Origin of the sequence: Siccirubricoccus deserti, assembly GCF_014283215.1 — a bacterium.
In the GTDB taxonomy this organism is placed as follows: domain Bacteria; phylum Pseudomonadota; class Alphaproteobacteria; order Acetobacterales; family Acetobacteraceae; genus Siccirubricoccus; species Siccirubricoccus deserti.
Window position 1 is genome coordinate 1 of sequence record NZ_JACOMF010000018.1, and the last position, 112,798, is coordinate 112,798.

The 112,798-nt window shown below is 70.9% G+C and carries 103 protein-coding genes and 1 pseudogene (1 of these 104 cut by a window edge); 54 read left to right on the top strand and 50 right to left on the bottom strand.

Translation table 11 applies throughout. The features are described from left to right. Positions 1–122: 122 nt before the first annotated feature. The 5 genes from H7965_RS15365 to H7965_RS32275 form a co-directional block, all read right to left on the bottom strand. A complete protein-coding gene (locus tag H7965_RS15365) occupies positions 123–1,013 on the bottom strand; it encodes an FkbM family methyltransferase (protein ID WP_186771473.1) in 891 nt (296 codons plus the stop codon). A gap of 575 nt (positions 1,014–1,588) precedes the next feature. After that, entirely contained in the window at positions 1,589–1,771 is a 183-nt protein-coding gene (locus H7965_RS15370; RefSeq protein ID WP_186771474.1) for a CsbD family protein, read from the bottom strand. Between the two features lie 87 nt (positions 1,772–1,858). After that, complete coding sequence (locus H7965_RS15375) at positions 1,859–2,887, bottom strand: amino acid ABC transporter substrate-binding protein (RefSeq protein ID WP_186771475.1); 1,029 nt, start codon at positions 2,885–2,887, stop codon at positions 1,859–1,861. Positions 2,888–2,976: 89 nt separating this feature from the next. Beyond that, positions 2,977–3,219, bottom strand: coding sequence for a cupin domain-containing protein (locus H7965_RS15380; protein ID WP_186771476.1), 243 nt, complete (start codon positions 3,217–3,219; stop codon positions 2,977–2,979). Between the two features lie 3 nt (positions 3,220–3,222). Further along, the gene (locus tag H7965_RS32275) at positions 3,223–4,398 is read right to left on the bottom strand and encodes a helix-turn-helix domain-containing protein (RefSeq protein ID WP_261394227.1); all 1,176 of its coding nucleotides are present in this window, start codon (positions 4,396–4,398) and stop codon (positions 3,223–3,225) included. Positions 4,399–4,668: 270 nt separating this feature from the next. Between H7965_RS32275 and H7965_RS15395 the strand changes: the two genes are divergently transcribed. The 5 genes from H7965_RS15395 to H7965_RS15415 are packed head-to-tail and all read left to right on the top strand — an operon-like array spanning position 4,669 to position 9,266. After that, positions 4,669–5,451, top strand: a complete 783-nt coding sequence (locus H7965_RS15395) for an ABC transporter ATP-binding protein (RefSeq protein WP_186771478.1) — start codon at positions 4,669–4,671, stop codon at positions 5,449–5,451. Continuing rightward, positions 5,435–6,145, top strand: a complete 711-nt coding sequence (locus tag H7965_RS15400) for an ABC transporter ATP-binding protein (RefSeq protein WP_186771479.1) — start codon at positions 5,435–5,437, stop codon at positions 6,143–6,145. Before H7965_RS15395 ends, H7965_RS15400 begins: the two co-directional genes overlap by 17 nt. Before the next feature lie 2 nt (positions 6,146–6,147). Beyond that, the gene (locus H7965_RS15405; RefSeq protein ID WP_186771480.1) at positions 6,148–7,020 is read left to right on the top strand and encodes a branched-chain amino acid ABC transporter permease; all 873 of its coding nucleotides are present in this window, start codon (positions 6,148–6,150) and stop codon (positions 7,018–7,020) included. A gap of 10 nt (positions 7,021–7,030) precedes the next feature. Then, the gene (locus H7965_RS15410; RefSeq protein WP_186771481.1) at positions 7,031–8,041 is read left to right on the top strand and encodes a branched-chain amino acid ABC transporter permease; all 1,011 of its coding nucleotides are present in this window, start codon (positions 7,031–7,033) and stop codon (positions 8,039–8,041) included. A gap of 16 nt (positions 8,042–8,057) precedes the next feature. Next, on the top strand, positions 8,058–9,266 hold the full coding sequence (locus tag H7965_RS15415; protein ID WP_186771482.1) for an ABC transporter substrate-binding protein: 1,209 nt from the start codon (positions 8,058–8,060) through the stop codon (positions 9,264–9,266). Between the two features lie 13 nt (positions 9,267–9,279). Here the strand turns inward: H7965_RS15415 and H7965_RS15420 are convergent, their stop codons facing one another. Next, complete coding sequence (locus tag H7965_RS15420; RefSeq protein ID WP_186771483.1) at positions 9,280–10,293, bottom strand: TauD/TfdA dioxygenase family protein; 1,014 nt, start codon at positions 10,291–10,293, stop codon at positions 9,280–9,282. 199 nt (positions 10,294–10,492) lie between these two features. Here H7965_RS15420 and H7965_RS15425 point away from each other — a divergent pair, with 199 nt between their 5' ends. From H7965_RS15425 to H7965_RS15460, 8 genes are all read left to right on the top strand, one after another. After that, positions 10,493–11,995 carry a flavin-containing monooxygenase gene (locus tag H7965_RS15425; RefSeq protein WP_186771484.1) on the top strand — a complete coding sequence of 501 codons (1,503 nt, stop codon included), beginning with the start codon at positions 10,493–10,495 and terminating at the stop codon, positions 11,993–11,995. Positions 11,996–12,074: 79 nt separating this feature from the next. Next, a complete protein-coding gene (locus H7965_RS15430) occupies positions 12,075–12,941 on the top strand; it encodes a dimethylarginine dimethylaminohydrolase family protein (RefSeq protein WP_186771485.1) in 867 nt (288 codons plus the stop codon). A gap of 58 nt (positions 12,942–12,999) precedes the next feature. Next, entirely contained in the window at positions 13,000–14,394 is a 1,395-nt protein-coding gene (locus H7965_RS15435) for an FAD-binding oxidoreductase (protein ID WP_229682636.1), read from the top strand. Between the two features lie 28 nt (positions 14,395–14,422). Further along, complete coding sequence (locus H7965_RS15440; protein ID WP_229682635.1) at positions 14,423–15,643, top strand: MFS transporter; 1,221 nt, start codon at positions 14,423–14,425, stop codon at positions 15,641–15,643. Between the two features lie 10 nt (positions 15,644–15,653). Continuing rightward, positions 15,654–16,484, top strand: a complete 831-nt coding sequence (locus tag H7965_RS15445; RefSeq protein ID WP_186771487.1) for a universal stress protein — start codon at positions 15,654–15,656, stop codon at positions 16,482–16,484. A gap of 301 nt (positions 16,485–16,785) precedes the next feature. Beyond that, a complete protein-coding gene (locus H7965_RS15450; RefSeq protein WP_229682634.1) occupies positions 16,786–17,973 on the top strand; it encodes an efflux RND transporter periplasmic adaptor subunit in 1,188 nt (395 codons plus the stop codon). 6 nt (positions 17,974–17,979) lie between these two features. After that, entirely contained in the window at positions 17,980–21,165 is a 3,186-nt protein-coding gene (locus H7965_RS15455) for an efflux RND transporter permease subunit (RefSeq protein WP_186771489.1), read from the top strand. 107 nt (positions 21,166–21,272) lie between these two features. Then, a complete protein-coding gene (locus H7965_RS15460; protein WP_186771490.1) occupies positions 21,273–23,606 on the top strand; it encodes a xanthine dehydrogenase family protein molybdopterin-binding subunit in 2,334 nt (777 codons plus the stop codon). A 58-nt stretch (positions 23,607–23,664) separates the two neighbouring features. Here the strand turns inward: H7965_RS15460 and H7965_RS15465 are convergent, their stop codons facing one another. The 3 genes from H7965_RS15465 to H7965_RS15475 all read right to left on the bottom strand — a co-directional run bounded on the left by H7965_RS15465 (position 23,665) and on the right by H7965_RS15475 (position 25,937). Next, complete coding sequence (locus H7965_RS15465; protein WP_186771491.1) at positions 23,665–24,303, bottom strand: hypothetical protein; 639 nt, start codon at positions 24,301–24,303, stop codon at positions 23,665–23,667. 142 nt (positions 24,304–24,445) lie between these two features. Beyond that, positions 24,446–24,940, bottom strand: coding sequence for a MarR family winged helix-turn-helix transcriptional regulator (locus H7965_RS15470; RefSeq protein ID WP_222440632.1), 495 nt, complete (start codon positions 24,938–24,940; stop codon positions 24,446–24,448). A 61-nt stretch (positions 24,941–25,001) separates the two neighbouring features. After that, a complete protein-coding gene (locus H7965_RS15475) occupies positions 25,002–25,937 on the bottom strand; it encodes a class I SAM-dependent methyltransferase (RefSeq protein ID WP_186771493.1) in 936 nt (311 codons plus the stop codon). 152 nt (positions 25,938–26,089) lie between these two features. On the opposite strand from H7965_RS15475, the gene H7965_RS15480 reads away from it, so the two are divergent. From H7965_RS15480 to H7965_RS15490, 3 genes are all read left to right on the top strand, one after another. After that, a complete protein-coding gene (locus H7965_RS15480; protein WP_261394229.1) occupies positions 26,090–27,223 on the top strand; it encodes a M20 aminoacylase family protein in 1,134 nt (377 codons plus the stop codon). A gap of 82 nt (positions 27,224–27,305) precedes the next feature. Continuing rightward, positions 27,306–29,231, top strand: a complete 1,926-nt coding sequence (locus H7965_RS15485) for an AI-2E family transporter (protein ID WP_222440633.1) — start codon at positions 27,306–27,308, stop codon at positions 29,229–29,231. A gap of 38 nt (positions 29,232–29,269) precedes the next feature. Next, positions 29,270–30,736, top strand: coding sequence for an FAD-containing oxidoreductase (locus tag H7965_RS15490; RefSeq protein ID WP_186771494.1), 1,467 nt, complete (start codon positions 29,270–29,272; stop codon positions 30,734–30,736). 33 nt (positions 30,737–30,769) lie between these two features. Here the strand turns inward: H7965_RS15490 and H7965_RS15495 are convergent, their stop codons facing one another. From H7965_RS15495 to H7965_RS15525, 7 genes are all read right to left on the bottom strand, one after another. Then, positions 30,770–31,831, bottom strand: coding sequence for a TIGR03617 family F420-dependent LLM class oxidoreductase (locus H7965_RS15495; RefSeq protein ID WP_186771495.1), 1,062 nt, complete (start codon positions 31,829–31,831; stop codon positions 30,770–30,772). Between the two features lie 203 nt (positions 31,832–32,034). Continuing rightward, positions 32,035–33,267 (bottom strand): ABC transporter substrate-binding protein, encoded by a 1,233-nt coding sequence (locus H7965_RS15500; RefSeq protein WP_186771496.1) that lies wholly within the window; start codon positions 33,265–33,267, stop codon positions 32,035–32,037. A gap of 74 nt (positions 33,268–33,341) precedes the next feature. Continuing rightward, positions 33,342–33,770: a cupin domain-containing protein gene (locus H7965_RS15505; protein ID WP_186771497.1), complete on the bottom strand. Its 429-nt coding sequence runs from the start codon at positions 33,768–33,770 to the stop codon at positions 33,342–33,344. Positions 33,771–33,847: 77 nt separating this feature from the next. Continuing rightward, positions 33,848–35,344, bottom strand: a complete 1,497-nt coding sequence (locus H7965_RS15510) for an MFS transporter (protein ID WP_186771498.1) — start codon at positions 35,342–35,344, stop codon at positions 33,848–33,850. Next, positions 35,341–36,297 (bottom strand): acetyl-CoA carboxylase carboxyltransferase subunit alpha, encoded by a 957-nt coding sequence (locus H7965_RS15515; protein ID WP_186771499.1) that lies wholly within the window; start codon positions 36,295–36,297, stop codon positions 35,341–35,343. The genes H7965_RS15510 and H7965_RS15515 overlap by 4 nt, the downstream gene beginning before the upstream one ends. A gap of 452 nt (positions 36,298–36,749) precedes the next feature. Then, positions 36,750–37,661, bottom strand: coding sequence for a tyrosine recombinase (locus H7965_RS15520; RefSeq protein WP_186771500.1), 912 nt, complete (start codon positions 37,659–37,661; stop codon positions 36,750–36,752). 16 nt (positions 37,662–37,677) lie between these two features. After that, the gene (locus tag H7965_RS15525) at positions 37,678–37,824 is read right to left on the bottom strand and encodes a hypothetical protein (protein WP_186771501.1); all 147 of its coding nucleotides are present in this window, start codon (positions 37,822–37,824) and stop codon (positions 37,678–37,680) included. Between the two features lie 213 nt (positions 37,825–38,037). Between H7965_RS15525 and aroB the strand changes: the two genes are divergently transcribed. Together aroB and H7965_RS15535 are read left to right on the top strand one after the other, a co-directional pair. Beyond that, positions 38,038–39,699, top strand: a complete 1,662-nt coding sequence (gene aroB / locus H7965_RS15530) for a 3-dehydroquinate synthase (protein ID WP_268239727.1) — start codon at positions 38,038–38,040, stop codon at positions 39,697–39,699. Positions 39,700–40,494: 795 nt separating this feature from the next. Next, positions 40,495–41,724, top strand: coding sequence for a phytanoyl-CoA dioxygenase family protein (locus tag H7965_RS15535; RefSeq protein WP_186771502.1), 1,230 nt, complete (start codon positions 40,495–40,497; stop codon positions 41,722–41,724). A gap of 238 nt (positions 41,725–41,962) precedes the next feature. On the opposite strand, the gene H7965_RS15540 is transcribed toward H7965_RS15535, so the two are convergent. Further along, positions 41,963–43,717, bottom strand: coding sequence for a PAS domain-containing sensor histidine kinase (locus H7965_RS15540; protein ID WP_186771503.1), 1,755 nt, complete (start codon positions 43,715–43,717; stop codon positions 41,963–41,965). Positions 43,718–43,906: 189 nt separating this feature from the next. Here H7965_RS15540 and H7965_RS15545 point away from each other — a divergent pair, with 189 nt between their 5' ends. Beyond that, on the top strand, positions 43,907–44,491 hold the full coding sequence (locus tag H7965_RS15545; protein WP_186771504.1) for a DUF2889 domain-containing protein: 585 nt from the start codon (positions 43,907–43,909) through the stop codon (positions 44,489–44,491). Positions 44,492–44,545: 54 nt separating this feature from the next. Here the strand turns inward: H7965_RS15545 and H7965_RS15550 are convergent, their stop codons facing one another. Further along, positions 44,546–45,697 (bottom strand): anhydro-N-acetylmuramic acid kinase, encoded by a 1,152-nt coding sequence (locus H7965_RS15550; RefSeq protein WP_186771505.1) that lies wholly within the window; start codon positions 45,695–45,697, stop codon positions 44,546–44,548. A gap of 59 nt (positions 45,698–45,756) precedes the next feature. On the opposite strand from H7965_RS15550, the gene tyrS reads away from it, so the two are divergent. Then, a complete protein-coding gene (tyrS, locus tag H7965_RS15555) occupies positions 45,757–47,019 on the top strand; it encodes a tyrosine--tRNA ligase (RefSeq protein ID WP_186771506.1) in 1,263 nt (420 codons plus the stop codon). Between the two features lie 50 nt (positions 47,020–47,069). Here tyrS and H7965_RS15560 read toward each other — a convergent pair whose 3' ends face one another. Beyond that, on the bottom strand, positions 47,070–47,663 hold the full coding sequence (locus H7965_RS15560) for a hypothetical protein (protein ID WP_186771507.1): 594 nt from the start codon (positions 47,661–47,663) through the stop codon (positions 47,070–47,072). A 36-nt stretch (positions 47,664–47,699) separates the two neighbouring features. Continuing rightward, positions 47,700–51,311: a YhdP family protein gene (locus H7965_RS31725; protein WP_186771508.1), complete on the bottom strand. Its 3,612-nt coding sequence runs from the start codon at positions 51,309–51,311 to the stop codon at positions 47,700–47,702. 14 nt (positions 51,312–51,325) lie between these two features. Between H7965_RS31725 and H7965_RS15570 the strand changes: the two genes are divergently transcribed. The 3 genes and pseudogenes from H7965_RS15570 to H7965_RS32280 form a co-directional block, all read left to right on the top strand. After that, positions 51,326–54,322: a bifunctional [glutamine synthetase] adenylyltransferase/[glutamine synthetase]-adenylyl-L-tyrosine phosphorylase gene (locus tag H7965_RS15570; RefSeq protein WP_186771509.1), complete on the top strand. Its 2,997-nt coding sequence runs from the start codon at positions 51,326–51,328 to the stop codon at positions 54,320–54,322. After that, positions 54,319–54,813, top strand: coding sequence for a thioredoxin-dependent thiol peroxidase (bcp, locus tag H7965_RS15575; protein ID WP_186771510.1), 495 nt, complete (start codon positions 54,319–54,321; stop codon positions 54,811–54,813). The genes H7965_RS15570 and bcp overlap by 4 nt, the downstream gene beginning before the upstream one ends. 377 nt (positions 54,814–55,190) lie before the next feature. After that, positions 55,191–55,325 (top strand): annotated as a pseudogene (locus H7965_RS32280) (GTP-binding protein); the annotation flags it as partial. A gap of 220 nt (positions 55,326–55,545) precedes the next feature. Here H7965_RS32280 and H7965_RS15585 read toward each other — a convergent pair. Beyond that, a complete protein-coding gene (locus tag H7965_RS15585; RefSeq protein ID WP_186771511.1) occupies positions 55,546–56,316 on the bottom strand; it encodes a VIT1/CCC1 transporter family protein in 771 nt (256 codons plus the stop codon). A gap of 109 nt (positions 56,317–56,425) precedes the next feature. Between H7965_RS15585 and H7965_RS15590 the strand changes: the two genes are divergently transcribed. Both H7965_RS15590 and H7965_RS15595 read left to right on the top strand, forming a co-directional pair. After that, positions 56,426–57,379: a peptidyl-alpha-hydroxyglycine alpha-amidating lyase family protein gene (locus tag H7965_RS15590; RefSeq protein WP_186771512.1), complete on the top strand. Its 954-nt coding sequence runs from the start codon at positions 56,426–56,428 to the stop codon at positions 57,377–57,379. A 177-nt stretch (positions 57,380–57,556) separates the two neighbouring features. Beyond that, complete coding sequence (locus H7965_RS15595) at positions 57,557–57,982, top strand: hypothetical protein (RefSeq protein WP_186771513.1); 426 nt, start codon at positions 57,557–57,559, stop codon at positions 57,980–57,982. Positions 57,983–57,994: 12 nt separating this feature from the next. On the opposite strand, the gene H7965_RS15600 is transcribed toward H7965_RS15595, so the two are convergent. After that, a complete protein-coding gene (locus H7965_RS15600) occupies positions 57,995–58,669 on the bottom strand; it encodes a molybdate ABC transporter substrate-binding protein (RefSeq protein WP_186771514.1) in 675 nt (224 codons plus the stop codon). Between the two features lie 9 nt (positions 58,670–58,678). Then, positions 58,679–59,791 carry an LLM class flavin-dependent oxidoreductase gene (locus tag H7965_RS15605; protein ID WP_186771515.1) on the bottom strand — a complete coding sequence of 371 codons (1,113 nt, stop codon included), beginning with the start codon at positions 59,789–59,791 and terminating at the stop codon, positions 58,679–58,681. A 90-nt stretch (positions 59,792–59,881) separates the two neighbouring features. On the opposite strand from H7965_RS15605, the gene H7965_RS15610 reads away from it, so the two are divergent. From H7965_RS15610 to cofC, 6 genes are read left to right on the top strand one after another with little or no spacing between them, the layout of a single operon-like run. After that, the gene (locus tag H7965_RS15610; RefSeq protein ID WP_222440634.1) at positions 59,882–60,874 is read left to right on the top strand and encodes a ketopantoate reductase family protein; all 993 of its coding nucleotides are present in this window, start codon (positions 59,882–59,884) and stop codon (positions 60,872–60,874) included. Between the two features lie 21 nt (positions 60,875–60,895). Further along, positions 60,896–61,750 (top strand): TIGR03620 family F420-dependent LLM class oxidoreductase, encoded by an 855-nt coding sequence (locus H7965_RS15615; protein ID WP_186771516.1) that lies wholly within the window; start codon positions 60,896–60,898, stop codon positions 61,748–61,750. 42 nt (positions 61,751–61,792) lie between these two features. Further along, complete coding sequence (fgd, locus tag H7965_RS15620; protein ID WP_186771517.1) at positions 61,793–62,797, top strand: glucose-6-phosphate dehydrogenase (coenzyme-F420); 1,005 nt, start codon at positions 61,793–61,795, stop codon at positions 62,795–62,797. 38 nt (positions 62,798–62,835) lie between these two features. Then, complete coding sequence (gene cofE, locus H7965_RS15625) at positions 62,836–63,567, top strand: coenzyme F420-0:L-glutamate ligase (protein ID WP_229682633.1); 732 nt, start codon at positions 62,836–62,838, stop codon at positions 63,565–63,567. Then, the gene (gene cofD / locus H7965_RS15630) at positions 63,564–64,499 is read left to right on the top strand and encodes a 2-phospho-L-lactate transferase (RefSeq protein ID WP_229682632.1); all 936 of its coding nucleotides are present in this window, start codon (positions 63,564–63,566) and stop codon (positions 64,497–64,499) included. The genes cofE and cofD overlap by 4 nt, the downstream gene beginning before the upstream one ends. Then, the gene (gene cofC / locus H7965_RS15635; RefSeq protein WP_186771520.1) at positions 64,496–65,146 is read left to right on the top strand and encodes a 2-phospho-L-lactate guanylyltransferase; all 651 of its coding nucleotides are present in this window, start codon (positions 64,496–64,498) and stop codon (positions 65,144–65,146) included. Before cofD ends, cofC begins: the two co-directional genes overlap by 4 nt. Positions 65,147–65,197: 51 nt before the next feature. On the opposite strand, the gene H7965_RS15640 is transcribed toward cofC, so the two are convergent. The 6 genes from H7965_RS15640 to H7965_RS15665 all read right to left on the bottom strand — a co-directional run bounded on the left by H7965_RS15640 (position 65,198) and on the right by H7965_RS15665 (position 68,682). Continuing rightward, the gene (locus H7965_RS15640; RefSeq protein ID WP_186771521.1) at positions 65,198–65,944 is read right to left on the bottom strand and encodes a trypsin-like serine peptidase; all 747 of its coding nucleotides are present in this window, start codon (positions 65,942–65,944) and stop codon (positions 65,198–65,200) included. A gap of 74 nt (positions 65,945–66,018) precedes the next feature. Further along, entirely contained in the window at positions 66,019–66,492 is a 474-nt protein-coding gene (locus H7965_RS15645) for a copper chaperone PCu(A)C (RefSeq protein WP_186771522.1), read from the bottom strand. Next, positions 66,489–67,010: a YcnI family protein gene (locus H7965_RS15650; RefSeq protein ID WP_186771523.1), complete on the bottom strand. Its 522-nt coding sequence runs from the start codon at positions 67,008–67,010 to the stop codon at positions 66,489–66,491. Before H7965_RS15650 ends, H7965_RS15645 begins: the two co-directional genes overlap by 4 nt. A gap of 36 nt (positions 67,011–67,046) precedes the next feature. Continuing rightward, positions 67,047–67,379 (bottom strand): hypothetical protein, encoded by a 333-nt coding sequence (locus H7965_RS15655; protein WP_186771524.1) that lies wholly within the window; start codon positions 67,377–67,379, stop codon positions 67,047–67,049. 7 nt (positions 67,380–67,386) lie between these two features. Continuing rightward, positions 67,387–67,923, bottom strand: a complete 537-nt coding sequence (gene thpR / locus H7965_RS15660) for an RNA 2',3'-cyclic phosphodiesterase (protein ID WP_186771525.1) — start codon at positions 67,921–67,923, stop codon at positions 67,387–67,389. Between the two features lie 45 nt (positions 67,924–67,968). Next, positions 67,969–68,682: an arylesterase gene (locus H7965_RS15665; protein WP_456308164.1), complete on the bottom strand. Its 714-nt coding sequence runs from the start codon at positions 68,680–68,682 to the stop codon at positions 67,969–67,971. Between H7965_RS15665 and H7965_RS15670 the strand changes: the two genes are divergently transcribed. Next, positions 68,672–69,430, top strand: a complete 759-nt coding sequence (locus H7965_RS15670) for an ABC transporter ATP-binding protein (RefSeq protein WP_186771526.1) — start codon at positions 68,672–68,674, stop codon at positions 69,428–69,430. The genes H7965_RS15665 and H7965_RS15670 overlap by 11 nt on opposite strands. Before the next feature lie 125 nt (positions 69,431–69,555). Next, positions 69,556–69,714: a DUF6726 family protein gene (locus H7965_RS15675; RefSeq protein WP_186771527.1), complete on the top strand. Its 159-nt coding sequence runs from the start codon at positions 69,556–69,558 to the stop codon at positions 69,712–69,714. Between the two features lie 33 nt (positions 69,715–69,747). Here H7965_RS15675 and H7965_RS15680 read toward each other — a convergent pair whose 3' ends face one another. After that, complete coding sequence (locus H7965_RS15680; protein ID WP_186771528.1) at positions 69,748–70,233, bottom strand: MarR family winged helix-turn-helix transcriptional regulator; 486 nt, start codon at positions 70,231–70,233, stop codon at positions 69,748–69,750. A 140-nt stretch (positions 70,234–70,373) separates the two neighbouring features. Between H7965_RS15680 and H7965_RS15685 the strand changes: the two genes are divergently transcribed. From H7965_RS15685 to H7965_RS15700, 4 genes are read left to right on the top strand one after another with little or no spacing between them, the layout of a single operon-like run. After that, a complete protein-coding gene (locus H7965_RS15685; RefSeq protein ID WP_186771529.1) occupies positions 70,374–71,411 on the top strand; it encodes a M29 family metallopeptidase in 1,038 nt (345 codons plus the stop codon). Next, the gene (locus tag H7965_RS15690) at positions 71,408–72,148 is read left to right on the top strand and encodes an alpha/beta fold hydrolase (RefSeq protein WP_186771530.1); all 741 of its coding nucleotides are present in this window, start codon (positions 71,408–71,410) and stop codon (positions 72,146–72,148) included. Before H7965_RS15685 ends, H7965_RS15690 begins: the two co-directional genes overlap by 4 nt. 2 nt (positions 72,149–72,150) lie before the next feature. Continuing rightward, positions 72,151–73,392 (top strand): acyl-CoA dehydrogenase family protein, encoded by a 1,242-nt coding sequence (locus H7965_RS15695; protein WP_222440635.1) that lies wholly within the window; start codon positions 72,151–72,153, stop codon positions 73,390–73,392. Continuing rightward, positions 73,389–74,840 carry a class I adenylate-forming enzyme family protein gene (locus tag H7965_RS15700; RefSeq protein WP_186771531.1) on the top strand — a complete coding sequence of 484 codons (1,452 nt, stop codon included), beginning with the start codon at positions 73,389–73,391 and terminating at the stop codon, positions 74,838–74,840. The genes H7965_RS15695 and H7965_RS15700 overlap by 4 nt, the downstream gene beginning before the upstream one ends. Before the next feature lie 84 nt (positions 74,841–74,924). On the opposite strand, the gene gyrB is transcribed toward H7965_RS15700, so the two are convergent. Genes gyrB through H7965_RS15715 form a run of 3 tightly spaced genes read right to left on the bottom strand, consistent with a single transcriptional unit; the run spans position 74,925 to position 78,991 of the window. Further along, a complete protein-coding gene (gyrB, locus tag H7965_RS15705; protein ID WP_186771532.1) occupies positions 74,925–77,381 on the bottom strand; it encodes a DNA topoisomerase (ATP-hydrolyzing) subunit B in 2,457 nt (818 codons plus the stop codon). A gap of 56 nt (positions 77,382–77,437) precedes the next feature. Then, the gene (gene recF / locus H7965_RS15710; protein WP_186771533.1) at positions 77,438–78,625 is read right to left on the bottom strand and encodes a DNA replication/repair protein RecF; all 1,188 of its coding nucleotides are present in this window, start codon (positions 78,623–78,625) and stop codon (positions 77,438–77,440) included. Between the two features lie 39 nt (positions 78,626–78,664). Next, positions 78,665–78,991 (bottom strand): TIGR02300 family protein, encoded by a 327-nt coding sequence (locus H7965_RS15715; RefSeq protein ID WP_186771534.1) that lies wholly within the window; start codon positions 78,989–78,991, stop codon positions 78,665–78,667. A gap of 124 nt (positions 78,992–79,115) precedes the next feature. Between H7965_RS15715 and aroA the strand changes: the two genes are divergently transcribed. From aroA to H7965_RS15780, 13 genes are all read left to right on the top strand, one after another. Beyond that, positions 79,116–80,465, top strand: coding sequence for a 3-phosphoshikimate 1-carboxyvinyltransferase (gene aroA, locus H7965_RS15720; protein WP_186771575.1), 1,350 nt, complete (start codon positions 79,116–79,118; stop codon positions 80,463–80,465). Beyond that, on the top strand, positions 80,462–81,103 hold the full coding sequence (gene cmk, locus H7965_RS15725; protein WP_186771535.1) for a (d)CMP kinase: 642 nt from the start codon (positions 80,462–80,464) through the stop codon (positions 81,101–81,103). Before aroA ends, cmk begins: the two co-directional genes overlap by 4 nt. A 424-nt stretch (positions 81,104–81,527) precedes the next feature. After that, a complete protein-coding gene (rpsA, locus tag H7965_RS15730; protein WP_186771536.1) occupies positions 81,528–83,246 on the top strand; it encodes a 30S ribosomal protein S1 in 1,719 nt (572 codons plus the stop codon). A gap of 135 nt (positions 83,247–83,381) precedes the next feature. Then, positions 83,382–84,296 (top strand): signal peptide peptidase SppA, encoded by a 915-nt coding sequence (sppA, locus tag H7965_RS15735; protein ID WP_186771537.1) that lies wholly within the window; start codon positions 83,382–83,384, stop codon positions 84,294–84,296. 21 nt (positions 84,297–84,317) lie between these two features. After that, positions 84,318–84,644 (top strand): integration host factor subunit beta, encoded by a 327-nt coding sequence (ihfB, locus tag H7965_RS15740; protein WP_186771538.1) that lies wholly within the window; start codon positions 84,318–84,320, stop codon positions 84,642–84,644. After that, entirely contained in the window at positions 84,641–84,985 is a 345-nt protein-coding gene (locus H7965_RS15745) for a lipopolysaccharide assembly protein LapA domain-containing protein (protein ID WP_186771539.1), read from the top strand. Before ihfB ends, H7965_RS15745 begins: the two co-directional genes overlap by 4 nt. 1 nt (position 84,986) lies before the next feature. Continuing rightward, positions 84,987–85,700 (top strand): orotidine-5'-phosphate decarboxylase, encoded by a 714-nt coding sequence (gene pyrF / locus H7965_RS15750; RefSeq protein WP_186771540.1) that lies wholly within the window; start codon positions 84,987–84,989, stop codon positions 85,698–85,700. After that, positions 85,697–86,335 (top strand): phosphoribosylanthranilate isomerase, encoded by a 639-nt coding sequence (locus tag H7965_RS15755; protein ID WP_186771541.1) that lies wholly within the window; start codon positions 85,697–85,699, stop codon positions 86,333–86,335. The genes pyrF and H7965_RS15755 overlap by 4 nt, the downstream gene beginning before the upstream one ends. 88 nt (positions 86,336–86,423) lie before the next feature. Continuing rightward, positions 86,424–87,686, top strand: coding sequence for a tryptophan synthase subunit beta (gene trpB, locus H7965_RS15760; RefSeq protein WP_186771542.1), 1,263 nt, complete (start codon positions 86,424–86,426; stop codon positions 87,684–87,686). Then, a complete protein-coding gene (gene trpA / locus H7965_RS15765; RefSeq protein ID WP_186771543.1) occupies positions 87,683–88,537 on the top strand; it encodes a tryptophan synthase subunit alpha in 855 nt (284 codons plus the stop codon). The genes trpB and trpA overlap by 4 nt, the downstream gene beginning before the upstream one ends. 10 nt (positions 88,538–88,547) lie before the next feature. Then, positions 88,548–89,480: an acetyl-CoA carboxylase, carboxyltransferase subunit beta gene (gene accD, locus H7965_RS15770; protein WP_186771544.1), complete on the top strand. Its 933-nt coding sequence runs from the start codon at positions 88,548–88,550 to the stop codon at positions 89,478–89,480. A gap of 132 nt (positions 89,481–89,612) precedes the next feature. Beyond that, positions 89,613–90,884, top strand: coding sequence for a bifunctional folylpolyglutamate synthase/dihydrofolate synthase (locus tag H7965_RS15775; RefSeq protein WP_186771545.1), 1,272 nt, complete (start codon positions 89,613–89,615; stop codon positions 90,882–90,884). A gap of 241 nt (positions 90,885–91,125) precedes the next feature. Further along, complete coding sequence (locus H7965_RS15780; RefSeq protein WP_186771546.1) at positions 91,126–92,526, top strand: TIGR03013 family XrtA/PEP-CTERM system glycosyltransferase; 1,401 nt, start codon at positions 91,126–91,128, stop codon at positions 92,524–92,526. A gap of 141 nt (positions 92,527–92,667) precedes the next feature. Here the strand turns inward: H7965_RS15780 and H7965_RS15785 are convergent, their stop codons facing one another. From H7965_RS15785 to H7965_RS15815, 7 genes are all read right to left on the bottom strand, one after another. Further along, the gene (locus tag H7965_RS15785) at positions 92,668–93,159 is read right to left on the bottom strand and encodes a thermonuclease family protein (protein ID WP_186771547.1); all 492 of its coding nucleotides are present in this window, start codon (positions 93,157–93,159) and stop codon (positions 92,668–92,670) included. A 135-nt stretch (positions 93,160–93,294) separates the two neighbouring features. Beyond that, positions 93,295–93,444 carry a hypothetical protein gene (locus H7965_RS15790; RefSeq protein WP_186771548.1) on the bottom strand — a complete coding sequence of 50 codons (150 nt, stop codon included), beginning with the start codon at positions 93,442–93,444 and terminating at the stop codon, positions 93,295–93,297. After that, positions 93,441–95,120 carry a M3 family oligoendopeptidase gene (locus tag H7965_RS15795; RefSeq protein WP_186771549.1) on the bottom strand — a complete coding sequence of 560 codons (1,680 nt, stop codon included), beginning with the start codon at positions 95,118–95,120 and terminating at the stop codon, positions 93,441–93,443. Before H7965_RS15795 ends, H7965_RS15790 begins: the two co-directional genes overlap by 4 nt. 21 nt (positions 95,121–95,141) lie before the next feature. Then, entirely contained in the window at positions 95,142–95,684 is a 543-nt protein-coding gene (locus H7965_RS15800) for a HutD/Ves family protein (protein ID WP_186771550.1), read from the bottom strand. Positions 95,685–95,688: 4 nt separating this feature from the next. Next, positions 95,689–96,300 carry a glutathione S-transferase family protein gene (locus H7965_RS15805; protein WP_186771551.1) on the bottom strand — a complete coding sequence of 204 codons (612 nt, stop codon included), beginning with the start codon at positions 96,298–96,300 and terminating at the stop codon, positions 95,689–95,691. Between the two features lie 145 nt (positions 96,301–96,445). Then, positions 96,446–98,101, bottom strand: coding sequence for a DEAD/DEAH box helicase (locus H7965_RS15810; protein WP_186771552.1), 1,656 nt, complete (start codon positions 98,099–98,101; stop codon positions 96,446–96,448). A gap of 207 nt (positions 98,102–98,308) precedes the next feature. Beyond that, positions 98,309–100,609, bottom strand: coding sequence for a helicase-related protein (locus H7965_RS15815; protein WP_186771553.1), 2,301 nt, complete (start codon positions 100,607–100,609; stop codon positions 98,309–98,311). A 250-nt stretch (positions 100,610–100,859) separates the two neighbouring features. Here H7965_RS15815 and H7965_RS15820 point away from each other — a divergent pair, with 250 nt between their 5' ends. Next, on the top strand, positions 100,860–101,780 hold the full coding sequence (locus H7965_RS15820) for a DMT family transporter (RefSeq protein ID WP_186771554.1): 921 nt from the start codon (positions 100,860–100,862) through the stop codon (positions 101,778–101,780). Between the two features lie 101 nt (positions 101,781–101,881). Here the strand turns inward: H7965_RS15820 and H7965_RS15825 are convergent, their stop codons facing one another. From H7965_RS15825 to H7965_RS30930, 3 genes are all read right to left on the bottom strand, one after another. Beyond that, entirely contained in the window at positions 101,882–102,289 is a 408-nt protein-coding gene (locus H7965_RS15825; protein WP_186771555.1) for a serine hydrolase, read from the bottom strand. A gap of 205 nt (positions 102,290–102,494) precedes the next feature. Then, entirely contained in the window at positions 102,495–103,211 is a 717-nt protein-coding gene (locus H7965_RS15830) for a metallophosphoesterase (protein ID WP_186771556.1), read from the bottom strand. Further along, positions 103,208–103,333 carry a hypothetical protein gene (locus H7965_RS30930; protein WP_261394226.1) on the bottom strand — a complete coding sequence of 42 codons (126 nt, stop codon included), beginning with the start codon at positions 103,331–103,333 and terminating at the stop codon, positions 103,208–103,210. The genes H7965_RS15830 and H7965_RS30930 overlap by 4 nt, the downstream gene beginning before the upstream one ends. A 173-nt stretch (positions 103,334–103,506) precedes the next feature. On the opposite strand from H7965_RS30930, the gene H7965_RS15835 reads away from it, so the two are divergent. Further along, the gene (locus H7965_RS15835) at positions 103,507–103,965 is read left to right on the top strand and encodes a MaoC family dehydratase (protein WP_186771557.1); all 459 of its coding nucleotides are present in this window, start codon (positions 103,507–103,509) and stop codon (positions 103,963–103,965) included. A gap of 75 nt (positions 103,966–104,040) precedes the next feature. Here H7965_RS15835 and H7965_RS15840 read toward each other — a convergent pair whose 3' ends face one another. Further along, complete coding sequence (locus H7965_RS15840) at positions 104,041–105,162, bottom strand: mandelate racemase/muconate lactonizing enzyme family protein (RefSeq protein WP_186771558.1); 1,122 nt, start codon at positions 105,160–105,162, stop codon at positions 104,041–104,043. 63 nt (positions 105,163–105,225) lie between these two features. On the opposite strand from H7965_RS15840, the gene argH reads away from it, so the two are divergent. Next, the gene (gene argH, locus H7965_RS15845) at positions 105,226–106,731 is read left to right on the top strand and encodes an argininosuccinate lyase (RefSeq protein WP_186771559.1); all 1,506 of its coding nucleotides are present in this window, start codon (positions 105,226–105,228) and stop codon (positions 106,729–106,731) included. A gap of 42 nt (positions 106,732–106,773) precedes the next feature. Here argH and H7965_RS15850 read toward each other — a convergent pair whose 3' ends face one another. Beyond that, positions 106,774–107,289: a pyridoxamine 5'-phosphate oxidase family protein gene (locus H7965_RS15850; protein ID WP_186771560.1), complete on the bottom strand. Its 516-nt coding sequence runs from the start codon at positions 107,287–107,289 to the stop codon at positions 106,774–106,776. 455 nt (positions 107,290–107,744) lie between these two features. Beyond that, complete coding sequence (locus tag H7965_RS15855) at positions 107,745–108,857, bottom strand: LysR family transcriptional regulator (protein ID WP_186771561.1); 1,113 nt, start codon at positions 108,855–108,857, stop codon at positions 107,745–107,747. Positions 108,858–108,982: 125 nt separating this feature from the next. Here H7965_RS15855 and H7965_RS15860 point away from each other — a divergent pair, with 125 nt between their 5' ends. Then, on the top strand, positions 108,983–109,417 hold the full coding sequence (locus H7965_RS15860) for a DoxX family protein (RefSeq protein ID WP_186771562.1): 435 nt from the start codon (positions 108,983–108,985) through the stop codon (positions 109,415–109,417). Between the two features lie 84 nt (positions 109,418–109,501). Here the strand turns inward: H7965_RS15860 and H7965_RS15865 are convergent, their stop codons facing one another. The 4 genes from H7965_RS15865 to H7965_RS15880 all read right to left on the bottom strand — a co-directional run. Continuing rightward, positions 109,502–110,305, bottom strand: a complete 804-nt coding sequence (locus H7965_RS15865; RefSeq protein ID WP_186771563.1) for an SDR family NAD(P)-dependent oxidoreductase — start codon at positions 110,303–110,305, stop codon at positions 109,502–109,504. Between the two features lie 52 nt (positions 110,306–110,357). After that, positions 110,358–111,029: an alpha/beta hydrolase gene (locus tag H7965_RS15870; RefSeq protein WP_186771564.1), complete on the bottom strand. Its 672-nt coding sequence runs from the start codon at positions 111,027–111,029 to the stop codon at positions 110,358–110,360. 54 nt (positions 111,030–111,083) lie between these two features. Beyond that, entirely contained in the window at positions 111,084–111,929 is an 846-nt protein-coding gene (locus tag H7965_RS15875) for an ion transporter (protein ID WP_186771565.1), read from the bottom strand. Between the two features lie 96 nt (positions 111,930–112,025). Next, positions 112,026–112,798, bottom strand: partial view of an ion transporter gene (locus H7965_RS15880; RefSeq protein WP_186771566.1) — the 3' portion only. Its footprint extends 73 nt past the window's final position; only the last 773 of its 846 coding nucleotides appear in the window; its start codon lies beyond the right edge, outside the window; its stop codon occupies positions 112,026–112,028.

The window sequence follows — 112,798 nt, forward strand, 5'->3', positions numbered from 1 at the left end:
GCGCGTAGATCTTCGGACAGGGTTCTCGCCATGCAAGCTGGCCTCCGTGCCCAGCAGGCACGGTGAATCAGATTTCGCGCCGGGCGGGAATCCTCAGCGACTCTGAATGGTCAGATTTCGCTCTAGAACGAGGACGGCGTTGAAAAATCGACCGGATCCGTGCGGGAAAGATACAGCATGGTATCTTCGGGGTCTCGCAACAGATGTGCCGCATCCGTGCTGCGCACCACGGCATCATAATCAAGCTTCCGCAGTGGAAATAGCTCAGCCATTTCGGCAATCATGCGTTCCGGGGCTCGGCAGCGGAAGGAATTAAATTCCAACAGGATCTTGATATTCGGGTTTCTCGCAATCGTTTGCTGTAGCCCCGACCACAGCGCCTCCTCGGCGCCTTCGACGTCGATCTTCAGGAAACTGATGGGACCAACCGAGAGATCGTCGAATGCCTGTGTTTCGACTGCCAACTCAATGTGGTCGGGATCCGGTTGGCGGTCAGAGGCCGCCGGCGACAGGGCGCCATTCTTCGGATCCGTCACCAGCGCGCGAAAGTTCAGCCACTCCCCGCTCTTGGCGGCAACAGCCTTGGCATGGCAGTTGGCCCAACGGCTGAAGCCGTTGATGGCGACATTGCGTTGCAACAGATCGAACAGCCTGGGATTCGGTTCGAATGCCATAACGCGACCGCCGGGGCCGACGAGGTCCGCCAGAAGCACCGTGTAATAGCCGAGGTTTGCACCGATATCAGCAACGGTCTCGCCCGGCTTCACGTTCCGCCAGATGAAATCGCTGACCCAGTACTCCCAGTAACCATCAAGCATCAAATGCGGTGCCAAGCCTTGATCACGGCAATCGACAAAGAATTTGTAACGTCCGAGGATACGACACAGGATCGTTTGTGGGTCGACTGCAACACTTTGACAACGAGCTCGGATCGCCGCCTCCAACTCCACCCTGTCGTGGCAGGCGATGAAGTCCTCAAGTGTCAAAAGGCTAAGTCGGTTAGCGAGTGACATGCGCCCTCCCATTGCGAGCTTTGGCGAGGGCCCGGCGAACCACTCAAAGGCTGAGGTAGCATGAAGCCTGCGCAGGCGCCCCATCAATCCCTGCATGCATACCCCGCCCCGCGCCTCAACCATAACCTGGCAATGCAGCGCAAGGAAGCAACATTACAAGGCCAGTATGACCGCATCGCCACCAAAAGTCGGCGATCAGTATAGGTTGCGGGAAAGCGCGCACATCTCCACACCGATGCGGCCATGGCCATTGGTGCAGCTTGGAAGGGGTATATGCCCATCCATGCCTCCACAGCTTTAACAGAGTGCGCAAGTTCGATTTCCGACGACGCACGACGTAATTGCATCTCGTCAATCGGCATCTACGTAATCGTCAATACAAGCCGGCCTTCAACAAGAATTACCCTGGCCCACCCGTTTACGCCTCAGGCAACAATCTCCAGCACCTGTTCAGGCGGCCGAATAAAGAACAACCCACCACACTAGGCGCGATGCCGAGGATTAGGCGAAACTATACGGCGTGTCTGTAACCGCCAGAAGGGCGCCGGAACCTCATGCCCCGGCGCCGGTCCCGGCTACTTGTCCATCGCGTCGCGCGCGGCATCTTTCACCCCGCCGGCCGTGCTTTGCACCTTGCCTTCGGCCTTGTCAGTCTTGCCTTCGGCCTGCAGCTTGGTGTCGCCGGTCACCTTGCCGGCGGCATCCTTGACGGCGCCCTTGGCTTGCTTCGCGGCACCGGCAATGCGGTCCTTGTCCATGGCGTTACCCTTTCTACGGCGCACCGCAAGATGCGGCGGCTTCGGGACAGGAACGCGATGGCATCGCGGAAGGTTGCGGCCTCCGAATCAGCGGAAGGGGAGGGCGTACATCAGCCCGCCCTGCGTCCAGGTCCCGTTGAGCCCGCGCCGCAGCTTCAGCGGGCTGGCCTGGCCAAGGTTGCGCTCGAAGACCTCACCATAATTGCCCACCGCGCGGATCGCATTCGCCGCCCAGGCATTATCGAGGCCGAGCCGGCCGCCGAATTCGCCAGCGGTGCCGAGCAGCCGCTGGATGGTCGGGTTGGGCGAACGCGCCTGCTCCGCGGCATTCGCCTGGGTCACGCCCAGTTCCTCCGCCTCCAGCAGCGCGTAATGCACCCAGGCGATGATGTTGGACCACTGGTCGTCGCCATTGCGGGTGAAGGGGCCGAGCGGCTCCTTGCTGATGGTCTCCTCCAGCACCCGATAGGCCGACGGATCCCGTGCCACCGTCAGCGCGCCGGCAAGCGCGCTGGCATCCTGCGTCATCGCGTCGCAACGGCCGCTGAAGAATGCTTCGTACATCGTGTCCACCCGCTCGAACACCACCGGGCTGAACTTGATGTTGCGGGCACGGAAGACGTCGCCGAGGTTCAGCTCATGCGTGGTGCCCTGGGCGACGCAGATGGTGGCGCCGTCCAGTTCCTGCACCTTTGTCACATTGGCGTCGCGACGGATGGCAAAGCCCTGGCCATCATAGAAATTCACCGGCCCCTGATTGAGGCCGAGCGAGGCGTCGCGCAGGAAGGTCTGGGTGCTGTTGCGGAACAGCACGTCAACCTCGCCGGTCTGCAGGGCAGTGAAGCGGGCCTGCGCGGTCAGCGGCACGAAGCGCACCTTGCTGGCATCGCCCAGCACCGCCGCGGCGACGGCACGGCAGTAATCGGTGTCGAGGCCGCGGAACTCGCCCCGGCTGTCCGGCGCCGAAAAGCCGGCGAAACCCTGGCTGACGCCGCAATTCAGCGTGCCGCGCTGCTTCACCGCCGCCAGGGTCTGTGCCGTGGCTTGCGTGCCGAAGGCCAATGTCAGCCCCGCGACCAGCAGCCAGCGCAGGCGGAGTCTCGCATGCCGTACCATTCCGGGTCCTCCTCATCGGCACGGCGTCCTGCCGCGCCATCGGCCGGGGTGATAGGCCACGGCCCGTCGCAAGGCCACCGTGGCCGGATTCAGCCCCGGGCGACGACGATCAGCACCGCGGACGCCGCCGCACCGATGCGGCGCAGCCGGTGCGGCAGGTGGCCGGCGAACTCCACGGCACCGCCCTGGCCAAGGATCAGGCTGCGGCCGGCGAAGGCCAGCTCGACGCTGCCGGCGAGGACGTAGAGCAGTTCCTCGCCCTCATGCTCATGCGCCCTCGGCGAAATCCGCGCCCGGATGGACGATGAAGGCCGCGAGCGGGGCGTCGCCACGGGTCAGCGCCTCGACGCCGGGCGCCTCGCCCGGCCGGCGCGCGGCGCGGGTGATGCGCACCGCATCCGCCGGCAGCGCTTCGCCCAGCAACTCCGCCACCGGTACGCCGAGCGCCACCGAAAGCCGCAGCAGGGTGGCGACGGAGGGCGCCTTCTGCCCCGCTCAAGCCGTGAGAGGAAGCCCTTATCGAGCCCGACCGCCGCCGCCAGCGCGTCGAGCGTCAGGCCGCGCACGCCGCGCAGCCGCCGAAGCTGCGGGCCGAGCACGCCGAGGGACACCGGGCTCGCTGCCGGCGCGCATTGCGCCCCGCTCACAGATCCAGCACCAGCCGCGGCCCGGCGCAGCCGGCGACGCAGACCATCACATGCTCGGCCCGCTCCTCCGGCTGCAGCACGCGGTCGCGGTGCAGCGGCGGGCCTTCCAGCCAGCGGACCCGGCAGGCGCCGCAGATGCCGCCCTCGCAGGAGGCCTCGACCGTGGCGCCCAATGCCCGTAGCGCCGGCAGCAGCGGCGCCGGTGGCGAGTTCCGCGGTGGCGCCGCTGCGGGCGAGCACCAGGGTGAAGGGCCGGGCCTCGGGGTCGGGGAGCAGCGGCGGCGGGACGAAATGCTCGACATGCGCCTGGCCGGCAGGCCAGCTCTCCGTTGCCGCCTCGAAACCCGCGATCATGCCGGCGGGGCCGCAGCAATAGGCGTGCAGGCCGGACGCGGACGGCCCGAGCAGGCTGGCAAGTGGCGGGCGCGGTGCCGCCGCGGTGTCGTGCAGCCGGGCGCGGCCCCGTGCCAGCAGCGGTGCGAGCTGGTCCGGTAGCGGCGGCGCGTCCCGGTGCAGCACATGCAGCAGGTAGTCGCCGCCGGTCCGCTCCAACGCCGCCGCCATGGCGAGGAAGGGGGTGACGCCGATGCCGCCGGCGATGAAGACATGCCGCACGGCCTCCGCCGACAGCGGAAAGGTGCAGCGCGGCAGCGAGACGCCGAGCGTGTCGCCGGACGCCAGCGCATCATGCAGCCAGGCGGAGCCGCCGCGGCCGGCCGCCTCACGCTTCACCGCCACCACCCAGCGGTCCTGCTCGGCCGGGTCGCCGCAGAGCGAATAGGTGCGGATCATGCCATTCGGCAGGTGCAGGTCGATATGCGCGCCCGGCCTCGCCCGCGGCAGCGGCCAGCCATCCGGGTCCATCAGCACCAGCCGGCGAACTCCCGGGCCGGCCGAAGGAGACATCGATGCCGCGGCTGCTGCGCCAGCAGCCGAGATAACCCTCCGGTTGCCTTTTGTGCCTTGCGCTGCCGGCGGCTTGGCCTGTCAAATGCCTTTGTCTGAGAGCAAATCCGCCCCGCCGGCCAACGGCAGGGGCCAGGATGACAGGGAGGTTGCATGGCTGGCCGCTGGGGCTGCGGGGATGGAGTTCGTCCGCTGAAGGCCGCCGAGCGTGCGGCTGTGGGGCGCTGAATGGCGCTGCTCGAGGTGGAGGAGGTTTTCGTTCGGTTCGGCGGCGTCACCGCCGTGGCCGGGGTGTCCTTCGCGGTCGATGACCGGCAGATCTGCGGCCTGATCGGCCCGAACGGCGCCGGCAAGACCACGCTGTTCAACGTCATCAGCGGCATCTACCGCCCGACCGAAGGCCGGGTGCGCTTCGCCGGGCAGGTGGTGACCGGCCAGCCGCGCCACCGCATGGCCCCGCTCGGCCTCGGCCGTACCTTCCAGAACCTGGCGCTGTTCCGCAGCATGACAGTGCGCGAGAACGTGCTGGCCGGCGCCCATTCCGCCGGCCATGCCGGCTTCCTCGCCAATGCGCTGCGGCTGCCGGCGGCACGGCGGGAGGATGCCGCCGCCGCCGGCCGCGCGGCGCAGCTGCTGGCGATGCTGGAGTTGGAGGCGGTGGCGGATGTGCCGGTGGCCGACCTGTCCTTCGGCACCCAGAAGCGGGTTGAGATGGCCCGCGCCCTGATCTGCGGGCCGAAGCTGCTGCTGCTGGACGAGCCCGCCGGCGGCCTCAATCACGGCGAGGTGGATGGGCTGGCAGAGCTGCTGCGCGACATCCGCGCCCGCTTCGACCTCGCGATCCTGCTGGTCGAGCATCACATGAACCTGGTGATGCGCGTCTCCGACAAGGTGGTGGCGCTGGATTTCGGCCGGAAGATCGCCGATGGCACGCCGGAGGAGGTCCGGAGCGACCCGGAGGTGATCCGCGCCTATCTCGGCGACGGAGGCAGCCATGCCCATGCTGCTTGAAGCCAAGGGGCTGCGCGCCGGCTATGGCCCGACCCATGTGCTGCATGGCCTCGATTTCCTGGTCGAGGATGGCGGCGTGACCGCGCTGCTCGGCGCCAATGGCGCGGGCAAGACCACCACGCTCCGCGCGGTCTGCGGCATGGTGAAGACCGAGGGCGAGATCCTGCTCGGCGGCGAGAACATCGCCGGCTGGGCGACCGAGGACATCGCCCGGCGCGGGCTGGCGCATGTGCCGGACGGCCGCGGCACCTTCATGGAACTGACGGTCGAGGAGAATTTCCGCCTCGGCGCCTATGTCCGACGCGACCGGGAGGTTCAGGCTGATTTCGAGCGGATGTGGGCGTGGTTCCCCCGCCTCCGGCAGCGCTGGAAGCAGCAGGCGGGCACGCTTTCGGGCGGCGAGCAGCAGATGCTGGCCATCGCCCGGGCGCTGCTGCTGCGCCCCCGCCTGCTGCTGCTGGACGAGCCGAGCTTCGGCCTCGCGCCGCTGATCGTGCAGGAGATCTTCGGCATCATGCGCCGCATCCGCGCCGAAAGCGGCGTTGGCATCCTGTTGGTGGAGCAGAACGCCAACCTCGCGCTGGAACTCGCCGACCGGGCCTATCTGCTGGAGACCGGCCGCATCGTCGTCTCCGGCCCGGCGGCGGAGATCCGCGAGGATGAAGCGATCCGCCGTTCCTACCTGGGGTACTGAGCATGGAGGGGCTTGCTCACCAGATCATCGCCGGCATCGCCACGGGGGGCATCTACGCCGCGGTCGCGCTGGCGCTGGTCATGATCTACCAGGCGACGCACCACGTGAATTTCGCCCAGGGCGAGATGGCGACGCTCTCCACCTTCATCGCCCTCAGCATAATCCAGGCCGGCGTGCCCTACTGGCTGGCCTTCCTCGCCACCATCATCGTCTCCTTTGTCATCGGCGTGGTGGTGGAGCGGGTGCTGATGCGGCCGGTGCAGAATGCACCGGTGCTGACCCATGTCGGCGTCTTCATCGGCCTGCTGCTGATCATCGGCAACGGCACCGGCTGGATCTTCGGCTACACCACCAAGGCCTTCCCCTCCCCCTTCAGCAGCGAGCAGCCGCTGCTCGGCGGGCTGGTCTCAGCGCATGAGCTCGGCAGCACCGCGGTGACGCTCGGCGTGCTGGTGCTGGTCTATCTGTTCTTCCGCCATACCTCGCTGGGGCTGGCGATGCGGGCGGCGGCCTACAACCCGCGCTCGGCCCGGCTGGTGGGTGTCCGGGTCGGCTGGATGCTGGCGCTCGGCTGGGGGCTGGCGGCGGCCATCGGCGCGGTCGCCGGCATGATGGTGGCGCCGGTGGTCTTCCTCGACCCCAACATGATGCTCGGCATCCTGCTCTACGCCTTCGCCGGCGCGCTGCTGGGCGGCATCGACAACCCCGCCGGGGCAGTCATCGGCGGCTTCGCCGTCGGCGTGCTGGAGAACCTCGCCGGCGCCTATGTGGTCGGTACCGAACTGAAGCTGACGGTGGCGCTGGCCATCATCATCGGCGTGCTGGTGGTCAAGCCCTCCGGCCTGTTCGGCCGCGTCGTGACGAGCCGGGTATGAGGGTGGGTCGATGAGCGCTGCCGAACAGACCGCCGCGGTCCCGCTGCGCCGCCCCGAAACCACGGTCGCCGGCTGGCAGCGCGCCGCCCTGCTGCTGGCCGGGCTGGCGCTGGCCATCCTGCCAGCCTTCCTGCTGGAGAGCTTCCAGCTGTTCCAGCTGACCATGGCGGTGATCATGGCACTGGCGGTGCTCGGGCTGAACATCGTCACCGGCTACAATGGCCAGATCAGCCTCGGCCATGGCGCCTTCTTCGCCGTCGGCGCCTATGTCACCGCCATATTGATGTCGCATCTGGACTGGTCGTTCTGGGCGACCCTGCCGGTCTCGGCGGTGGTCTGCGGGCTGGTCGGCTATGGCGTCGGCTTTCCGGCGCTGCGGCTCGGCGGCCTTTATCTGGCCCTCACCACCTTCTCGCTGGCGGTGGCGGTGCCGCAGATCCTGAAGCACAAGGCGATCGAGGACTGGACCGGCGGCGTGCAGGGGCTGTTCCTCGTCAAGCCCGACCCGCCGTCCTGGGCGCCCTTCGATCCCGACCAGTGGATGTACCTGGTCGCCGTGCTGGTCTCGGCAGCGTGCTTCCTGCTGGCCTGGAACCTGATCCGCGGCCGCATCGGCCGGGCGCTGATGGCAATCCGCGACCACCCGACCGCGGCCGAGGCGATGGGCATGGATATCGCCACCCTGAAGACCCGCGCCTTCGCCACCAGCGCCATGATCACCGGGATCGCCGGTTCGCTCTCGGCGGTGGCGGTGGAATTCGTCGCGCCGGACAGCTTCACCTTCGCGCTGTCGATCAGCCTGTTCGTCGGCATGGTGGTGGGCGGCGTCGCCTCCATCCTCGGCTCGCTGTTCGGCGGGCTGTTCGTGCTGTTCGTGCCGAACATCGCGGAGACAGTCAGCAAGGCCGCGCCGGGGGTGATCTACGGCATCATCCTCATCGGCTTCCTCTTCATCCTGCCGGATGGCTTCGCCGGGCTGCTGCGCCGTCTCTATGCGCGGGCCCGCCGGGGCGCCGGCTGACCGGGAGACCACCGCCATGACCACCAGCCGCCGTGCCCTGCTTGCCGCAACCGCCGCGACCCTGGCCACGCCCCGGATCGCCCCGGCGCAGCAGGCGCCGGGCGTCACCGCCAACGAGATCCGCATCGGCAGCACCAATGCGCTGTCCGGCCCGGCTTCCTCCTACAGCGTGATCTCGCGCGCGCTGACGGCGGTGTTCAAGCGGCAGAACGACCAGGGCGGCATCGCCGGGCGGCAGATCAATTTCATCGTCTACGACGACGGCTACCAGCCGCCGCGTACCCTGGAGCAGACCCGGCGGCTGGTGGAGCAGGACCGCGTCGCCTTCCTGTTCAACCAGCTCGGCACGCCAACCAACAGCGCCATCCACCGCTACGTCAACCAGCGCAAGATCCCGCACCTGTTCCTGGCGACCGGCGCCGACAAATGGGCCAATCCGAAGGAGTACCCCTGGACCATCGGCTGGCAGCCCAGCTACCGCACCGAGGCGCAGATCTATGCCAAGCACATCCTGGAACAGAAGCCGGATGCGAAGATCGCGCTGCTCTACCAGAATGATGATTTCGGCAAGGATTACGTCAACGGCGTGCGCGACGTGCTCGGCCCGCGCTTCGACGCCATGGTGAAGCTCGCCTCGCATGAGGCGACCGACCCGACGATCGACAGCCAGATCGTCTCGCTGCAATCGACCGGCGCCGATGCGCTGATCTGCGGCATCATCCCGCGCTTCGCCGCGCAGGCGATCCGCCGGGTGCACGACATCGGCTGGCGGCCGCTGATGTTCATGACCAATGTCTCGGTTTCCGGCGCGGTGGTGATGCAGCCGGCGGGGCCGGAGAAGGGGATCGGCCTGATCACCTCCGACTACCGCAAGGATCAGTCCGACCCGGCCTGGGCCAATGACCCCGGGATGAACGAGTGGCGCGACTTCATGCGCCGCTACATCCCGGATGGCGAACTCGGGGACAACAACTACACCTACGCCTATGGCGTGGCGAGCACGATGCTGCAGGTGCTGCGGCAATGCGGTAACGACTTCAGCCGGGAGAACGTCATGCGGCAGGCGACCAACATCAAGCCGCTCGATGTCGCCACCCTGCTGCCCGGGGTGAAGGTGCAGACCCAGCCGAACAACTACAACGTCATCCGCCAGATGCAGCTGCAGCGCTGGGACGGCCGGTCCTGGGTGCGGTTCGGCGGGGTGATCGAGGGCGCAAACGTGTAGGAGCCGCCGGAGCCTATTCGGCGGCGATCCAGCTCTTGCGCTCCCCGGCATAGGCCGCGCCGGGGTTGCCGCTGACCGTCGTCCGCCACATCAGCCGCCGCTCGCGCGCCGCGTCAAACCAGGTCGCGGCATGCACGGTGCAGCGGTTGTCCCAGACCACCAGGTCGCCGCGCGTCCATTCGTGGACGTAGACGAATTCCGGCCTTGTGGCATGCGCCATCAGCGCCTCCAGCAGCGCCCCGCCCTCGCCATGCGGGCCGGGCTCCATGCCGGCGATCGGCCCTTCCAGCCAATCCATCTGGCCGTATTCGCACATGTAGAGGGCGCGCCTGCCGGTCACCGGGTGCACCCGCACCAATGGCTGGCGCTGCGGCCGTTCATGCGGCGCCAGAACCCGCGGCGTCCCCCCCGCCAGCACCGCATCGCGCTTGCGGCCGGCGCCAGAGCTGATGTGCAGCCCCTCCAGCCCTTCGATCCGCGCCTTCATGGTGGGGGACAACGCCGCGTAGGCCGCGCTGGCATCGGCGAACAGCGTCTGACCCTGGCCCTGCGGCACCGGGATGACGGCGAGGAACAGCGAGACGTCGGGCGGCGGCCGGCGGTAGCTCTGGTCGGTGTGCCAGCCGCGGCGATGCGGGAATTGCACCGGCAGCCGGCCATCCGCGGTCAGCGGCGGGTCGGGCATCGGCGGCGGCTGGCGCAGGGCCGGCGGGGTGTTGGAGACGAGGAAAATCTCCGGCACCGTGGCATGCACCATGTTCGGCGCCATGCCGGTCTCGCGGTAATTCTCGACCTCGGGGCCGAACAGGCGGCTGAGCCGCAACAGCAGCTCGGGCGCCTCGGCCATCTCCTCCATGCCCGGCAACAGCAGCAGCCCGCCGCATTCGGCGAGGGCCTGGGGCAGCGCCGCGGGCTCGGCCTCGGCGGCACGCACCACGGCGGCGGCACCGACCGCGCCGGTCGCGCGGAGGAGGCCGCCGAAATTCGCCCCCGCCAGGGGCCGGATGAGTTCGAAGCTGCCGCTCATCCGCTGATTCCCCATGCTGCCGATCGCAGGCTATGCAACGGGTCTCGGCGCGGTCAACCCGGCGCAGGCCGCAGCATGGGTGCGGTTCCGCACCATTCTGCCATCTGCGGGCAGCGGTGTTGATCTCGCGCTGGCGGCTGGACCGTGCGACCTTGGGTAGGCCACCACCCGCCCCCCCGAAACAGAAGACGGGAAACCAATGTCCGAGATTGCAACCCTCACCCGCCCCGCCACCTCGAGGACCGAGCATGTCGACGTGCTGATCGTCGGCGCCGGCATCTCGGGCATCGGCGGCGCCTATCATCTGACCCACCAGCGGCCCGGCACCAGCTACGTGGTGCTGGAATCGCAAGACAGCTTCGGCGGCACCTGGTGGACGCACAAGTATCCGGGCATCCGCTCCGACAGCGACCTCTACACCTTCGGCTATCGCTTCAAGCCCTGGACCGGCACGCCCATCGCGACGGCCGAGGAAATCCGCAAATACATGGGCGAGGTGATCGAGGAGAACGGGCTGGCGCCGCACATCCGCTACCACCACCGCATCGACCACGCAGCCTGGTCCTCGAAGGACAACCTCTGGACCATCGACGCCACCCGCACCGACACCGGCGAGGCGGTCCGCTTCACCACGAATTTCCTCTGGATGTGCCAGGGCTACTACCGCCATGCGGAGGGCTACACCCCGGACTGGCCGGGGATGGAGCGCTTCAAGGGCCGCATCGTCCATCCGCAGAGCTGGCCTGAAGATCTCGACTACACGGGCAAGAAGGTGATCGTCATCGGCTCCGGCGCCACCGCGGCCACGGTCGTGCCGGCGATGGCGCCGACCGCCGGCCATGTCACCATGCTGCAGCGCTCGCCGACCTATTTCCGCACCGGCCGCAATGCCATCGAGATCGCCGATGAGCTGCGCGCCCTCAAGATCGACGAAAGCTGGATCCATGAGATCGTCCGGCGGAAGATCCTGCACGACCAGGCGGTCTTCACCCGCCGCACCTTCGACGAACCGGAGGTGGTGCGGCAGGAGCTGCTGAACAACGTCCGCAGCTATCTCGGCCCGGACTACGACGTGGCGACACATTTCACCCCGGGCTACCGGCCTTGGCGGCAGCGCCTCGCCTTCATCCCGGACGGCGATCTGTTCCAGGGCATCGCCTCCGGCAAGGCCTCGGTCGTCACCGATGAGATCGAGCATTTCGACGAGGCGGGCATCCAGCTGAAGTCCGGCAAACATCTGGCGGCCGACATCATCGTGACCGCCACCGGCTTCCACCTGAACGTGCTGGGCGACATCGCCTTCGAGATCGATGGCAAGCCGCTGGACTTCCATGAAACCGTCACCTACCGCGGCATGATGTTCACCGGCATGCCGAACATGGTGTGGGTGTTCGGCTATTTCCGCGCCAGCTGGACGCTTCGGGCCGATCTGGTCGGCGATTTCGTCTGCCGGCTGCTCGGCCATATGGAGTCGCGCGGGGCGAAGCGGGTCGAGGTGGCGCTGCGGCCGGAGGACAAGGACATGCCGCTGCTGCCCTGGATCGACCCGGAGAATTTCAACCCGGGCTACCTGATGCGCGGCATGCACCTGCTGCCGAAGCGCGGCGACAAGCCGGAATGGCAGCACAACCAGGATTACTGGTCCGAGAAGGACGCCTTCCCGGCCATCGACCTCGACGACGCCGCCTTCGTCTATCGCTGAGCCGGGGGGGCGCGGCCGGAACGGCCGGTCGCGTCCTCGGATGCTGGACGCCGCGCGCCGGGCGCGGCAGGCTCGTACCATGCCCGACTGGACCGTGGCCTCGGAAACCGGCCCGCTGACCGATGTGCTGGTCTGCGCCCCCGACCACTACCGCTGGATCCCGACCAATACCATCGCCCGCCGCACCCTGGCGGCGGGCGGCCAGCCCGATCTGCAGGGGCTGCAGGCGCAGCACCGTGAGCTGGTGCAGGCGCTGGGGCAGGGCGGCACGAGGGTCCACCACCTGCCGCCCGAGCCGCACCTGCCCTACATGGCCTATACGCGGGACAGCGTGGTGGTGACCCATCGCGGCCCGGTGCTGTGCCAGCTCGAACGGCCGCAGCGGCGCGGCGAATATGCCCCGCTGCTGGACTGGCATGCGGCGCAGGGCTCGGGATTCTGGCGCAAATCCTCGACCGGGACGCTGGAGGGCGGCGATGTCCATATCCTCCGCCCCGGCCTGGCCCTAATCGGCGCCAGCGGTGGCCGCACCGACATGGCCGGGGCCGAACAGCTTGCCGGCTGGCTGCGCGCCGAGGGCTGGGAGGTGCGGATCGAAGGCTTCGACGAGCATTTCCTCCACCTCGATGTGCTGTTCTGCATGGCCGCCCCCGGCCTCGCCGTCGCCTGCCTCGACGTGCTGCCGGAGGCGTTCGCCGGATGGCTCTCGGCATCCGGCATCCGCTGCCTGCCCGTCCCGTACCGGGAGGCAATGAACCTCGGCTGCAACATCCTTTCCCTCGGCGGCGGGCGCGTGATATCCGCCCGGGAAAGTCAGAGGCTGAATGCCGCCTTGCGGGCGGAGGGGCTGGTGGTGCTCGACCCCGCGCTCTCGCTGTTCACCGCCGGCGGCGGCGGCCCGCATTGCTTGACCTGCCCGCTGCGGCGGGAGGAGGCCGCCCGATGACCGGAGGGCACGTCGTGCCCGCAGGTCTGAATTGGCCGGCCAGGATGGAGGAAACCGCGTGAACACCCTCGCCCCGCGTCCCGTGGACGCCGTGATCGCTGCCGCCCGGGCCTTCCTCGGCGACCGCCTCTCCACCGCCCAGGCGATCCGCGAGCAGCACAGCCGCGGCGAGGACCAGACCGCGCCGACCCTGCCCGACGCCGTCGCCTATGTGGAGACGACCGAGGAGGTCAGTCGCATCCTCGCCCTCTGCAACCAGCATGGCGTGCCGCTGGTGGCCTTCGGCGCCGGCACCAGCCTGGAAGGCCATGTGAACCCGGTGCGGCGCGGCATCTCGCTCGACCTCTCGCGCATGACCAGCATCCTCGAGGTCAATGCCGAGGACATGGACTGCCTGATCGAGCCGGGGGTGACGCGGCAGCAGCTCAACGACTACCTGCGGGACCAGGGCATGTTCTTCCCGGTGGACCCCGGCAGCGTGTGCACCATCGGCGGCATGTGCGCGACCCGGGCCAGCGGCACCAACGCCGTCCGCTACGGCACCATCCGCGAGAATGTGCTGGGGCTGGAGGTGGTGCTGGCCGACGGCCGCGTCATCCAGACCGGCGGCCGGTCGCGCAAGGCGGCGAATGGCTACGACCTGACCCGGCTGTTCATCGGCAGCGAGGGCACGCTCGGCATCATCACCCGCGTCCGGCTGCGGCTGCATGGCATCCCGGAGGCGCAATCCGCCGCGGTCTGCCAGTTCCCCGACCTGGCAGCGGCGGTGAACACCACCATCGTCACCATGCAATCCGGCATTCCGGTCGCCCGGATCGAGCTGCTGGACGCCGACCAGATGCGGGCCTGCATCAGATACTCGAAGCTCGAAGGCTACCGCGCGACGCCGACGCTCTTCCTCGAATTCCATGGCACCGAGGCCGGAGTGCGGGAACAGGCGGAGGCGGTGGAGGCCATCGCCCTCGACCATGGCGGCGAGGGTTTTGCCTGGGCGACCGACGCCGAAGCTCGTTCCCGGCTGTGGAAGGCCCGGCACGACGCCTATTGGGCGGCGGTGAACCTCATCCCCGGCCACCGCGGCATCACCACCGATGTCTGCGTGCCGATCTCCCGCCTCGCCGAAGCCATCGTCGGCGCCAAGGCGGATGCCGATGCCTTGGGCCAGACCACCTGCATCGTCGGCCATGTCGGCGACGGCAATTTCCATCAGGTGATCCTGTTCGACCCCAACGACCCGGCGGCGCTGGAGCGCGCCTGGGAACTGGACCGGAAGATTGTCGCGCGTGGCCTGGCGCTCGGCGGCACCTGCTCGGGCGAGCATGGCGTCGGCCTCGGCAAGCGCGAATTCCTGGAACAGGAACATGGCGCCGAGGCGCTGGCGCTGATGCGGACCATCAAATCCGGCTTCGACCCGAAGGGCATCCTGAACCCGGGGAAGATCTTCCGGAACTGAACTGACGATGCCGCGTCGGGAGGAAACGGTGCCGCACGGCGGCGGCTATGCGGTGCCGATCCTGGCGCTGACCCTTGGCCATGTCTTTTCCAATGCCGTCCGCACCATCCCTGCCCTGGCCGCCGATGTGCTGCAGCGCGACCTGGGGCTGACCGCGGAGGGGCTCGGGCTACTGACCGGGGTGTTTCCTCTCGTCTTCGCCCTCGGGATGGTGCCGGTCGGCGTCGGGCTGGACCGCTTCGGGGTGCGACGCACCTCGCTCTGCGTGCTGCTGGTCGCCATCTGCGGCGCGGTGCTGGCGGCGCTGGCGCCGGGCGTGCCTGCCATGCTGGTGGCCCAGGCGCTGCTCGGCTTCGGCTGCTCCGGGATGCTGATGTGCCCGATGACCTATGCGGTGCGGGCGGTGCCGCCGGCGCGCTTCGTCATCTGGTCCGGGGTGATCCTGACGCTCGGCAATTCTGGCCTGCTGCTCTCGGCCAGCCCGCTCGCCTGGCTGGTGGAATGGCAGGGCTGGCGGGCCGGCTTCTGGGCCTCGGCCGGGCTGGCGGTGCTGGTCTTCCTGGCGGTGACGCTGACGGTGCGCCAGCCGCCGCCGAAGCGCGGCGCGCCGGCGAGCCTGTGGGAGGATGCCAGGGCGGTGCTGACCATGGCCGCGTCCCGGCCGCTGCGGCCGATGATGGTCATCGCCTTCGCCAGCTTCGCCGTGATGTTCGGCGTCCGCGGCCTGTGGGGCGGCCCCTGGCTGATGGAGGTGAAGGGGCTGAGCCGGATCGAGGCCGGCAACATCCTGCTCGGCTTCGCCGTGGCGATGACGGTGGCGCCGCTGACCTGCAGCTGGATCGGCCGGGCGCTCGGCCGGCCGGCGCTGCTGCTGGCCGGCAGCCATTACGCCGCGGCCTTCATCGTGCTGGCGGTGATCGGTGGCGGGCCGGGCGGGGTGCTCTCGGCGGCGGCCGGGCTGCCGATGCTGCCGGTGACCTGGGATACGGTGCTGTTCATCCTGCTCGGCTTCATCATCTCCTTCCAGGCCCTGACCTTCGACATGGTGCGGAGGGTGGTGCCGCCGGAGGCGACCGGGCGGGCGCTGTCGGCGCAGAACATCTCCTTCTTCGGCGGCGCGGCGGTGCTGCAGGTGGTCTCCGGCCTGGCCGCCGCCTGGGGCGGGCCGGCGGCGGCGCTCGCCTGCTTCGCCGTGGCGCTGCTACTCTGCACCAGCGGCTTCCTGCTGTTGCGACGCCGCGCTTGCTGAAAGGACCATCATGCTGGGCAGCATCCTGGTGGCGCTGGACGACACGCCCGGTGCCGTGGCGGCACGCGGCATGGCGATCGCCCTTGCCCGCCGCAGCGGCGCGGCGCTGACCCTCGCCGCCGTGCTTGACCGGCCGCATACCCGGGACGCCCACGAGCCGGTACCGGTCGGCGGCGCCGCCTTCGCCGAACGCCGCAACGCCGCGCTCGCGGCCCGGCTGGAGGCCGAGGCGGCAGCGGCGCTCGGCGCCGCCCGTGCCGCCTGCGGCGACCTGCCTCATGCGGTGCTGAGCCTGGAGGATGCGCCGGAGGCGGCGCTGCTGCGGGCCGGCGCGGCGCATGACCTGATCGTGCTCGGTCGCGACAGCACCCTGGGCCAGGAAGAGGCGGAGGATGGGTTCGCCCCGGTGATTGAGGCGCTGCTGAAGGACGGCCCGCGGCCGCTGCTGGTGGTGCCACCGGGCGCCCCGGCCGAGGGCGGCGTCCTGATCGGCTATGATGGCTCCCTGCCCGCCCAGCGGGCGCTGCAGAGCTTCGCCCTGCTTGGCCTGGCGGATGGCAGGGCGGTGAAGCTGCTGGCGACCAGCCCGGAGCGGGCGGAGGCGGCGCGGCTGACCACCGAGGGCGCCGCCTACCTGCGCCACCATGGGGTGGCGGTGACGGAACGCGCGGTGACTGGCAACCATCCCGCCGAGCTCCTGCTGGCCGAGGCAGCCGACCTGCCGGCCCGGCTGCTGGTCATGGGAGCTTTCGGCAAGACCGGGTTGCGCGCCCTGCTGCTCGGCACCACGACGCAGCGCCTGCTGCGGGAAGCGCCCTGCGCGGTTTTCGTGCAGCATTGAGCGATGGTGATCGGCCAGGGTGGGGAGGCGCAGCGCCGGCCGATACCGCCGCAGCCCGGCCTGAATGCAACCTTGGCCGCATCCCATGAGGAGGCTGGAGTGGACCGGCGTTCAGAGGTGGACGCAATCCGCCATGGCGCAGCGCGCTTTCCGCAGCCTGAACTGGCCTGCCGCCTGGAGAACAGGTAATTCGTTTACGAGTGCTTGCCATCAAAGTCGGTTGGGGCCAAATCGTTCTCGCTATCTTTCGCAGTGCACAATGCGCCGCGTGGGCCCATGCCGCCCTAATCGGAACAATCCCATGCACCGTCCGGCTACCTTCGCCCTGCTTCTGCTGCTCGCCACGGGGCCGACCGCAGGGTCTGCACAGGCCCAGTTCGGGCCGCAGGGTCCACCCGCAGTCGGTGTCATCAAGGCGGAACGCCGGCCGGTGACGGAAAGCGTCGAGTTCGTCGGTCGCATCGAGGCGGTGAACCGCGTCGAGATCCGCGCCCGCGTCACCGGCTTCCTGCAGGAACGCCTGTTCCAGGAAGGCCAGGAGGTGACGGCCGGCGAGGTCCTGTTCCGTATTGAGAAGCCGCCCTTCGAGGCATCTCTGGAACAGGCTCGCGCCAATGTCGCCTCCGCCCAGGCGACGCTCGAGAATGCCCGCGTCTCCCTCGCCCGCGCGCGGGAGCTGCAGCAGACCGGCGCCGGCACCCGTGTCGCGCTCGACAACGCACAGGCGCAGGAGCGCACGGCCAACGCCGGGCTGCTCGCTGCCCAGGCGCAGGCGCGTACCGCCGAGATCAACCTCGGCTACACCGACATCATCGCGCCGATCGACGGCAAGATCGGCCGTGCGACCTACACACCGGGTAATGTCGTCTCCCCTACCCTGACCGAGCCGTTGGCGACCATCGTCAGCCAGGACCCGATGCGCGTCGCCTTCACCGTCTCCGCCCGCGCCGGGGTCGAGCTGCGCAACCGTTACGAGAGTCGCGGCGGAGTGAATGCGGTGCGGATCCGGATCCGGCTGACGGACGGGCGGGTCTACGGGCAGTCCGGGCAGATCGACTTCATCGACACCCAGATCGATCGCAACACCGACAGCCTGCTGATCCGCGCCCTGATGCCGAACCCACGGCGCGACGGCGTCCAGGCCGGCGCCGGCGACCGCGAGCTGATCGACGGGCAGTTCGTCACCGTCTCGGTTGAGGGGGTGGAGCCGGTGCAGGCCATCGTGCTGCCGCGCGCCGCGGTGCTGCAGGACCAGGGCGGCAACTACGTGCTGGTGGTGGCGGCGGAGAACCAGGCGCAGCGCCGCTCGGTGCGGCTCGGCCAGACGTTGAACGACCAGGTGGTGATCGAGAATGGCCTTGAGGGTGGCGAGACCGTCATCAGCGAGGGGCTGCAGCGGGTTCGCCCCGGCCAGCCGGTGAACCCCGGCCCGGCCGGACAGCCGCCACGGCCACCGGCGGGTGCCGCCGCACCCGGCCGGCAGGGCTGACCCGGCATGATCTCGGCAGTCTTCGTCGACCGGCCACGGCTGGCGATCGTCATCGCCATCGTGACCACCCTGGCCGGCGCGCTGGCGCTGCTGCGCATTCCTGTTGCGCAGTTCCCGGACATCGTGCCGCCGCAGGTTTCGGTGAACGCAACCTACCCCGGCGCCTCGGCGGCGGTGGTGGAGGCGACCGTCGGGCAGATCATCGAAAGCGCCGTCAACGGCGTCGAGAACATGATCTACATGCGCTCGAACAGCGCCAATGACGGCACCTATTCGCTGAGCGTCAGCTTCGCCCTCGGCTCCAACCCCGATATCAACACCGTCAACGTCAACAACCGCATCCAGGCCAACCTGGCGCGGCTGCCGCAGGAGGTGCAGCGGTCCGGCCTTATCGTCCGCAAGCAATCCTCCGCGGTATTGCAGTTCATCGCGCTGACCTCGAACAGCGCCGAGCACACGCCGCTGTTCCTGTCGAATTACGCGACGATCAACATGATCGACCGCATGGCGCGCGTCCCCGGCGTCGGCCAGGTGAACCTGTTCGGCGCGATGAACTACTCGATGCGAGTCTGGTTCGAGACCGACCGGCTGACCAGCCTGAACCTGACGCCGCAGGACATCGTCTCGGCGATCCAGAGCCAGAACATCCAGGCCGCGGTCGGCCGCATCGGCGCCCAGCCGATCCCCGACACCCAGCAGTTCCAGATGAACATCCAGACCATGGGGCGGCTGGTCACGCCGGATCAATTCGGCAACATCATCATCCGCGCCAACGCCGATGGCTCGGTGCTGCGGGTGCGCGACGTGGCGCGCGTCGAGCTCGGCGCCCAGAGCATGGATACCCAGAGCCGGCTGAACGGCCAGCCGGCCATCACCATGGGCGTCTACCTCTCGCCCGGCGCCAATGCGGTGTCGGTCTCCAACGCCATGCAGAAGACGCTGGACGAGCTCGGCACCCGCTTCCCGGAAGGAATGCGGGCGCAGGTGCTGTACGACAGCTCCACCTTCGTGGTCGACACCATCGGGGAGGTGATCACGACGCTGCTCGAGGCCTTCGTCCTCGTCGTCATCGTCGTCTACCTGTTCCTCGGCTCGATCCGCGCCACGCTGATCCCGACCATCGCGGTCCCGGTCAGCCTCATCGGCTCCTTCGCCATCCTGCTGGCCATCGGCTACAGCGCCAACACCATCTCCCTGCTCGGCATGGTGCTGGCCATCGGCATCGTCGTCGACGACGCCATCGTGGTCGTCGAGAACGTCGAGCGGGTGATGGAGGAGCACCCTGACTGGACGCCCAACCGGGCGGTGAAGCAGGCGATGGCCGAGATCACCGCGCCGATCATCGCGATCACGCTGGTGCTGCTCTCGGTCTTCGTGCCGATCGCCTTCATCCCCGGCCTGTCGGGCGTGCTGTTCCGGCAGTTCGCGGTGACCATCTCGGCGGCGATGGTGATCTCGGCGATCAACGCGCTGACCCTCTCGCCGGCGCTCTGCGTGCTGTTCCTCAGGCATACCGGGCCGAAGCGCGGACCGATCAAATACGTCCTCCGCGGCATCGACAAGGTGCGCGACGGCTATGCCGCGGTGGTGCGGCGGCTGGTGCGGGTCTCGGTCCTGTCGCTGGCCATCACCGTAGGGCTGGCCTTCGCCATCTTCGCCATCGGCTCGAAGACCCCGCAGGGCTTCCTGCCGCAGGAGGACCAGGGGACATTCTTCGTCCAGGTCTCCCTGCCGCAGGCCGCCTCGCTCTCCCGCACCCGCGCCGCGGTGGAGCAGGTGGAGGGCATTCTGAAGGACATCCCGGCGGTCGAGAACGTGCTGTCCATCGTCGGCTTCAGCCTGATCGACCAGGGCGCGCAGTCCAACTCCGCCTTCATCGTTGCGCGGCTGAGGCCCTTCGAGGACCGCACCAAGGCGGAGGACTCGGTCTTCGCCTCCATCGGCCGGGTGTTCGGCGCCGGCGCCGCGGTGCGCACCGCGACGGTGGTGGCCTTCAACCTGCCGCCGATCATCGGCCTCGGCACCGGCGGCGGCTTCGAGTACCAGTTGCAGGACCTCTCGGGGCGCGACCCGGCGGAACTCGGCAGCGCCATGCTCGGCCTGGTCGTCGCCGCCAACCAGGATCCGCGGCTGCAGCAGGTGTTCTCCACCTTCTCCGCCGCTACGCCCTCGCTGTACCTCGACGTGGACCGGGACAAGGCCCAGGCGCTCGGCGTGCCGGTGAGCGCGATCTTCTCGGCGTTGCAGGCCTCGCTCGGCGGCTTCTATGTCAACGACCTCAACCTGTTCGGCCGCACCTGGCAGGTGAACATCCAGGCCGAGGGCCAGGACCGCGACGACATCGACGACATCTGGCGCATCCGGGTACGCAACACCCGCGGCGACATGGTGCCGTTGCGCGCCTTCGCCGATGTGCGGATCGTCGTCGGGCCGCAGACCATCAGCCGCTACAACAACTATCGCGCGGTCTCGATCAGCGGCTCGCCCCGGGCCGGCGTCTCCTCCGGCGACGCGCTGGCGGCGATGGAGGAGCTTTCCGGTCGCGTGCTGCCGGCCGGCTACGGCTTCGAGTGGACCGGCACGGCCTATCAGGAGAAGCTGGCGGCGGGGCAGACGATCTACGTCGTCGCCCTGGCGGTGCTGTTCGCCTACCTCTTCCTCGTTGCTCTGTACGAGAGCTGGACCATCCCGGTGCCGGTGCTGCTCTCCGTCGTGGTCGGCGGGCTCGGCTCCTTCCTTGCCATCCAGATCGCCGGGCTCAGCCTCGACGTCTATGCGCAGATCGGGCTGGTGGTGCTGATCGCGCTGGCGGCGAAGAACGGCATCCTGATCATCGAATTCGCCAAGGAGGCGCGGGAGCGCGGCATGTCGATCCGCGACGCGGCGATCGAAGGCTCCCGCCTCCGGTTCCGCGCGGTGATGATGACCTCCATCGCCTTCTGCCTCGGCCTGCTGCCGCTGGTCACGGCGACGGGCGCGGCGATGCTGTCCCGCCGCGCGGTCGGCACCCCGGTGTTCGGCGGCATGCTGGCGGCCTCGCTGTTCGGTATCTTCATGATCCCGATGCTCTACGTCGTGTTCCAGACGCTGCGGGAGAAGGTGAAGGGCTGGTTCGGGGTGCCGCCGCTGGAGCCCGCCGCCATCGGCCCGGGTGAGAGCCCGCGCCCGGCGCCGGACCGCCCGCGGCACTGAGGGACCGGCTTGGCCGTGGAACGGGGGAGGAATTCCCACCTTCCCCCTTCCCGTCGCCCCCATGATCCGCAGATGATGGGGCACGGAATCACGGACGGGAGGTCGCCATGGCGAAATTCGGGCTGAGCCAGCCGCTGCGCCGCATCGAGGATCCACGCCTGCTGAAGGGCGACGGCCGCTACACCGACGACATCGCCCCGCCGGGCGCCACCCATGGCGTGGTGCTGCGCAGCCCGCATGCCGCGGCGAAGATCCTCTCGATCGACACCGCACCGGCGCTGGCGGTGCCCGGCGTGCTGGCGGTCTTCACCGCCAAGGATTGGGCGGACCAGGGGCTCGGCGAGATTCCCTGCGTCATTCCGCTGAAGAACAGCGACGGCACCGCCCGGTCCAGCACCCCGCGCGGCGCCCTGGCGACCGACCGGGTGCGGCATGTCGGCGACCCGGTGGCCTTCGTCGTCGCCGAGACCGCCCAGGCGGCGAAGGACGGCGCCGAGGCGGTGTTCGTCGACTACGAGGAGCTGCCCTCCGCCACCGACCTCGCGACGGCCCATAAGCCCGGCGCGGCGCAGGTCTGGGACGGTATCCCGAACAACATCGCCTTCGACTGGGAGACTGGCGACAAGGCCAAGGTCGAAGCGCTGATGCAGCAGGCGGCGCATGTGACGAAGTTGACGGTGGTGAACAACCGCGTTGTCGTCGCCAGCATGGAAGTGCGCGCCGCCACCGCCGAATACGACGCGGCGCAGGAGAAATTCACCCTGACCTGCGGCACCCAGGGCTCCTGGCTGGTGAAGGAGCTGCTGGCCGGCAGCGTCTTCCACCTGCCTCCCGAAAAATTCCGTGTGGTGACGCCGGATGTCGGCGGCGGCTTCGGCATGAAGCTCTACCTCTACGCCGAATACGCCCTGGTCTGCATGGCCGCCCGCACTCTGCAGCGCCCGGTGAAATGGACCAGCGAGCGGACCGAGGCCTTCCAGTCCGACACCCATGGCCGCGACAACATCACCGAAGGCGAGCTGGCGCTCGACAAGGACGGCAAATTCCTGGCGCTCCGCACCCGGAACTACGCCAACATGGGCGCCTATCTCAACACCTTCGCGCCGATGATCCCGACCATGGCGGGCACCAAGGTGCTGGCCAGCGTCTATGATTTCCAGGCAATCCACGCCAACGTCATCGGCGTGCTGACCAACACCGTGCCGGTGGACGCCTATCGCGGCGCCGGCCGGCCGGAGAGCAACTACGTGGTCGAGCGGCTGATCGACGCCGCGGCACGCGAGCTGGGCATCGACCGTGTCGAGATCCGCAAGCGGAACATGGTCGGCCAGGGCGCCATGCCCTACGTCTCGGCCATGGGCCAGCGCTACGACAGCGGCGATTTCGCCACCGTGCTGGATGCGGCGCTGAAGAAGGCCGACTGGGCCGGCTTTCCGGCCCGTCGCGCCGCCGCCGCCGCACGCGGCCGGCAGCGCGGCATCGGCCTCGCCTACTATCTGGAAGCCACCGGTGGCGGCCCGACCGAACGCGCCGAGGTGCGCTTCGCCGCGGACGGCTTCGCCGAGGTGCTGGTCGGGACCCAGAGCACCGGGCAAGGGCACGAGACCGCCTATGCCATGCTGACCAGCCACGAGCTGGGCATCCCGATCGAGCGGATCCGCATCATCCAGGGCGATTCCGACGAGATCCCGACCGGCGGCGGCACCGGCGGCGCCCGCAGCCTCTATTCCGAGGGCCAGGCGATCCTGCTGACCACCGCCACGGTGATCGAGAAGGGCAAGCAGGCGGCTTCGGAGCATCTGGAGGCCGCGGTCGCCGACATCGAATTCACCCCGGCGGCCGGCAAGTTCAGCGTGGTCGGCACCGACCGCGGCGTCAACATCCTCGACCTCGCCCGCATCCAGCGGGAGCGGGCGGCGAAGGGCGAGCCGGCGACCTTGCTCGATGCCGCCGAGGTGGCGGACATCAAGTCGCACACCTTCCCGAACGGCTGCCACATCGCCGAGGTGGAGGTCGAGCTCGACACCGGGCTGATCACGGTGCCGCGCTACATCGTCGTCGACGATGTCGGCCATGCGATCAACCCGATGATCGTGCGCGGCCAGGTGCATGGCGGCGTGGCGCAGGGCATCGGCCAGGCGGTGCATGAACGCACCGCCTACGACCCGGAGAGCGGCCAGCTGCTCTCGGCCAGCTTCATGGACTACGCCCTGCCGCGCGCCGAGGATCTGCCGGATATCGAGGTGGATTTCATCTCGGTGCCCTGCGAGACCAACCCGCTCGGCGTCAAGGGCGCCGGCGAGGCAGGGGCGGTGGGCTCGCCGCCGGCGCTGATGAATGCGCTGGTGGATGCGCTGTCGCAGGTCGGGGTGAACCACCTGGACATGCCGGCGACGCCGGAGAGCGTGTGGAAGGCGATCGCCCAGGCGAAGGCGGCCTGAGACAGGACGGGGGGCCGCTCAAGGCCCCCCGCTTCGGCTCGAAATATCCGACCGCACGCTACCGCACGGCGTAATCCACCGTCTCGCAGAGGTTCAGCCTCCGGCGCTCTTGCGCTTGGCCGCCCTGCAGCACCCAGCGCAAATCATAGGTGCACTCCCCGGCCGGCAGCCGCACCGCGAAGCGTGCGCCGGGCTGCACCACCTCATCGCCCAGCCGGTCCGGACCCCAGGAGTTCTCGGAGCTGGGCGAGGCGTAGAATTGCTCGATCACCTGCCCACTCTGGTTCACCAGGTTGAACGACGGATTGCCCTGCTGGCCGCCCTGCGCCTGCGGCGGCTGGCTGCGCTGCCGCGGCGGGGCCGTGCCGCCAACCCCGCCAAGCACCACGTCCACCAGGTTGCAGGTGTTGAGGCTGCGCCGCTCCTCGGCGGTGTTGCCCTGGTAAACGATGCGGATGTCGTAGACGCATTGACCATCTGCCGGCAGCCGAACGATGTAGCTGCCGCCCGGGGCGATGACGTCGCTGCCCAGCCGATCCTGCCCCCAATTCTGCTCGGTGGAGGGCGAGGCATAGACCTCGTTCACCACATTCGGCGAATTGTTGATAATTCGGAAAGATGGGTCGTTGGACTGCGCCATGGCCGGGCCCACGGCCGAGACGGCGAGCAGCGCGGCGAACAGCGCGCGACGAAGCATGCGGACCTCCCGAAGAACTTGTGGTTGCAGCCTAGAGCAATCCACACGAACCGAAAACGGCCTACGCGAAACAACTGCTCTGGAATCAAGGGCTTCCGGACAAGACTGCAGCCCGGGCTGCAGCGGCCGGCGCTGGCCTGGCTCAATCTAGCCCATCCGCGGCCGCCTCGGCCCCCATCTCGCTCAACCGTCGGTCCAACTGGTCGAGCAGAGCCTGCAGCGCCACCAGATCCGCCGCGGCCAGCCCGACCAGAAGCTCCGCCTCCAGCCCGCGTGCCAGGGGCACGATGCCGGCATGGACCTGCCGCCCCTCCGGCGTCATCACCAGCCGATGCACCCGGCGGTCGGCGGCATCCTCCTCCCGCGCCAGCAGGCCACGGTCGTGCAATTGCCGCACGGCGCGGCTCACCTTCACCTTGCCCATCGCCGTCCGCTCGGCGATCTCGCTGCCCGGGAGCCGGCCGAAGCGGCCGAGCCCCGCCAGAACCGGCCATTCCGGGATGGACAGGCCGAAGGCCTCGGAATAACGCCGGGCGAACAGACGGGAGGCGCGCTTCGTGACCACCGAAAGCCGGTAGGGCAGGAACCGGTCCAATGCGAAGGCCGCCGCCTCGGCCGGTTTCGACTCCCTGCGCACTGCCCCGCCCCTCGTGGGCAATCTGGAGCGGATCGCAGTCCGGTTGGGACAGTGATCCGCTCTAGCTGCGCTCGCGCGGCCTGACCTCCAGTGTCGCCCGCGCCACCAGGTCGTCGGCCGCCGGGCGCATCGCATCCGGGTGGGGGCGGCGCGGCCCTGCCGGGCGCCGCGGCCAGATCACCGCCTCGGTCACCTCCACCGCGAAGCCGGCCCTGCGGAAGCGGGAGGTCATGGCCGAAAGTCCCAGCCGATTCACGTAGATCCCGGCCCGGCCGACCAGCGGGCTCGCCCAGAATCGGTCGCTGAACCGCAGGTGCTGCAGCCCGCCGCCGAGATGGTCCTGGAAATCGATGGTGTGCAGCCCGACGCCCTCCGGCGCCATCACCCGGCGGAGCTGCGCCATCAGCGGCGCCATGTCCTCGCGCCGCACGTGCTCCAGCACCGCCTCGCTGACCACCAAGTCGATCGACCCGTCGGGGATGGCAGCCAGCGCCGACGGCCCGCCGATCAGCAGCCGGGCCTGGCTGCGGGCGAGGATGGCGGCGCGGTCGGCGCAGCCCGAGAGATCCGGCGCCATGACGCCATGGGTGCGCCCGGTGGCCGCCGCTGCGAGATAGGGCCCGGCCTCGCGCGGGGCGCTGTCGGCGGGGTCGACGAACCAGATCCGCTCGGCGCCCAGCCCGGCCAGCAGCGGCGCCCGCAGCACCATCCGTCCCGGCCCGACCTCCAGCATGCTGCGCGGGCGATGACCGAGCAGCTCGGTCGCCTGGTCGAACCAAGCCTGCGGCGTGCCGATGAGCTTGGCCGGATCGGAGGCGCCATAGGATGGCCGCGCCAGCCCGAACCGCCGGGCGCGCGCGCCATGCACGCCGACCGCCGCCAGCCCAAGCTTGACGCCGAGCTTCACAAACCAGGGCACTGGCATGCCGCGGGACAGGCCGGGCGGGGCCTCCACCAGCCGTCGCGGCCGCGCCGCTTCCTCCGTCCTGTGCGTCATGACCATGGGGTGACTCGCCTCTGGCGGAAGCCATAGCGCAAGGCGCAGGTGTTTGCCCATCATTCGCATGCATCGGATACTCGAGCGATGCAGGAAAACCACGCACGCCTTCTGCCACGCCCATTGAACACATCCGTCGCTATCAGGCTGAGCTGACCGCCTGGCGGCGCGACTTCCACGCCCATCTCGAAGCCGGTTTCGAGGAACACCGCACCAGCGCCCTGGTCGCCGAGCGGCTGGCCGCCTGGGGGATCGAGGTGCATCGCGGGATCGGCGGCACCGGCGTGGTCGGCGTGCTGCGCTCCGGCCGCGGCAACCTGGCGGTCGGGCTGCGCGCCGACACGGATGCGCTCGAGATGCCGGAGGCGAACGACTTTCCCTACCGCAGCACCATCCCCGGCAAGATGCATGGCTGCGGCCATGACGGCCACACCACCATGCTGCTCGGCGCCGCCCGCTACCTGGCGGAGACGAAGAACTTCGACGGCATCGTCCATTTCATCTTCCAGCCGGCCGAGGAGGGCCAGGGCGGTGCCCAGGCCATGGTCGCCGACGGGCTGTTCGAGCGCTTCCCCTGTGACTCCGTCTACGGGCTGCACAACCAGCCAGGCATGGCGGTCGGGCATTACGGCATCCGCGCCGGGGCGATGATGGCCGGCTGCGGCTTCTTCGACCTCGACATCCACGGCCGTGGCGGCCATGGCGCCCGGCCGGAGAGCACGGTGAATCCGGTGGTCTGCGGCGCCGCCGTCGTCTCGGCCTTCCAGAGCATCGTCGCCCGCAACGTGGCGCCGAACGACACCGCGGTGGTCAGCGTGACCGGCTTCACCGCAGGCACCGCCTACAACGTGATCCCGGAACGGGTCTCGCTGCGTGGCACGGTGCGCGCCTTCCGCACCGGGACGATGCAGCTGGTGGAGGAGCGGATGCGGGCGCTGGCCACCAGCATCGCCAGCGGCTTCGGCGCGACGGCGGAGCTGGCCTTCCGCGAGGTGACGGTGCCGGTTGTGAACGGGGCGGCGCAGACCGCGCTGATCGCCGATGCCGCCGCCGCCATGGTCGGCGAGGCGCATGTCGACCGCCAGCGCATCCCGGCCATGGGCTCGGAGGATTTCTCCTACATGCTGGCGGAACGGCCTGGAGCCTACATCCTGGTCGGCAACGGCACCGGCGAGGCGGGCGGCTGCGAGGTGCACAACCCGCGCTACGACCTCAACGACGCCGCCATCCCCTATGGCGCCGGCATACTGGCCGCGGTGGTGGAGAAGGAGTTGCCGCGGGGCTGACCGCCCCGTGGGTGAACCTCCGCATGTCGACGGCGTTCCAGCCTTAAGGCCGATCCCCGGCCGGGAGGCCACCGGCCGATTGATGTCAGACCCCTCCCCCTTGCCACGCCGCGGCCTGACCGCAGCCGCAGCACCGGGCTCCGGCCTGCAGATGCTGCAGGGCGCGATCATCGTTGTGGCGGTGCTGTATTTCGCCCGCGACCTGCTGATCCCGCTGGTGCTGGCGGTGCTGCTCTCCTTCGTGCTGGCGCCGCTGGTGCGGGCGTTGCGGCACATCGCAGTGCCGCGCCCTGCCGCCGTGGTCATTGTCGTCATCTGCACCTTCGCGGTGCTGTCGGGCATCGGCGCGCTGATGGGCAGCCAGGCCAGCAGCCTGGCCGGCAACCTGCCGAGCTACCAGGCGACGATCGCGGCCAAGCTGGAAGGGCTGCGCAGCGTCGGCGGCCTGTTCGACCGGCTGAACGGCGTGGTTGCCGACTTCAGCCGCCGGGAGACCGCGGCGCCCGAGACCGTGCAGCCTCCGCCCGGCGACGGGCCGCCGGCCGAGACGCCGCTCGGCCGTGCCGTGCCGGAACGGCGGCCGGTGCCGGTCGAACTGCATTCGCCCAACCCAACGCCCTTCGAGATGCTGCAACGCCTCGCCGAGCCGCTGCTGGGGCCGCTGGCGACCGCCGGCATCGTCGTCATCCTGGTGATCTTCATCCTGCTCTACCGCGAGGATCTGCGGGACCGGCTGATCCGCCTGGCCGGCGCGCGCGACCTGCACCGGACCATGGCAGCGATGGACGACGCCGCCTACCGGCTCTCCCGCTTCTTCCTGGCGCAGACCGGGATGAACACCGCCTTCGGCCTGTTCATCGCCGCGGCGCTTTGGGCGATCGGCATTCCCAACCCGCTGCTCTGGGGCTTCATTGCCGGGCTGATGCGCTTCGTGCCCTTCATCGGCATCTTCGTCACCGTCACCGGCCCGCTGCTGCTGGCGCTGGCGGTGGACCCGGGCTGGGCCACGCTGGTCTGGGTGGCGGTGCTGTTCGCCGTCAGCGAATTCCTGATGGGCCAGGTGTTCGAGCCGCTGGTCTTCGGCCATTCCACCGGCCTCTCACCGATCGCGGTGATTGCCGCCGCCACCGTCTGGACCTGGCTCTGGGGCCCGATCGGGCTGCTGCTGGCGGTGCCGCTGACGGTTTGCCTGGTGGTGCTCGGCCGGCATGTGGACCGGCTGGAATTCCTCGAGGTCATGCTCGGCGACCAACCGGCGCTCGATCCGGAGGAGACCTTCTACCAGCGTGCCCTGGCCGGCGATGCCGACGCCCTGACCGAACAGGCCGAGCGCTGCCTGAAGGAGCAGCCACTGGCCGAATACCTCGACGCCGTGGCGCTGCCGGCGCTGCGGCTGGCGCAGGAGGATGCGGTGCATGGCGCTCTGGCGCCCGACCGCCGCGCCGCGCTGAAGCGCAGCATTGAGATGCTGGCCGAGGATCTGGAGGAGGCGGACGACCCGGAGCCACCGCCTGGCGAGGCGCCGGCGCCACTGCCGCCGGAGTGGCGGGAGGCCGGGGCGGTGCTCTGCCTGCCCGGCCGCGGACCCTTCGATGCCGAGGCGGCGGCGATGCTCGGCCAGGTGCTGACCCGACGCGGCTTCGGCGTGCGGCTGGGCAGCGAGGCGGCCCCGGGCGCCCGGCCGCGACTGCTTTGCCTTTGCCTGCTCGACGGCGGGGCCAGCGCCGCGACCGCGCGCTACCTGCTGCGGCGGGCCCGGCGCCGGCTGCCCGGCGTGCCGGCGATCGCCCTGGTATGTTCAAGGGAGCCGGAGGGGGCGCTGGCCAGGGCGCTACGGAGCGAGGGAACGCCCGAGGCGCCGCTGCCGATCGCCAGTTGCATGGTGGAGGTGCTTGACCTGGCGGTGGAGGCAGCGGGTACCCTGCCACGGCCCGCCGCCGAACCCGCCGCCGAGGCAGCACCCCCGGCGCCAGAGCCACCCGGGCTGGCGGCAACCGCGACAGCCTGACCGGCGGTCGTGCGACCACCAGCACGGGAGAGGCGGAGATGCAGCGCTACGACGCCATCATCATCGGCACCGGGCAGGCCGGCCCGGCGCTCGCGGTGCGCCTGGCCGAAACAGGGAAGCGGGTCGCGCTGATCGAGCGCGGAGCCTTTGGCGGCACCTGTGTCAATACCGGCTGCACGCCAACCAAGACCATGGTCGCCAGCGCCCATGCCGCGCACCTCGCCCGCCGCGCCGCCGACTATGGGGTGGTGCTGCAAGGCCCGGTCGGCGTCGACATGCGCCGGGTGAAGGCGCGCAAGGATGCGGTCGTGGCACAATCCTCCGAAGGGCTGGAGGCTTGGCTGCGTGGCACCGCCGGCCTCGACCTCATCCAGGGCCATGCCCGCTTCACCGCGGCCGACACGGTGGTGGTGGGGGAACGACAGCTCACCGCGCCCTGGATCATGCTGAATGTCGGCGGCCGGCCAGCGGTGCCGGCGATCCCCGGGCTCGATGCCGTGCCCTACCTGACCAGCAGCAGCATCCTCGACCTCGACACCCTGCCGGAGCATCTGCTGGTCCTCGGCGGCAGCTATGTCGGGCTGGAGTTCGCCCAGATGTTCCGCCGCTTCGGTGCCCGCGTCACGGTGGTGGAGGCCGGGCCGCGGCTGGTGCAACGGGAGGATCCGGAAATCTCCGCCGCCATCGCCGATTTCCTTGCGGCGGAGGGGGTGGAGATCGTGGTCGGCGCGGGCGACCTCTCCGTCGCCGCGACGCCGGACGGCCTCCGGCTGCGGCACGGGCCCGGCGCGGTGGAGGCGACGCATCTGCTGGTCGCGGTCGGCCGCCGGCCGAATACCGACGATCTCGGCCTCGACCGCGCCGGCGTTGCGCTGGACCGGCGCGGCTATGTCACCGTGGACGACGCGCTGCGGACCAATGTGCCGGGCATCTGGGCGCTCGGCGACTGCAACGGCCGCGGTGCCTTCACCCACACCGCCTATGACGATTATGAAATTCTCGCCGCCAACCTGCTGGACGGCGCCGGGCGTAGCCTGCGGGACCGGGTGATGGCCTATGCGCTGTTCACCGAGCCGCCGCTCGGCCGCGTCGGCATGACCGAGGCGGAGGCGCGCGCCAGCAGCCGCAAGGTGCTGGTCGGGCAGCGCCCGATGACCCGGGTCGCCCGGGCGCGGGAGAAGGGCGAGACGGCTGGGTTGATGAAGATCATCGTCGACGGCGACACTGAGGAGATCCTCGGCGCCGCCATCCTCGGCCCCGGCGGTGACGAGGCGATCCATACCGTCATCGGGCTAATGAACGCCCGCGCACCCTATGGCGTGCTGCGCCGGATGATGCCGATCCACCCGACCGTCGCCGAGCTGCTGCCGACCCTGCTGGCCGACCTGCCGGCGCCGTCGCGGCGAGCCGACACCGCGCTCGACGAGACGATCGAGGAGAGCTTCCCCGCCAGCGACCCGCCCTCGCACACGCCGGAAAGCAGGATCGGCAGGCCCTCACGCTGAGGGCGCGGATCGCCGGCTGCGCCGGGCCGGGGTTTAGGCGGCGCGCTGGAAGACCTCGGTCCGGAAGCCCGTGAACCGGCCGGGGATCCGCTGCACCGCCTGCACCACGGCGCGGACGGCGGCGGGATCCGCGTCGGCGGGAAAGGGGATGGTGATGCTGTCCACCAGCCCGCCGAACCGCTCCTCGATCCGCGCCGCGATCTCGTCATAGGTGCCGATCGCGGCGAAGAGGTGCAGCACCTCATCCGGGATCAGCGCGGCCATGTCGTCGAAGGCGCTGCGCCGCGCCATCGCGGAGAGCCTGACGCCGAGTTCCGTCAGCCCATGCGGCTCCAGCACCGTGCGGTAGGCGGGGGTCGAGGCGTACCAGGCGACGCGGTGGCGGATATGCTCGGCCGCCTTGCGCACCGCAGCGGCGTCCGGCCCGGTGGCGACGAAGCCGCCGCCGCTGACCTCGAAGGCCTCGCGTGGCATGCCGACCTCGGCGAGCTGCGCCTGCAACACCGGCTCGACCTGCTGTTCCAGGTAGGTCCGGGTGGCGAAGCTGTGCAGCCGCACCCCGTCGCAGAGCCGCGCCGCGTTGCGCAGCATCAGCGGCCCCACCGCGGCCAGTGTCACCGGCGGGCAGGGCAGGTTGTTGGGGCCCGGCGAGAACTCCTTGTTCATCAGGCTGAACCGGTAGTGCTGGCCCTCATAGGCCAGCGTCTCGCCGGTCTCCCAGCAGCGCCAGATGGCGCGCAGCGCCTGCAGGTACTCCGCCATGCGCGCCGCCGGGGCGACCCAGGGCACGCTGAAGCGCCGCTCGTTATGCGCCCTCACCTGCGTGCCGAGGCCGAGCACGAAGCGGCCTCCGGTGTGTCGCTGCAAATCCCAGACATGGTTGGCCACGATCATCGGGCTGCGCGGGAAGGCGATGGCGACCGAGGTGGCGAGGCCGATCCGCGTGGTCGCCAGCCCGGCCAGGGCCAGCGGGGTGAAGGGATCGTGCCTGATCTCGTTGGTCTGCACGAGGTCGAAGCCGGCCGCTTCCGCCGCCTGCGCGGCGGGGCCGCAGCGGCGCCAGTCATCGAGCGGCAGGACGATTCCGACACGCATCAGGACGTTTTCCTTCCCGAGATGAACAGGCGATGGCCGCCGTGGCAGTCCATCGATTCGCCCAGCCTGCCATGCCCTCCGGACACCGTCATGGCCGGAGTCGATCCGACCATTCAGCCCGCTGCCTTCACTCGGGATTCGGCTGCGCGGGCCAAGCTCGTGCGTGACGGGGAGAAGGCCACTTCGTCGGCTTCAGCGCCCCTCTACGCCCGGGTCAGCGGACAGCCGCCCTCGCTCTCTGGCCGGAAGGCCTGCTCGGCCGGCGTCGTCTGCAGCAGCTTGTAGTAATCCCAGGGGCCGCGACTCTCCTCCGGCGCCTTCACCTGGAACAGGTAGACCGGGTGGATCTTCCGGCCGTCCGCGCGGATGCGGCCGGGGCCGAAGGTGTCGTCGTCGGTCGGCATCGCCTTCATCCGCGCCATGGTGGCGGCACCGCTGGCCTTGGCCGCGGCGACCCCCATATCGGCCACCGCCTTCAGGTAATGCAGCGTCGCGGCGTAGCAGCCGGCATGCACCATGGTCGGCGCGGCAACCCCGAAATTCGCCTTCAGCCGGGCACTGAAGGCACGGCTGCGGTCGTTGAGGTCCCAGTAGAAGCTCTCCGAGCATACCAGCCCCTGCGCCGCGGCAAGGCCCAGCGCATGCACCTCGGTGATGAACAGGATCATCGCCGCGACCCGGGTGTTGCCGCGCCGGCCGAGGCCGAATTCGGCGGATTGCTTCACCGCCGTCACCAGATCGACGCCGCCGAAGTTGAGCGCGATGATCTTCGCCCGGCTGGCCTGGGCGCGGAGCAGGAAGGCGGAGAAATCGGTCGTCGCCGGGAAGGGGTAGCGGGCCGAGCCCAGCACCTTGCCGCCGGCGGCGGTGATGAAGCGGGTCGCCTCGGCTTCCATCGAATGGCCGAAGGCGTAGTCGGCGGTGACGAAGAACCAGCTGTCGCCGCCGTCCCTGACCAGCGCGCCGCCGGTGGAATTGGCCAGCATCCAGGTGTCGTAGGTCCATTGCACGGTATTGGCGTTGCACTGCGCCCCATGCAGCTCGGCGGTACCGGGGGAGGAGGCGAGATAGACCTTGTTCTTCTCCCTCACGATGCCGGCGACGGCCAGCGCGGCGGAGCTCGCCGGCACATCGACCAGCGCGTCGACCCCCTCGCGGTCGAACCATTGCCGGGCGATGTTGGAGGCGATGTCGGGCCGGTTCTGGTGGTCGGCGGAGAGCACCTCGACCCGGAAGCCGAGGCTTTCAGCTTCCTTCACCGCCTGGCGCGTCGCCAGTATGGCGCCCTGGCCGGCGAGGTCGGCGAAGGGCCCGGAGAGGTCGGTGATGACCCCGAGCTTGACGGTATTGGCCGCCTGGGCGCGGGCGGTGCCGGCCACGGGAAGGCTGGCCCAGGCGGCGCCGCCCAGCATCAGGGCGCGTCGGTCCAGAAGCATGAAACATTCCCCCGGCGGCCTCTTGTCCGGCGGCACCGCGGCCGCCGGCGCGGCGCCCCCTTGGGGAACGCCCGTCAGCCCTTGGCGAGACCCGCCGGCGGGTCGCAGGGCGTGGTCGCCATGTCGCCCGGGATCGAGAGTTCGAGGATCTCGACGTCGTCCGAGGTGGCGATCTCGTTGTGCTTCATCCCGCCGGGGATGAGGATGGCGTCGCCGGCTTCGGAATGGCTGCGGGTGCCGTCCTCGAATTCCAGGTCGACCCAGCCCTTCAGCACATAGACGAACTGGGCTTCGCACTGGTGGGTGTGCCAGCCGGTCGGCTCGGTCATGCCGGTGATGGCTTCCATTACCTGGGCGCGCAGCTTCCCGCCTGTGGCGGCGGAGACGCCGAGGTCGCGGTAGCGGAAGAATTTGCGCCGGCCGGCCACCAACGGCGAATCCTTCTTGGCGACGACGCTGAGCTTGATCTCGGGGCGCGATGCGCCGGCAACGGTTCCGTCCATGGTTCCCTCCGGGTGTCTCTGCACCGGAGGCCGAGGCTACACCCCGGAGGCCAGACGGCAAGCGATAATGCCGCGGGTTACAGCCGCTGCAGCGGCACCCGCGTCGCCAGCCAGCTGCCGGTCGCGGCCAGGATGGCGGCGCCGAGGAAGGCAGCCTGGAACGCCCAGCCGAGGCCGTCACGCAGCGCCGCCCGCATCCCGGGCTCCAGCCCCGGCAGCAGCGCCGGCCCCTCTCGCACCAGCCGGGTGAACAGCGCCCCCAGCCCGGCATCCCCGGCCGCCAGCGTACCGAACAGCAGCGCCCCCAGCATCGCCGTCGCCAGCGCCGCCCCCAGCGTGCGGAAGAACTGCACCGAGGCCGCGGCGGCGCCAAGCCTCCCATGCCCGCCGGCCACCTGCACGGTGATCTGCACCACCGGGTAGGAACACCCCATGCCCACCGCGGCCACGCCCAGCAGCAGCGCCAGGACGGAATCGCTCAGCTCCGGCGCCAGCAGCGCCACCGCCAGCAGCGCCGAGGCGGCCATGCCAAGCCCGCCGCAGGCGAAAGGCATGGAAATGCCGGTACGGGTCATCAGCCAGCCCGCGCTCAACCCGCCGATCGCGCCGCCGAGCGACAGCGGCAGCATCAGCACCCCGGCATCGGCCGGCGCCAGCCCGCGCACGCTCTGCAGGTAGATCGGCAGGAAGGTCAGCAGGGCGATCAGCGCGCCATGGGCACAGGCGGTCAGCAGGTTGCTGCGCAGCACGGTCGGCTCGGCCAGCAGCGGCAGCGGCAGCAGTGGCTCCGGCGCCCGGGCCTCCCAGCGCAGCAGCAGCCAGAGCGCGACGGCCGAGGTCGCCGCCAGCCCCAGCGCCAGCGGCAGCGCCGCCAGGCTCAGCCGCTGGATCTGGCCGAAGGCGAGCAGCGCCGGGGCAACGAAGCCGGCGAACAGCAGCACGCCGAGCCAGTCGAAGCGGAAGCCGGCGCCGCCCTCGGTCGGCCGCCGTGGGATGCGCAACGCCAGCGGCACCGCCAGCGCCATCCAGGGCAGCAACGCCCAGAACACCGCCCGCCAACCGAAATGCTCGGTCAGCCAGCCGCCGGCGATCGGGCCGAGGCAGGAAGCTGTGGTGAAGCTGGCGACGATATAGGCCTGGAAGCGGCCGCGCTCCCGCGGCGGCACCGCCTCGCCGATCAGCGCCATGGCCATGGTCGCCAGCCCGCCACCGCCGAAGCCCTGCAGCAGCCGGCCGCCGAGCAGCACGCCGAAGCTGGGCGCGGCCGCGGAAAGCGCCGCCCCCGCGGCGCTGACCCCGAGCGCCACCAGCAGCAATCGGCGTCGGCCGAAGACATCGCCGAGCCGTCCGAACACCGGGGCGGCGACAGTGGCCGAGATCAGATAGGCGACCACCACCCAGGACAGGCTCTCCACCACGCCCAGGCCGCCGGCGATGGCCGGCAGCGCCGTCGCCACAATGGTCTGGTCGATGGCGGCGAGGATGATGGCCGGGGCGACGCCGGGAAAGCTGCGGAAGAACGCCGTCCGCAGCTCGGCCGGGGTCATGGTCTGGACGGCGGACACCCGGGTCACGCCACGCTATGCCGGCCCATCTCCAGGAATTTCTCCCGCCGCCGGGCACGCAGGGTGGCGCCGTCAAGCGCCAGCAGGGGCTCCAGGCTGTCCCAGACCTTGTTGCCGACCGCGGCCAGCGCCGCCGCCGGATCGCGGTGGGCGCCGCCCATCGGCTCCGGCACCACAGCATCCACCAGATTCAGCCGGCGAAGGTCCTCGGCGGTCAGCTTCAGCGCCTCGGCCGCGGTGGCCGCCTGGGCAGCGTCGCGCCAGAGAATGCTGGCGCAGCCCTCCGGGCTGATGACCGAATAGATCGAATGCTCCAGCATCAGCACCCGGTCGGCGGCGGCCAGCGCGATGGCGCCACCCGAGCCGCCCTCGCCGATGATGGTGGCGACGAAGGGAACCGGCGCATCCAGGCAGGCCTCGATGGAGCGGGCGATCGCCTCGGCCTGGCCACGCGCCTCGGCCTCGATGCCGGGAAAGGCGCCGGCGGTGTCGACGAAGGAGAGGATCGGCAGGCCGAAGCGGCCCGCCAGCTCGATGATCCGGCGCGCCTTGCGGTAGCCCTCGGGCCGGGCCATGCCGAAATTATGCAGCACCCGGCTTTCGGTGTCGCTGCCCTTCTCGGTGCCGAGCACCGCCACGGCGCGGCCGCGGAACCGGCCAAGGCCGCCGACCACCGCGGCATCGTCGGCGAAGGCACGGTCGCCGGCCAGCGGGGTCCATTCCTCGATATGGGCACGGATGTAGTCCAGGCATTTCGGCCGGTCCGGGTGGCGGGCGACCAGCGTCTTCTGCCAGGGGGTCAGCTTGGCATAGGTGGATCTCAGCAGCGCCTGCGCCTTGTCGCGCAGCTTCGCGACCTCCTCAGCCACGTCGATGCCGCCGGCGTCGGTTGTCCGGCGCAGTTCCTCGATCTTGCCCTCGAGTTCGGCGATCGGCTTTTCGAAATCCAGGAAGTGGCGCATCAGATGTCCTTCAGGACCGGCGGGTTAGCCGAAAAGCGGCACCGGCGGAAGCGTTGGCGGCAGGTGGCAGCCATGGCCGAGGCGGACTGCCGGGGCCTGGACCGGGCCCATTGGAATGAGCGGGTGGCCGTCCAGCCCGGGTCCGGCAGCAGCTACGTGCTGGACGCGCCGCGGGCGGTCCCGGCTGGTTTGTGCCCTGTTTCCCCGGCGGCCCGCTGGTGCTGACGACCCCGCCGGCCCGACCGTCCGCCTGGCGAAGCCGCGGACCGTCAGTTGGATGCATCCGGTGGCGGCAATGATGCGGGACGTTGGGCTGGCGCTCGACTGGCTGCACGAGCAGCCTCGGGTCAACTGGCGGATGTTCAGGGCGCTGGAGCGGGATGCGGACGGGCTGTGGGATTGGCCGGCCCGCCCTGGCTGCCGCCGGCCTACTCGCCGAGGGCCGTGAAGGGTTAGGCAGCCTTCTCGGCCAGCGGGTGGAAGCTCTCGACCACCAGTCGCAACCGCTCCTCCAGCACCCTGGTGTAGATCTGGGTCGTGGCGATGTCGGCATGGCCCAGCAGCACCTGGAGGCTGCGCAGATCGGCGCCGCGGGCCAGCAGGTGGCTGGCGAAGGAATGCCGCAGCACATGCGGGCTGATCCGCGCCGGGTCCAGCCCGCCAGCCTGCGCCGCCTCCTTCAGCAGCAGGCCGAGCGCCTGGCGGGTCATGTGGCCAGCGGCGCCGCGCGCCGGGAACAGCCATCGCAGGCGGCCGGGACTGGGCTTGGCGTCCGGCTTGCGCCCAGCCTCCCGCGCCGCCAGCGCCGCTTCCCGGGCGCGGGCCGAGATCGGCACCAGCCTCTCCCGCCCGCCCTTGCCGCGCACCGCCACCAGCGGCTCATCGGCACGGAGCGCCGCGGCGGGCAGCGCGACCAGCTCGCTGGCACGCAGGCCGGAACAGTACAGCAGCTCGATCACCGCCACCGCCTGTGCGCCGCGCTTGCCCGGCAGGCTGGCGGCGCCGGCGAGCAGCGCCTCCACCTCGGCCTCGGTGATCGCCTTGGGCAGGCTCGGCGGCAGGCGCGGGCTATCGAGCTGGGCGGTCGGATCGTCGTCGCGCACGCCCTCCCGCGCCAGGAAGCGGAAGAATTGCCGGATGGCCGAAAGCCGCCGCGCCGCGGTGCGTGGCTTCAGCCCCTGGTCGGCGAGGCCGCGCAGCCAGGCGCGCAGCACCTCCGGCCCGGCTTCGGCCAGCGGCACGCCATGGCGCAAGGTGAAGCCGGCGGCGTCGGTCAGGTCGCCCTGGTAGGCAGCCAGCGTGTTGCGGGCGGCGCCGCGCTCAGCCGCCAGCATCTCCAGGAAGGCTTCGAGGTGCCTGTCCACCGGCCGAGGCGGCCGGTCAGCGGGTCTGGAATCGGTCGTTCGGCATCACCCGCTCGACCGGCGCCGGGGAGACCGCGGGCGGGAATGCGCCGACCGCCAGCAGCCCCGCCGCAACCAGGCCAAGCAGGATCGTGGCGAGCAGCAGGATGGGTCGGCGGAACATCGCGGCAGGCTCCTCGCGCCGGGCCGGAAGGCTGGGCCGGCAGGGGTGGCAGCGTCGGGAGGGGCGGATTCGTCGCGGTCACCCGCCCCATCGCGCCCCGCCCCATCGCGCCACGGCCGCGGTGTGCTAGCCTTGGTCGTCGTGTCGCGCAATATCGTCAATGTGTATGCATCCCCCGCCGAGCCCGCCCCACCGGGCTGGACCACGGAGCCGGTGCCCGAACCGTCCGCCCTGCCCTACGCCGGGCGGAGCATCGTGCTCGTCGGCATGCCAGGGGCGGGCAAATCCTCGATCGGCCGGCGGCTGGCGGCGAAGCTCGGCCTGCCCTTCCTCGATGCCGACACCGAGATCGAGGCCGCCGCCGGCCTGCCGATCACCGAGATCTTCGCCCGCTATGGCGAGGCGCATTTCCGCGACGGCGAGCGGCGGGTGATCTCCCGCCTGCTGGCCGGCCCGCCGATCGTGCTGGCAACCGGCGGCGGCGCCTTCGCCGATGCCCGGACCCGGGCCGCCATCCGCCGCTCCAACGCCGTCTCGGTGTGGCTGAAATGCCGCATTCCGGTGCTGCTGCGCCGGGTCGCCGGGCGCGAGCACCGGCCGATGTTCCTCAACGCCGACCCCGCCGAGGTGCTCGAACGGCTGATGGTCGCGCGCCACCCTTTGTATGCCGAGGCCGATCTGGTGATCCCCTGCAGCGATGAGAGCCCCGAAGTGACCACCCGCCGCGTGCAGGATGCCGTGGCCGGATGGCAGCCGCCCGCCCGCCTGCCGGTGGCCCTGGCCGAGCGCAGCTACGAGGTGGTGGTGGGCGAAGGGCTGCTGGCCCGCGCCGGGGCGCTGCTGGCGCCGGTGCTGCCGGCCCGGCGCGTCGCCATCGTCACCGATGCGACGGTGGCGCCGCTGCACCTGCCGGTGCTGCGCGAGGGGCTGGCCGAGGCCGGCTTCACCATCGCCACCGAGATCACCGTGCCGCCGGGCGAGGCGAGCAAGGGCTTCGGCCAATTGCAATCGGTGCTGGAACAGCTACTGGCGGCGGGCACCGACCGGCGCACCGCGGTGCTGGCGCTGGGCGGCGGGGTGGTCGGCGACCTCGCCGGCTTCGCCGCGGCGGTGGCGCTGCGCGGGCTGCCCTTCGTGCAACTGCCGACCACGCTGCTGGCGCAGGTAGACAGCAGCGTCGGCGGCAAGACCGGGGTGAACCTGCCGCTCGGCAAGAACCTGGTCGGCGCCTTCCACCAGCCGCGCATCGTGCTGGCCGATACCGGCAGCTTGGCGACCCTGCCGGTGCGGGAGCTGCGGGCGGGCTATGCCGAGGTGGCCAAGCACGGGCTGCTCTCCGGTGAGGCGCTGTGGCGCTGGTGCGAGGCGGAGGGTGCGGCTCTGGTTGCCGGCAATCCCGCGGCGCTGGCGCATGCGGTGCTGGAGAGCTGCCGGCTGAAAGCGGCGGTCGTCGCGGCGGATGAGCGGGAGGAGAGCCCGGAGGGTGGCCGCGCCCTGCTCAACCTCGGCCATACCTTCGGTCATGCGCTGGAAGCCGAATGCGGCTATGGCGGGGCGCTGCTGCATGGCGAGGCGGTGGCCATCGGCCTCGGCCTCGCCGCCGCGCTCTCCGCCCGGCTCGGCCATTGCAGCCAGGAGCTGCCGGGGCGGGTGATGTCGCACCTCGCCGCCTGCGGCCTGCCGGCGCGGCTTCCCGACCTGTCACGGCGCTTCTCCGCCGCGGCGCTGCTCGCGCGCATGCGCAAGGACAAGAAGGTGCGCGACGGCGCCCTGCGCTTCGTGCTGCTGCGCGGCCCGGGCGAGGCCTTCACCGCCGGCGAGGTGCCGCCCGCCCTGGTCGAGACCTTGTTGCGCGATGAAGGCTGCGAGAGTTAACACGTCAGGCAAACCTTAGGAGGTGGCGCGCAGAGGAAGCTTGGCGCTGCGCGTCCGATGCGCCGAGTTGACCGGCAGCCGGCCAATCGACCACCTGGAATTCGGCGTCTGCCGCGGCGCCTCGATCCGCTGGTTCGCCGGGCACAACCGCCACCTCGAACGCCGCTTCATATGCTTTGACTCCTTCGGGAGGCTGCCGGAAGCCTGGGATCTCGGCCGCGGCGGGCTGGAGCGGGCGCGCTCACCCATGAAGGCGCGGTGCCACAGATCGACGATCCCCGCGTCTCCTTCGTCAAGGGCTGGTCCCAGGAGACGCTGCCGGGCTTCCTCGCCAACTTCACACCCAGGTCGCGCCTCGTCGTGCATTGTGACAGCGATCTCCACTCCTCGACGCTCTACGCCCTGACGAGGTCTGCACCACGAAGAGTTCCGTGCCTGGATCACTGCACGGCCTATCTGCGGCGGGCTGGCTGATCGGTGCGGCGCAGGACACCTACAAGAACGTCGTGGTGGAGAGGCTGGACGAATGACCTGGACGGGGCCGGCCGCCGCTGCCGCGGCAGGATGAAAGGCGCCCTTCGACCGGCGGATCGCTGCGGATAGCGTACATTGCAGCGCATCTTCGTAACATTCTGATATTGATATATTTGTGCGGACTTACCCTTCAGTTGCAAGTCGAAATGGATTTGTGCATTGCATATACACGCCGCCGTGAGTATGCGTCCTTAGCAAGCACACCATCTTCGGTGGCGCTTTTCGCCCGATCCTCATTGTGCCCTGAGCGGGAGACGAGTCATGCCGATTCGCGGAAGCATTGACCGGATTGACGAGCAGTTCCTGGAGGGCTGGGCGGTGGATGACGACCACCCGACCGCGAAGCTCGCCTTCGACGTGCTGGTGAACGATCGCGTCATCGGCCGCTTCATCGCCGACAGCTTCCGCCAGGACCTGAAGGACGCCGACATCGGCGGCGGCGAATGCGCCTTCAGCTTCGCCATGCCGCCATTCTTCGGCAAGCAGGATCTGGCGAACCTCAGGCTTCGCTTCGCCGACAGCAACCTCTTCATCGTCCTGCCGACACCCCGGCCGGCCGAGGCGGCGGTGGCGCCGACGACCAGCCGCTTCGGCGGCCTCTGGCTCGACCGGGCGGATTGGATGGATCGGCTCAGCGCCAAGCACCGTGCCGGCAAGCTCTCCGATGCCATGGCGGTGCGGTTGTTCCAATTCGCCCGCGACGGCTACACCGTCTTCGAGAAAGCCGTCGGCACCCGGCTGATCGAGCGGCTGAAGGGCGAGCTCGACCAATTCTGGCTGAACCCGCCCGAGGGCTTGCTGATCGAGACCTTCGAGCCGGATGGCGCCATGCGCTACCTCCCGCCCGATGCGCGCTGGCGCCACGGCCGCACCAAGCTGCTCGACATCTTCGCCCATTCCGAGCTGGCCCGGCAGGTGGCCGCCGCACCGCCGGTGGTCGAGTTCCTCTCCACCCTGTTCGAGGATGCACCCAAGGCCTTCCAGAGCCTGAACTTCCATAACGGCACCGAAGCGCCGATGCACAAGGACACGGCCTATGTGAAGGTCGACGGCAATCCGCTTGCTCTGGCGGCATCCTGGACCGCGCTGGAGGACGTCGAGGCCGGCACCGGGGAGCTGGAGTATTTCATCGGCAGCCACCGCGCCCCGGATTTCCTGTTCGGCGGCATCAGCAAATGGATGGAGAACCACGCCGAGGACAACCCGGCCTTCCTCGAAAGCCTGCACCGGGATGCCGAGACCTACGGCCACAACCGCGGCAAATTCCTGGCCCGGCGCGGCGACGTGCTGGTCTGGCACGCCGACCTCGCGCATGGCGACGCGCCGGTCACCCGCGTCGACCGCAGCCGGCAGAGCCTGGTCACCCATTTCTGCCCGAGCGGCCTGGAGCCCTTCTACCGCCGCACCAGCCAGCATGCGACGCTGACCGAGCACGGCTGCAGCTTCGTTTCGCAGTACAGCCCGGTCGGCGGCAACGGCCGGATCGGCTGAACGGCCCAAGGGCGCTACGTCAACGTGCCGGTCCCTGACCGGCGGAAGCCGGCAGCCCGGCGTTCGAGGGCGCCGAACCCGCAAGGTCCAGGGCCGGTCGTGTCAGGCGGCGATTGCGCCGCGCCTCCGCCGCCCGCAGCAGGGCAGCGGTCTCCATCCCGATCGGGCGACGGGACCACCGATCGGGAGACGCGGGCCATCCGTGGCGGCGCGGCTTCCGCGGCCACCTCCACCAAGGTCAATCGCCGAGGCCAAGCCGCAGCGCCACCCAGACCCGTCCGCCGGCACCCCTGCCACTCGTCAGCCCCGCCCCGACCTGCTTCGCCAGGGCGCGGATCACCGTGGCACCAAGGCCTTTGTCGACTCCCGACAAAGGTGAGCTCCCCGGCCCGGACACCTCCAGCAACAGGGCGTCCTCCGCCACCCGGGCAGTCAGCCGTACCGATCCCGCGCCCTCGCCGGCTCCGGCCTCGCCCGATGTGCCAGGACGCAGGGCGGTCGCCACCAGCTCCGACAGGATCAGCGCCAGGGGGATCGCCCGGTCGGCGTCGAGGATGAGCCCGGCCGGCGCCTCCACCCGGATATCGGCGCCCGGGTGATGCGTGGTGGCGCCGGCCGCCAATTCGCGCAGCATATCGGCCAGCCGCAGGCTGCGCAGGTCGGGGCCGAGCTGCAGCGCCCGATGCGCCTCGGCCACCGCCTGGACCCGGACGGTCGCCGCCTCCAGCGCCTCACGCGCCGCCGGCTCGGTGACGCGGCCCGCCTGCAGCCGCAACAGCGACGCCACCAGCTGCAGGCTGTTGCGGATGCGGTGCTCGGCCTCCCGCACCAGCGCATCCTGTGCCTCCAGCGCGTGGCGCAGCCGGGCCTCTGCCTGGTGCCGCGCATCGATGTCGGAACAAGTGCCGACCCAATGGCGCAGCACGCCGGCGGCATCATGCACCGGCGCGGCGCAGAGCCGGTGCCAGCGGTACTCGCCGGTCACGCAGAGGATGCGCAGATCGGCATCGCATTCACCGCCCTCCGCCAGCGCCCGTCCCCAGGCCGCGGCGAGCGGCACCGCATCCTCCGGGTGCAGCGCCGCCAGCCAGCCGCCGTCCCGGGTCTCCGCCAGGCTCCGCCCGGTCACCGTCTGCCAGCGGGCATTGACGTATTCCGGCTCGCCTCTGGCATCGGTCTGCCAGACCAGATGCGGCATCGCCTCGGCCAGGGTGCGGAAGCGGGCCTCGCTGGCGCGCAGCGCCGCCTCGGCACGGCGACGGTCCTCGATATCGGTGTTGGTTCCCACCCACTCGCGGATCTCTCCCGCGGCATCGCGCAGCGGCACGCCGCGCGCCACGGTCCAGCGCCAGCCACCCTCGGGCCGGGCGATGCGATATTCGACCGAATAGAGTGCACCGGTGCGCAGCGCCTGCCCCCACTGCCGCCGCACCGGCTCGCGGTCCTCCGGATGCAGCGCCGCGAGCCAGCCCCAGCCCGCGGCCTCGGCGGCCGGTTGGCCGGTCAGCGCCGCCCAATCACCGGGGAACAGCAGCCGGCCATCGGGCGTGGCGGACCAGACCACCAGCGCGACGGAATCGACCAGGGTGCGGTAGCGCGCCTCGGCAACCTCCGGCGGCCGCTCCGGCGCCTCGCGCAGCTGGACCAGCAGCCCGCCGCCCTCCAGCCCGCGCAGTGGTGAGATCTCGATGTCCCATAGCCGGCCGGGGGGTCCGCAGGACAGCAGCCGGGCCGTTTGGTGGCAGCGGCCGCCCGCCAGCAACGCGCCGAGCCGCCCCACCTGACCGCCGGCCAGCAGCGCCGGGAAAGCCTCGGCCAATGGTAGGTGCCACAGCGCTTCGGCCGGCCGTCCCGCGGCGGCGCTGAAGGCGGGGTTGCAATAGGTCAGCCGCAGCGCCGCGCCCTGGAGTACGGCGACGGCCGCCAGCGATTCCTCGGCGAAGCCGCGGATGGCCTCCAGCACGGGTGGGTTGGGGCGGGCAATGTCGAGCATGCGCGCCTGCATCCTCCGGCTGGCTGTGACGGCATGTGCATGCATACCAAGCCTGGAGCGGCTGCGGCGCAGGGGGTCGCACCGATTGCGATCACAGGGTGCGGAGCCGCCCGGCGCCGCCCCCGCTGGTCATGCCGGACGCATCATGGCATAGGGAGTGTTGGTTGCACTGCACCATGGGATCCGTCGATGCCCCTGTCCGATCCAGCCCCGCGCGAATTGCTCCACCTGCGCGACATCCAACTCCGCGGCTGGCAGCGCGAGGACGGGCTGTACGACATCGAGGCCTATCTGCTCGACACCAAGGCGCACCCCTTCGAGAACGAGAACCGCGGCCGGATGGAGCCGGGCGCACCGCTGCACGGGCTGTGGCTGCGGCTGACCATTCGTGAGGATATGGAGATCGTCGCCTGCGAGGCGGCGTCCGACCACACCCCCTATGGCATCTGCCCGCAGGCGGCGCCGAATTTCAGCCGGCTGGCCGGGCTGAGGATCGGCCCCGGCTTCAACCGTGCGGTGGCGGAGCGGGTCGGCGGGGTGCATGGCTGCACCCATCTGCGGGAGGTGCTGGGGCAGATGGCCACCGTCGCCTACCAGACGCTTTACCCCATCCGGGCGCGCAAGGAACGCGAGGAAACGGCGCGGCTGGTCGCCGCCGGGCAGGCGGCGCCGCGGCGGACGCCGGCGATGGTCGGGAGTTGCATCGCCTATGCGCCGGATAGCCCAGTGACCTTGGCGCGATGGCCGTGGCTGAAGGAGACGGCGGAGGGGTAAGGGCGAAGCCACCGACCCATATCTCTGATCCTGTTCCCTGATCCGGGCCCTTCCCTACAACAACGGCCCCACCAACCTCCCCCCCGTCATCGGCGCCTCCACCCCCGTGGTCCCCGGGAAGGTCAGCGGCAGCCGCCGCGCCACCCGCACCGCCAGCACGCCGAAGGCCTGCGCCTCTAGCGCATCGCCATTCCACCCCGCCACCTCCACCGGATGCACCGGCTGTTCCAGCGCCCCGGCCAGGGCCCGCATCACCGCCGGATTGCGTCGCCCGCCGCCGCCGACCAGCCATTGCAGTGGCGGCGCCGGGAAGTGGCGCGCCGCGGCGGCCACGCAGGCGGCGCAGAAGGCCACCAGGGTCGCCGCGCCGTCCGGTGGCGAGAGCGCGTCCGCCCCGGCCTCCCGCAGCGCCCGGTCGAAATCCAGCCGGTCCAGCGACTTGGGCGGCGGCGCTTCCAGGTAGGGATGCGCCAGCAACCGGCCGAGCACCACCCCGTCCGGCTGCCCGGCCAGGGCCAGCCTGCCGTCCATGTCGTAGTCGGCGCCGGTCGCGCGCCGCGCCCAGTCATCCAGCGGGCCATTGGCCGGGCCGGTGTCGAAGGCCAGCAGCGCCCCATCCTCGCCGATCCAGGTGACATTGCCGACGCCGCCGAGGTTCAGCACCGCCAGCGGCTTGGGCAGCGCCGCGGCCATCGCCGCGTGGACCACCGGCACCAGCGGCGCCCCCTGGCCGCCGGCGGCGACATCGGCGCTGCGGAAGTCATGCGCGACGGAAAGGCCGCTGCGCCGCGCCAGCAGCACCGCATCGCCCACCTGCCAGGTCCGACCGCCTTCGCGCAGCACCGCCTCCCCGGCCGCGTTCCGCCCGCGCACCGCCGGCAGCGGGCGGTGGAGGATGGTCTGGCCGTGGAAGCCGAGCAGGTCGGTGTCCTCCCGCAGGCTCTCCCACACCTGCTCGCGCAGCATCTCCACCGCCTCGGCATGGCGCTCGGTCAGCCGGGCCACGCAACCAGCGAGGAAGCCGTCCTGCGGCCCGATCTCGCCAGCGATATCCAGCAGCCGCCGAAGGTCACGCCGCAGCGCCGGGGCATAGGGCAGGGTCAAGGTCGGGCCGATCCGGCCGATCCTTTCGCCGTCGGTTTCCACCCAGGCGGCATCCACCCCGTCCAGTGAGGTGCCGCTCATCAGGCCGATGGTTCTAAGCATCCGTCCCCTGTGCTACGGGGGCCGCCCGATTCCTAGTCCCGAAGCGAAGCACCCCACAGATGACCGCCCCTTCCAGCGAATTCCTCCGCCAGGCGCAGGAGCGCGGCTACCTCCACCAGGTGACCGATGCCACGGCGCTGGACGCCAGGCTGCGGGACGGCGTGGTCTCCGGCTACATCGGCTTCGACTGCACGGCTGACAGCCTGCACGTCGGCCATCTGGTATCGATCATGTTGCTGCGGCTGATGCAGCGCACCGGGCACCGCCCGGTGGTGCTGATGGGCGGCGGCACGACCAAGATCGGCGACCCTTCCTTCCGTGACGAGGCGCGGCCGCTGCTGGACGATGCCGCGATCGAGCGCAACAAGGCCGGCATCCGCAAGGTCTTCGACGGCTTCCTGCGCTTCGGCCCCGCGTCGGATGGCGTGCCTGGCAATGCTTCCCCGACCGACGCCATCATGCTGGACAATGCGGAATGGCTGGACCGGCTGCTCTACATCCCCTTCCTGCGCGATGTCGGCCGGCATTTCAGCGTCAACCGCATGCTGTCCATGGACAGCGTGAAGCTGCGGCTGGACCGCGAGCAGAACCTCAGCTTCCTCGAATTCAACTACATGCTGCTGCAGAGCTACGATTTCGCGGAGCTGCGCCGCCGTTACGGCGTCGAGATGCAGATGGGCGGCTCCGACCAATGGGGCAACATCGTCATGGGCGTCGAGCTCTGCCGCCGCATGGATGGCGCCGAGGTCTTCGGCGTGACCACGCCGCTGCTCACCACCGCTTCCGGCGTGAAGATGGGCAAGACCGCGGCCGGCGCCGTCTGGCTGAACGCCGAGAGGCTCAGCCCCTATGACTATTGGCAGTTCTGGCGCAACACCGAGGATGCGGATGTCGGCCGCTTCCTCGGCCTCTTCACCGAACTGCCGATGCATGAGGTCCGCCGCCTCGGCGTGCTGGCCGGCGCCGAGGTGAATGAGGCGAAGAAGGTGCTGGCCACCGAGGCAACCGCGCTGCTGCACGGCCGCGCCGCGGCGGAACAGGCGGCCGAGACCGCCCGCCGCGCCTTCGAGCAGGGCGAGGCGGCCGAGACCCTGCCGAGCATCACCCATGCCCTGCCGGCCAGCGTGGTGGATCTGCTGGCGGCGGCGAAGCTGGTGGCCAGCAAGGGCGAGGCGCGGCGGCTGGTGGCGCAGAACGGTGTCCGGCTGAATGATGCTCCGGTGACCGACCCGCAGCAGCCGGTGACCGCGGCCGACCTGCGCGAGGGCGCGGCCAAGCTCTCGCTCGGCCGTAAGCGGCATGTGCTGGTGCGGCCGGGCTGAGGCGGACGCCTGCCGGCGCCGCCGCTGGAGCAAACTCCGGTCGGGCGAGATCACCTGGTCGGAGCGATTGGCCCGATCGGGTCGGCGGAAGCCGGCGCAGCGCCGGGCCGTATGAAGAGCCAGCCAGCCGTCATCCCCGTGGCCAGGGGCGGCAGATGAACCTGACTATAGCCGTGCCGCTCCGCGTAGTCGCGTAGTGGAGCGTCCATCGGCTTCATCCGACGGTCCGCAAACAGGCCGCCGAAGATGGCGGCCGGCGGACTGGCCGCGAACAGCGACTCTATTTCATGCACACCTGCGCCACGCAGCCGGGCGATCGTCTCCGACCCGATCGCTTCGGCGGTGCGAAAAAAGAAGGGACCGGCAGCGAATTCGGGCAGCACCGAATTGGCGTCCAGCACCTGGCTCGGGAACAGGGTGGCCACGCTGCCTGATCCTCCAGCCCGCAGGATCACCTCCCGGATGTGCCGGGCCTGGCGGTTCGCCGCCATCCCGGTCCAGTTCTCGACTTCCGTGATCTTCCCCAGGGGGCTCAACAGCGGCCACAGAACGGAAAGCGGCGGCACCAGCGCGATCAGCACCACCAGCGGAACCAGGCGATGCGATCCGAAAGCCAGCACACGCTGATGCAGTACGGCGGCCAAGCAGGCAAGCGTCGTCCTGCCCCGGCAAGCGATACCTCAGCGCGCCGGCGCCGCCCCCCGCTCCGCCGGCTGGCCGAGACCGAACAGCCCGCGCAGGAAACCCGGCGTCAGCGCCGCCAGCGGGTTCACCGTCACCTGCGGGTCGGCCAGCGGCCCCTGCACCCGGTAGGTGCCGGCGAAGACCCCGCCGCCGGCTTCCGGGCTGAACAGCCGGCCGAGCAACGGGATGTTGCCCAGCAGCGTGTTGAACATATAGGCCGGGACGATGGTGCCCTCGATCTCGGCGACTCCGCCGGCCCGGCGGATCCGCCCCTTGGCGGTCACTCCGAGCGAGGCCGAGAAGGCCCGCGCATCGCTCAGCTCCAGCGCCTCCGGGGTCAGGGTGAAGGGGGCGATGAGGCGGGAGAAGACCAGCCCGCCGCCGCCCTGCACCGCCTCCACCAGCCCGTAGAGCGTCATCGCCTGCAACAGCTTGGCCGCCGCCGGGGCGTCGCGCACCACGAATTGGTCAAGCTCGGCCGTGCCGGTCAGCGGTGCCCCCGGCCGCAAGTCGAGGTATCGCGCATCCACCGTCAGCCGGCCGCCGCGGATTGATTCCACCAGGTCGAGCGCATGCAGCAGGGCGCCGCCATCCTCGGCGGTGAGCTGAAGGTGCCGCTGGACGCCGCGCGGCGTCAGGGCCGCGCCGAAGCCGCTGGCCGGGCCGGCAGTGGCGGCGGTGCGGCCATTGGCTCGCCCCTCGCGCAGCAGGCCGCGCCCATCCATCCGGGCAGTGGCGTGGACGCCGTACATGTTGCGCCCCTCGCCCATGGTGACCCGCTCGAAGCCCAGGTCGAGCGCCAGGGGCGGCCCCGGGTCCTCCGCCGCGGCGGAGGTGGCGGGCTCCGGCCGGTCGGGGCCGCGCAGCGCGGGGCGCAGGTCGAAGACCGGGCCGCGCAGCATCGCCCGCCAGGGGCCGCCCGGCTGTTCCGGCCGCTGCACCTCGCCGCCGAAGCGGGAGGCACCGACCGCCGCCTCCGTCAGGTTGATCCGTTCCAGCCGGCTGCGGGTGCCGAAGCTGGCGCTGCCGCGCATCGCCAGCTCCGGTGCCTCCAGCCTGATGCCTTCGGCGGCGACCAGCGCCTCGCCCTGCATCCGCAGGGTGGCTTCCGCCTGGCCCGGCGCACCGGCCGGCTTCCGCCAGGCGAGCACGTCCAGCAACAGCCGTGCGTCACGCAGGTCGCCGCGGAGCGCCACGCTGCCCTGGCCATTGCGGCGCTTCTCGGACCGCGCATCCACCGCCACCGGCCCGTCCAGCAGCCCCAGCGTGTCGAAGCCGAGGGTGCCGAGCTGGCGCTGGTCCAGCCGGCCGGTCAGGGTGGCCCGCTCGGTCACCTGGCTGGCCGGGCCGCTGCGGAAGTCCATCTCGACGCCAAGCCGCACCGGCGCGCCCAGCAGCACCGCCTGGCCATTCGCCTTCAGCGCATCGGTGTTCACCGAAAGGTCGAAGCTGGCGTGATCCAGCGTCTGGTCGAGCAGCGCACCGGGCAGACGCGCCTCGGCAATGCGGGCCTCGGCGCTGATCCGCAGTTCCTCCATCGGCAGCTCGCTCCACAGCGGGAAGCCGACCGCCAGCCGGGCGTCGACCTGGCCGGCGGCGACGGCCAGCTCCAGCTTGCGGCGCTCGAACAGTTTGAGGCGGGGGTGGCGCAGGATGGTCAGCGCATCCGCCAGCGGGCCGACGAGTTGCACCGTGACCTCGGCATTGCCCGGGCTGGCGTCGAGGTTGAGGAAGCGCACGCTGGCCTCCCGCACCTCGATGCCGCTGCGGGCGCTGTCCGACAGCATCTGCCGGCCGCTGCGGCTGCGCAGGCTCACCTCATTCAAGGCGAACTCGGCTTTGCCGGACACCCCGCGTACCGGCGGGATCGGCCGCAGCCAATGCACCGTCGCCTCACTCGCCTCAGCGGTGCCGGAGAAGCCGGTGATGTGCAGCGCGTCGAGCGTCTCCGGCGCCTCCGCCTCCAGCCGCCAGCGGCCATTCCGGACGCTGCCGGCGGTGACGTTGCGGGTGATCCAGTCGCGCGCGCCCGGCACCACCCCTTCCGGCCAATAGGCCGCGAGCTCGGCGAAGCCGACGGCATCGAGCGTCAGCCCGAGGCTGCCGCGCCAGGCCCCGTCGCGCCGCTCGGCGCTGCCGCTGGCGGAAAGCAGCGGGCCGGCCGTCGCCGGCGGCATCGCCCCGCTCGGCAGCCGCAGCACGGCACGGTCGAGCTGCACCATATCCGGTGTCAGCATCGCCGCCAGTTCCAGCGATTCGGCGGCGATCCTGCCGCTGGCGCCGAGGTCGAGCACCGCCTCGTCCAGGCCGAAGGCCAGCCTGGCCTGCTGCACCGTGACACGATCGAGTGCTTCCGGCGCACCGAGCTGCAGCCTCAGCCGCAGGTCGCGCAGCCGTCCGGCCGGCACCACCCGCAGCGCCGCGGCCCTTGCCACCGGGGCAAGCTCCGCCGGCCACAGTCCCGGTACCTCGCCCGCCCGCACCGGCTCAAAGCCGAGATCGAGGCTGGCGCCCCAGCCGCCATCCTGGAACCGCGCCTCGCCGGTCGCGGTGAGCGCCGGGCCGGAAGGGCCGCCGATCACCAGCCGCGCCTCGCTCAGCCGCAGCGCCCGGCTGCCGCCTTCGAGCCGCGCCGCGAGCCGGTCGATCGGCAGCCTGGCATCGCCGAGGGCCAGGCTGCCGGCACCGCCGTCGAGGCCGATCTCCAGCCGCGCCGGACGGCCGGTGGCATCGAAGGTGCCGCCGGCGGTCAGCGCCACCGGGGCGTCCAGCACCGCCAGCGGCGCCAGCGGTGGCCAGATGTCGGCGAGTTCCGCGGGACGCAGCGCCGGCAGGCCGATCCGCGCCGTCAGCACCATCGGCGTGCCGCTGGCCTCGCCGGAGAGTCGGACCGGCACGCGGATGGCGCCGCTGCGGAACATCGCCGACCCCTCCCCGGCCAACCCGCCCGCGGCGGCACGGCGCAGGTCGAGCCGCGGCTCCGCCAAGGTCCAGCGCCGGCCGGTGGCGACCTCGGAGAGGATGATCTCGCCGCCGTTCACCCGGATTCGCCGCAGCGCCGCATGTGCCGCACCTTCCGAGGCCGGCTGCATCAGCTCCGCCAGCAGGCCGAGCGCATCGGGCCCCGCCCCCGCCGGCGCGGGGCCGGCGACCTCGGCGGGCGGGTGCAGCGTCAGGCCGAGCGAGCCATCCGGGCGCAGCAGCGCCAGCACCCGCGGCCGGCGCAGCTCGATCGTCGCCGGCGCCACCATGCCGCGCAGCAGGGCGCGGGCGGAGAGCGTCACCGCCGCATCCGGCAGTTCCACCTGGGTGGCGCCCTCGGCGTCGAGCAGCCGGACATCGTCCAGCACGATGTCGAGCGGCGCGGCGGTGCCGCCGCGAAATCCCTCCCAGGCGATGGCGGCGCTGCCGATCTCAAGGCGCGAGCCGGCCAGCGAGGCATTCGCCGCCGCCTCGATCCGCCGGGCCAGCGGCGGCACCTCCAGCGGCCCCTGCGCCAGCCGCCAGGCCAGGGCGCCGAGGCCAAGGCCGAAGGCCACCAACAGGCCGAGCGCGAGGTTTCCGGCAAGGGGCAGCCAGCGCAACGCTTGACCGCGGGTACCGCTCACGCGTTCCCTCCGGCATGGCTTCCACGATTCCGGCACCTGCCGACCGCCTGCCCCGACCCTACGACCCCGAAGCCGCCAGCCGGCTGGCCGAACGCTTCGCCGAGCGCGATGCCGCGGCGCGCGCCTGGGCGGCGAGCCCGGCGGGGGCGGCGCTGCTCGCCAGCCTCGGCGGCAACAGCCCCTACCTGGCCGACCTTGCGATCCGCGAGGCGCCCGCCCTGATGCGGCTGGCCGAGCGCGGCCCGGAGGATGCCTTTGCCATGGCGCTCGACCCGCTGGGCCGCGCCGACCCCGGCGCCCCGCGCGAAGCGGTGGCAGCGCTGCTGCGGCAGGCCAAGCGGCAGGCGGCGCTGATCGCCGCGGTCGCCGACCTCGGCGGGCAGTGGCCGCTGGAACGCGTCACCGGCGCGCTGTCCGAGCTGGCGGAGGCGACCATCGATTTCGGTTGCGCGCATCTGCTGCTGGCGGCGGCCGAGCGTGGCGAATTGCGTATCACCCGCGGTGCCCGTGGCGACCCTCGCGCGATCGGCAAGGGCAGCGGCCTGATCGTGCTGGGGATGGGGAAGCTCGGTGGCAGGGAGCTGAACTACTCCTCGGATGTCGACCTCATGGTGCTCTATGACCCGGCGGCGGCAGCCTACCATAGCGACCGCGCCGGCGCCTGCTACGTGCGGCTCGCCCGCGACCTTGTGCGGCTGCTCGAGGAACGCACCGCGGATGGTTATGTCTTCCGCACCGACCTGCGGCTGCGCCCGGATCCGGCGGCGACGCCCCTCGCCGTCTCGGTCAATGCCGCCATCGTCTACTACGAGAGCATGGGGCAGAATTGGGAGCGCGCGGCGATGATCAAGGCGCGCCCGGTGGCCGGCGACCGGGCGCTCGGCGATCAATTCCTGCGCGAGATCCGGCCCTTCGTCTGGCGCCGCCACCTGGATTTCGCCGCCGTCGCCGACATTCATTCCATCAAGCGGCAGATCCACGCGCACAAGGGCCACAAGGGCGCCGGGGCAACTGTGGCGCTGGCCGGGCATGATGTGAAGCTCGGCCGCGGCGGCATCCGCGAGATCGAGTTCACCGCCCAGGTGCTGCAACTGATCTGGGGCGGCCGCGACCCCGGGCTGCGCGACCCGACGACCCTCGGCGCGCTGGCGGCTTTGGCCGGGTCAGGCAAGCTGGACCGCCGTGCCGCGGCCGACCTTGCCGATGCCTATGTGTTCCTGCGCAACCTGGAGCACCGGCTGCAGATGGTGGCGGACCGGCAGACCCATCGGCTGCCGGAGGATGCCGCCGGGCTCGACCGCATCGCCGGCTTCATGGGCTTTCCGCACACCGAGGCGTTCACCGCCGCCTTCATGGACCATTTGGCACGGGTGGAACGGCACTACGGCACGCTGTTTGAGACGGCGCCGGCGCTGTCCGGCGAGGAGGGCGGGCCGGCCGGCGGGGTTGCCGGCAACCTCGTCTTCACCGGCGTCGACGACGATCCGGAGACGCTGGCGACCTTGCGCCGCATGGGCTTCGCCGATCCCGCCTCGGTCGCCGCCATGGTGCGCGGCTGGCATCACGGCAGGCCGCGCGCCACCCGCAGCGCCCGGGCACGGGAGCTGCTGACCGAGCTGATGCCGATGCTGCTCGCCGCCTTCGCCCGGCAATCCCACCCGGACCAGGCGCTGGTGCGGTTCGACGCGGTGCTGATGCGGCTGCCGGCCGGGGTCCAGGTGCTGAGCCTGCTGCACCGCAACCCGGCGATGCTCGACCGGGTCGCCGGCATCCTCGGTGCAGCGCCGCAACTGGCCGACCACCTGGCGCGCAACGTCGCCGCGCTGGACGGACTGCTGGCCGGCGCCGCCGCCCCGGCCGGCGCCGACCCCGCCGCCGCGCTGCCGGCGCTGATCAAGGAAGCGCGCCACCTGGACGAGGCGCTGGAGGCGGCCCGGCGGATCGCCACCGCGCGGAAATTCGAGATCGACGCGGCGGCGCTGGAGGGCACCCTCGACACCGACACCGCCGGCGAGCTGCGCTCCGACCTCGCCGACAGCGCCATCGCCGCGCTGCTGCCGCGCATCGCCGCGGATTTCGCCGAACGCTACGGCCGCGTCCCGGGCGGGGCGCTGGCGGTGCTGGCGATGGGAAAGCTTGGCGGGCGGGAGATGCTGCCGGGCTCCGACCTCGACCTGGTGGTGCTGTACGACCACGATCCCGAAGCCACCGAGAGCAGCGGCGGGCGGCGGTCCCTCGCACCTTCGGAGTATTTCATCCGGCTGGCGCCGCAGATCGTCTCCGCCATCACCGCACCGGGCGCCGAGGGCAGGCTGTGGGAGGTCGACATGCGGCTCAGGCCTTCGGGCAACAAGGGCCCGGTCGCCATCCGCCTCTCCTCCTTCGAGCAGTACCACCGGGAGAATGCCTGGACCTGGGAGCGGATGGCGCTGACGCGGGCCCGGCCGATCGCCGGGCCGCCGGCGCTGAAGCGCCGCATCGTTGAGGTGCTGCGGGCCTCCATCCTGAAGCCCGGCGCGGCGGAGTCGGCGCTGGCCGATGCCGCGGCGATGCGCGTCCGGATGCTGAAGGAGCTGCCGGCCGAAGGCCCTTGGGACGTGAAGGCGATGCCCGGCGGGCTGATCGAGGTGGAGTTCATCGCCCAGGCGCTGCAACTCCGCCACGGGCCGGCGCACCCGGAGGTGCTGGCGACGACGACGCGCACCGCCCTCGCCCGGCTTGGCAAGGCGGGGGTGCTGCCGGCGGAGGAGGTGGCGGCGCTGGTCACCGCCGACCGGCTGTGGCGGACGGTAATCGGGCTGGTGCGACTGACCCAGGGCCGGACGCGTGAGGCCAACCTGCCAGCGCCGGCGACCGAGGCGATGCTGCGCGCGGTGGCGCCGCTGCTGGACCCGGCGCCGGTTGACCTTCCCGGCTTGCGCGCTCAGATGCAAGCCATTGCCGGAACGGTGCGGATGATCTTCGAGCGCCGGGTCGGCCGCCTGGGACCAGTGGCGGGGGTGGCGGAATGAGCGGAGCGGATCTGGCCGAGGGCGCCCCGGCGCCGGGCTTCACCATGCCAGCGAGCGGCGGGCGGACCGTCAGCCTGGAAGGGCTGAAGGGCAAGCCCTTCCTGCTGTACTTCTACCCGAAGGCGGATACCTCCGGCTGCACCAAGCAGGCCTGCGGCATCCAGGAGGCGCTGCCGCAATTCAACACGCTCGGGCTGACGGTGATCGGTGTGAGCCCCGACAAGATGCCGCCGATCGAGAAATTCGCGAAGAAATACGGGTTGGAGTTCCCGCTGGCCTCGGACGAGAACCATGCGGTGGCCGAGGCCTATGGCACCTGGGTGGAGAAATCCATGTACGGCCGGAAGTACATGGGCATGGAGCGCAGCAGCTTCCTCATCGGTGCCGATGGGCGGGTGTTGAGGCATTGGAAAAAGGTGAAACCGGCTGAGCACACGGCCGAAGTTTTGAAGGCAGCCCGGGCGCTCCAGGCGCTGGAAGTTCGGTCATAGTTCCGATGAATATTAAAGAGCCGCGTCGGCGCCCAAGCTCGCCTCGCATGAGGCGTCTCGGCAAGCGGCGTTGCTATCCTTGCCGTCGGTTGGGCGGGGAGTGAGCCGGGCAAAGGCAGCGAGAGGCCCGCTACGTCACGCATATCCGGCGGAGCATGCGGTGGCGTCGTAGCCAATATCGCAGTTGCGCTGCTGCGAAAGGTTCGGCGTTGGGTCGAAGGCAGTATCGCCGCAGGTCTGGCGGACTCCCGCCCACAGGGTCAGCCGGTCCTCCAGCAGCCGTTGCGACAGCTCCGTATAGAGGCCGAGATGCTGCCGGTCTGGTTGTTGTCCTGCGGTGGAACCTGGCCGGTGACGCCGCCCGGCAGGAGGATACCATGCCGCTGAATGCCGGCGGCCTCTGCTGCACGGTGCGCGGCGACATCCTGCGGGCGCTCGACGGCTTGGCCGCCAGGGTGGCGGAGGGGCGGCCGATCCGGCATGTGGTGATCGAGACCACCGGTCTTGCCGACGCCGCGCCCCGATGCGCAGCCGGAGGCGGTGAAGCAGATCGCGGTCGCCGATCGGCTGGTGCTGACCCAGACCGACCTCGTGGCGGCCACCGCAACCGCCGCCCTGAAACAGCGGCTTCGCGCTCTGAACCCGGGTGCGCCGCTGCACCGGACGGTGGAGATCGGCCCGGACATCCGGCTCGCGGCCGGTGGGTCTTCCCCGGCGGGAGCAGGCTCCTCCCTATCCGCCCACCAGCTTCGCCACCGCATAGGCGACCGCCGCGGCCAAGCCACCGATGCCCAGGGTCTGCACCGCGCCGCGCAGCGCCGGCAGCCCCGTCGCCCGCGCCTTCAGCCAGCCGAAGCCGAACAGCGCCGTGCCGGTCAGCAGCGCCGAGACCAGCAGCGCCGGCCGCGTCTCCGCGATCAGCATGTAGGGCGCGAGCGGGATCAGCCCGCCCACAACATAGGCGCTGCCGATGGTCACGGCGCTCGCCGCGGCGCGGCCGGGCGTCGGCTCGGCCAGTTCGAGTTCGAAGCGCATCATGAAATCCACCCAGCGCCGGCGGTCGGAGGCGATGGCCTCGGTCGCCCGCGCCAGCACCTCGCCGCGCAGCCCGTAGCGGTGCAGGATCGCCGAAACCTCCCATTTCTCGCGGTCCGGGTAGTCCCTGGTCTCCTGCTCCTCGCGCCGCCGCTCGGCGCCGTAATGCTGCGCATCGGTCCGCGCCGCGAGATAGCCGCCGAGCCCCATCGCCACGCAGCCCGCGGCGATCTCGGCCAGCCCGGCGGTCACGATCAGCGGGTTGGCGGCGGCCGCGCCGGTCAGCCCCGCCGCCAGCGCGAAGGGCACGGTCAGCCCATCGGCCGTGCCGATGACCAGGTCCCGCACCATCTGCGAGGCGGTGAAATGCTGCTCCCCTTCCGGCGGGCCGGGCGGCTGCGGCGGCAGCCCTTCCCGATAGGGCGCGGGCGCCAAGCCGGTCGAGGGCTGTGACGGGGTAGTCTCCATGCCCCGCTGCATACGCGATCCCCGCCCCGCCATGCCAGCGCCGTGCGGACGGCTTTACAGCGGCAGCGTGCGGCGCGAGCCTCGGCGCAACAGCGGGAGGGATCGTGCGATGGCGGAGAGTTTGGGCGAAGGCGAGTGGCGCTACGCGCCGGTGCCGGGCTGGGGCACCCTGCCCGAAGGCTGGTCGCTGAAGGAGACCGCGGCCGTCGCCGTGGACCGGCAGGACCGGGTCTATGTGTTCAACCGCGGCGAGCACCCGATGGTGATCTTCGATCGCGAGGGCAAATTCCTCGGCTCCTGGGGCGAGGGATTGTTCACCCGGGCGCATGGCCTGCATCTCGGCCCGGATGACACGCTGTGGTGCACCGATGACGGCGACCACAGCGTGCGCAAATGCACCCTCGACGGCCGCGTGCTGCTGACCATCGGCTTGCCCGGCAAGCCGGCGCCCTACATGTCCGGCAAGCCCTTCAACCGCTGCACCCATACGGCACTGTCACCCGAAGGCGATATCTATGTCTCCGACGGCTACGGCAACGCCCAGGTCCACAAATATTCGCCCGAAGGGAAGCACCTGTTCTCCTGGGGTGGTTCGGGCACCGAGCCGGGGCAGTTCAACCTGCCGCACAACATCGTCTGCGACGACGCCGGGCTGGTCTATGTCGCCGACCGCGAGAGCCATCGGGTGCAGATCTTCGACGGCAAGGGCAAGTATCAGGGCCAGTGGAACAATCTGCACCGGCCCTGCTCGCTGTTTCTCGGCAAAGGCAAATGCCCCTGCTGCTACGTCGGCGAGCTGGGGCCGGCGCTGCCAGTGAACATCAAGGCACCGAACCTCGGCCCGCGCATCAGCGTATTGTCGATGGAGGGCAAGCTGCTCGGCCGCTTCGGCGAGTTGGGCACCGAGCCGGGACAATTCCTCTCGCCGCATGGGCTTGCGGTGGACAGCCATGGCGACATCTATGTCGGTGAGGTCGCCCATACCGCCTGGCCGCGGTACAACGACGGCAGGCCGCCACCGCCGGAAGGCGTGCGCAGCCTGCAGAAGCTGCGGAAGCTGTAGCGCGGACCGCTACGTGAATCCGCCCTGCAAACGATAGGCTACTGCGGATTGGCATTCGGACTGAATGCAATCCGCTGTAGCCACCACGGCACACCTCTCCGGCTTCGTCGGGTGAGCGGTTTACCAGGACCCGTGTCCTCGCTAGGCTGGTCCTGGCATCTTGCACGGGAGGAGGTCATGCAGTTCATCTGCGACGCCCCGGGGCAGAAGACCTGGTTCCGCATCGAGACGGAGGCCGAGGCTGCCCGCGAATCGGAACTCATGCGCCACGCGGTGGAGAAGCACTTCCAGCAGGCGCATGAGGAGGCTTCGCAATCCTACAGGCCGGCGCCCGGTCCGATCTTCGAGCAGGACATCGGGCGCGGCGCGCATATCCAGCGCACCATGCCGCTGTTCCTGACGTTGCGGGACGGCGAGGGGAACGCGCTGGCCACCGCGATGCTGCCACAGGCAGGGCAGCAGGGCACGTCCGTCACGCCGATCGTCGTCGGCCCGGCGAACAGCGACCCCTACCCGGCGCATGGCGATGCCATCGAGGCGCTGGGCCGGCACTTCGGCCGCACCCTGGACCGCGCCCGCTGCTATCCCTATCGGCGCGGCTGATAGCCCGCGACGTCAGACCGGCTGCAGGCCCTTCGACCGCAGCATCGCCGGGGTCGCCGTCCCGACCAGGAAGCGCAGCAGCGCCGCGGCTTCCACCGGCCGCGCAGAGCCGGCGAAGACCGCGCCGGAGAACACCACCGTGGTCTGCAGCCCCTCCGGCAGCGGCCCGACGATATCCACCCCCTCCACCGCCATCAGCTCGCTGATCTGCTGCACCGCCACCACCGCCTCGCCGCGCACCACGCGCTCCGCGGTGAAACCCTGCGGGATGACGATGGCCTTGGCGTTCACCGTCTCCGCCAACCCCAGCCGCTTCAGCAGCCCGGCGAAATAGATGCCGCTGGCGCCGGCGCGCGAATAGGCGATGGAAGGCACCGTCTCCAGCAGCCGCATGAAGGCCTCCGGTGTGGCGATGTCGGGCTTCGGCGCGCCGGCCTTCACCGCGATGCCGACACCGGAGGCCGCCAGATCCACCCGCGTTCCGGCCGCCAGCACGCCCTTGGCGGTCAGCGCCTCGATTCCCTCCGCGGTCAGGATCGCGGCATCGCCGCTCTCACCTCCGGCGATGCGCTCCAGGATGGCGGCGGTCGGGCCGTAGCTGGCGGCGACCTTGCCTGGGTAGCGCGGCAGCACCTCCCGCAGCACGCCGGTCAGGCCGAGGGTGGAGAGCAGCGCAAGCTCGGACATCGGGCTTTCCTATTCGGCCGCCGCGGCCGGCGCCTGCATCCGCGGCACCACCTCCTCGGCGAAGCGGCGGATGGTCTCGTGCCGCACCGCGCGCGGCACGCCGTAGGTGGCGTTGCTGATCAGGAAGTAGTTGAAGCCGAGATCGGCGAATTGCTGCAGCCGCCGCGCCACCGTCGCCGGCGAGCCCACCAGGTTCATCGCCAGGTAGGGCCCGAGGTTCGCCGGATCCGACAGGCTGCGCAGGTTGGCGAACATCTTGTTGAACTGCTGGTAGCCCGGGATGTCGCCCCAGGGCGCGTGATCCGACTGGTAGTGGCGGACCTGCAGGGCGAAGAACTCCGGCAGGTACTGCAAGGCCTGCTCCCGCGCCTTCTCATCGGTTTCGGCGACGAAGCACTTGATCGAGATCGGGAAGGTCGCATTGGGGTTGCCGCCGGCTTCCGCGGTGCGGGCCTTCCAGGTCTCCAGGATGCGCTTCAGCAGATGGTCGGGAAAGGAGGAAAGGCACAGCGGCGGCAGCCCCAGCCCGGCCATGATGGCGGCGCTCTCCAGGCTGCCGATGGCACCGTAGAAATTCGGCCGCCGGTCGAAGGCCGGGCGCAGCACCACCGGCTCGCGCAACGCGGTGTAATCGCCGGCATAGGTCATCGGACCACCGTCCAGCGCGCGGCGCGTCAGCTCCCAGCATTCGCGGAAGCGGTCGCGCGCCGTCTCCATCGGGATGCCGAAGGCGTCGTATTCGGATTTCGCGGTGCCGCGGCCCATGCCGATGTGCAGCTCGCCATCGGTCAGCGTCTGCAGCATCGCCAGATCCTCGGCGAAGCGCCGCGGGTCGTACCACGGGAGCACCATCACCGCGGTGCCGAGGCCAAGGCCGGGACAGGCGGCGGCGATGTGGGAGAGGAACAGCAGCGGATTCGGCTGCGGGTAGTAGTCGCTGAAATGGTGCTCCACCATCCAGGCCGCGTCATAGCCCATGGCCTGCACCAGCCGGGCGTCGGCGATCGCCTCGCGGTACAATTGCCGGTCGGTACGGTCCGGCTCGCCCACCGCGCCGATCTGGTAGGCGTAGCGCAGCGGCCGTGGGCCGTGTCGTGGTGAATTCTGGGCGGTATTTGCCATGACGGCCCTCCCGGGGCGATGTTCCGGGAAACGCTAGGTGCCGCCCCCGCGGGAAGTCAACCGCGGGCGGCCAAGGGGAAGGAGACTGCCATGTCACAGCCGATGCGCATCTGCATCTACGGCGCCGGTTCCATCGGCTGCTATCTCGGCGCGCATCTGTCGCAGGTGCCGGATGTCGCCGTCACCATGGTCGCGCGCGGCGCGACGCTGGCGGCGCTCAGGGAACGCGGCATCCTGCTGCAGGGGAAGCAGGGCGATCGCGTCTTCCCGGTGGCCGCCACCAGCGATCCGGCCTCCCTGCCGCCGCAGGATGTGGTCTTCATCACGCTGAAGGCGCATCAGGTGGAGGAATCGCTGCCCGGCATCGCCGCGCTGCTCGGGCCCGAGACCGCGGTGGTGCCGCCGACCACCGGCATCCCCTATTGGTATTTCCATGGCCTGGCCGGTCCGCACCAGGGCCGCCAGCTCGAACGCCTGGACCCCGGCGGACGGCAATGGGCCACGCTGCGGCCGGAGCGGGCGATCGGCTGCACCTATTGGGTCGGCACCGACACCACCGGCCCCGCCGCCGTGCACCAGGCCGGCCCCGCCGGCTTCCCGATCGGCGAGCCCGACGGCAGCTCCTCGCCCCGCCTCCGCCGGCTGCATGAGGCAATGACCGCGGCCGGGCTGCGGGCGCCGATCCGCGCCGACATCCGCGGCGAGATCTGGGCCAAGATGATCAACAGCCTGGTCTGGAACCCGCTGGCCACCCTCACCCTCGCCCCGCTCGACGCCATCGCCCGGTCGCCGGATGTGATCGCCATCGCCCGCCGCTGCATGGAAGAGGCGGAAGCGGTGGCGACGGCGCTCGGCGCCACCCTGCCGACCACGTCGCAGCAGCGCATCGACGTGACCATGTCGATGACCGGGCATCGCATGTCCATGCTGCAGGACCTGGAGCGCGGGCGGCAGCTGGAATATGGCATCCTGCGCGATTCCATCGTGGCGATGCGGGAGATCGCGGGGCTTGGCACGCCCACCATCGATGCCATGCTTGCGCTGGTTGCGCTGCGGGCCGAGATGGCCGGCGTCGCCGCTTGAACCGCTTTGGGAGTTAGGCCGATGGAACTCGGGCGTCTCGGGGTCTGGATCTCGACCGACAGGCTGGATGCGGCGCAGCTCAAGGCGCTGCTGAAGACGGTGGAAGGCCATGGCTATTCGGCCTTCTGGTACCCGGAATCGCGCGGCTATGAATCCATGGCGCTGGGCGGCTTCCTGCTGGCGAACAGCCAGAAGCTGATCATCGGCAGTTCCATCGCCAATATCTATGCGCGGGACGCCTTCACCGCGAAGCGCGGGCTGGCGACCCTGAATGCGCTGCATGGCGGGCGCTTCATCCTCGGCCTCGGCGTCAGCCATGTGCCGATGGTGGAGGGGCTTCGCGGCCACAGCTACGACAAGCCGATCCCGGCGATGCGCGGCTATCTCGACGGCATGGCCAAGGCCGGGCAGGAAGACCTGCCGGTGGTGCTGGCCGCCCTCGGGCCGAAGATGCTGGAGCTGGCGGCCGCCCGCACCCGCGGCGCGGTGCCCTACAATGTCACGCCGGAGCATACCGCGCAGGCGGCGAAGATCCTCGGCCCCGGCAGGATCCTGGCGGTGGAGCAGAAGGTCTGCGTCGAGACCGACAAGGCCAAGGCACGTGCCCTGGGCCGGAAGGAGCTCGCCCGCTACATGACCTTGACCAATTACGTGAACAATTGGCTGCGCCTCGGCTTCACCGAGGCCGAGCTGAAGGATGGCGGCAGCGACCGTTTCATCGATGCCATGGTGCTCTCGGGCGATGCCGCCACGGTGAAGGCCGGGCTGCGGGCCCATTTCACCGCCGGCGCCACCCATGTCTGCATCCAGCCGGTGCATGCCGATGGCGATTTCGCCGCCCGCGACACGATGCTGGCGGCCCTGGCGGATAGCTGAGGCCGCGCTAGACTCGATGGCAACGCGACAAGGAACCTCACCATGCTGACGCTCGGGTACAAGGCCTCGGCCGAGCAATTCGCGCCCGGCGCGCTGCTGGATTTCGGCGTGCTGGCGGAACAGGCAGGCTTCGACTCCTGCTTCATCTCCGACCATTTCCAACCCTGGAAGCACACCGACGGCCATGCGCCGAACTCGCTGGTCTGGCTCGGCGCCCTTGGCGCCCGGACGCAGCGGCTGGTGATGGGCACCAGCGTGCTGACGCCGACCTTCCGCTACCATCCCTCCATCGTCGCCCAGGCCTTCGGCACCCTGGGATCCATGTTCCCCAACCGCGTCATCCTCGGCATCGGCACCGGCGAGGGGCTGAACGAGGTGCCCTCCACCGGCGCACCCTGGCCGGAGTTCAAGGAACGCTTCGCCCGGATGCGCGAGGCGGTCACCCTGATGCGCAAGCTCTGGACCGAGGAGCGCGTGACCTTCGAAGGCCAGTACTACAAGACCGAGAAGGCGACGATCTACGACCGCCCGGCGGCGCCGCTGCCGATCTACGTCGCCGCTGCCGGCGCGCTGGTGGCGAAATACGCCGGCCGCAGCGGCGACGGCTTCATCTGCACCAGCGGCAAGAAGCCCGAGCTCTACACCGAAACCCTGCTGCCGAACGTCGCCGCCGGGCTGGAGGCCGCCGCCGCGCCGAAGCCGAACTACGACCGCATGATCGAGGTGAAGGTCTCCTTCGACACGGACAGGCAGCGCGCGCTGGAGGACACCCGCCACTGGGCCGCCCTGGCCCTGAGCCCCGAGGAGAAGATGTCGGTCGAGGACCCGGCGGAGATGGAGCGCCTGGCCGACGCGCTGCCGCTGGAGCGCGCCGCCAGCCGCTGGATCGTCTCCAACGATCCGGAGGAACATGTGGAGCGGGTCGGCTACTACGTCGGCCTTGGCTTCAGGCACCTGGTGTTCCACGCGCCGGGGCCGGACCAGGCGCGCTTCCTGAAGCTCTATGGTGAGACGGTGCTACCGCTGCTGCGCCGTCGCTTCGGCTAGGGCAGGCGTAGTCCGCTGTGACCATGCAGCGACTAGAGATGCTTGCGCTGCCTGGCCTGCCGCGGGTCGCGGCGGGGGATGACCTTGCCGCGCTGATCGCGGCCGGGCTGGCGCGCGCCGGCCTCACGCCGCAGCCCGGCGACGTGCTGGTGGTGGCGCAGAAGATCGTCAGCAAGGCCGAGGGCCGCAGCGTTCGGCTGGCCGATGTCACCCCTTCCGCCCGTGCCGAGGCGCTGGCGGCGGAAACCGGCAAGGACCCGCGGGTGGTCGAGCTGATCCTGTCGGAAGCGGCGCGGGTGGTGCGCTCGCGGCCGAACCTCATCATCGTCGAGCACCGGCTGGGCTTCGTCATGGCCAATGCCGGCATCGACCAGTCCAATGTGGTCGGGCCGGAGGAGGAGCCGCATGCGCTGCTGCTGCCGCGCGACCCGGATGCCAGCGCCGCGGCGCTCTCGGCCCGGCTCGGCCTGCCGGTGGTGATCAGTGACAGCTTCGGCCGCGCCTGGCGCCGCGGCACCGTGGGGGTGGCGATCGGCGCCGCCGGCCTGCCCGCGCTGGTCGATCTGCGCGGCACGCCGGACATGTTCGGCCGTACCCTGCAGGTCAGCCTGACCGGCTTCGCCGACGAGATCGCCGCCGCCGCCGGGCTGCTGATGGGCCAGGGCGCCGAGGCGCAGCCGGTGGTGGTGCTGCGCGGCCTCGCATGGTCGGCGCCGGACAACCCGGCGGCAAACCTCATCCGCGTCGGGCCGGAGGATCTCTTTCGTTGAACGACATTGTCGTCGCCCTCTCCGGCGGCATCGGCGGCGCCAAGCTGGCGCTCGGCCTCTCCAACGCGCTGCCGGCCGAGGAGCTGCTGCTCGTCGCCAATACCGGCGACGATTTCGAGCATCTCGGCCTGCATGTCTCGCCCGATATCGACACCCTGACCTACAGCCTCGCCGGCCTCGACAACCAGGAGCTGGGCTGGGGCCGGCGCGACGAAAGCTGGGCCTTCATGGAGGCGCTCGGCGCGCTCGGCGGCGCCACCTGGTTCCGCCTCGGCGACCGCGACCTGGCGACCCATGTGGAACGCACCCGGCGGCTGCGCGCGGGCGACAGCCTCTCCGCCATCACCGCGGATTTCGCCCGCCGCCTCGGTGTCGGCCCGCGCATCCTGCCGATGAGCGACGATCCGGTGCGGACCCGGGTGCTGACGGTGCAGGGCTGGGTGGATTTCCAGGACTGGTTCGTCGGCCAGCAGGCTCGCCCCGCGGTGCGCGCCGTGCAGTTCCGCGGCGCCGCCGAGGCGCGGCCGCAGCCCGAGCTTCTCGCCACCCTGGCCAGCGGACGGGTGCGGGCGGTGGTGATCTGCCCCTCCAACCCGCTGATCAGCGTGGAGCCGATCCTGGCGGTGCCCGGGGTGCGGGACGCCATCGCCGGCTGCGGCGCGCCGGTGGTTGCGGTCTCGCCGATCATCGCCGGCCAGGCGGTGAAGGGGCCGACGGCGACGATGCTGCGCGACCTCGGCACCGAGCCCTCCGCCGCCGCGGTGGCGCAGCGCTACGGCGCGCTGCTGCAGGGCTATGTCATGGAGCCTGATGATGACGCCAGCGGCATCGCCGCCCGGGTCTTCCGCGCGCCGACCCTAATGCGCGGCCTGCCCGACAAGATCGCCCTCGCCCAGGTGGTGCTGAACGCCGCCGACCGGCTGCGCGCATGACCGATATCTGGGCGGTGCTGCCGGTGAAGGAGCTGGAGGGCGCCAAGCAGCGGCTCTCACCGCGCCTTTCGCCAGCCCAGCGCCAGGCGCTGATGCGGGTGATGATCGGCGAGGTGCTGGCGACGCTGGTCGCGGCACGCGGCCTGGCCGGCGTGCTGGTCGTCACCCTGGACCCCTGGGCCAGCGCGGAGGCGAGGCGGCTCGGCGCCCGGGTGGTGACGGATGGCGCGCGCGACGGCCACACCGGCAGCGTCACCGCCGCGGCGCGGCTGCTGGCGGCGGAAGGCCGTGGCGGCCTGCTGACCATGCCGGGCGACATCCCGGCGACGACGCCGGCGGAGATCGAGGCGCTGCTGGCGGCGCATGGACCGGCGCCGGCCTTCACCATCGCCCCGGCGCATGATCTGCTCGGCTCCAACGCCGTGCTGATGTCGCCGCCGCTGGCGGTGCCGCTGCGCTTCGGCGAGGACAGCTACTATCCGCATCTGGATGCGGCGCGGGCCCAAGGGATCGAGCCGCGCATCGTACCGCTGCCCGGCATCGCCATGGACATCGACCACCCGGCCGACCTCGACGCCTTCGCGCGCCTGCCGCAGGCGGAGGGGACCAGCAGCCTGGCCTGGCTGCGGGAACACGGCATCGCCTGAGCATCTGGACCGGCAGGCGCGGCTCCAGATCAAACAGGTGGAACGAAACCCCTATTGCCCGGGCGCCGCCGTGATCGCCATCGCCGGCACGGCCGCGCCCATGGCCGCCTGGGCATTGGCCCGCGACGCCACCCCAGCGACAAACCACTGGCCGGCGGGGCCCTGCGCCAGCAGCGGCGCGCCGCTGACGCCGCGGGTGCCGGCGCAATCATGCAGCAGCATCGAGCGGCCAGCGCCGGCCGGCACGGCGCCAATGACCCGGCAGCCGGTATCCGCCATCAACACCTCCGGCCGGTCCTGCTGATAGCCGCCCAGCATCAGCGCTGTGCGGGCGATCGGGGTGTCGCGCAGCAACGGCAGTACCCGGTCCGCGGTGCCGAGCGGTTTGTCGAGCGTCAGCACCGCCCAATCAGCGGATGCCGGCCCGCCCGAGGCCGGCACGAAACTCGGATCGGTGCGGTAGCTGGTGACCCTGGCATGCGCCACCATGCTGCCGCGGTCATAGCCCAGCACGAAATGCACGGTGGAGGGCTGCACCAGGTTGCGAGTGCGGCGCGCCACCAAGCAGTGCGCCGCCGTCAGTACCTGCCGCGGGCCGATCAGCGCCCCGGTGCAATGCCCGCCGATCTCGAGCTGAACCCTGCCGAGCCCTCGCCAGGGCGCGGCCTTGAGGTCCACCGGCTGGCGCGGATCGGCACTGCCCAGCCCAGGCAGCGAGGAGCGCGGCAACAGCCGCTCCTGCGCCGTGGCCATGCAGGGCAGCGCCACCAACAGCAGCGCCACGGCCCGGCCCGCCATGGCCGCCCGGCGGGCGATGGCAGGCGACGCGGCCGGGCGGGGCCGGTATCGCCCCGGGCTGTCACCCGTGCCGATCAATGCCCATGCCGCATCGCCGGCCCACGCGCCCCGGCGCCCTGGATGGCAAGCTCCACCTGCACCGCGCCGGCACGCTCGAACACCAGGGTCACCGGCACGGTCTGTCCGGCCTGCAATGGACGGTTCAGGCCGATCAGCATCAGGTGCGCCCCGCCCGGCCGCAGGGTGACGGTCTGCCCGGGCGGCAGTTCGATCACCGGCACGGGGCGCATGCGCATGACGTCGCCGTCCCGCACATGGGTGTGCAACTCGGTAGTCCGCGCCGCCGGGCTGCTGGCCGAAACCAGCCGGTCGGCGACGGTGCCGCGGTTGCTGATGGCGAGGAAGCCGGCGCCGGTGCCGCCCTGGCCGGCAGCGCGGCTCCAGGGCGTGGCGATGGCGATGTCGCCAGCCTGCTGCGCCGCCGCCATCACGGGCAGGGCCAGCAGGGGGGCCGCCAGGAGGAGGCGGCGCAGGACGGGGGCGCTCATCGCGCGATCAACCGCATGGCGGGGGCTGGGCGGGCGAGGTCATGCGCCGCATGGCCGGCTGCCGGGCGTTCCACCCAGGCGTCGGCCTTCCCGCCCTCGCAGCTCTGCCGGACCGGCAGGTAGAGCGTGCCGCCAGGCTCGTTCGGCGCCTGCAGCATCATCACGAATTCCTCGAACTGCTCATCCGGCAGCGGGCCGCCCTCCCAACTGATGCGGCCGACCTCCTCCTCCAGCTCGTGACCATGCGGGCTGCGGACGGTGGCGGGCAGGCGCCGGCGCTCGATGCTCAGGCGCCAGCCGGGCTTTGGCATCGGCTTGGCCAAGTAGATGCCCTCGGGCAGATCCACCGCGATGCCGGTGGTGGCGGCGCCGGCGCAGCCATGCGGCACCCGCAGCGCAACGCGGACATAGCTGCCGGCGGGGGCGGCGGCGGGGTCGATGGTGACATGGGCATGGGCGGGAACCAGGGCGGGCAAGGCGCCGAGGGCAGCCGCCACGAGTATCGGCAGGCTTCGCATGTGAGTATCTCCTGAGAGGTCCGAGGGTCGGGCAGCTCAGGCGGCGGGCGGCCCCCTCGCCCGTTCGGGCGGCAGCGCAAGCGGCGCGGGGTGGCCCGGCGGCAGGGCGGCCCAGGACAGCCCGGTGGCCATCGGCACCAGCGCCGGCGGCGGCACCGGCAGGGCCGGCGTGGCGATGAGGCAGGCGTCGCAATGCCCGGCCGGGGGCGGCGGGGCGAAGGGATCCGGCACCAGCCGCACCCCACCTTCGGCCGCGCAGACCGGCATGGCCGTCGCCGGCGCCGCCCACCAGGTGCCGAGCGGCGCCAACAGCAACGCCAGGGCCAGCAGTGCACGCGGCAGGGTTGTGCAGAGCCCCCGCGCCTTCACCCTGCCCTCACGCCAGCTCGTACTCGACCTCCGGCACATAGACCGCGGCTTCCTTGCCAAGCCGCGAGGAATACAGGGTGAAATGTTCAACCGCCACAGGCGGGGCGCGAAACAGATTGTGCGCCTGGACATAGGCGATCACCTTTTCGGGCGAGGCCCGCTCGGTGCGCGCTAGGGTCACATGCGGGGCGAAGCGCTTGCGCTCCGGCTCCAGCCCGATCCGCTGCAGGGCGGTCTCCACCTTGCCTTGCAGGAAGGCCAGCGCCTCGGTCTTCTCCACCCCGACCCAGAGGGCGCTGATCCGCCCGCCCTTCTCGAAGGTGCCGACGCCGCGCAGCGATAGTTCGAAGGGCCGGGCCCGGATGTTGGCCAAGGCCTCGTCCACCTCCTCGGCGCGCCAGGGTTCCACCTCGCCGATGAAGCGGAGAGTCAGGTGGTAATTCTCCCGCGGCACCCAGCGGGCGCCGGGGATGCCGCAGGCCAGCATCCCCAGTTGCGCCTTCACTTCATCGGGCAGGGCGAGGGCGACAAACAGGCGGAGCATGGCGAAATCTCCCGCATCCAGTGAAGTCTTCCCGGCGGGGCCGCACTACCCGGCGGGTAGGCGGTCCAGCAGGGTCTCGACAGCGGGCAGGAGGCGGTCGACCACCACCGCCACGCCGCGCGCATTGGGGTGAATGCCATCCGGCTGGTTCAGCGCCGGATCGGCCGCCACGCCATCGAGAAAGAAAGGATAGAACACCACCCCCGGCCGTTCGCGTGCCAGATCGATGAAAACTGCGGCGAACTCGCGGCCGTAGTCGGCACCGAGGTTGGGCGGGGCAAGCATTCCGATGAGCAGCACCGGGATTCCCCGCGCCGCCAGCCGGTCGAGGATGCCGGCGAGGTTGGCGCGGGTCTGCGCCGGCGGCAGGCCGCGCAGCCCGTCATTGCCGCCGAACGCGACCAGCGCCGCCTGCGGCCTGTCCGCCAGCGCCCAGTCGAGCCGGGCCAGGCCGCCGGCACTGGTGTCGCCCGAAACCCCGGCATTCAGCACCCGCACCGCCCGGCCTCGGGCCGCCAGCGCCGCCTCGAGCTGCGGCACGAAGCCCTGGTCCTGCGGCAGGCCGAAGCCGGCCGTGAGGCTGTCGCCGAGCGCGAGCAGCCTGATCGGGTCCTGCGCCGCAGTGCGAAACACTCCGATACCCGCCAGCGCTGTTCCGATGGCGGCGCGCCGCCCCATGTAGTGGGCAGTGCCGGGGCGTTCCCGCCTGGCAGTCTCCAGCACGGCATCCCGGAACCCCATCGGCACCATGGACACCATCGCAAACCCCCGATCCCTGGCTGAAACCCAACCCGACAAGTCGCTCATTGCCGCCCAGGACCTGCGGTTCAAGGTGGCGGGGGCGGCCGGTGAGGTCAATATTCTCCGCGGTGTCGACCTTGCCGTCCGGCGGGGCGAGGCGGTGGGGCTGGTCGGCCCCTCCGGCTCCGGCAAGACCTCCCTGCTCATGTTGCTGGCCGGGCTGGAACGGCCGAGCGGCGGCAGGCTGCGGGTCGCCGGGCAGGATCTGGCGGCGCTGGACGAGGATGCGCTGGCGCGGTTCCGGCGGGACCATGTCGGCATCGTCTTCCAGGCCTTCCATCTCATCCCGACCATGACCGCGCTGGAGAACGTTGCGGTGCCGCTGGAGTTCGCCGGGCGGCGCGACGCCTTCGAACGCGCCGAGGCGGCTCTGGCGGCGGTCGGGCTCGGCCACCGGCTGGGACATTACCCTTGGCAGCTCTCCGGCGGCGAGCAGCAGCGCGTCGCCCTGGCCCGGGCCACGGTGGCCGAGCCGCCGCTGCTGCTGGCGGATGAGCCGACCGGCAACCTCGACCGCGCGACCGGCCAGCAGGTGATGGATCTGCTGTTCGACCTGCGTGCCCGGCTCGGCACCACGCTGCTGCTGATCACCCATGACTCGCGGCTGGCGGCGCGCTGCGGCCGGGTGGTGCGGATGGAGGATGGGCTGATCACCGGCGACGGACCAGAGCGGATCGCCGAGGGGTGTGAACACCCCGGGGCGTGAATCCGTTCCACGACGCCCATCCCGCGGCGGATCGACGTTCAGCCCGAACGCCCGTCCGCCGGGGCCGAGTGAACGACCGGGCTTGGCGGGGCGTTCGCAGGGCGACTGTTTTGGGGAAAGGGTTGATGCGTACTGTGCTGCTGCTGTGCCTTGTCCTCGGGATGTCCGGCTGCGGGCTGGTCGCCCTGCCGTTCCGGGTGACCGGCGACGTGATTTCCGTGGTGCCGGTGGTCGGCAAGCCGATCGGCGCGCCGATCCATGCCGTTGGTGATGCCATCGACTGATCCCGAGGGCCGGTCCACCGGCCCGGAGGCGGCTCAGCCGCCGTTGGTGGCGCTGCGCCGCGGCTTGGCGTGGCGCCTCAGGATCGCCCGCAGCAGGTTCTTGATGGCGAGCGCCTCGGCTTCCGGGTGCCGGGCCAGCACCTCGGCCTCATGCCGCCGCGCCAGGGCGATCAGCTCCTCGACGACGGCATCGCCGCGCGGGGTCAGGCCGACCCGCACCACCCTGCGGTCCCGGCTGTCCTGGGTCCGCTTCACCAGCCCGTCCCGCACCATCCGGTCCAGGAGCTTCGTCATCGTCGGCTGCTGCAGCAGGCAGACCTCGGCCAGGCCGGTGACGGTCTCCCCCGGGCTGCCGACCAGGCTGGCGAGCACCCGCCAGACCGGCACGCTGATCCTGCGCCGCCGCAGCTGCTCATGGAACTCATCGGAGACGACGTGCGACGCCCTCGCCATCAGGTAGAGGAGGTAGTCGTCGATGAAGCGCTGACGCAGATCGGCCGGAGGATGAGCGCTTGTCATGGGTGAAACGATGCGCCTCGATCGGTATTTTCGACATAATAGCGAAGCCCGTTTCGGATTGCTGCGAAATAGTTCCTGCGTGATGAAATTGCCTTTTCATGTAACCTGTGGTCATGACGCCTCACCTCCCGGGGAGAACCATGCTCAGCGATAGAATTGAGGCACCCTGGCTGGCGGCCTTCGAGACCGTCCTGCGGCTGTGCGGCGCGACCCCGGGACTGCCGGTCTGCCTGCTGGCGGAAACCCAGTCCCGTAGCCTGAACCTTGAGCTTGCCGAGCTGGCGGCGCTGCGGCTCGGCTGCCGGCCGTTTCGCTGCGTGGTGCCGACACCGCCCCAGGCGGCGCCGGTCCCGGTGCGCTCCACCGGGGCGTCGCGGGCGCTGCAGGGGCATCCGGGGGCGATGGCAGCGCTGGCGGCCTCCCCGCTGATCCTCGACCTTACGCTGGAGGGGCTGCTGCATGCGCCGGAGCTGAAGGCGATCCTCGCCGCCGGCTCCCGGGTGATGATGATCTCCAACGAACATCCGGAGGCGCTGGAGCGGCTGGTGCCGCGACCGGAAGATGAGGCGGTGACAAAGGCCGCGGTGAAGCGGGCGCGAGCGGCACAGCGCATGACCGTGACCTCGGCCGCCGGCACCGATCTCACCGTCTCCCTGGCCGGGGCCGCCACCGCCGGCGTCTGGGGCTGGACCGACCGGCCCGGCACCGTCGCGCACTGGCCGGGCGGCGTCGTCGTCTCCTTCCCCCGCGCCGGCAGCGTCGATGGCACGCTGGTGCTGGATGCGGGCGACGCCAACCTTACCTTCAAGCGCTACCTGGAACGCCCGGTGCGGCTGACGCTGGAGGCCGACCACATCACCGCCATCGAGGGCGAGGGCACCGATGCCGAGCTGATGCGCCGCTACCTGGCGGCCTGGGAGGACAAGGCCGCCTATGCGGTCAGCCATGTCGGCTGGGGGCTGAACCGGCGGGCGCGCTACGAGGCGCTGGCGATGTACGACCGCCGTGATACCAACGGCACCGAGCTGCGCGCCTTCGCCGGGAATTTCCTGTTCTCGACCGGCGCCAATGAATTCGCCGGCCGCTTCACCGAGGGCCATTTCGACATTCCGGTGCGCAATTGCACCATCGCGCTGGACGGCGTGACCGTCGTCGAAGCAGGGAGGCTGCTGCCATGACAACCATCACTCTGCTGCACGGCATCGGCGGCGCCGCCTGGGGGCCGACCCTGCCGGCGCTGGCCCCGGCCCCGGCCCCGGTGCTGGACTGGCCGCTGCCCGGCTATGGCGGCTCGCCCATGCTGGCCGAGACCAGCTTCGCGGCCTGGGCCGAAGCGCTGCATGCGCGGCTGCAGGCCGAGGGCATTCCCCGCATCGACCTGATCGGCCATTCCATCGGCGGCATGCTGGCGCAGGAATTCGCCCTCCGCTTCCCCGAGCGGGTGCGCGCCCTGGTGCTCTACGCCACCACGCCGAGCTTCGGCGGCCGCGACCCGGCCTTCGCCGAGGGCTTCCTCAAGGAACGCCTGGCGCCGCTCGACGCCGGGGGCGACATGGCGTCGCTGGCGGCCGAGAGCATGCCGCCGATGCTGGGCCCGGATGCGCCGCCGGAGGCCGCGCCGGCCGCCATCGCCGCCATGGCCGCGGTGCCGGAAGCGGCCTATCGCGCGACCGTCCGCTGCCTCACCACCTTCAACCGCCGCGACGACATCGGCCGCATCGCCGCCCCGACCCTGCTGCTGGCCGGGGAACGCGACCCGCTGGCGCCGCCCCGCACCATGGAGCGAATGCGGGATGCGATCCGCGGCAGCCGGCTGGTGGTGCTACCCAAGGCCGGGCACCTCGGGCATCTGGAATATCCGGCGGCATTCAACGCGGCGCTGCGCGAATTCCTGCATTCGGTGCGGGAAGGCTGAGCTTGGACGCGCCGATCTTCGACCCCGCCGCCTTCCGCCTGACCCCGCAGGAGGCGGCGCTGACGGCGCAGGCGCGCGAGTTCGGCGCCACGGTACTGGCGCCGCGCGCCGCGCGCTGGGACCGGGAGGCAAGCTTCCCGACCGGGAACTACCGGGACATGCACGCCAACGGGCTGCTCGGCATCTGCATTCCGGCCGAGGATGGCGGGCTCGGCGCCGGCTTCCGCGCCTATTGCCTGACGGCGGCGGAGCTCGGCCGCTACTGCGGCGCGACGGCGCTGACCTGGAACATGCATGTCTGCTCCACCCTCTGGACCGGCGCGCTGACCGAGGATCTGGACATGCCGGAGCCAGCGCGGGCGGAGCACCGCGCGCGCTGCGGCGCGCATTACGCCGCCATCCTGCGCGACGGGCTGGTCTATTCGCAGCCCTTCTCCGAGGGCGGCGCGGCGGCGGCCGGCACCATCGCCTTCGGCACCACGGCGCGCCGCGTACCGGGCGGCTACCGCATCAACGGGAAGAAGATTTTTGCGAGTCTCGCCGGGCACGCGGATCGCTACGGCATCCTCTGCACCGAAGTGCGGGAGGGCGAGGCCAAGCCGTCGCGCCGCGACACCCTCTACCTCGCCGTCCCGCGCGACGCCCCTGGAGTGACGGTGGAGGGCGATTGGGACCCGCTCGGCATGCGCGGCACGGTCTCGCGCAACCTGGTCTTCACCGATGCCTTCGTGTCGGAGGATGCGGCGCTGATGCCGCCGGGTCTCTATTTCCAGGCGGCGACGCGCTGGCCGCACATGTTCATGACGCTGTCGCCGACTTACATGGGCATCGCCCAGGCGGCCTATGATTTCACCATCCGCTACCTGCGCGGCGAGTGGCCAAGTATGCCGCCGGTGAAGCGGCGGATGTACCCGACCAAGCAGATCGCCGTCGCCGAGATGTGCGTCATGCTGGAACAGACCAAGGCGCTGTGGTTCCAGGCCATCACCGAGGCCGGGCCGGACCCGAGCAAGGAACAGGTGCTGCGCGCCTGGGCGGCGCAGCACACGGTGATGGAGAATGCCGCGGCGATCGCCGCCAAGGCGGTGCGGACCTGCGGCGGCCAGGCGATGCTGAAGTCGCTGCCGCTGGAACGGCTCTACCGCGATGCCCGCTGCGGCTCGCTCATGCTGCCCTGGACGGCGGAGCTCTGCATCGACCGCATCGGCCGCGACGCGCTCTACGAGAAGGGCGAGACGGATTGAGTCTCTGGGCCGCCCTTGAGCGCCGGGCGCAGGCCCAGCCAACGGCGCCGGCGCTGCGCTTCGAAGGCGCCACCACGGATTATGCCGGACTGCTGGCGCAGATCGAGGCCGCCGCGGCGGGGCTGGCGACGCGCGGCATCCACCGCGGCGACCGCATCGCCCATCTCGGTCCCAACCACCCGTCCCAGCTTGTGCTGCTGTTTGCCGCGGCGCGGCTCGGGGCGATGCAGCTGCCGCTGAACTGGCGGCTGGCGCCACCCGAGCTGGGCTTCATCCTGGCGGATGCGACGCCCTGCCTCCTCCTTGCCGCGCCGGAGATGCTGGCAATGGCGCGGGAGGTGGCGCCGCCCGGCTGCACCGTGCTGGACGCCACCGCGCGCTGGCCCGCCGCGCCGGCGGCGCCCGCCATCGGCACCGCCGATGATCCGGTGCTGCTGGTCTATACCTCCGGCACCACCGGTCGGCCGAAGGGCGCGGTGCTGGACCAGCGGGCGGTGCTGGCGAATGCCGCCAACGCCACCGCCGCCTTCGAATTGACCGCCGCCGACCGGGTGCTGACCCTGCTGCCGCTGTTCCATGTCGGCGGGCTGAACATCCAGACCACGCCGGCGCTGCTGGCCGGCGCCGAGGTGGTTCTGCTGCCGCGCTTTGACCCGGACGCCTGCCTTGCCGCCTGCACCGAGGCCCGGCCGAGCCTGACCTTGCTGGTGCCGGCGGTGATGCGGGCGCTGGTCGCGCATCCGGGCTGGGGAACGGCGGCGCTGGGCTCGCTGCGGGCAATCGGCGCCGGCTCCTCCGACGTGCCGCTGCCGCTGATCGAGGCCTTCCACGCCCGCGGCATTCCGGTGCAGCAGGTCTATGGCGCGACCGAAACTGGGCCGATCGCGCTGATCCAGTCGCGCGCGGAGGCGCTGGCGGCGCCGGGTTCCATCGGCCGCCCCCCGTTGCATGGCGAGGTTCGGGTGGTGGATGCAATGGGCCGGCCGCTGCCGCCTGGCCAGCCCGGCGAAATCCAGCTCCGCGGCCCGCAGCTTGCGCGCGGCTACTGGAACGCCCCGCCCTTCCCGCCGGAGACCTGGTTCGCCACCGGCGATATCGGCCATTGCGACAGCGGAGGCCGGTTCTGGTTCACCGACCGGCTGAAGCACCTGATCATCTCGGGCGGCGAGAACATCTACCCGGCGGAGGTGGAGCGGGTGCTACGCGAGGCGCCAGGCGTGACGGAAGGCGCGGTCTGCGGCCGGCCGGATGCGCGCTGGGGCGAAGTGCCGGTGGCGGTGGTGGTCCCCGGCCCCGGCTTCGACGCCGGCGCGGTGCTGCGCTTCTTCGATGGCCGCCTCGCCCGCTTCAAACACCCCCGCGCGGTGGTGACAGTGGCGGCGCTGCCGCGCACCGCGCTTGGCAAGGTGCGGTTGGAGGCGTTGCGGGAGATTGCGGCGCGCGGGTGAGCGCCGACAGCCTCACCAGGCTCACCCGAGTAGACTGGTGCTCCGGTTCCCGGGCGCCGGTGGGGGACAAGCGTCCCCGGACCCTCATACGTCGAGGTTCGCCACCTTCAGCGCATTGCTGACGATGAACTCCCGCCGCGGCTCCACCACATCGCCCATCAAGGTCGAGAACACCGTCTCGGCATCCTCCACATCGTCCACCCGCACCTTGAGCAGGGTGCGAACATTGGGGTCGAGGGTGGTCTTCCAGAGTTGCTCCGGGTTCATCTCGCCGAGCCCCTTGAAGCGCTGGATGGTCAGCCCCTTGCGGCCCTGCGTCAGGATACGGTCGAAGGCCATCACCGGGCCATGCACCGCGACCTCGGTGCTCTCCAGCACCAGCGCCGCGGCGCCGCCGAACTCGCGCCCTAGCACCTCGCGCCGCTCATCCAGCCAGCGCGCCTCGGCGCTGCGCAGCGCGGTCGCGTTCAGCGCGTGGCGCTCGGTCACGCCGCGCACGGTGCGGGCGAGGGCAAGGCCATCCGGCCCGGTGGCCGCCTTCCAGCCGCGCTCATGCACCGGCGCCAGCGCATCCAGCCGAGCCGCCAGCACCTGACCGGCGGCCAGCGCCCGGCTGTCGTCCAGGGTCAGCGCGCCGGCGACCGCCGCCTGCTCGACGATCTCGACCGGAACCTGCGCCGCCAGCCGGCGGACCCGGCTGGCGACCTGGCGCAGCACGTCCATCTCCGCCCGCAGCTCGGCATCCGCCAGCGCCCGGCCATCGGCCAGCCGCAGCGAGGCGCCGGCGAGCGCCTTCTCCAGCAGGAAATCCTCGAGCGCGCGATCGTCCTTCAGGTAGCGCTCGTCATTGCCGCGCTTCGCCCGATAGAGCGGCGGCTGGGCGATGTAGAGGTTCCCCTGCTCGATCAGCTGCGGCATCTGCCGGAAGAAGAAGGTCAGCAGCAGGGTGCGGATGTGGCTGCCGTCGACATCCGCGTCGGTCATGATGACGATGCGGTTGTAGCGCAGCTTGGTCGGGTCGAAGCCGCCCTTGGCCGGCTCGCCTGGGCCAATGCCGGTGCCGAGCGCGGTGATCAGCGTGCCGATCTCGGCGGAAGACAGCATCTTGTCCATCCGCGCCCGCTCGACGTTCAGGATCTTGCCCTTCAGTGGCAGGATCGCCTGATAGGCCCGGTTGCGGCCCTGCTTGGCCGAGCCGCCGGCGCTGTCGCCCTCGACCAGGAACAGCTCGCACTTCGTCGGGTCCTTCTCCTGGCAGTCGGCGAGCTTGCCGGGCAGGGTCGAGAATTCCAGCGCGTTCTTCCGCCCGACCTTTTCCCGCGCCAGCTGCGCCGCCTTGCGCGCCGCGGCGGCCAGCACGACCTGGTCGAGGACGATGCGGGCTTCCTTCGGGTGCGTCTCGAACCAATGGGTCAGCGCATCGGCGACCGCCATCTGCACCACCGGCTGAACCTCGGAGGAGACCAGCTTGTCCTTAGTCTGGGAGCTGAACTTCGGATCCGGCACCTTGACCGAAAGCACCGCGGTCAGGCCTTCCCGCATGTCCTCGCCGGCGAGCTCGACCTTCTCCTTCTTCGCCAGCTCCTCGGCGTATTTCATCACCACCCGGGTCAGCGCCTGGCGGAAGCCGGCCTGATGGGTGCCGCCGTCGCGCTGCGGAATGTTGTTGGTAAAGCAGAGCGCCACCTCGCGCGGCGAGGTGTTCCACCACATCGCCAGCTCCACCCGAATGCCCTCGGCCTCCTTCGCTGCGACCAGCGAGACCGGCGGGCGGAACAGCGGCTCCTTGCCCTGGTCCAGCCATTCGACGAAGGCGGTCAGGCCACCGCGGAACTGGAACAGCACCTCCTGCGCCGGCACATGCCGGTCGTCCTTCAGCGAGATCGCCAGGCCGGAGTTGAGGAAGGCCAGCTCCCGCAGGCGGCGTTCCAGGATGGGGAATTCGTACTCAACCTTGGTGAAGGTGCCGCTGGAAGGCTTGAAGGTGACCTCGGTGCCGCCCGGCAGGTCGGAAGGGCCGGTGATCTCGAGCGGCCGCACCGTCTCGCCATGCTCGAAGCGGATGAAATGCTCCCGGCCGTTGCGCCAGATCTTCACCTCCATCCATTCGGACAGGGCGTTGACCACCGCGGCGCCGACGCCGTGCAACCCACCGGATACCTTGTAGGAGTTCTGGTTGAACTTGCCGCCGGCATGCAGGCGGGTCAGCACCACCTCGGCGGCGGAGACGCCTTCCTCCTCATGCATATCGACCGGGATGCCGCGGCCGTTGTCGCGCACGGTGACGCTGCCATCGCCGTTCAGCGTGACCTCGACCTTGTCGGCGTAGCCGGCCTGGGCCTCGTCCACGGCATTGTCGATGATCTCGAAGGCCATGTGATGCAGGCCGGAGCCGTCATCGGTGTCGCCGATGTACATGCCCGGTCGCTTCCGAACGGCCTCGAGGCCCTTCAGGACGGTGATGGAGGCGCTGTTGTAATCATCCCCGGGCAGATCGGGCTTGTCCGGGGTGGATTCGGCGCGCACGGCGGCGTTGCTCATGCCGGCGGCATACTCCTTGGGTCGATGCTATGCGAGAGGACCCCTAATATAGGGACTCACAGGGCGTCCGGCACCGGAAAATCGGCATCCGGAACAAGTTCTCCGGGGGTCGTCCGGAACACCTCCGCAATGCCGCCGAGGGGCCGGAAAACCGCGGCATCGGTGCCGGTGAGGAAAGCCTGGACAGGCAGCGCGGCCAGGGCGGCGAACAGCGCCTCCCGCCGCAGCGCGTCAAGATGCGCCGCCACCTCATCCAGCAGCAGCAGGGGGGCGAAGCCGCGCGCCGTGGCGATCAGCGCCGCATGCGCCAGCACCACCGCGACCAGCAGCGCCTTCTGCTCCCCGGTCGAGCAGAGCGCCGCCGGCAGGCCTTTCGGCGCATGGGTGAACAGCAGATCGGCCCGGTGCGGCCCGGCCAGCGTCGCCCCGGCGGCCGCGTCGCGCCCGCGGCTGGCGGCCCAGCCGGCCCGCAGCTCCTCCTCCACCGCCAGGGCCGGGCTGGTGTCCAGCGCGGCCGAGACGGCACAGCCCAGCGCCAGGCTGGCGGCCGGGAAGCCGCCGGTGACGCCGCCCGCCAGGGTGGCGTTCAGCCGCGCCACCAGCCCGCGCCGGGCGGCGGCGGCGGCGACGCCGTGGCGGGCCATGGCATCCTCCAGCCCCGAAAGCCAGGCGGGGTCGCTGCGGCCCTCCCGCCTTCCCTGCAGCAGCAGCCGGTTGCGCTGGGCCATGGCGTTCTCATAGGCCGCCACCTCCCGCGCATGGTGCGGCTCCAGCGCCCAGACCAGACGGTCGAGGAAGCGGCGGCGGTCGCCGGCGCCGTCCTGGAACAGCCGGTCCATCTGCGGGGTGAGCCAGACCGCGGCGACCCGTTCGGCCAGCTCCGCCTGGGATCGCAACGGGGCGCCGTCCAGGCGGAACACCCGGCGCTCGGCCGGGCCACCCTCCGGCGTGCCGGTGCCGATGTCGAAGCCGCCCCAGGGGCCCTCGAAGCGGCCGGCGGCGGCCCATGGGGCCGGCGGTGCATCGCCCATGCGGCGGCCGATCTCGGCCGCCCGGGCACCGCGGAGCCCACGGCCTGGGCCGAGCAGGCTGATCGCTTCCAGCAGATTGGTCTTGCCGGCGCCATTCTCCCCGGCAAAGACAATGATGCGCGACCGCAGCGGCAGGGTCAGCGCCGCCCAGCTGCGGAAATCCCGCAGCATCAGGCGGTTCAGGGCCAGTGGTGGCGGCAATGGCAAGGGCATGCTGCGCAGATGGGGTGTCCGCGGCGCCCTTGCCGCCGGTCAGCCCTCCTCGTCGCGGTCGCCTTCGACCTCGATCTCGTCGCCGATGGCGTCGGCCTCGTCCTCCAGCTCCTCGGCGTCCTCGACCGTCTCATCGGCCTCGACATCCTCGAGCTCGACGTCGTCGGTCTCGGCCTCCGCCGCCACGGCGCGCTTCTTCAGCTTTTCCTCGGCGGGCAGCGCGCCGGCGGCGCGGCGCAGGCGCGGCTGCTCGGCCGGCTGCTCGGTGCCGCATTTGGGGCAGATTGCCGGGGCACGGGTCAGGTCGTAGAATTTCGTGCCGCAGGCGACGCAGACGCGCTTGAGGCCCAGTTCGGGCTTGGCCATGGGAGAAAGCCTCGTGTGCTGATGGGCGCCCGCGCGAAGGGAGGCTCGGCGACTGCGAGCGGGCGGCCAAAAAACGGTCCGGCGCATTGCCACGAGGCGGCACCGCATGTCAAACGCCGCAATCATGGCCCATTCCGCCGTCCCGCAGCCGTTCCGCGCCAGCCGTCCCGCCGCGCCCCTCTCCGGCACCCACCGGGTGCCGGGCGACAAGTCGATCAGCCACCGCGCGCTGATGTTCGGCGCCCTGGCCGTTGGCACCACCGAGATCACCGGCCTGCTGGAAGGCGAGGACGTGCTGCGCACCGCCGCGGCCATGCGCCAGCTCGGCGCGGTGGTGGAACAGACCGGCCCCGGCGCCTGGCGGGTCGCCGGCCGTGGCGTCGGCGGCCTGGTCGAGCCGGCCGATGTGCTGGACATGGGCAACAGCGGCACCGCCGCCCGGCTGCTCTGCGGGTTGCTAGCCGGCCACCCGATCTTCGCGGTGATGACCGGCGACGCCTCGCTGCGGAAGCGCCCGATGCTGCGGGTGACGGAACCGCTTTCCACCAGCGGCGCCAGCTTCTGGATGCGGCAGGGCGGGCGGCTGCCGCTGGCGGTGCGGGGGGCGGTGGAGCCGCTGCCGCTGGACTACCGCCTGCCGGTCGCCTCCGCCCAGGTGAAGTCGGCCTGCCTGCTGGCCGGGCTCTGCGCCCGCGGCACCACCCGGGTGATCGAGCCGGAGCCGACCCGCGACCACACCGAGAACATGCTGCGGCATTTCGGCGCGACGGTGCGCGTCGAGGACACGCCGCAGGGGCGGCTGATCGAGCTTGAAGGCCAGCCGGAGCTGGTGGCGGCGCCGATCCTGGTGCCGGGCGACCCCTCCTCCGCCGCCTTCCTGCTGGCGGCGGCGCTGCTGGTGCCGGGGTCGCGGGTGACCGTCGCCAATGTCGGGCTGAACCCGTTGCGCACCGGGCTGTTCGAGACGCTGCGCGAAATGGGGGCGCGGCTGACAGTGACGAATGCCCGCACCGAGGGCGGCGAGCCGGTGGGCGATCTCACCGCCGAATACGGCCCGTTGCGGGCGGTGGAAGTGCCGCCCGGCCGGGCGCCCTCGATGATCGACGAATACCCCATCCTCGCCGTGGTCGCCGCCACCGCTCAGGGGACGACCCGGATGCGCGGGCTGCAGGAGCTGCGGGTGAAGGAGAGCGACCGGCTGGCTGCCACCGCAGCGATGCTGGCGGCCAACGGCGTCGGCGCGGAGATCGCCGGTGACGACCTGATCGTCCGGGGCGGCGAGGCCGGCATTCCCGGCGGCGGCACCGTCGCCACCCACATGGACCACCGGCTGGCGATGAGCGGGCTGGTCATGGGGCTGGCGGCCCGGGCGCCGGTGGCGGTGGACGACGCCGCCTTCATCGAGACCAGCTTCCCGGGCTTCGCCGCGCTGCTGAACGCCGCCTGCGGCGCGGCGGCCATCGAGCCGACGTGAACGGCCTCGTCATCGCAGTGGACGGGCCGGCGGCGGCGGGGAAGGGCACCCTGGCGCGGCGGCTGGCGGCGGAGCTGGGCCTGCCCTACCTCGACACCGGGCTGCTGTACCGCGCCACCGGGCGGCGGGTGTTGGACCGCGGGGTTGACCCACGCGACGCCCCGGTGGCCGAGGCAGAGGCGCGGGCCCTCACCCCTGCTGATCTGGCGCGTGCCAATCTGCGCGGCTCGGAAGCGGACATGGCCGCGAGCGCCGTCGCTGCCATCCCCGCAGTGCGTGCCGCGTTGCTGGAGTGGCAGCGGGACTTCGGCCGCCGCCATGGCGCGGTGCTGGACGGGCGCGACATCGGCACAGTGGTCTTCCCTGATGCGCCGGTGAAGCTGTTCGTTACCGCCAGCGTCGAGGAACGTGCACGCCGTCGCTGGCTGGAACTGCGGGCTGGCGGCATCGCCGCCGACCGGCAGCAGGTTCAGGCCGAGATCCGGGACCGCGATGCGCAGGATGCGAACCGCCCGGTTGCGCCGCTGAGGCCAGCGCCCGACGCCCTGGTGCTCGACACCACCAGCCTCGATGCCGAGGCGGCCTTCGCCACGGCGCTGGCGCTGGTGCGGGAGCGGCTGGACACCGCGAGCCGGTAGCCGCGCCCGGCTGCCGCGGGGGCCGCCCGCTTGCGGACAGCCATCGGTTGTAATCGCCTCTGGTCCTGGCCTCTATGGCAGGATCTTCATTGTCGCGCCGCCGCCGCTGTGGCGGATCGGCCCCAGGTAGCATCGCTCGGCAGTCGCGATTTTGCTTGACGCTTCGAGATCAAGGGATTAGCGACTCTCATCCGTGGCCCTGACCGGCCGCGGCGTTCGCATTGGCAGGGCATGGCTCACCCGAGCGTTGCCATGCCGGTGGACCGGAAATGGGCGGGCCGATACGCTGCCCAGGCACCAGGGTTACCAGGTACCTGCGGTCCCGCACGGGATACCGAGGCGCCGGACCAAGCCGTGTCCGCCACCGGCGGGGGCGCAGGACCTGTCCCGCACACCAGCGGGCATCCCAGGATAGAAAGACCGCATGGCATCCGCCACCACCCTCGCGCCGAGCGCGGGGACCGAAGACTTTGCTGCACTGCTTGACGCCACCCTCGGCGCCGATACCGGCTTCGCCGGCTCGGTCGTCTCCGGCCGCGTCATGCGCATCGACGACGACTACGCCGTTGTCGATGTCGGTCTGAAGAGCGAGGGGCGCGTACCCCTCAAGGAATTCGCCCCCGCGGGGCAGAAGCCGGAAATCAAGGCCGGCGACGTCATCGAGCTCTTCGTCGAGCGCTACGAGGACCGCGACGGCTCCATCGTGCTGTCGCGCGAGAAGGCGCGGCGCGAGGAAGCCTGGACCAATCTGGAGAAGGCCTACCAGGCCAACCAGCGGGTCAACGGCGTGATCTTCGGCCGGGTGAAGGGCGGCTTCACCGTCGACCTCGGCGGCGCCGTGGCCTTCCTGCCGGGCAGCCAGGTGGACATCCGGCCGGTGCGCGACGTCGGCCCGCTCATGGGCAGCCCGCAACCCTTCCAGATTCTTAAGATGGACCGCGCCCGCGGCAACATCGTGGTCAGCCGCCGCGCGGTGCTGGAGGAGACGCGCGCCGAGCAGCGCAGCGAGCTGATCCAGGGCCTGAAGGAGGGCATGGTCCTCGACGGCGTGGTCAAGAACATCACCGACTACGGCGCCTTCGTCGACCTCGGCGGCGTGGACGGCCTGCTGCACGTGACCGACATCGCCTGGCGCCGGATCAACCATCCGTCCGAGGCGCTGACCATTGGCCAGCCGGTGAAGGTCCAGGTCATCCGCTTCAACTCGGAGACCCAGCGCATCAGCCTCGGCATGAAGCAGCTGATGTCCGACCCGTGGGATGGCGTGGCGATCAAGTACCCGGTGAACGCCAAGTTCAGCGGCCGCGTCACCAACATCACCGACTACGGCGCCTTCGTGGAGCTGGAGCCGGGGGTCGAGGGCCTCGTCCACGTCAGCGAGATGTCCTGGACCAAGAAGAACGTCCACCCCGGCAAGATCGTCGCCACCTCGCAGGAAGTGGACGTGCTGATCCTCGACGTGGACGAGCCGAAGCGCCGCATCTCGCTCGGCCTGAAGCAGGCCCAGGGCAACCCCTGGGAGCTGTTCCTGGAAGCGCACCCGCCGGGCACCGTGGTGGAAGGCGAGATCCGCAACATCACCGAGTTCGGCCTGTTCATCGGCATCGGCCCGGACATCGACGGCATGGTCCACATGTCCGACCTGTCCTGGGACGAGGCCGGCGAGGCCGCGATGGCCAAGTACAACAAGGGCGACGTCGTCAAGGCGAAGGTCCTCGACGTGGATGTCGAGAAGGAGCGCATCTCGCTCGGCATCAAGCAGCTCGAGGCCGATCCGGCCGCCGAGGTGCTGGACAAGGTCAAGAAGAACGACATCGTCACCTGCATCGTCACCCAGGTGCAGGCGAACGGCATCGAAGTGAAGGTCGAGGACGTGCTCACCGGCTTTATCCGCCGGGCCGAGCTCGCCCGTGACCGCGGCGACCAGCGCCCCGACAAGTTCGCCGTTGGCGAGAAGGTCGATGCCAAGGTCGTCGCCGTGGACCGCGCCGCCCGCCGGCTCTCCCTGACCATCAAGGGCAAGGAGATCGAGGAGGAGCGCGAGGCGATGAAGGAATACGGCAGCACCGACAGTGGCGCCTCGCTGGGCGACATCCTGGGTGCGGCCATCCGCCGCCGGCGCGAGCTGGCCGGCGAGGAATAAGCCAGGGCCGCAAGGCCGGGCTAAAGGGGGCGGGGCCGCAAGGCCCCGCCCTTTTCATTGGCCGGCGCCGCCGGCGGCGCGGTTGCCCCGCGGCCGCGGCGCCCCAACATCCTGGAAAGTGACCTGGAACGCCGCATGGCCCTCGAAGCTGACCTGCTGATCGACCGAAGGCGCCTCAAGCGCCGCCTCGCGCTGTGGCGCGGCTTCGCCGTGCTGCTGCTGCTCACAGGCGCGCTGGCCTTCGCCGCCCGCAACGCCGATCTGCCCCTGCCCGGCCGGGGCCAGGTCGCCCGGCTGACGGTGCAGGGCTTCATCGGCGAGGACCGCAAGCTGTTCGAGGCGCTGGAGGCGCTGGGCAAGGATGCCAGCGTGCAGGCGCTGATCGTCGCGATCGACAGCCCGGGCGGCAGCGTCGGCGGTGGCGAGGCGCTCTACGCCGCGCTGGAACGGCTGCGGGCCAAGAAGCCGGTGGTCGCGGTGATGCGCGGCACCGCCGCTTCCGCCGGCTACATGACCGCGCTCGGCGCCGACCGCATCTACGCGCGCGAATCCACCGTCACCGGTTCGATCGGCGTGCTGCTGCAATCGGTGGATGCCTCGGAGCTGCTGGCGCGGCTCGGGGTGCGGGGTGAAGCCATTGTCTCCGGTCCGCTGAAGGACCAGCCGAACCCCTTCCATCCGCTGAGCCCGGAGGGCCGTGCCGCGCTGCAGGGGGTGATCGCCGACATGCACGACCAGTTCGTTGCAAAAGTGATGGCGGCGCGCCGCATGTCGGAGGCCGAGGTCCGGGCGCTGGCCGACGGCCGCATCTTCACCGGCCGCCAGGCGCTGGCGGCCGGGCTGGTGGACGCTATCGGCGGCGAACGCGAGGCCCGCGCCTGGCTGGCCGCCGAGCGCGCGGTGCCGGAGTCGCTGCCGATCCGCGACCTCGACACCCGCGGCACCGCCCGAAGGCTGTTCGGCGCGATCTTTGATGGTTTGGCGAAAACCGTTATTTCAGAATGGCTTGGCGTTGACGGCCCGCGTCTGCTCTGGCAGTTTCCGCGCTGAACGCCCTAGGGGACGGAGGCCATGACCAAAAGCGAGCTGATCGCGCAACTCGCCGCTGAGAATCCGCACCTGCGGCAGCCGGACATCGAGCTGATCGTCGCCACGATCTTCGACGAGATCACCGCGGCCCTGGCCCGCGGCGACCGGGTGGAGCTGCGCGGCTTCGGCGCCTTCTCGGCGAAGCGGCGTGATGCCCGCACCGGCCGCAACCCACGCACCGGCGCGGCGGTGCCGGTGGCCGGCAAGGCAGTGCCCTACTTCAAGCCGGGCAAGGAACTGCGCGAGCGGGTGAACGGCGGCGAGCCGCAGGCCCCGGCGCGGACCCGCACGGCGGAGCGCGTGGCGTGATCCGCCTCATCCTCCTGGTCCCGCTGCTGATCTTCCTGGTGCTGTTCGGCCTGTCGAACCGGCAGGAGGTGCAGCTGCGCCTCTGGCCCTTCGACCTCGCCTGGGCGGTGCCGCTGTCGGTCGCGGTGCTGCTGATCGCGGCGGTGTTCTTCCTGTTCGGCGCCTTCATCGCCTGGGCCGCGGCGCTGCCGCATCGCCGCCGGGCGAAGGCGCTGGAGAATGCCGCGCGGGTCATCGAGGCGGAGCTTGCAGAGCTGCGGGCGAAGGAAGCACGGCAGGTCGGCCCGGTGCCGCCGGCGCCGGCGAACAGCCCGACCGCACTGCCGCGTTCGGCGGCCTAGCATGCTGGACCGGCCGGGCAGCGCCGCCGCCCGCATCATCCCGGCGATCGACACTGCCGATCCGGCGCGGGCGGAGGTGCTGGCCGCCGCGCTGGCGCCCGGCTGCGGCGCGCTGAAGCTGGGGCTGGAGCTGTTCACCGCCGAGGGGCCGGAGGCGGTGCGGCGGATCGCGCCACATGCCCCGGTGTTCCTCGACCTCAAGCTGCACGACATTCCGAATACCGTCGCCGGCGCGGTGCGTTCGCTGTTGCCGCTGCGGCCGGCGATGCTGACACTGCATGCCGGCGGCGGCGCGGCCATGATCACCGCCGCGCGCGAGGCGGCGGAAGCGGCGGGCGCGGCGCGGCCGATCCTGCTGGCCGTCACGGTGCTGACCAGCATTGATGCCGCCACCCTGGCCGAGACCGGCGTGGCCGGCGGCACGGTGCAGCAGGTGCTGCGGCTCGCCCGGCTGGCACTGGCCGCCGGGGCGGATGGGCTGGTCTGCTCGCCGCAGGAGGTGGCGCGAATCCGCGATGCCTTCGGCCAGGCGCCGATGCTGGTGGTGCCCGGGGTCCGCCCCGCCGGCAGCGCGCTCGGCGACCAGGCGCGGGTGGCGACCCCGGCTGAGGCGGTGGCGGCGGGCGCCGATTGGCTGGTCATCGGCCGGCCGATCACCGGCGCCGCCGACCCGGCCGCGGCGCTCTCAGCCATCGTCGCAGGGCTGCCGGCGTGACCCTGGTGAAGATCTGCGGGGTGAGCGACCCCGCCGGCTTCGATGCCGCACTCGCCGCCGGCGCCGATATGCTGGGCTTCGTCTTCTACCCGCCCTCGCCCCGGGCGCTGACGCCGGCCGCCGCCGCCGCGCTGTCTTCCCGGGCGGAGGGCGGGCCGCTCAGGGTCGGGCTGTTCGTCGATCCGGAGGATGCGCTGATCGAAGCCGTGCTGGCGGCCTTGCCGCTCGGGCTGATCCAGCTGCATGGTGCCGAGGACCCGGCCCGCTGCGCCGCCATCCGCGCCCGCTTCGGCCTGCCGGTGATGAAGGCACTCGGCATCGCCGAACCCGCCGATCTGATGGCGCTGGCGGATTACGCCCCGGCGGTGGACCGCTTCCTGCTGGACGCCAAGCCGCCGCCCGGCGCCACCCTGCCGGGCGGCAATGCCGCTGCCTTCGATTGGCGGCTGACCGCCGGCCGCGCCATCCCGCGCCCCTGGCTGCTGGCCGGTGGGCTGACGCCCGATACCGTCGCCGAGGCGATCCGCCAGAGCGGTGCGCCGGGGGTGGATGTTTCGTCTGGTGTGGAGCGGGCGCGGGGGGTGAAGGATCCGGCGCGCATTGCGGCCTTTGTCGCGGCGGCCCGCTTGCCGTAAGACGCGGCATGGACCGGGTGGCGCAGGCGCGCGCATCCGCTGCTCAACATGCCCCGGCGCGGGCCATGCCGGGGACCGGGGATAGCCAGTGAACCAGCTCCGTCCGAATTCATTCCGCCTGAGCCCCGATGCCCGTGGCCGCTTCGGCCCCTTCGGCGGCCGCTTCGTGGCCGAAACCCTGATGCCGCTGATCCTTGAGGTCGAGCAGGCCTATGAGGCGGCGAAGCGCGACCCCGCCTTCGATACCGAATGGCGCCGGCTGCTGACCCATTACGTCGGCCGCCCCAGCCCGCTTTGGTACGCCGGAAGACTGACCGAGCATCTGCGCCAGGAGGCCGGCAAGGGGCGCGGTGCGGCCGCGCCGGAGGCGCACGGGGCAAAGATCTATTTCAAGCGCGAGGAGCTGAACCACACCGGCGCGCACAAGATCAACGCCGTGCTTGGCCAGATCCTGCTGGCCAAGCGCATGGGCAAGACCCGCATCATCGCCGAGACCGGCGCCGGCCAGCACGGCGTCGCCACCGCCACCGCCTGCGCGCTCTTCGACCTGCCCTGCACCGTCTTCATGGGCGCCACCGATGTCGAGCGGCAGCAGCCCAATGTCTTCCGCATGAAGCTGCTCGGCGCCGAGGTGATGCCGGTGACCTCCGGCGCCGCGACCCTCAAGGATGCGATGAACGAGGCGCTGCGGCATTGGGTCGCCAATGTCGAGGACACCTACTACTGCATCGGCACCGTCGCCGGCCCGCACCCCTATCCGGTGATGGTGCGCGACTTCCAGTGCGTCATCGGCGAGGAGACGCGGGAGCAGGTGCTGGCCGCCGAGGGCAGGCTGCCGGATGCGCTGGTCTGCGCCGTTGGCGGCGGCTCCTCCGCCATGGGGCTGTTCTTCCCCTTCCTCGATGATGCCGGCGTGGCGATGTACGGCGTGGAGGCAGCGGGGCGCGGCCTCGACACCGCGGAGCACGCGGCCTCGCTCAACCGCGGCCGGCCCGGCGTGCTGCACGGCAACCGCACCTACCTGCTGCAGGATGCGCATGGCCAGATCACCGAGGCGCATTCCATCAGCGCCGGCCTCGACTATCCCGGCATCGGGCCGGAGCATTCCTGGCTGCACGAGCAGGGGCGGGTTCAGTATGTCGGCGCGACCGATGCCGAGGCGCTCGACGCCTTCCAGCTCTGCTCGCGGCTGGAGGGCATCATCCCGGCGCTGGAATCGGCACATGGGCTGGCGCAGGTGATCAAGCTGGCGCCGACCATGCCGAGGGATTCGATCATCGTGCTCAACCTGTCGGGCCGTGGCGACAAGGACATCTTCACCGTGGCCCAGCATCTGGGAGTGAAGCTGTGAGCGGCGCCGCAACAAACGGCTCCCGCATTGCCGGGCGCTTCGCTGCGCTGAAGCAGGCCGGGCGCGGCGCGCTGGTGACCTATCTGCAGGCCTATGACCCAGACCCCGCGACCTCGCTGGCGCTCCTGCGCGGACTGCCCGGCGCCGGGGCCGATCTGATCGAGGTCGGCGTACCCTTCACCGACCCGATGGCCGATGGCCCTTCCATTCAGCGCGCGGCGCAACGGGCGTTGAAGGCCGGCGCGACATTGGCCGGGGTGCTGGCGCTGGTGCGCGACTTCCGCGCCGGGGACGCGGCGACGCCGATCATCCTGATGGGCTACTACAACCCTATCCTGGCCTATGGCATCGACCGCTTCTGCACCGATGCCGCCGCCTCAGGCGTCGACGGGCTGATCGTGGTGGATGTGCCGCCCGAGGAAGCCGACGAGATCGAGCCGCAGGCGAAGGCCGCCGGCCTCGACCTGATCCGGCTGGTGGCGCCGACGACGGATGACGCTCGGCTGCCGCGCGTCCTCGCCGCCACCTCGGGCTTCGTCTACTATGTCTCCATCACCGGCATCACCGGCACCCGCAGCGCCACCGCCGCCTCGCTGGAGCAGGCGATCCCACGCATCCGCCAGCACACCGGCCTGCCAGTCGCCATCGGCTTCGGCATCCGCACGCCGCAGCAGGCGGCGGCGGCGGCGCGGCTCGCTGACGGCGCGGTGGTCGGCACCGCGCTGGTCGATACGCTGGCAGGGTCGCTCGACGAACAGGGGCGGGCGAGGCCGGAGACGGTGCGCCAGGTGCTGGACCAGGTGCGCGGCCTGGCCGAGGCGGTTCGCGACACCGCCAACCGCGTCGCCTGAGAGACATCCGATGAACTGGATCAGCGAATGGGCGCTGCCGAAGATCAAGACGCTGTTCGGCGGCCCGCGCGAGGTGCCGGAGAATCTCTGGCACAAATGCCCGGCCTGCGAACAGATGGTCTTCCACCGCGACCTGGAGCGTAACCTCCACGTCTGCCCGCATTGCAGCCACCACATGCGGGTCGGCGCCCGGCAGCGGCTGGACTACACGCTGGATGAGGGCTGGCAGCGGATCGAGCTGCCGAAGGCGCCGCAGGACCCGCTGCGGTTCCGCGACCAGCGCCGCTACGTGGACCGGCTACGCGAAGCTCAGGCCAAGGCGGCGCAGGAGGATGCGGTGGTGGTCGCGCATGGCGCGATCGAGGGCAACCGCGCCGTCGTCGCCGCCTTCGACTTCAGCTTCATGGGCGGCTCGATGAGCGCGGGGGTGGGGGAGGCGCTGGTCACCGCCGCCCGGCTCGCCGTGCTGCAGGACGCGCCGCTGATCGTCTTCACCGCCTCGGGCGGGGCGCGGATGCAGGAAGGCGCCATCTCGCTGATGCAGATGCCGCGCAGCGTCATCGCCACGCGCATGGTGAAGGAAGCGGGGCTGCCCTTCATCGTCGTGCTCTGCGACCCGACGACGGGCGGCGTGACCGCCAGCTTCGCCATGCTGGGCGACATCCAGATCGCCGAGCCAGGGGCGATGATCGGCTTCGCCGGTGCCCGGGTCATCGAGCAGACGGTGCGGGAGAAGCTGCCGGAAGGCTTCCAGCGCGCCGAATACCTGCTGCAGCACGGCATCCTCGACATGGTGGTGAAGCGCGCCGAGATGCGGGCGACCCTGGCTCGCCTCATCGGCCTGCTGCGGCTGCCGGAACGGCTGCCCGAGCCGGAGCCCGAGGCGATGCTCTCGCTCGCCGCGCCTGGCGGTGCCGAGACCCCTCCCCCGCCGGCTGCCTGATGCCCGCCGCCCGGGACGCCGGGCGGTTTGCTCCGTAACCCCTGGCTGCGCCATTCGGCGCGGCGTCCCCGTTCGGGCGCTCGGCATGAATGGAACATTCATGCCGCTGGTATGATACTTCCGGAGACGAGCATGGCACGATCCGACGCGATCATCGATCGGCTGCACGCGCTGCATCCGGTGCTGATCGACCTCAGCCTCGGCCGGCTGCAAGGGCTGCTGGCCCGGCTCGGCCATCCGGAGCGCGCGCTGCCGCCGGTGGTGCATGTGGCCGGCACCAACGGCAAGGGCAGCTGCTGCGCCTTCCTCCGCGCCATCGCCGAGGCGGCGGGGCAGCGCGTGCATGTCTTCACCTCACCGCATCTGGTGCGCTTCCATGAGCGTATCCGCCTGGCCGGAAGGCTGGTGGAGGAAGACACCCTCGCCGCGGCGCTGGCGGAGGTGGAGGCACGCAACGCCGGCGCTCCGATCACGGTGTTCGAGGTGATCACCGCCACGGCGCTGCTGCTGTTCAGCCGGGTGCCGGCCGATCTGCTGGTGCTGGAGGTCGGCCTCGGCGGCCGCTTCGACGCGACCAATGTGGTCGAGGCGCCGGCCGTCACCGCCATCACCAGCATCTCCATGGACCACATGGATTTCCTTGGCGACCGGCTGGAGAAGATCGCCTTCGAGAAGGCCGGCATCCTGAAGCCCGGCGTCGCCTGCGCCACCGGCCAGCAGGCGCCGGTGGTGCTGCGGGTGCTGGAGGAACACGCTGCCGCGGTGGGCGCGAGGCTGCTGCCACGCGGGGCGGCGTGGGAGGTCACGCCAGCCCCTGGCGGGCTGCGCTACGCCGATGCGCGGGGCGCGCTGGAACTGCCGCCGCCCGCGCTGCTCGGCGCGCATCAGGCGGATAATGCCGGCATCGCCATCGCCGCGCTGCGCGCCTGGAACCCACCCTGGCTGAGCGATCAGGCCATCGCCACCGGCCTCGCCCGCGCCGAATGGCCGGCCCGGCTGCAACGGCTGCAGGGCGCGCTGGCGGCGAGGCTGCCGCCGGGCTGGGAGCTCTGGCTGGATGGCGGGCACAATGCCGGCGGCGGCGCAGCGCTGGCGGTGCAACTGGCGCAATGGGGCGATCGGCCCCTGCATCTCATCATCGGGATGAAGGGCAGCAAGGTGGTGGAGGATTTCCTGCAGCCGCTGCTGCCGCATGCCACCAGCCTTTGGGCGGTGGCGGAGCCGGAGCAGCATCAGGCGACGCCGGTGGAACGGATCATTGCTGCCAGCGGTGGCCTCGCCCGCCCCGGGCCGACGGTGGCGGCCGCACTGGCGCAGCTCGGTGGGCCGCCGGCGCGGGTGCTGGTCTGCGGCAGCCTCTATTTGGCGGGCGAGGTGCTGAAAGCCGACGCGCCGGGCGCCTGAAGCCTGGGCGAATGCCGCCACCTACCAACGACACGGTGCGCCTAACGGCGCGGCCCTGGGATCTGCTCGGCTTTGTGCCGCTTCGCGCGGGCCGCATCCCGGGGTCCCAATGGAGGTTGCGCCGCAACGCCCTTCAGCGCGGTTGAAACCTGCTGAATTCATCCCGGAATGGTTTATTCCACCAATCATAAACCCACCTACGGCAGCATTGCGGCCCCGTCAGGATCGCAAGCCCACCGCCATGGTCACCACCACCCGTACGGGGCTGACCGCCGGCCCGGCCCTGCTGCTGCTCGACGTCGGCTTCACCGCCCTCGCCTGGCCCGGCGCCGTGCTGCTGGCACTTGGTCACCTGCCGGAGGCCAGCCGGCCCGGGCTGCTGCCCCTCCTGCTCTACCCCGGCGGCTACCTGCTGTTCCTCTACGCACTCGGCCTATACCGGCGGGACGCGCTGCTGGAAACCCGGAAATCGATGGTGCGGGCGCCGCTCGCCGCGGGACTGGGCATGCTGCTCGCATCGGTCGCCGGCGCACTGCTGCCGCCGCCGTTCGGCACTCCGGAAGCGACGGTGCTGATGGTGGCGGCGCTCGCCGCTTTCGTCGCGGCGGGCTTCGGCGCCCGCGTCGCCTTCTTCGCACTGCGCGCCCATGGCGCCTTCCGCCGGCGGTTGCTGATCATCGGCGCCGGCCACTGCGCCTGGGAGCTGGTGCTGCTGCTGCGGCGGGAAGGCCGCACGCTGAACTACGAGGTCACCTTGGTCCAAAGCCCCGCGATGGGAGCGGTGGAGCCGCGCCTGACAGCCGACCCCGAGAACCGCATCCTGGTAGTGGAGGACGGCTTCCTCGCCATTGCCAGGCGGGCCGGCGCCGATCAGATCGTGGTGGCCCCGGACGACCGCCGGGGCCTCGACATGATGGCGCTGCTGGCCTGCCGTACCGCCGGCTATCCGGTGTACGAATACCTCCAATTTCTGGAGAAGGAGATCGGCCGCATCGACGTGAAGCGGCTGGAGCTCGGCTTCCTGGTGTTCAACGAAGGCTTCAGCTTCGGCCCGATCAGCCGGGTGCTGAAGCGCGGCCTGGACATGGTGGCGAGCCTCGGGCTGCTGCTGTTCACCGCCCCCTTCCTGCTCGGCGCGGCGCTGGCGGTGAGGCTGGAGGATGGCGGGTCCTGCCTCTATCGGCAGCAGCGGGTGACCCGGGGCGGGCGCGTCTTCCACATCCTGAAGCTGCGCACCATGCGTGCCGATGCCGAGCGTGCCGGCGCTGTCTGGGCCGCGGCGAAGGACCCGCGCATCACCCGCATCGGCCAGTTCCTCCGCCGCACCCGGCTGGATGAGTTGCCGCAGCTCATCAACGTGCTGCGTGGCGACATGTCGCTGGTCGGACCGCGGCCGGAGCGGCCGGAGTTCATTCGGGAACTGGCAGCGAAGCTGCCGCTGTACGATGCCCGCCACCTGGTGAAGGCCGGGCTGACCGGCTGGGCGCAGGTCAACTACCCCTATGGCGCCTCGCTCGACGATGCCCGGTCGAAGCTGAGCTACGACCTGCACTATGTGAAGAACCACGGCATCCTGTTCGATCTGTTGATCCTGGCGCAGACGCTGCGCGTGGTGCTCTGGCCGGGGAACACCGTCAGGTAGCGCGGCCGGACCGCTGGTCAGCGATGCCAGCGGGCATGAATCTTCCACTCAGGCCGGGCGCCCGAAGGGGGACGAATGGCGCGTAGCCAGAGTCTGCGGAGCAAACCGCCCAGCGACTGAGTGGCGGCTGATCCGTCGGGATCAACGGCCGTTGGTACGACGGGGGCGGCGCCATTCCCAGGGCGGCTGGCGCTGCGCCTCCGGCAGCGCCCACAACCCGCGCCGGGCGGCGCGTGCCTGGGCTTCCAGCCGCAGCAGCGCCGGATCATGGCTGTAGGCGCGGTACACCCAGGCGGCGCCCCGGCGCACCATGGCGGCATTCACATCAGTGCCGCCGGCAATCACCCGGCCCACGGTGCGGCCGTAGCGGTCGGTGTCCTCCACCATCACTGTCACCTGGCGCCGGAAGACCAGCGCCGCCAGCATTTGGCGGGCGCGGCTGCCATAGGGCTGGTGCGCTTCCGGTGCATCGATCCCGGCCAGCCGGATGCGGATCTGCCGGCGCCTGTCGCTCAGCAATGTCAGCGTGTCGCCATCGCTGATGCCGATGACGCGACCAGTGATCTCGGCGGCAAGGGCCGGCGCGGTGGTCAGCAGCAGCGCGAGGCAGAGCCCGCGGAGGAGATGTGTCATGCCGGTGCCATCGCCGCAGCGCCGCTCCGGTTCACGCAAAGCTGAAGGACAGGCTTGACCCAGCGCAACGCCGCCGCCCACCGTCACCGGCCAAGCTGCCGCGCCCCTGAGGGATGCAGCCATGGCCCCCTGGCTTCAATGCTTCGTCCGCCGCAAACTCATCGGCACCGTGCCGCCCTGACGGATCTCTGCCTCATTTGCACGAAGGCGGAATGCTCGGCAGTGGAGTTCACGCAATGCGTGCAGCGACAGGAGCAGGCCGAAGCGCTGCGGGCGGAAGCTCATGCCGCCAGCACTGCCTCCGCTTCCCGCACCACCGCTTCCAGCGCGCCGGGCGCGAAAGGGGAGACCAGCCCGGCGGAGGCGACCAGCGCCTGGAACGGCGCCGCCCCGCCACGGCCGCAGAGCGCGATGTAATCCGCCAGCGCCCGCGGCGCGTCCCGGCGCGACTTCACCCAGAACTGCATCGCGCAGCACAGCGCCAGCGTGTAGTCGATGTAATAGAGGGGTGAGCGGTAGATATGTGGCTTCGCCTGCCACCGGCCGCCCTTGGCCGGGTAGCCCAAGTCGCCGTAATCCGTCCACGGCATGTAGTGGCGTTCCAGCCGCTGCCAGATTGCGTGCCGTTCGGCTGGCGTCACGCCCGGGTTGGCGTAGACCTCGTGCTGGAAGTGATCCACGCAGACGCCGTAGGGCAGGAAGGCCAGCGAGCTTTCCAGATGCATCCGGCGGAAGCGTTCCGCCGCATCCTCGCCGACCAGCAGCCCCATATGCGGATGAGTCAGGAACTCCAGGCTCATGGAATGGATCTCGGCCGCCTCCATGGTCGGCCAGAGATAGTCGATGCCAGGCTGGTGGCGGCTTTCCCAATTCTGGAAGGCGTGGCCCATCTCATGGGTGAAGACGCCGATGTCGTAATGCGTGCCGTTGAAATTGGCGAAGATGAAGGGCACGCCGACGCTCGGAAAGGATGTGCAGAAGCCGCCACCGGCCTTGCCCGGGCGGTTCCGCATGTCGAGAAAGCCGCCCTGCTCCATCAGCCGGTAGAAGCCGCCGAGCCGCGGGTCCATGCGGTCGAACATGGTTTGCGCCTGGGCCACCAGCGTGTCGTGCTCGCCGACCGGCTTCGGGTTGCCGGCGGGGTCGATCAGCGCCTCATCCCAGTAGCGCAGCCGGTCCCAGCCCTGGCGCTGACGGCGGGCCTCCAGCAGCCTGCCGACCAGCGGCACCACATGTTCCGCCACCTGGTCACGGTAGCGCGCGACATCGGCGGCATCGTAATCGACGCGGCGCATGCGGCGGTAGCCGAGCGGGATGTAGTTCTCGTAGCCGAGCTTTACCGCCATGCCGTGGCGCAGCGCGACGAGTTGATCATAGATCCCGTCCAGCGCCGCACCATGCTCGGCGAAGAAGCCCCAGCGCAGCGCTTCCGCGCGGTGCCGCATGGCGCGATCGGGATCCTCGGCGAAGGGCGCGAGGCCGGAGAGGTTCACCACCTGCCCGCCGATCTCTAGCGTCGCTGACGCCAACAGCTCAGTATAGCGGGCGCCGAGGCGGGCTTCCTCCTCGAGCTCGGCGGAGATCGCCGGGTCGAAGGTGGTGATGTCGGTTTCCCACAGTCGCAGCGCATGCGCTCCCGCCACCGCCACGACAGCGGCGCGGTCCGGCAGCGCCACCAGCCGCCGCTTCAGCACCACTTCATGGTCGGTGGCGACGGGGGCCAGCGCATCGGCGTATTCCCGCGCCGCCCTGGCCGCCGCATTCATGGTGTCCTGCGAGAAGCGCAGGTGCACCAGCGCCGCCCAGCTGTCGTAGTCCCGCCGCTGCCTGTCCCATTCCGCTAGCGCCCCGGCAAGGTCGCCAATGTCGAGCCGCGCATGCACCGCCGCGGCCTCCGCTGCCAGCCCTTCGCGCGTCGGGGTGGGGAAGTCGAGCTCGGCGAAGCGCGGTGGCTGGGTCATGGGAATGTCCTTCGAAATCCTTCAGCCCACCGGCTGCAACTGCGCCAGCGCCAGCCGGGCGCCCTGGCCGTGCAGCACCAGCCGGCCGGGCACTGGCACCGTGTCGTGCCGCGTCGCCACGACGCCGTCCGGCAGGGTGACTTCGCCGTCCAGCACCACGGCGTGGCAGGGGCCGCCGAGCGGGGTCAGCGCCACCTCGCCAACCACCGGCAGGATGTCCACCGACTGCCGCCAGCGTGCTCGTTCGGCGATGATGTTGACCACCAGGCAGGGCGTGCCCGCCAGCACGCAACGGGCCGGCCAGTCGCCGTCGAAGCGGGTCGGCCTATGCGGCCGGTCCACCACCAGCGGCGGATGCCCGGCGAATTCCAGGGTGAAGCCCCTGCCTTCCAGCAGGGTCAGCGTGCGGTCCTGGCCGCTGTAGTCGGAGAAGGGCGCGTCGCAGTCCATCCAGGCGAAGGACAGTCCCCAGCCCTCGCCGCCGATGATGTCCGCCTTGCGGCCGAGGCCGTTGCGCCAGCGCGAGACCGGCAGGTCGGCGAAGCGGATGATACGGTCCGGCATCGCCTCAGAGCCCGCTCAGCGGCGGCAGCGTCGCCGCGAAGGATGGCCGTGCCGCCATGGCATCATACCAGGCGGCCAGCCCCGGCCTGCCGTCCCGCCAAGGCCAGGTGCGATGGCGCCGCTCGGCGTAGCCCAGCAGGCAGAGGAGGGCGATGCCTGGCGCATCGGGCGTATCGCCAAGGCGCCCTGCCTCGGCTTCCAGCACATCGGCGACGCGGTTGGTGCGCGTGATCTCCTGCGCGATCACGCCGGGGGAGCGTTCATGCTCCGGCCGCCGCAGCTCGCGGTTCCACACCGCCACGCCATCCATCATGCCGATGGCACGGCCGAGCGCGGCCATCGCGCGCCAGCGCGCCGCACCCTCCGCCGGCAGCAGCCGATGCGCCGCGCCCAGCGTGTCGAGGAAATCGAGGATCAGCACCGTCTCGGTCAGCGCCGTGCCATCCGGCAGCAGCAAGGTCGGCACCCGTCCTACCGGATTCACCGGCAGGATGGCGGAGGCAGGATCGCGCAGCGTCGCCTCCACCTCGGTTACGCGTGGCAGCAAATTGGTCTCGCGCAGCGCCACCCGCACCATGCGCGCGTAGGGCGAACCGCTTGAATAGAACAGGCGCATCCGCCGTCTCCCGCTGGTTTTGCGGATCAGACCACCGGGCGCCCGTCAGGGCAAACTCCGTTCGGGTGGAATCGCCTGATCAGCGTAATTTGCTCACCCGAACGAAAAGGCCGGAGTGCGGAGCAACAGAAATCCGCGCGGCGTTTCAGCGTGCGCGCGCCGGCGGCGAATCGGCCGGGACGATGCGGATATGCGCATCCTCGTCCTCGGCCGGGCGCCGCGCCGCGGAGGCGAAGCGCTGCGCCGCCCAGGGCGCGACCTCGAATTGCGTCTCCCGCTCCAGCACCTTGATGCGGCCGATTTCCTGCCGCGTCACATGGCCGCGACGGCACAGGAAGGGCAGCACCCAGCGCGGATCGGCATTGCCGTTGCGGCCGAGGTTCATGCGGAACCAGACGCCGGGCTGGCTCCCGTCCTGGCTGCGCTCGCCAACGCCGCGATCGGCGTTGCTGCGGCCACCGCGGGCGGCCGGGGGGGCGCGCTCGGCCATGGCGGCCAGTTCCTCCGGAGCCGGCAGCGGGGCGCGGAGCTGGCGGATCAGCGCCGCGGCCAATGCCTCGGCCGGCTGCGTCTCCAGCAGGGTGCGCGCCATGGCGAGGTCATCCTCGGCGGCCTCCTCGGCGACGACCTCGGCGGCCTGGGCCAGGATGCGGGTGTTGTCCTGCGCCCGGATCGCCTCGGCGGTCGGCGCCGGGCCCCAGCTCGCCTTCACCCGCGCGTCCATCAGCAGCCGTTCGGCGGCGCGGCGGCGGTTGTGCGGCACCAGCAGCACGCTGGTGCCCTTGCGCCCGGCGCGGCCGGTGCGGCCGGAGCGGTGCAGCAGGGTTTCCGGGTCGGTCGGCAGTTCGGCGTGGATGACGAGGCCGAGGTCGGGCAGGTCGATGCCGCGCGCCGCCACATCGGTGGCGACGCAGACCCGGGCGCGGCCGTCGCGCAGGCCCTGCAGGGCGCGGTTGCGCTCGGCCTGCGACAGCTCGCCCGACAGCGCCACGGCGGAGAAGCCACGCTCCACCAGATTGCCGTGCAGCCGCGCCACCGCAGCGCGGGTGCGGCAGAACACCAGCGCCGCGCGCGCCTCGAAGAAGCGGAGCGCGTTGACCACGGCGCGCTCGGTCTCATGCGGGGCAATCAGCAGCGCCCGCTGGTCGATGTCGCCGTGCTGCGCGCCCTGGTCGCTGGCGGCGATGCGCAGCGCGTCGCGCTGGTAGGTCTTGGCGATCTGGACAATCGGCTTCGGCACGGTGGCGGAGAACAGCAAGGTGCGGCGTTCCGCCGGTGTGGTTTCGAGAATCGCCTCCAGCTCCTCGCGGAAGCCGAGGTCGAGCATCTCGTCCGCCTCGTCCAGCACGACGGCGCGGAGCGCGCCGGGGCGGAGATTGCCGCGCTCCAGATGGTCACGCAGCCGCCCCGGTGTGCCGGCGACGATATGGGCGCCGCGTTCCAGGGCGCGGCGCTCGGCGATCGGGTCGGTGCCGCCGACGCAGGTGACGATGCGGCCGCCGGCCGGGCCATAGAGCCAAGCCAGCTCGGTCTGCACCTGCAGCGCCAGCTCGCGGGTCGGCGCCACCACCAGGGCCAGCGGGGCGCCAGCCTGGGGCAGCCGTGTGGCGTCGCCGAGCAGGTCCGCGGCCATCGCCAGCCCATAGGCGACGGTCTTGCCGGAGCCGGTCTGGGCGGAGACCAGCAGGTCGCGGCCGAGGGTCTCGGGCTGCAGCACCGCCGCCTGGACGGGGGTGGGCTCGGCATAGCCGCGCTCGGCGAGGGCGGCGAGAAGGGGCGCGGGAAGCGCGGGAAAGGGCATCAGGACACTCAACTGGAATCGAGGCGGGAAAGGACAATGGCGCGTCGAAGGAACGCCCTTCGCCGGCCGCGGCTCACCTGGGCCGGTCGCTTCGCGATGAAGCAATCCGACCCCGGCCTGGCACGCTGGCCGCGTGCATCATGCCTTCGGGGGTTACAGGCTCAAGCGGCAGGCTCCGGGGACGCCTTCGGGGCGCCGGGGTCATGCTCAAGCAACAAGGCGAGACTTGCGGTGCTGGCGCAACACATCCTCGATCCAGCGGTCCAGCCGGGCGGTCTCGGCCATGGCCTCGGCGCGGTCCGGATAGGCGCTGGGGAAGCGCAGCGAAAGCCAGCGCCAGGCGACCAGACGCTTGTGAGTCTTCTCCGCCCGCTCCAGCTCCTCCCGCCCCGCGCGTTCCGGCGGCGGCAGCCGGCCGGCGGAAGGCGGCGCGATCGGCCGCGCGGCGCCATGCTCGATCGCCCAGCGGGCAAGGCGGGCGACGCCATTGTCCCGCTCATCCACCGGGCAAAGGGCGTAGGTCCAACGTTCCAGCAGCGAGAGGCCGGCGACGCCATCGATGGCGGAGGCCACGGCCATCGCCTGGCTCAGATCGGCAAGGCGGTAATTCGGGTCATCGGTCCGCAGCACCGCGCGCTTGATCCGTGCCAGCACGCCGAACAGGCTGTCCGAGCCAATCTCCTGTGCCACCGCGGCAACGATATCGGCGTCCGGCTGCACCAGCGGCCGGGGATCCTCGGGCGCCGTGGGCGGGGCGTTCAGCATGGCACGGATGAACTCCGGGCTGCCGCCGCCGGCCAGCACGCTGACCACGCCCTCCTCAAACCGGCCGTAGCGGCCGGCACGGCCGCCGATCTGCTTCACCTCCTGGGTATTCAGCTCGCGGCGGCCCTCGCCGTCGAATTTGCGCAGGGTGGAGAAGACCACCCGGCGGATCGGCAGGTTCAGCCCCATGCCGATGGCATCGGTGGCCACCAGGATCTCGGCGTCCCCATCGCGGAAGCGCTGCGCCTCGGCCCGCCGCACCTCGGGGCTGAGCGCGCCATAGACCACGGCCACCCGCTTGCCGCGCCGCACCAGCTCAGCCCGGAGGTCCAGTACCTCACGGCGGGAGAAGGCGACCAGCGCATCGCCGGCGCGGAGGTCGGCCAGCGGCACCGCGGCTTTCGCGGCGACCAGCGGGCTTTTCCGCTCGAGGCTCACCTCCTCCAGCGGGTCGCCGCAGAGGGTGGCGATGCGGCGGACCAAGGTGGCGCTTTCCGGCGCGCCGAGGATGAAGACGTTGCGGGCCGGGGCGCCCATGATGGCGGCAGTCCAGGCGGCACCGCGGTCGCGGTCCCCCAGCATCTGCGCCTCGTCGATCAGCGCCACGTCCACCGGCAGGTGGAAGGGGCACATCTCGACGGTGGCGGCGAGGTGGCGAGCGCCCGGGGTGGGCATCCGCTCCTCGCCGGTGGAGAGGGAGGTGGGCACGCCGCGGGTGGTCAGCGCCTCGCGAAACTCATGTGCCAGCAGCCGCAGCGGGGCCAGCGCCATGCCGCATTCGGCGGCGGCAAGCCGGTCCAACGCGGTGTGGCTCTTGCCGGAATTGGTCGGGCCGGTGATCAGGGTCAGCCGGCGATCGAGCGCCCGGGCGGTGGCGAAATGCCCGGCGTAGCGGTCCAGCGCGGCGACCCGGGCGATGGCGGCATTGCCGGCCCGGCTGCCCTTGCCGACAACCGCCGGGGCGGCCGGCTTCGCCTGTTTCCGCCAGCCGTCGACGGCGGGGCGCAGCAGGGCCAGCTCGGCCGGGTCGAACTCCCATTTCTCCCGTCCGCCCTTGGCCGGGATGCGGCGGGCGACGGGCAGCAGCCCCTCGGCAATCCAGCGCAGCGCCTCCTTCTCGGAGCAGCCGAGCAGGCCCGGCACGGCGCGGAACTCGACCAGGCTGCGCTCCCAGGCGCGCAGCCGCTGGACCTCCGCCCGGCGCTTCTCCCGCGCCGCGGTCTCGGCATCGCGCTGCTCGCGCCGGCGGCGGGTCTCGAGGGCGCCGGTGCGATCGAGGAAATCGACCGCGGCGTCGGCGGAGAGGCCGAAGGCGGCGGCGATCTCGGCGGCCAGGGCGGCGTGGCGGTCGGGCGAGAGGCTGCCAGTGCCGGCCTCGGCCAGATCCGCGGTCACCGCCTCCAGCGCCGCCTCAGGCGTCGGGCCCAGGGCGCGGAAGCGCTGGGCCAGCGCAGCATCCAGCGCCGCCAGCAGGGTGGCATCGGCGGGCTCCAGCTCGGCGATGGCACCGGCGGCGCGTTCGTTGTCGGCGCGGCGCACCCAGGGGCGACCGGCGCGATTCGCCAGATCATTCAGCCGGGCGATCCAGGCACGGCGGCGGACCTCCACCAAGGCGGCATGGACCGCCTCGGCATCGGCCGGCATGCGGCGCTCCACCCGGCGGATCAGCGCGGGCATCTCGCGGCTCTCGATGGCGAAACCGGCGGCGAGGATCGCGGCCTCGGCAGGCGAAATGGCGCGCATCGGACCTTCGGCGAGGTCCGCCATTGCGCCGGGGGCAAGATTCAAAATCACAAACTCCGCATGCCCGAAACGTTCAGGCACGCATGCAGGGACGGACATGGGACATGCCGGCTGCCGCCCTTCTAGGCGATCCGGGGCAAAAGCGGCACCCCTTCCGGCACATGCCACATATGGTGGCAACGCGGCCGATTGCCAGCCGTCCTCGCCTGGCTCATCGTGATGCAGCGCAGCAAGGAGGTTTCAAGGCCGCGTGGAAACCAGGTCCCGGGCGGCCCAGCCGCTGACCGCCCAGCCGCTGACCGCACAAAGGCATGTCGTCCTCGGCATCCTGTTCATGTGCTCGACGGCGCTGTTCTTCCCGCTCATGGGCGGCTTCGCCAAGCTGCTGGGCGCGGAATATTCCTCCCTGCAGGTGTCCTGGGCGCGCGGCTTCGGCCATATCCTGTTCATGCTGGCGGCCTTCCTGCCGCGGCACGGGCTTGGCCTGCTGCGGACCAGGCGGCCGGTGATCCAGCTGCTGCGGTCGGTGACGCTGTTCACCTCCAACCTGTCGCATTTCTTCGCCATTATCTTCATCCCGCTGGCCAAGGCCGCCTCGATCAGCATGACCGCGCCGCTGATCGTCGCCCTGCTGGCCTGGCCGATGCTGGGGGAGCGCACCACCCCGGCCCGGGTGGCGGCGCTGCTGGTCGGCTTCATCGGGGTCCTGGTGGTGATCCGCCCGGGGACCGAGGTGTTCCACTGGGCCTCGCTCTTCGTGCTGCTCAGCGCCACCAGCTACGCGGTCTACCAGATCATGACCCGGCACGTGGCGGCGGTGGACAGCCCGGAGACCTCGGCCATCTGGTCCTCGGCGATCGGCGCCTTCGGGATGCTGCTGGTCATCCCCTTCGTCTGGAAGACCCCCCACAGCCTGGCGCACATCGCGATGTTCGCCGGCATGGGGGTGCTGGGGGCGATCGGCCACTACTGCGTGGCACGGGCACTGAACTACGCCCCGGCCAACATCGTCTCGCCCTTCCAGTACTGCCAGCTGATCGGCTCGGTGACGATCGGCTGGCTGATGTTCGGCGACTGGCCCGACCTCCCCACCTGGGTGGGGGCGGCGATCATCGTCGCCGCCGGGCTATGGATCGGCTGGAGCCAGACCCGGCCGCGCGGGGCGCGGTAGAGCGCATTCCGTTCAGCCCGCTTCCTGAACGGAGCAATTTGCCCGCAAACCTGAAGCAGAAGCGGTTTCCTCGGGCCAGGTCGAACGGCAACCGCGCCAGATCAGACCAAGGCCTGGTACACCAGATGCCGCAGCACGTAGCGCGCCTGCAGCCGTCCCGCCGGCGCCTGCATCATCGGCACGGCGAACAGCTCCTCCACCGGATCGACCCAGAAAAAGGTGCCATAGGCGCCGCCCCAGTACTGGTCGCCGACGCTGCCCGGCAGCGGGTTGCGCCCCGCCTCGGTGCGGACCCAGAAGCCGAGGCCGAAGCCCTGACCCATCTCCGGCGTCGGCGCCAGCGCGCCGAACCGGGCCGGCGTGCCCGGGCCATAGCCGATCCCCGGCGGCAGATGGTTCGCCCGCATCAGCGCGATGGTGCTGCGGGAGGCGACGCGCAGCTCCTCGGTCTGGCTCCTGTCGAGCAGCGTCTGGCAGAAGCGGGCATAATCCGCCGCGGTGCTGACCATGCCACCACCGCCGGAGAATCAGGAGGGCCGCACCAGCGGGTCGCGCAGCGGCGGGCGGCGGCCAGTGGCGCGGTACCCCCGGCAAGCCGCAACGCGGCGCGGCGATCGAACATGGCGGTTCCTTCCCTCGCGGCCCGGCTTCGCGGCCGGTGCGGGGGAGGCTACGCCCCGTACAAGCGCGAAGGGAAGCGGTAGCGGAAGCGCCTCAAACCTGCAGGAACGCCATCCGGTCGGCTTCCAGCACCAGGCAGGTCAGCTCCCGCCCGAACACCGCGCCGGTGTCGATGCCGATCCGGTTGGCCTTCACCACCGGCCCGCGCGAGGGCGAATGGCCATGCACCACCACCGCGCCGAACTCCGCCTCCGAGTTCAGGAAGGCGTGGCGGATGCGCAGCAGGTCTTCGGGGTCCTGGCGGTCCAGCGGCACGCCCGGCCGTACCCCGGCATGGACGAAGAGGTAGCCGCCGAGCGCATGCCGCAGGGCCAGGTCGCGGACGAACCCGATCTGCGCCGCCGGGATGCCGGCGGCCCAGCCGGCCGGATCGGCATCGGCGTCGAGGCCCCAGCTCGCCAGCGCCTCCCGCCCACCATGGAAGCGCCAGTCGGTGATGGCAGCCCGTTCGCCGGCCAGCGCGTCCAGCATGGTGCGTTCGTGGTTGCCCATCAGGTTCACCGTCGCCACCCCGGGCAGTGGCGGCCCGGCGGCAAGGCGGGCGAGCACGCCGGCGCTGTCCGGCCCGCGGTCCACATAGTCGCCGATGTGCAACAGCAACGGCTGCGCCACCGGCCGGGCTTCGAGGTCGGCCGCGATCAGGCCATGCAGCGCGGCCAGCCGCGCGTCGCAGCCATGGATATCGCCGATGGCATAGACCCGGTGCCCGGCGGGCAAGCTCGCCGGGGCGGGCTGGAATTCAGGGGTCACTCCAGGCTCGGCCCCATTGCCACCATGCGCTCGTTCATCCGGGGCTCATAGCGCAGACCATGCCGCGCCGCCCAGACGTTCTGCGCCCGGATGAGCGGGATCAGCGTCATCATCGCAAGCATGAGCACCTGTCCACGCCACGCGGCCCGCACGCGGTTCCACCTCCCGGTTGCGAATCGTGACGCTGACCGCAGCGCGAACACAAGCCCAAGCGGCAACCGGGCATGGGGTCCTGGCCAAGCCGCGCCGCCCGTGCCAGGAATTCGGCTCGGATTGTCCAATGGGGGAAACGCGGATGCTCGAGGTGGAGACAGTCGAGGCGCTGAAGGCGCATATCGGCAAGAAGCTTGGCACCAGCGACTGGCTGGTGGTCGACCAGAAGATGATCGACCAGTTCGCCGAGGCGACCGGCGACCACCAATGGATCCACATCGATGTGGAGCGGGCGAAGAAGGAGATGCCGGGCGGCAAGACCATCGCCCATGGCTACCTCACCCTGTCGCTGCTGCCGAAGCTCAACCAGGGCATCTTCCGCGTCACCAAGCGCAAGCGGGGCGTGAACTACGGCTCCAACAAGGTGCGCTTCACCGCGCCGGTGCCGGCGGGGTCCCGGGTACGCGGGCATCTGACGCTGAAGGGCATCGAAGACCTCGGCAAGGGCTGCTCGCGGCTGACGATGGAGGCGAGCATCGAGGTGGAGGGGAATGAGCGGCCGGCGCTGGTCGCCGAGACCTTGTCGCTGGTCTACGAGTAGCGGGTATTCCGAGAGGGGCTTCGCCCCTCTCGGGTTCTCCCCACCAAAGGCCGAAGGGCCTTTGGCAGCCGGGAGTCAGGCGGTTGCCGAGGCGATGGTGAATTTCGCCACCGCCGCCGCATCCAGGGTGATGCCGAATCCGGGGCGGTCGGGCACCGCCAGCATGCCGTCCTTGGGACGCGGTGCATCGGGCAGCAGATGCGGCCAGAGCGGGTCGCGCGCCGGGTCGGCGAAGCATTCCACGCAGATACCATGCGGGATCGCCGCCAGCATATGGGCAGCGATCTGCGGCTCCTCGTGATGCGCCATGCGCACATCGACCAGCCCGCAGGCCGCCGCGGCCCGCCGCCATTCGGTGATGCCGCCGGCCTCGGAGGCATCGAAATTCACGATATCCACCGCCCCCGCATCCAGCAGGCGGCGCACGCCATGGGCGCTGTACTCGCTCTGCCCGGCATTGACCGGGATCCGGGTGGCGCGGCGCACCTCCGCCATGCCACGGGCCTCGTCGTACCAGTGGCAGGGCTCCTCGAACCAGGCGATGGGCAGTTCCTCGATGAGGCGGGCGAAGCGGATGGCATCCGCCGTGCTCCAGCCACGGTTGGCATCTACCGCGATCATGAAGCCCGGGCCGGCGCCATCCACTGCCGCCCGCACCCGCTCGGCATCCCGCTCCGGCGCCAGGCCGCCGACCTTCACCTTGCAGCCGCCCATCTCCCACAGCCGGAGCTGCTCCATCTCCTTGGCCAGGTCGAGCAGCGTCTTGCCCTCGGCGTAATAGCCGCCGATGGAGATGATTGGCAGCGCGCTGCGGTAGCCGCCGAGCAGCTGCCGCACCGAAAGCCCGGCGCGCTTGCCCAGCAGGTCCCACACCGCGGTATCGACGCAGGCGATCGCCTCCATCGCCAGCTTGCGGTCGCGGTTGGGGATGGTGACGGCATGGGCCCGCGCCCAGATCCGCTCATAGGCGGTGGCATCCTCGCCGATGATCAGCGGCGCGATCTCCTCGGTGATGAGGCGGACGATCTCCGGGCCATGCTCGCGGTTGTCGCCGTTGTAGACCTCGCTCACCAGCCCGCCCGCGGCGTGGATGCGGGTGATGACGGCGCAGCGGGTGGTCATGGCATAGACGCTGCCGGCGAAGCGCCGTGGCAGTGGAATCTCGATGGCGATGGCCTCGACGCGCTCGATCCGCATGGCGCTTCCTCCCTTTGCCCCCTAGCCTTCCCCCGAATTCGCCGAACGACAAGGGAGGATGCCATGGCCGAGGCCGGGAACCTGCGGGAGCGGGTGAAGGAGCCGCCCTCCGCCCTGCTGGTGGACAGCTACTACCGCGGTGCCGTCGCCCGCGCCCAGGCGCTGGTCTTCGACCATGAGATGTGGGTGCATCTGGCGCATGGGCTGATGCTGGAACGCCAGGGCATCGTCGGCCGCGACGCCATCGCCGCCTGTCTGCGGGAGGTGCTGGCGATGGCCGAGGCCGGGCCGGAAAGCGTGCCGGTCGACCACCGGCAGGAGGATCTCTACTCCTACGTCGAGCGCCGGATCATCGCCGCGCTCGGCCCCGATATCGGCGGCCGGCTGCACACCGGGCGCAGCCGCAACGACCTCAACGCCACCACATGGCGGATGGCGCTGCGCTCCGCCCTGCTGGAGGTGCAGCGCGGCACGCTGGCGCTGCGCGCCACCCTGCTGCGGCTGGCCGCCGAGCATGCCGAGGTGGTGATGCCGGGCTACACCCATGCGCAGCACGCCCAGCCGATCACCTTCGGCTATTGGCTGCTCTCGGCCGCCGATGTGCTGGCGCGTGACCAGCGGCGGCTGGCCGGCGCCTTCGTCCATGCGGATCAGGCGCCGCTCGGCGCCGGGGCACTGACCACCACCGCCTTCCCACTTGACCGCGCCCTGACCGCCGCGCTGCTCGGCTTCGCCGCGCCGCTGGAATCGGCCTATGACGCCGTCGCCTCGCGCGACGACGCGCTGGAGGCGGCGGCGGCGATGGCGCTGCTGATGACCTTCCTCTCCCGCCTGGCGACCGACCTGCAGGCGTGGAGCACCTGGGAATACGGCTTCGTCGAACTGGCGGACCGCCACAGCGCGGTCTCCTCCATCATGCCGCAGAAGAAGAATCCGGTGGCGCTGGAGCATCTGAAGGCCGCCGCCGGCATCGTCCAGGGCGCGCTGATGGGGGCGCTCTCGGCCACCAAGAACACCGCCTTCGGCGACGTGAACGATGCGGTGACCGCGGTGAACGAGCCGGTGCTGGATGCCGCCGCCCGCACCCGCCGCATCCTGGCACTGGCCGAGGAGGTGTTCTCCCACCTCACCCTCCGCCCCGCCCGCATGGCCCAGGCCGCGGCCGAGGGCTTCGGTACCGCGACGGAATTGGCCGATGTCATCGTGCGCGAAAGCGGGCTGTCCTTCCGCAACGCCCATACCATCGTCGCCATGGTGGTGCGGGACGCGCTGGAGGCAGGAAAGAACGCCGACGCCATCACCGCCGCCGACCTCGACCGCGCGGCCGTGTCTGCCTTCGGCAAGCCCCTGAACATCCATGCCGCGGCGGTGGCGCAGGCGCTGGACCCAGCAGCCAACATCCGCGGCCGGACGGTGCTGGGCGGGCCGGCGCCGGAGGAGATGGCGCGGATGCTGGCGGCGCGGCGGGCGGCGCTGGCGGCAGATGCGGCGGCGGTTGAGACGGTGGCACAGCGCATCATCACCGCCCGCCAGCGATGCTTCGCCGAGGCCCGGGCGATGACCGGGTGAGCGCCGGACCGGTCCGTGAACCGGTCCGGCAGATGACCCGCCTCAGCCGGCTTTCTTGCTGAAATCCACCTTGTCATTGGCACCGGGGTGCGGCGGCTTTCCGGTGGTGACGGCCTTGAGGTAACCATAGGCGTGCACTAGCGTGCTGCTCGGGCTGTCCCAGTACTCGGCACCCTCGCATTCGACGCGGATCAGGGAGACCTTCGGATCCTCGGGGCCGCCGGGGAACCACACGCGCAGCGGCTCGCTCCACAGCTGCTTCTGTAGCGCCGCATCCTTCACCACCTCCGCGCTGCCGGAGACGGCGACGTAATTCTGGCTGCGCGGGTCTGCATAGGCGAGCAGCACGCGGCCGTCGCTGGCGGCCTCGCCGGACACCGGGCTGCCGGCGCTGGCGAAGAACCACAATACGCCATCGAATTCCCGGTTCACCGCGCGCATCGGCCGGCCACGGAAATGGCCTTGGTCATCCTGGGTGACCATCATCGCCACCTCGATGTCCTTGATCATGTCCCAGACCTTGCGCTTGGCCTCGGCGTCGCTGCGGGTCTCGACCATGGCATGTCTCCTCGATTGCTGCCCCCGAACAGGTGGGATCACCCCCGGGGCAATTGGAGCCCGCTGGCACGAGGGCCGGCGCGGGTCGCCTGCGCCAGGCCGATGCCTGCGCTGGCTGTGGGACAGCAAACGGTGCGGCGGGCATGCGGTTGCAGATGCGTGCGGCAAAGCCGCGGCGAGGCCGGATCAGGCCGTGCCAGGCGCTCCACCGTGGCAACGACAGATCAGGGCTGGCGCCGCGGAAGGAGGCATGTGGCGCCCGCGCCGGCGTGCCGCACCGCAACCATCGCAGGAGTTCGAACGCGGTCGTCGAGCAACGCTCCCATACGCCGCATCCGGCACAGGCACTGACCTCTCAAGGCCCACCAAGATGAAGAACTGGCGATCCGGCCCTTCATGCAGGTAAGTGGTTGGCCTGCGCGCCGGCGCGGTCTTGGCGTTGCGTGCCGCCCATGTCATGGCACCTCGTCGGCTGGCGCGACCTGCGTCCGCGCGCCGGCAGGATGCTCCGACGGATCCGCCGGCCCATCCTGCTCCCGCGCGCCTGCCGGCGCATCATGCTCCCGCGCGCCTGCCGGCGCATCATGCTCCCGCGCGCCTGCCGGCGCATCATGCTCCCGCGCGCCTGCCGGCCCATCATGTCCCCGCGCGCCTGCCGGCGCGACCTCCCTTGCCACTGCCAGGATCAGCCGGCGCAGCCAGGCATGGCCCGGGTCGGCCTCGAAGCGGCGATGGAAGATCAGCGACAGCCTGGTGTGCTGCACCGCGACCGGCGGGTCGCGCAGCACCAGCCCATGCGCCTCCGACATCTGGCAGGCCAGCCGCGCCGAGAGGGTGATGATCATGTCCGTGCGCTGCAGGATCTCCGGCACCGCCGAGAGATGCGCCACCACCGCACCCAGCCGCCGCGGATGCCCGGCCGCCGTCATCGTCGCGTCCAGCGCGCCGTCGCGCGAGCCATTGGGCGAATGCAGCAGATGCGGCACGTTGGCGAAGCGCTCCACTGTCAGCGTGCCCTCGGCCAGCGGATGGCCGGGCCGCATCAGCGTGCAGAAGGCCTCCGGCAGCAGTCTGAGCCGGGTGTAGAGCGCCGGCGGCTCCGGCAGCACGCCAACCGCGAGCACCGCGCCGTCCTGCTCCAGCAGCGCTTCCCAATTGGTCCGGTCGGCGTGGCGGATGGCAAGCAGCGCGCCGGCCGCCTCGCGCTGCATGCGGGCGAGCAGCGGCGGCGCCAGCACCGCCTCGGCATACTCGCTGAAGGCCACCGGGAAGACGCGGTCGGTGATGGCGGGGTCGAAGGGCGCCTGGGCGGAGATCGCCTCGGCAATGCGGTCCAGCGCCTCGGCCACCGGTTGGGCCAGGCTCAGCGCCAGCGCCGTCGGCTCGACCCCGCCGGGGCGGCGGAGGAAGAGTTCGTCGCCCAGCGCATGGCGCAGCCGGGCCAGCGCGTTGGAGACGGCGGGCTGCGACAGGTGCAGCCGCTCCGCCGCGCGGGTGACATGGCGTTCCCGCGCCACCGCGTCGAAGACGCGCAGCAGGTTCAGGTCGAGGCTGCCGATATCGGCCATCCCGTCTCCGGATCATTCATCCCGGTGATGATGGCCGTTCCAGAGCGGCGTTGGAAGCGCGGCCCGGGACGACGGCATCTTCCAGCCACCGCGGCCGCCGCGCCGCACCGAGCTGGAGAAAGACGATGATCGACGAACGGACCACAACGCCCTACGCCGCGCTGCTGCTGCGGCTATCCATGGGCACCCTGTTCCTGGCCCATGGCGCGCTGCTGAAGCTCGGCACCTTCGGGCTGGCAGGGACGATGGGCTTCTTCGGCAGCCTCGGCTACCCGCCGATCCTCGGCGCCGTGGTCGCCATTGCCGAGACGCTGGGCGGGCTGGCACTGATCGCCGGCGTCGGCGTACGCGCAGTGTCGCTGGCGCTGGTGCCGATCATGCTCGGCGCGACATTGCAGCACATCCCGAATGGCTGGGTGTTCAGCAGGGCCGGTGGCGGCTGGGAATTCCCGGCCTTCTGGACGGTGCTGCTGCTGGTGCAGGCCGGGCTGGGCGCGGGAGCGCATGCGCTGGATGGGCGGCGGCTGCTCGGGCGGCGCACGGCGACCGCGGCAGCGTAGCGAGACACTGACCCGGAGGGCCCGGGGGGACGCCCGTCCCCAGCGGGGGCCTGGGGGCAGCGCCCCCAGGCATCGGCCCAGACCTCAGCTGTTCGGCAACGCCGCAATCGCCGTCGCGCCGGCATCCACCGGCACGATCGCCCCGGTCATCCAGCGGGAATTGCCACTGCACAGGAAGGCCACCGCCGCGCCGATGTCCCAGCCGCTGCCTTCCACCTGCAGGATGCTGCGCTTGCGCCGCAACTCGCGCTTTTCCGGTGTCATGTTGTTGGCCTGGACCATCGGCGTGTAGACCATGCCCGGGCAGACGCAATTCACCCGGATTCCGTCCTTGGCGTGGTGCACCGCCATCGCCCGCGTCATGTTCACCACCGCGCCCTTGCTGGTCGGGTAGAGCAGCGATGGGTGTCCGCCCTTCAGCCCGGCCACCGAACCGATGTTGACGATGGCGCCGCCGCCGGCCTTGCGCATCGCCGGCACCGCGTATTTCGCCATCAGCATCATGGAAGTAACGTTCACCAGCAGCCCATGCGCCCAATCCTCGGGGTCCACATCCTCGGCGGTGCCGGGCGGGCCGCTGATGCCGACGTTGTTGACCAGCGCGTCCAGCCGGCCCCAGCGCCCGGTCGCCGCCTCGACGATGCGGGCACAATCCGCAGGCTTCGTGACGTCGGCGGCGACGGTGATGGCCTCGCCGCCCTCCGCCTCGATCATCCGGCGCGTATCCTCGGCCCATTCGGCGACGCTGTCGGCCAGCACCAGCTTCGCCCCGCCGCGCGCCAGCAGGATGGCGGCGGCGCGGCCGTTGCCCACGCCCTCGCCGGGGCGGGAGCCGGCGCCGGTGACGATCGCGACCTTGCCTTCGAGGTTCGCGCTGATGCTGTCCATGGTGCGTTTCCTTCGCTCAGGGGCGCGAGTCTCGCACCGGGGCCGCGATGCCTCAACCCGCGCCGAGGAATTCCAGCGCCGCCCGCGCCACCGCCTCCGGCACCTCATGCCCGCCGGGAAATTCCATGTACTTGCCGGCGAAGCCCGAGGCCTCAAGCTTTGGCATCAGCCGGCGGCTGCAACGCTCGATCGGCAGGATCGCATCCGCCGTGCCATGGCTGAGGAAGCAGCGCGTCCGGCCGCTGAAATGCAGCGGCGCGGCGAAGCCCGGCGAGAAGGCCAGGGTGTGGCTGAACAGCTCCCCATTCATCATCCCGAGCGAGAGCGCGTAGGAGGCGCCATCGGAGAAGCCGGCGATGGCCAGCCGCGCCGGATCAACCGGCCATGCCGCCAGCACCCGTTGCAGCGCCGCGTCCAGCCGCGCCACATCGGGCCCATAGCCGCCGAGCAGCACGTCCCAGGTGTCGCCGAGGCTTTCCGGCAGCATCACCAGCGCCGCATCGGCGATGGGCGCGATCCGCCGCAGCGCCTTCGCCGCATCGCCGCCCGCGCCATGCAGCATGACGACCAGCGGCAGCGGTGCCGCCAGCGCCGCAGGCGGCACCCGCAGCAGCCCGTCGCGGCCCTCGCCCTGACCGAGCGGGTGCAGGCCCGGCGGCAGCGGCCGGGCGGCGTGGCTCACCTGCTGTGGGCGCGCCTGCAACCGGGCATCTTCGTGACTCATGCCATCGCCTCCCGCTCGTGAGCCTGCGCCGGCGCAGCGGCCGGGGCAAGCGGCTCAGCCTGGCGGCGATGGCGCGCGCTGCGCCGCGACCTCGGCGCGGAGCATCCGGAGTTCGCGCAGTACCGTGGCGATGTCGGCCTGGGTCTCCGCCCGTGCTGCCTCCGCCTCCTCGCTCGCCTTGCTGGCGCTGAGGGTCTGAATGCTGCTGACGATGACGCCGAGGAACAGGTTCAGCACCACGAAGGTGGCGATCAGGATGAAGGGGACGAAGAACATCCAGGCGTGCGGCCGCTGTTCGAGGATCGGCCGCACCGTCGCCTCGGCCCAGGATTCCAGGGTCATCATCTGGAACAGGGTGAACAGGCTGGCGCCGAGCGAGCCGAACCGGTCGGGCGCGATGTCGCCGTAGAGCGAGGTTGCGATCACCCCGGCAACGTAGAACAGCAGGCTCATCAGCAGGATGATGCTGGCCATGCCGGGCACGGAGGCGAGCATCGCCTCCACCACCAGCCTGAGGCTCGGCACCACGCTGGCCAGCCGCAGCACCCTCAGGATCCGGAACGCCCGCAGCACGGAGAGGCTGGTGCCGGCCGGCAGCCAGGCGATGGCGACCACGAGCAGGTCGAACACGCCCCAAGGGTCGCGGAAGAAACGGCCACGGTAGGCGTAGATGCGCAGCAGGATCTCGGCGGAGAACAGCAGCACCGCGGCGCGGTCGACGAAGCGCAGCAGGCCGCCCAGGGCCTCGACCGCCGGGGGCCAGGTCTCAAGCCCGAGGGCCCCGGCGTTCAGCAGGATCAGCCCGGCGACCGCGCGCTGGAACCCTGGTGTCGAAACCAGCCGCGCGGCGCGCGCACGCGGTGAAGCGCCCGCATCATCGGCGGTCAGGGCTTCCGTCATGGTGATACTTCCCGGCAATCCTCTTGCCAGGATTGATTTATCCGGCAGGTATTTCAAGTACCGCGTACGGCAGGCCGCCAAGTGGCGGCCGGTTGCTCAGCCCGGCGGCACGGTCCGGCGCAGCGCCGCCACCTCCGCCCGCAGCGCCCGCAGCTCCTGCAGGATCATCGCCGAATCGGCATGCGCCTCGGCCCGTGCCTCGATGGTGTTCACCGCCTCGCGCTGCTCCTTCAAGGTCGAGATGCTGTCGACGATGACGCCGATGAAGAGGTTCAGCACGACGAAGGTGGCGATCAGGATGAAGGGGATGAAGAACAGCCAGGCCCATGGCTCGTGCTCCATCACCGGAAAGACGATGTCCTGGATCCAGCCTTCCATCGTCATCAGCTGGAACAGCGACATCAGGCTGTCGCCGAACGTCCCGAAGCGCTCCGGCAAGGCCGCGGCGAACAGCTTGGTCACCATCACCGCGCAGACGTAGAACAGCAGCAGCATGAGCATGACGATGCTGGCCATGCCGGGCAGCGCCGCCAGCATCGCCTCCACCACCACGCGCAGCGACGGCACCACGCTGATCAGCCGCATCACCCGCAGTACGCGCAGCGCCCGCAGCACCGATAGCGTGCCGCTCGCGGGCAGCCAGGCGATGCCGATCACCACCAGATCGAAGACACCCCAAGGGTCCCGGAAGAAGCGGCCGCGGAAGGCGTAGATGCGCAGCGCCAGCTCGGCGGTGAAGATGATGAGCAGCGCCGAATCCAGCGCCTCCAGCGGCCCGCCCCAGCGTTCCATGAAGCTGCCCCAGGTCTCGAGGCCAAGGGTAGCGGCGTTGAGCAGGATCAGCCCGATAACCCATCCCTGGAAGTGGC

What these genes read in the sequence shown, in the direction of transcription:
- argH (WP_186771559.1), top strand. Translation starts at nt 105,226, where the DNA reads ATGGCCGAGGCCGGGAACCTGCGGGAGCGGGTGAAGGAGCCGCCCTCC.
- H7965_RS15545 (WP_186771504.1), top strand. Translation starts at nt 43,907, where the DNA reads ATGCCCCTGTCCGATCCAGCCCCGCGCGAATTGCTCCACCTGCGCGAC.
- H7965_RS15860 (WP_186771562.1), top strand. Translation starts at nt 108,983, where the DNA reads ATGATCGACGAACGGACCACAACGCCCTACGCCGCGCTGCTGCTGCGG.
- thpR (WP_186771525.1), bottom strand. Translation starts at nt 67,923, where the DNA reads ATGCTCCGCCTGTTTGTCGCCCTCGCCCTGCCCGATGAAGTGAAGGCG.
- H7965_RS15855 (WP_186771561.1), bottom strand. Translation starts at nt 108,857, where the DNA reads ATGGCCGATATCGGCAGCCTCGACCTGAACCTGCTGCGCGTCTTCGAC.
- aroA (WP_186771575.1), top strand. Translation starts at nt 79,116, where the DNA reads ATGGCCCATTCCGCCGTCCCGCAGCCGTTCCGCGCCAGCCGTCCCGCC.
- H7965_RS15455 (WP_186771489.1), top strand. Translation starts at nt 17,980, where the DNA reads ATGATCTCGGCAGTCTTCGTCGACCGGCCACGGCTGGCGATCGTCATC.
- H7965_RS15850 (WP_186771560.1), bottom strand. Translation starts at nt 107,289, where the DNA reads ATGGTCGAGACCCGCAGCGACGCCGAGGCCAAGCGCAAGGTCTGGGAC.
- H7965_RS15590 (WP_186771512.1), top strand. Translation starts at nt 56,426, where the DNA reads ATGGCGGAGAGTTTGGGCGAAGGCGAGTGGCGCTACGCGCCGGTGCCG.
- H7965_RS15600 (WP_186771514.1), bottom strand. Translation starts at nt 58,669, where the DNA reads ATGTCCGAGCTTGCGCTGCTCTCCACCCTCGGCCTGACCGGCGTGCTG.
- H7965_RS15465 (WP_186771491.1), bottom strand. Translation starts at nt 24,303, where the DNA reads ATGCTTCGTCGCGCGCTGTTCGCCGCGCTGCTCGCCGTCTCGGCCGTG.
- H7965_RS15540 (WP_186771503.1), bottom strand. Translation starts at nt 43,717, where the DNA reads ATGCTCGACATTGCCCGCCCCAACCCACCCGTGCTGGAGGCCATCCGC.
- gyrB (WP_186771532.1), bottom strand. Translation starts at nt 77,381, where the DNA reads ATGAGCAACGCCGCCGTGCGCGCCGAATCCACCCCGGACAAGCCCGAT.
- H7965_RS30930 (WP_261394226.1), bottom strand. Translation starts at nt 103,333, where the DNA reads ATGCTTGCGATGATGACGCTGATCCCGCTCATCCGGGCGCAGAACGTC.
- H7965_RS15395 (WP_186771478.1), top strand. Translation starts at nt 4,669, where the DNA reads ATGGCGCTGCTCGAGGTGGAGGAGGTTTTCGTTCGGTTCGGCGGCGTC.
- pyrF (WP_186771540.1), top strand. Translation starts at nt 84,987, where the DNA reads ATGCTGGACCGGCCGGGCAGCGCCGCCGCCCGCATCATCCCGGCGATC.
- fgd (WP_186771517.1), top strand. Translation starts at nt 61,793, where the DNA reads ATGCTGACGCTCGGGTACAAGGCCTCGGCCGAGCAATTCGCGCCCGGC.
- ihfB (WP_186771538.1), top strand. Translation starts at nt 84,318, where the DNA reads ATGACCAAAAGCGAGCTGATCGCGCAACTCGCCGCTGAGAATCCGCAC.
- H7965_RS15365 (WP_186771473.1), bottom strand. Translation starts at nt 1,013, where the DNA reads ATGTCACTCGCTAACCGACTTAGCCTTTTGACACTTGAGGACTTCATC.
- H7965_RS15645 (WP_186771522.1), bottom strand. Translation starts at nt 66,492, where the DNA reads ATGAGCGCCCCCGTCCTGCGCCGCCTCCTCCTGGCGGCCCCCCTGCTG.
- H7965_RS15640 (WP_186771521.1), bottom strand. Translation starts at nt 65,944, where the DNA reads ATGGCGGGCCGGGCCGTGGCGCTGCTGTTGGTGGCGCTGCCCTGCATG.
- H7965_RS15610 (WP_222440634.1), top strand. Translation starts at nt 59,882, where the DNA reads ATGTCACAGCCGATGCGCATCTGCATCTACGGCGCCGGTTCCATCGGC.
- H7965_RS15420 (WP_186771483.1), bottom strand. Translation starts at nt 10,293, where the DNA reads ATGAGCGGCAGCTTCGAACTCATCCGGCCCCTGGCGGGGGCGAATTTC.
- H7965_RS15650 (WP_186771523.1), bottom strand. Translation starts at nt 67,010, where the DNA reads ATGCGAAGCCTGCCGATACTCGTGGCGGCTGCCCTCGGCGCCTTGCCC.
- H7965_RS15835 (WP_186771557.1), top strand. Translation starts at nt 103,507, where the DNA reads ATGCTCGAGGTGGAGACAGTCGAGGCGCTGAAGGCGCATATCGGCAAG.
- H7965_RS15825 (WP_186771555.1), bottom strand. Translation starts at nt 102,289, where the DNA reads ATGGTCAGCACCGCGGCGGATTATGCCCGCTTCTGCCAGACGCTGCTC.
- H7965_RS15475 (WP_186771493.1), bottom strand. Translation starts at nt 25,937, where the DNA reads ATGACGCACAGGACGGAGGAAGCGGCGCGGCCGCGACGGCTGGTGGAG.
- H7965_RS15500 (WP_186771496.1), bottom strand. Translation starts at nt 33,267, where the DNA reads ATGCTTCTGGACCGACGCGCCCTGATGCTGGGCGGCGCCGCCTGGGCC.
- H7965_RS15665 (WP_456308164.1), bottom strand. Translation starts at nt 68,682, where the DNA reads ATGGTGTCCATGGTGCCGATGGGGTTCCGGGATGCCGTGCTGGAGACT.
- H7965_RS15795 (WP_186771549.1), bottom strand. Translation starts at nt 95,120, where the DNA reads ATGACCCAGCCACCGCGCTTCGCCGAGCTCGACTTCCCCACCCCGACG.
- cofE (WP_229682633.1), top strand. Translation starts at nt 62,836, where the DNA reads ATGCTTGCGCTGCCTGGCCTGCCGCGGGTCGCGGCGGGGGATGACCTT.
- H7965_RS15675 (WP_186771527.1), top strand. Translation starts at nt 69,556, where the DNA reads ATGCGTACTGTGCTGCTGCTGTGCCTTGTCCTCGGGATGTCCGGCTGC.
- H7965_RS15485 (WP_222440633.1), top strand. Translation starts at nt 27,306, where the DNA reads ATGTCAGACCCCTCCCCCTTGCCACGCCGCGGCCTGACCGCAGCCGCA.
- H7965_RS15490 (WP_186771494.1), top strand. Translation starts at nt 29,270, where the DNA reads ATGCAGCGCTACGACGCCATCATCATCGGCACCGGGCAGGCCGGCCCG.
- sppA (WP_186771537.1), top strand. Translation starts at nt 83,382, where the DNA reads ATGGCCCTCGAAGCTGACCTGCTGATCGACCGAAGGCGCCTCAAGCGC.
- H7965_RS15370 (WP_186771474.1), bottom strand. Translation starts at nt 1,771, where the DNA reads ATGGACAAGGACCGCATTGCCGGTGCCGCGAAGCAAGCCAAGGGCGCC.
- H7965_RS32275 (WP_261394227.1), bottom strand. Translation starts at nt 4,398, where the DNA reads ATGGACCCGGATGGCTGGCCGCTGCCGCGGGCGAGGCCGGGCGCGCAT.
- H7965_RS15460 (WP_186771490.1), top strand. Translation starts at nt 21,273, where the DNA reads ATGGCGAAATTCGGGCTGAGCCAGCCGCTGCGCCGCATCGAGGATCCA.
- H7965_RS15875 (WP_186771565.1), bottom strand. Translation starts at nt 111,929, where the DNA reads ATGACGGAAGCCCTGACCGCCGATGATGCGGGCGCTTCACCGCGTGCG.
- H7965_RS15400 (WP_186771479.1), top strand. Translation starts at nt 5,435, where the DNA reads ATGCCCATGCTGCTTGAAGCCAAGGGGCTGCGCGCCGGCTATGGCCCG.
- H7965_RS15525 (WP_186771501.1), bottom strand. Translation starts at nt 37,824, where the DNA reads ATGTTCCGCCGACCCATCCTGCTGCTCGCCACGATCCTGCTTGGCCTG.
- H7965_RS15715 (WP_186771534.1), bottom strand. Translation starts at nt 78,991, where the DNA reads ATGGCCAAGCCCGAACTGGGCCTCAAGCGCGTCTGCGTCGCCTGCGGC.
- H7965_RS15450 (WP_229682634.1), top strand. Translation starts at nt 16,786, where the DNA reads ATGCACCGTCCGGCTACCTTCGCCCTGCTTCTGCTGCTCGCCACGGGG.
- H7965_RS15570 (WP_186771509.1), top strand. Translation starts at nt 51,326, where the DNA reads ATGGCTTCCACGATTCCGGCACCTGCCGACCGCCTGCCCCGACCCTAC.
- rpsA (WP_186771536.1), top strand. Translation starts at nt 81,528, where the DNA reads ATGGCATCCGCCACCACCCTCGCGCCGAGCGCGGGGACCGAAGACTTT.
- H7965_RS15680 (WP_186771528.1), bottom strand. Translation starts at nt 70,233, where the DNA reads ATGACAAGCGCTCATCCTCCGGCCGATCTGCGTCAGCGCTTCATCGAC.
- H7965_RS15840 (WP_186771558.1), bottom strand. Translation starts at nt 105,162, where the DNA reads ATGCGGATCGAGCGCGTCGAGGCCATCGCCATCGAGATTCCACTGCCA.
- bcp (WP_186771510.1), top strand. Translation starts at nt 54,319, where the DNA reads ATGAGCGGAGCGGATCTGGCCGAGGGCGCCCCGGCGCCGGGCTTCACC.
- H7965_RS15870 (WP_186771564.1), bottom strand. Translation starts at nt 111,029, where the DNA reads ATGAGTCACGAAGATGCCCGGTTGCAGGCGCGCCCACAGCAGGTGAGC.
- H7965_RS15690 (WP_186771530.1), top strand. Translation starts at nt 71,408, where the DNA reads ATGACAACCATCACTCTGCTGCACGGCATCGGCGGCGCCGCCTGGGGG.
- accD (WP_186771544.1), top strand. Translation starts at nt 88,548, where the DNA reads ATGAACTGGATCAGCGAATGGGCGCTGCCGAAGATCAAGACGCTGTTC.
- cofC (WP_186771520.1), top strand. Translation starts at nt 64,496, where the DNA reads ATGACCGATATCTGGGCGGTGCTGCCGGTGAAGGAGCTGGAGGGCGCC.
- H7965_RS15515 (WP_186771499.1), bottom strand. Translation starts at nt 36,297, where the DNA reads ATGCGCCACTTCCTGGATTTCGAAAAGCCGATCGCCGAACTCGAGGGC.
- H7965_RS15685 (WP_186771529.1), top strand. Translation starts at nt 70,374, where the DNA reads ATGCTCAGCGATAGAATTGAGGCACCCTGGCTGGCGGCCTTCGAGACC.
- H7965_RS15775 (WP_186771545.1), top strand. Translation starts at nt 89,613, where the DNA reads ATGGCACGATCCGACGCGATCATCGATCGGCTGCACGCGCTGCATCCG.
- H7965_RS15415 (WP_186771482.1), top strand. Translation starts at nt 8,058, where the DNA reads ATGACCACCAGCCGCCGTGCCCTGCTTGCCGCAACCGCCGCGACCCTG.
- H7965_RS15375 (WP_186771475.1), bottom strand. Translation starts at nt 2,887, where the DNA reads ATGGTACGGCATGCGAGACTCCGCCTGCGCTGGCTGCTGGTCGCGGGG.
- H7965_RS15595 (WP_186771513.1), top strand. Translation starts at nt 57,557, where the DNA reads ATGCAGTTCATCTGCGACGCCCCGGGGCAGAAGACCTGGTTCCGCATC.
- H7965_RS15550 (WP_186771505.1), bottom strand. Translation starts at nt 45,697, where the DNA reads ATGCTTAGAACCATCGGCCTGATGAGCGGCACCTCACTGGACGGGGTG.
- H7965_RS15785 (WP_186771547.1), bottom strand. Translation starts at nt 93,159, where the DNA reads ATGACACATCTCCTCCGCGGGCTCTGCCTCGCGCTGCTGCTGACCACC.
- H7965_RS15535 (WP_186771502.1), top strand. Translation starts at nt 40,495, where the DNA reads ATGCCGATTCGCGGAAGCATTGACCGGATTGACGAGCAGTTCCTGGAG.
- H7965_RS15430 (WP_186771485.1), top strand. Translation starts at nt 12,075, where the DNA reads ATGCCCGACTGGACCGTGGCCTCGGAAACCGGCCCGCTGACCGATGTG.
- H7965_RS15605 (WP_186771515.1), bottom strand. Translation starts at nt 59,791, where the DNA reads ATGGCAAATACCGCCCAGAATTCACCACGACACGGCCCACGGCCGCTG.
- H7965_RS15800 (WP_186771550.1), bottom strand. Translation starts at nt 95,684, where the DNA reads ATGCCGGACCGTATCATCCGCTTCGCCGACCTGCCGGTCTCGCGCTGG.
- H7965_RS15805 (WP_186771551.1), bottom strand. Translation starts at nt 96,300, where the DNA reads ATGCGCCTGTTCTATTCAAGCGGTTCGCCCTACGCGCGCATGGTGCGG.
- H7965_RS15410 (WP_186771481.1), top strand. Translation starts at nt 7,031, where the DNA reads ATGAGCGCTGCCGAACAGACCGCCGCGGTCCCGCTGCGCCGCCCCGAA.
- H7965_RS15790 (WP_186771548.1), bottom strand. Translation starts at nt 93,444, where the DNA reads ATGAGCTTCCGCCCGCAGCGCTTCGGCCTGCTCCTGTCGCTGCACGCA.
- H7965_RS15445 (WP_186771487.1), top strand. Translation starts at nt 15,654, where the DNA reads ATGCTGGGCAGCATCCTGGTGGCGCTGGACGACACGCCCGGTGCCGTG.
- H7965_RS15865 (WP_186771563.1), bottom strand. Translation starts at nt 110,305, where the DNA reads ATGGACAGCATCAGCGCGAACCTCGAAGGCAAGGTCGCGATCGTCACC.
- recF (WP_186771533.1), bottom strand. Translation starts at nt 78,625, where the DNA reads ATGCCCTTGCCATTGCCGCCACCACTGGCCCTGAACCGCCTGATGCTG.
- H7965_RS15780 (WP_186771546.1), top strand. Translation starts at nt 91,126, where the DNA reads ATGGTCACCACCACCCGTACGGGGCTGACCGCCGGCCCGGCCCTGCTG.
- H7965_RS15585 (WP_186771511.1), bottom strand. Translation starts at nt 56,316, where the DNA reads ATGGAGACTACCCCGTCACAGCCCTCGACCGGCTTGGCGCCCGCGCCC.
- H7965_RS15495 (WP_186771495.1), bottom strand. Translation starts at nt 31,831, where the DNA reads ATGCGTGTCGGAATCGTCCTGCCGCTCGATGACTGGCGCCGCTGCGGC.
- H7965_RS15425 (WP_186771484.1), top strand. Translation starts at nt 10,493, where the DNA reads ATGTCCGAGATTGCAACCCTCACCCGCCCCGCCACCTCGAGGACCGAG.
- H7965_RS15505 (WP_186771497.1), bottom strand. Translation starts at nt 33,770, where the DNA reads ATGGACGGAACCGTTGCCGGCGCATCGCGCCCCGAGATCAAGCTCAGC.
- H7965_RS15405 (WP_186771480.1), top strand. Translation starts at nt 6,148, where the DNA reads ATGGAGGGGCTTGCTCACCAGATCATCGCCGGCATCGCCACGGGGGGC.
- H7965_RS15615 (WP_186771516.1), top strand. Translation starts at nt 60,896, where the DNA reads ATGGAACTCGGGCGTCTCGGGGTCTGGATCTCGACCGACAGGCTGGAT.
- H7965_RS15810 (WP_186771552.1), bottom strand. Translation starts at nt 98,101, where the DNA reads ATGCCCTTTCCCGCGCTTCCCGCGCCCCTTCTCGCCGCCCTCGCCGAG.
- H7965_RS15815 (WP_186771553.1), bottom strand. Translation starts at nt 100,609, where the DNA reads ATGCGCGCCATTTCGCCTGCCGAGGCCGCGATCCTCGCCGCCGGTTTC.
- tyrS (WP_186771506.1), top strand. Translation starts at nt 45,757, where the DNA reads ATGACCGCCCCTTCCAGCGAATTCCTCCGCCAGGCGCAGGAGCGCGGC.
- H7965_RS15670 (WP_186771526.1), top strand. Translation starts at nt 68,672, where the DNA reads ATGGACACCATCGCAAACCCCCGATCCCTGGCTGAAACCCAACCCGAC.